This window comes from Vibrio palustris (assembly GCF_024346995.1).
GTDB lineage: Bacteria > Pseudomonadota > Gammaproteobacteria > Enterobacterales > Vibrionaceae > Vibrio > Vibrio palustris.
In genome coordinates this window covers 2074620-2189962 of the sequence record NZ_AP024887.1, presented here as the reverse complement: position 1 = coordinate 2189962, position 115343 = coordinate 2074620, and the positions used below count along the sequence as shown (strand labels likewise).

Sequence of the window (115343 nt, the reverse complement as noted above, 5' to 3'; positions counted from 1 at the left end):
GGCGTGTTGAATCAAGAACATCAACAATCGTACGAGTACCCACTTCAAAGCCTGCTTCTGTGGCTTTTAGTGCTGATTTAGCAGAAACGAGTGCTTGTTGATAAGCATTCACTGCACCAACAGAGGCATTAATATTGTTATTAAATGCATGAACTTGTTTTACGACACTACGATACTGCGCTTCTAAATCTTGGCTAGCTTGAACGTATTGTAATTCTGCTTGCTTGCTTAGAGAGGTAATATTACCACCAGTATACAAAGGTACTGATACATTAATACCGACGTTTAAGTCTTTGGTATCATGATTATCAAAGGTATTGTATTTCGCGTAATCGCTGTCGTATTCACGGTTATAATTGTAGCCACCATCTAAGGTCAATGACGGTAGGTTTTTGGCATCAGCTAAAGAAATTTTATCTTTCGCGATGTCTTTGGTGATGCGTCCAGCAAGCAAGGTGAGGTTCTTAGTTTCAGCCTGATTGAGCATTTTCGTCATACTGTCTTGCGTACGAGTAATTGAGAAACGCTTCTTATCTAAGATACTAAGGTGAGTTGGCTCTTGACCGGTAATTTCTCGCAGTGACTCGTAGCTGTTATCCAGTGTGTTCTTAGCGATGATTTCATCGGCTAATACGGCGTCGTACTGTGCTTTTGCATCGTGAACATCAGTAATTGCAGATAAACCGACATCAAAACGCTGTTTAGTTTGGTCTAGCTGACGTGATACCGCATTTTTCTCAGATTGCACAAATGCCAAATTATCTTTGGCACGTAAGACATCAAAGTACGCTTCTGCTACTCGCATCATTAAAGATTGCTGAGCAGCGGCGTAATTGGCATCCGCAACGCGAGCTTGTTTCTCGGCTGAATCTAATGATAACCAGCTCGAGCGTTTATATAATTCTTGACTAAATGTCACACCTGCAGATAGAGCACGACTGTTACGTACAGATTCGTCACTGCTGTTGATAGTGTAACCGCCCGTCAAATTGATTTGTGGTAATAAAGCACTCTTTGTTGAGTTAATCGCCTCGAAGGCACGATCTCGAGATGCTTCTTGTCCCAGAAGTTGCGGATCATTCTTTTTTGCTAAATCATAGACTTGGGCTAGGTTGTCTGCCCAGGTGAAAGCCGAAAAGCTTCCTAATGCTGCACTAATAATAATAGGTAGCAGTTTGTTCATTGGTATTTTTCCTGCCGTTTTTAAGCCAAAGTTGGCACAGTTTATCGTAAAATAGGAGGGATTGATGCCAAAGGTTATACATTTTTTGCTTATACTGTACAAGTGATGATTATTGACTACTCTGTCAATAAATAAAAATTTAAAATTTATAGTAAAAGTTGAACCATGTCCTTGGTACTTTACCCCTGTCATGAGTAGACTATGGGATTCTATCGGGAGGTGGTATGGCTATTGATCCAAAACAACGAGAGACATTTTCTTCACAGGATCTCGAGATTCTCTCAAAAGAAACACTCTTTCGTGGCTTTTTTAGTATGGTGAAATATCGGTTTAAGCACCGCTTGTTTGCCGGAGGATGGAGTCAGCCGATTGAACGTGAAATGTTCGAACGTGGCCGAGCTGCCGCTGTTTTACCCTACGATCCGGTGCGTGATGAAGTCGTACTGATTGAACAAATTCGTGTCGGCGCCTTAGAGCATGAACATCCATGGCAGTTAGAAATTGTTGCCGGTGTGTTTGATGATAACGAGAGCGCACAAGAAGTCGTCACGCGAGAAGCGCAAGAAGAAGCGGGCGTTGACTTAATTGAACTCGAAAAAGTGACTTCGTTTTATCCTTCTTCTGGTGGCTGCTCTGAGCGTTTAGATGTCTTTGTGGGTCAAGTTAATAGTTCATTAGCCGCTGGAGTGCATGGGTTGGATGAAGAAGGTGAAGATATCAAAGTTCACGTGGTAAGCCGTGAATATGCTTATCAGTTAGTGAAAAATGGGCAATTTGAGAATGGAGCCTCAATTATTGCGTTGCAATGGTTGGAACTAAATTACAAAGTGTTACGAGAACAATGGCAGAGTTAGCAATCCGAAAAAAATACCACGTTGATTTCCCAGAGTTAATGAGGCTTTACGAAACCAATTATGTAAAGCTCAATGCATTGTTGCCAGCCAGAGGCGAAGTGGGTCACACACGCTGCTATGAAGCGATCAGTATGATCTATCAACTACATATATTGGAAATAACCAAATACACGACGTTGATCGAAATTTGTCAAAGTGATCAAGTTGCTGTATTTCCTTTACCGACAATGTCTGTCAGGCTATACCATGATGCTCGGGTTGCTGAAGTGTGTTCAGCTGATCAATTGGGTCGTATCCAAGCGCGTTATGACTATCCGAATGTGAAAATGGTACAGAGAGACGAAAAAGCGCAACTTAACCGGTTTTTAGGTGACTGGCTTACCTTTTGTCTGAGACATGGGATCAGTCGGGCTCCTCTTAATATCCGTCAACCATAATAACTTAGGTTTATTGATTTTGAACGTGTCGCCTAGCAAAGACAATTCCAGTAGCATCCATCTGTTGCAAATCACGGATACGCATTTGTTTGCGCCAAACGATGGGTGTTTACTCGGCGTGAATACAGCAGAAAGCTTTCATGCGGTTGTCGAAGATATTGTAAATACTCAGGTCGAGTTTGATGCGATTCTCGCCACGGGAGATATCTCCCAAGATCACAGTCATGACTCTTATGCTCGCTTTGTCGAAGGCATTAAACCGCTCGAAAAAAGCTGTTATTGGTTGCCTGGAAATCATGATTATAAACCCGAAATGTTTAGCGTGTTACCGACGCCACAAGTGGTATGTCAGCAGCAAGTCGTGCTTAATGAGCATTGGCAGATCGTGATGTTAGACTCTCAAGTATCAGGTGTGCCACATGGGCGCTTGAATCAAGAGCAATTGGCGGTACTCGATAAAGCATTGCAGCAACATCCCGATAAGTGGTCTTTAATTGTATTGCATCATCATCCTGTCTTGGCGGGGAGTCAGTGGTTAGATCAGCATACACTAAAAGACAGCCAAGATTTTTGGGATATTGTGCAGCGTTATGACAAAGTGCAAGGCGTGATGTGTGGGCATATTCATCAAGAGCTGGATGTCGATCACCATGGTGTACGTGTGTTAGCGACGCCATCGACGTGTGTGCAATTTAAACCGCAATCGAGTCAATTTTGTTTAGATAACCGCTCTCCGGGATGGCGTGAAATTGAATTGTGTGTTGATGGCCAAATAAAAACCCAAGTCAAACGTCTAACGCATGGACGTTTTTTACCCGACTATAGAGCGAGTGGATATTAGTCATGAAACCAAGCTTATTGATTTATGTTCATGGATTTAATAGCTCGCCTGGCTCATTAAAAGCCTCATTGATGGCAAAATATTGTGCAGAGCATCGCCCTGATATACGAGTCGAGATCCCACAGCTGCCTAATTTTCCTGAGCAAGCTGCATATCAGCTTAAGCAGTTAGTGGAAGAGCATCAAAATGATTATCGAATTGGTTTAGCCGGCAGTTCACTTGGCGGGTATTTTTGCACGTGGCTCAATGCGCACTATGCATTGCCAGCGGTATTGATTAATCCGGCCGTAAAACCGTATGAATTGTTAGTGGATTTTCTTGGCGTGCAAATCAACCCTTATACCCATGAGTCTTATGTGTTAAATGATACTCATATTGATGATTTAAAAGTGATTGATGTAGAGACTCTGACAAATCCTGATAACATTTGGGTATTATTACAAACGGGAGATGAGACGCTTGATTATCGTCAAGCTGAGAAAAAATACCAGTCTGCACATCTTACGATTGAATCTGGTGGTGATCATGGCTTTGTTGACTTTGAACGTTACCCTGAACGCATCATTCAGTTCTTAAATCTTTGAGTTATCCCTGCAGAAATCGTGAGAATATTCATTGATTACTGAGTAATGTCACTTGACATCAACTAGTCTTATCCAGACTATGTGCCCCTTAAACTTTCATCGTTCGACCCCTATGACAGTGCTGCTGGTTTGTAGACTGCAGTTTGAGGAACGAGAGCTGCGTGACACATTCATGCAGTACAGTTAACTTATTTTTATCGATATAAGCATTCCGTATTATGACAGAACAATATAATGCTGGAGCCATTGAGGTTCTTAATGGCTTAGAGCCAGTACGTCGCCGACCTGGGATGTATACGGATACCACGCGCCCTAACCATTTGGGGCAAGAAGTCATCGACAACAGTGTTGATGAAGCGTTGGCTGGGTATGCAACTAAGGTACAAGTTATTCTTCACGCCGATCAATCTTTAGAAGTGATTGATGATGGCCGAGGAATGCCTGTAGATATTCACCCTGAAGAAAATATTTCCGGGGTAGAGTTAATTCTTTGTAAGTTACATGCTGGCGGTAAATTTTCTAATAAGAGTTACCAATTCTCAGGTGGTTTACACGGAGTCGGTATTTCCGTTGTTAACGCTTTATCCGATCGTGTTGAAGTGAAGGTTCGCCGTGATGGACAAATCTATTCCATTGCATTTGAACACGGTAATAAAGTTGAAGATCTCGCCGTGACGGGAACCTGTGGACGCCGAGCAAAAGGCACGTCTGTCCATTTTTGGCCTGAAGCCAGTTACTTTGATTCCGCAAATTTCTCCGTAAGCAAGTTAGTGAATAATTTGCGCGCTAAGGCCGTACTTTGCCCAGGTTTAGAAATAACGTTTTCTGATAAAGTTAACGGTAAAGAATACCAATGGTATTACGAAGATGGTTTAAAAGACTATCTCGCGGAAGGCGTTAAGGGCTTTCCAGTATTACCTGAAGAGCCTTTGACTGGCGAGTTAAAAACAGAAACAGAAGCCGCTGATTGGGCATTAATTTGGCTACCAGAAGGTGGCGAGCTTATTACTGAAAGCTACGTGAACTTAATTCCAACACCGCAAGGTGGTACCCATGTGAATGGGTTACGCCAAGGCTTGTTAGACGCTATGCGTGAATTCTGTGAATATCGTAATTTACTCCCACGTGGCGTGAAATTGACGGGCGATGATATCTTTGAACGCTGCGCCTTTGTTTTGTCTGTAAAAATGCAAGATCCACAATTTGCTGGGCAAACAAAAGAGCGCTTGTCCTCACGTCAAGCGTCAGGGCTGGTGGCAAGTGGTGTCAAAGACTCGTTTAGTCTTTGGCTCAATGAACGCCCTCAGTTAGCGGAATTATTAGCCGAAGTATGTATTGCCAACGCGCATCGCCGTATGCGTGCGAGTAAAAAGGTTGTCCGAAAGAAAGTGTCCTCGGGGCCTGCATTACCGGGGAAACTTACCGATTGCTCACAACAAGATTTAAGTCGAACTGAGCTGTTTTTGGTGGAGGGTGACTCGGCGGGGGGCAGTGCTAAACAGGCGCGAGATCGAGAGTTTCAAGCGATCATGCCACTGCGAGGTAAGATCTTAAACACGTGGGAAGTCGCTTCAGATCAAGTGCTAGCCTCTCAAGAAGTACATGATATTTCTGTGGCGTTGGGGATTGATCCCGATTCAGATTCGTTAGAAGGATTACGCTACGGTAAAGTGTGTATTCTTGCCGACGCCGACTCAGATGGCTTACACATTGCAACGCTTTTGTGTGCGTTATTTACGCGTCATTTCCGTGGCTTAGTCAGTGGTGGCCATGTGTATGTAGCGATGCCGCCGCTATTTCGTATCGACTGTGGTAAAGAAGTTCACTATGCCTTGGATGAACAAGAAAAGGCGAGCATTTTAGAGCGCTTGAGTAGTAAAAAAGCCAAAGTGAACGTACAGCGCTTTAAAGGTTTGGGGGAAATGAACCCACTGCAATTACGAGAAACCACCATGGATCCCAATACACGTCGTCTTGTGCAATTAACCATGGATGATCGTGAAGAAACAGAAGAAATGATGGATATGTTATTAGGTAAAAAACGCGCTGATGATCGTCGCCAATGGTTGCAAAACAATGGTGACTTGGCCGAAGTTGAGGTGTAGTGAATGTCAACGGAAATCAATTATGATGGCGTAGAGCAGTTACCATTACGACGGTTTACTGAAGACGCATATCTCAATTATTCAATGTACGTCATCATGGATCGGGCACTGCCTTACATTGGTGACGGTTTAAAACCAGTACAGCGCCGTATTATTTATGCCATGTCGGAGCTTGGTTTATCGGCAGCAGCAAAATATAAAAAATCTGCACGTACCGTGGGTGATGTGCTGGGTAAGTATCATCCACACGGCGACTCTGCGTGTTATGAAGCCATGGTGCTTATGGCTCAGCCTTTCTCTTACCGTTACCCACTGATCGACGGACAGGGAAACTGGGGTGCACCTGATGATCCTAAGTCTTTCGCGGCAATGCGTTATACCGAAGCGAAGTTATCGAAATTTGCGGAAGTATTATTAAGTGAGCTAGGTCAAGGTACGGTAGATTGGCAGCCCAATTTTGATGGCACGATGAAAGAGCCGAAAATTTTGCCCGCTCGCTTGCCACATATTTTACTCAATGGCGTTACAGGGATTGCCGTGGGTATGGCAACTGATATTCCACCACATAATGTGCGTGAAGTTGCCAATGCTGCGATCCATCTATTGGAAAACCCAAAATCTGAATTGTCGGATTTAATGGAGTTTGTAAAAGGCCCAGATTACCCAACAGAGGCTGAGGTGATTTCACCCCCGGCGGATCTGAAAAAGATTTATAACACGGGTCGTGGTAGCGTCAAAATGCGTGCATTGTGGCACAAAGAAGACCATGAAATCGTGATTACGGCTTTGCCGCATCAAGTTTCAGGATCTAAATTACTCGAACAAATCGCCAATCAAATGCGGGCTAAAAAGCTACCAATGATTGAAGATTTGCGTGACGAATCAGATCATGAAAACCCAACGCGCTTTGTCTTAGTCCCTAAATCGAATCGTGTGGATTGTGATGTGGTAATGAACCACCTGTTTGCATCGACAGATTTAGAGCGTAGCTATCGGGTTAACTTGAATATGATTGGCCTAGATGGTCGTCCGCAAGTGAAAGGCTTAGTGAATATTTTGGCTGAGTGGCTAGAATTTCGCCGCCATACGGTGCGCGCGCGGTTGCAGCATCGTCTCGATAAAGTCATGGCACGCTTGCACATTTTAGAAGGCTTGCTGATTGCTTATCTTAATATTGATGAAATCATTGAAATCATTCGTAGTGAAGACGAGCCTAAGCCTATCTTGATGCAGCGTTTCGGTATTTCTGAGATTCAAGCGGATGCTATTCTTGATACCAAATTACGCCATTTGGCGAAACTGGAAGAAGTTAAGATCCGCGGTGAGCAAGAAGAGTTAGCGAAAGAACGTGATAAGTTAGAGCAGCTACTTGGCTCTGAGCGTCGCTTGAATACTTTGATCAAAAAAGAGCTCAAAGCCGATGCAGAGAAATACGGCGATGATCGTCGTTCGCCATTAGTTGAACGTGCGGAAGCCAAAGCTTTAACAGAACGCGAGTTATTGCCAAGTGAAGCGATCACTGTGATCTTGTCGGAGAAAGGTTGGATTCGTCAAGGCAAAGGCCACGAAGTTGATTGTCAAAAGCTCAGCTATAAAGCAGGGGATCAATATTTGGCTCATGCATGCGGTAAGAGCAATCAGCCGGCGGTGTTCCTTGCCAGTGACGGCCGAAGTTATTCACTCGAATCCCATACCTTACCGTCGGCACGTAGCCAAGGTGAGCCGATTACGGGACGACTTAACATTACCGATGGTACGTCCATCCGTCAGGTCATTATGGGTGAAGAGGATCAGTTGTGGCTGGTTGGCTCTGATGCTGGATATGGATTTGTATGTAAAGGAACGGATCTTTTATCGAAGAACCGCAGTGGTAAAGCGTTAGTGAATTTACCCGCCAATGCTGAAATATTAACACCGAAGCCAATCGAGCAAGTCGAACACGATGAAATTTTAGCGATTACCGATCAAGGTAGGATGCTGATTTTCCCGATTCGAGATCTTCCTCAGCTAAGTAAAGGTAAAGGGAATAAGATCATTAACATTCCTGGAGCGAAAGCGAAAGCACGTGAAGAAGTCGTTTCACATTTACTTGTTCTGCCGGTAGGCGCTTCATTAACGCTCTATGCAGGTAAGCGTAAATTGGGACTCAAAGCATCGGATATGGATACATACCGTGGTGAACGTGGTCGTCGTGGTGGCTTACTGCCACGAGGTTTACAACGAGTCTCTGATATCGAAGTTCATATCGAGGATGTGGATTAATCCAGCGATTAAGTGAATTAATGAAAAACGGATCTCATTGAGATCCGTTTTTTTTGTAGGTAATGCTTGTATAGGAGATAGCGTTATGACAAATCGCTATCTGACCAGACTTCTGTATCGGAAATATCTGGGGTTCCTGGGATGTGCTTTTCTTCACTTGCCCATTCACCAAAGTCGATCATTTGGCATTGCTTACTACAGAAGGGGCGAAAAGGGCTGTGTTCTCCCCATTCAACTGACGTGCTGCATTGTGGGCACTTCACGATAGTCGGTGTTTTGGACATAGGCAGTTCCTAAATTGTGTCTAGTTACATACGGCGATTTTAAACGCAATATCTTGAGTGCTGGCTTGGTTAGACTCGAAGTCGAGAAACTTAATCGCAAAGCGATTTTTGTGGCCAGAAATCATTGGGTAAACCCCATCTTTCATTGAAAATGCGAGTCGAATAATGTGGGCGTCGGTGGCTTCCCCTTGATAAAAACCATTTTTAGCCGTTTGCGGCTGATAGTCACCTGTTTCTCGGGTTAAGCGTAACCACAAATGTAAGGCGTCAGAGAGTGCTTTAAAGTTCGCTATCCACTGATTCGCATCTTTTAATTTAACTTCAGTAGGCAAGTGTAACCAATAATGCAACGCAGGCAAATCAAAGCAACATGCACCGCCAGGTAAATTAAACCTCTGTCGAATCGTACTCAAGAAGCGATCATTTTTTAGTGACAGACCAAAACGTTCTGCATTCATTAAGCTGCGATGGATACCGTCAATATCTTGCAACAAAGTACGTAAAGTGACTTGATCAACGCCCTCGACATTTAGCCAACTGCGATACATTTGTCTTTGTTTTTCTATGTCTTTTGCAAGTTCACTTTTCAGTTGAATTTGTTCAAAAATATCTAAAAGATCAAACAGTGCTCGGAAAAAAAGCTGATACTGAATGCCATCAGGATGCTGTGATGCATTGAGTAATTGCGCGAGCAAAGCTTCAACTCGCAGATAGATCCGCGTTTTTTCGTTGAGTGGATGTTCGAACTTATGTGTTGTCATTCAATGACCCTTTCATATTTTACTCTGACTGTTCAGGTTGCTTGCTCAAGGCCAAGTAGGTTTGATGCAATTGTGTTACTTGTGGTAATAATGGATTGTCTAATAAATGATTACAGATAACATCATCAGCATGAGATAAGCGCTCCTCACGGGTGGCCTGAGAGGCTAAAATAGCACTCACTTGCTCTGCAGAAACCTTGTCTCTTTGCATGGTTCTCTCTATTTGTATCGTTTCCGGTACATCAATAACTAAAATGCGGTCGACCAATGATTGTAATTGATTTTCAATTAGTAATGGCACAACTAATAAGGCATACGGTGATGTTACTTGTGCTAGCTGTGCTTGCATTTGCTGGCGTATCATTGGATGTAATAAGTGATTAAGCCATTGTTTTTCATGTTCATTGGCAAAGATACAATGACGTAATCGGCTGCGGTTTAGCGAATGATCATGGTTGAGTATTTGCTCGCCAAAATGCTCAACGATTTGTGCTAAACCTTCTGTTCCCGGAGCAACGACATCTCGTGCTACAAGGTCTGCGTCAACGATGTCGATTGCAAAATGTTCATGAAACAAGTTGGCTACGGTGGATTTTCCACTGGAAATACCACCGGTGACTCCAATAACTAATGCCATATTACCAGCCTAAAAACGTGTGTAGATACCAAGTGATAATATTATGCCCCCAAAGCAGACAAACCCACCCCGCTATAGCTAAATACGGCCCAAACGGAAATGCGGCTGCAATTCCTTTGTTTTGTAAGCGTAATTGTACCAGCCCGAAAACAATACCGACGACAGAAGAAAGTAAAATAATCGCCGGAAGTTGTTGCCAACCTAACCATGCGCCAAGGGCGGCGAGTAATTTAAAGTCACCATAACCCATTCCGTCTTTGCCAGTTAGCAGTTTAAAGCCCCAATACAGACTCCACAATATTAAATAGCCTGCCATAGCTCCGACCACGGCATCGGCTAAGCTAATCGGTGAATATCCCAGCAAAGCTAAGGTAATGCCTGCCCATAATAACGGAAGAGTCAGTTGATCTGGTAAAAGTAAGGTATCAAAATCGATAAACGTTGCGGCAATAAGCACAAAAGTAAAAAACAGTGCGGCGATGCCATAGGGAGTGGGCCCAAAGTGGCTAGCGACGATATAGCTCATTATGGCCGTGAGTGCCTCAACCAATGGGTAGCGACATGAAATCGGGGTTTGGCAGTGATGGCAACGTCCTCTCAAGCAAATCCAACTAATGAGAGGGATGTTATCAATAATGCGTAAAGGCGTATGACAATGACGGCATTGTGAACGAGGTATACTTAAGGTGATACGCTCAGTTGGTAGAGTAATGCCATATTCAGGAAAGCTGTCCGCGCAGTCTTGACGCCACTCTTGCTCCATAATTTTAGGCGTGCGATAAATCACCACATTAAGAAAGCTACCGATAATGACCCCAAAAATTGTTACAAAAGTAGGGTAGAGCCATGGATAGTAAAGAAAAATAGTCACAATGAAGACGGCCTAATCAAATATATTATGAGGAGTTAATCTCAGTTTAACTCAATATGCCAGCAAGATTAAATATTGGTAGGTACATCGCAATAATTAATCCACCAATGAGAGAACCAATGATTAAAATTAACAGTGGTTCGAGCATTTTCTCAATATTTTCGATGTTATGTTGTACGTCATTTTGATAATTTTGTGAGATTTTTTGCAGCATACTATCTAATTGACCACTTTCTTCACCAATGGTAATTAGCTGGATAAAAGTATGGGAAAAGATCTGACGATTACTTAGAGAAGTATAAAATGGATGCCCACTGGCTGTACGTTCAATGATAGAAATAAATTGCTGAATCAAGTAAGCATTCCCTGTGCTGTTTGCCCCTAATTGCAGCGCGTTTAAAATGGGCAGTCCCGCGGCTAAGCTAGTCGCACTCGTTTGACAAAACCGAGCTAAAGCGGCTTTTTTAATGATTTTCCCAACCTTTGGGAGGCGTAATATCACATAGCTTACGGTGTATTGTAGACGCGTTGAATGAGTGAATAGGTAATAACCACCAGCGCTTAAGCTAGTGATGAAAATAATCAATTCTTTCCCCCAGCGTTGCAGCCAGAGCGAGCCGTTGATAACGGCGTGTGTCATGGTTGGGAGCTTGGCATCAAAACTGGCAAACAGTTGTGCAAATTCAGGGATCACCATGACGAGCATAATATACGTGACAATAACGGCGACCAGTAATACTAGGCTTGGATAAAGGGCGGCTTTAAAAATCTGTCGTTTGAGCGCATCACTACGTTCGCGGTGCGTATTTAATGTGGTGAAGATCTCAGCCATTTTCCCGTGATGCTCAGCTGACTCAATCAGGTTAATGTAGAGATCATCAAAATACCGATTATACACTTTTAGAGATTGAGACAACGTTAGTCCAGAAGCGATGGAATCGGCTAACGCGTACAGCAGTGAGCGCATTGCCATATTTTTTTGATGTAACTTGAGTAGCTCAATGGCTTGGGCGAGAGATAAGCCACTACTTAATAGGGTTGCCATTTGCTTGGTCCAAATAGAAATATCATGGTGCTTAATGACGTATCGATAAAGATAGCGATTAACGGGTTGCTTGTGTAGCGTTAACAAACGAATATGACGGTTAAGGAGGTGTGCATGAACTTCTTGTGGGCTTAATCCGACATAGCACCCATGCAGATGCAGGCCCTGTTGATCGATACCCGTCCAATGAAAGTGATAAAGAGAGAGTGTCATAGCATGCTGCCTTGCGCCATCACTAAGACCCGTTGACACTCTTGAAGGGACGTTTCCCCTAATATCACTTGATGAACCGCCGATTGTAATAGTGAAACCATGCCAGTTTGCGAGGCAATATTCGCTAAATCGCGTGCACTTTTTTGTTGATAAATAGCCTCATTGAGCTCGTCATCAACGGGCAATAACTCAAAAATAGCAATGCGTCCCTTGTATCCATAATGACACGCATGGCACCCGACCTCGTTAGCGCAGTAAATGGGTTGCTGGTCGTTGATCCCCAGAATATCTCGTTCGTGTTGGGTAGGCGTATAACGCCGACGGCACTCGGTACATAATCGCCGCACGAGTCGCTGTGCGACAATCAGCTGCAGAGATGAGCCGATGAGATAACTGGCGAGCCCCATTTGTTGCAAGCGTTGGATGGCTTCAGTGGTCGAATTGGTATGTAAAGTGGCTAAAACTAAGTGACCTGTCTGCGCGGCATTGATGGCTATATCAGCGGTCTCCTTATCGCGGATTTCACCAATGAGAATGACATCTGGATCTTGTCGTAATAGCGATCGTAACACCATCGCGAAATCAAGATTAATTTTATGGTTAATCGCTATCTGATTAATATTAGGTAAGCTAATTTCAATAGGATCTTCGACACTGGAAATATTGAGAGTCGGGTGATTAATGTCCATTAACGCTGAATACAGTGTTTGAGTTTTACCGCTCCCCGTTGGCCCTGTCACTAGAATAAACCCTTGAGGTTGATGCAAGGCATGCTGAAATTGCGTGTACTGAAGAGAGGTTAACCCTAAGCGTTCAAAGGCGATGGGACGCTGCGCCGGAAGAAGTCGTAGTACGATTTTTTCGCCCCACTGGGTCGGTATTAGTGATACACGGATATCAACGGCTTCGCTTGGATGGTGGGTATAATGAATGCGTCCATCTTGAGGTAAACGTTTTTGGGCAATATCGAGCTGTGCCATGATCTTAAGCCGAGCGGCAAAACGACGATGCAATGTTACAGGCAAGTGTTGATGTTCTAACAGCAAACCATCACAACGAAAGCGAATACGATAAGTATTTTGATAGGGTTCAAAGTGGATGTCGGAGGCTTGATGATCAATAGCGGCACATAATATTTGATCCACCACATGACTCACCGGAGATTGGTTGTTAGTCAGCTCTTCTTGCTCTAGTTGCTCATTTTCCGCAACTAAAGAAGATAACACTTGCTCGGTTTGTGCCTGTTGCTGCGGTTTAACCGAATCCCCATAAAGCGCTTGTATCGCCGCTTGAATATGGTCATGGCGTGAGAGAACCAACTGTACATTGAGCCCAGTTGAAAATTGGAAGTCATTTTGTAGTTGTTGGTCAGTTGGATCTGTGACTGCCAAGATGAGCTCTTGATCAACTTTAGCAACAGGTAAGGCTTGGTAATGCACGATCGGCTCTTTAAGCTGAAGTTCTTGGCATAGTGATGGATAATCATAATCCTCAATATTAGCAATAGGTAAGTGCAACAGTTGGCTGATATGAGCAATAAGTTTGTCATAAGAGTAAATGTGTAATGTCTTTAAGGCCTGATAGGGGGAGAGGTGTTTTTTATCACACAGTGTCGCCGCCTTTTCCGCTTGTTGATGGGTGATAAGATTTGCATGGCGCAGTAACATGAGTAGAGGATGCATTATTGACACCCAGCAGGAATATGTTCATTGAGTTCAGAGTCGGGAAGCGTCATTTCGCATTGCCAACCAAGCTGTAAATCGCGTGATAATGTTGCGATGGCACCTTGTGGCTGATGAAAGTGAAAGGTTAGAGCGCCCTGTTCAATCATAAGCGTACCTAGTGGGGATTTATCTCTCGTAACTCCAAGCTGAGCTAGATCCGTGTTTTCAGTCAGAGAACCATTGGTTTGAATATACAATTCGGCAGGTGTGACCAGGCCATTTAAAAAAGCCACACCAGCGGTAAGTTGACTTTTTATTACATAGTTATGATAAGCCGGAATAGCGATGGCAGATAAAGTGGCGATAATTGAGACGACAATCATCAGTTCAATCAAACTAAACCCTTGTGGATGCTTACGTACGTGAAACATAGTCTGTCCTTGAATGGTATAAAAGTATAAGAACAGTAAAAACGAAATTAAGCTCAGGCGAGTAGGCGACGAGAAGGTTGCGAGTCGAGTAGGAACAATATGGGCATTGGCTGTAAACCAATCGTTATTTTTCTAATATAAGTCGTAAATTCGTAGCAAAGCAGCCTGAGTGAGAGTCAGGCTGCGCCATAGGTCAGGGGAGTTAGATGATACGCGGCGTTATACGAAACGCATGGATAAATCCATGGCACGAATATGCTTGGTTAGTGCGCCCACAGAGATATAATCAATGCCTGTTGCTGCGTATTGATGCAAAGTATCGAGCGTAATATTACCGGAGTTTTCTAGTGCTGCTCGGCCGGCATTTATCTCAACGGCTTTACGCATCATCTCAAGTGTGAAGTTATCCAACATGACAATATCTGCGCCCGCATCAACCGCTTGTTGCAGTTCGTCCAAGCTCTCTGTTTCGACTTCAACTGGTTTACCGGGATTGAGCTGCTTTGCTGTTTGAATCGCGGCCTCAATACCTCCACAAGCCATAATATGGTTTTCTTTGATAAGGTAAGCATCGAAAACGCCAATACGATGATTGAAACCTCCGCCACAGGTTACCGCGTATTTAAGCGCATTACGTAGGCCTGGAATGGTTTTACGGGTGTCGAGTAGGCGACAATTTGTGCCTTTGAGTTGTTCTACATAACGTGCTGTTTCAGTCGCACATCCCGATAACGTTTGGATAAAGTTCATGGCATTGCGCTCGCCGGTTAACAGAATACGAGCTGGGCCGTGCAGTGTGCATAGTGTTTGATTAGAGATGACCGTATCCCCATCATTTACATGCCAATCAATAGTGACGTCTGCCCCCAATTGCTTAAAGACTTCATTTGCCCATGGTTGCCCACAAAATACGCCATCTTCACGCGTAATGAGCGTTGCTGTAGCGATGGTATCGCGAGGGATCAAGCTGGCGGTAATATCCATATCTGGATTGACGGTTTTGCCTAAATCTTCTTTGAGTGCTTCTGTCACGGCACGCGTCAGATCTTGCGCAAGTTCACTGTTAAGGTAGTCTAAGCGTTGTTGTATTGTATGGGTTTCTTTCATCGTATGAGGTCTAAATCGCCAAAAGTTCGGCCAATAATACGATCCTCGTAAGAGGATTTCAGCCACTATTCTCGCTTTTATGACTGAGCAAGATAAAATGCACATCACAAGAGCGATAAGGAACCCCCGAATGATTGATAAAGATGGTTGGTTAATCAGTGCTAAGCAAGTGCCATCCCCGTTTTACGATGAACGTCCGAGTGATACTACTCTCTCTTTGTTGGTGGTTCATAATATCAGTTTACCTCCAGGGGAGTTTGGTGGGCCGTATATTGAACAGTTCTTTACTGGGAAATTAGACGCCAATGAGCATGAGTTTTTTGCTGTCATTCAAGCGATGAAGGTCTCTGCGCATTGTTTGATTCGTCGTGATGGTGAAATAGTGCAATTTGTCCCCTTTACTGCGCGAGCATGGCATGCAGGAAAATCCTCGTTTGCGGGGCAAGAGCGCTGTAATGATTATTCGATTGGCATTGAGTTAGAAGGAACCGATTTTTTAGCGTACACCGATGCGCAATATAGGGCATTGATTGACGTGAGTCGTCAAGTGATGGAGCGATATCCACAGATCACTGTGCCAAGAGTCACAGGCCATCAATACATTGCTCCGCAGCGTAAAACTGACCCCGGCTTAAGTTTTGATTGGCGACGGTTACGCCGAGGTCTTAAGTGATGAGAATGACTATAGAGTATCGTGATACTCGACGAGAATGTGCTCGACCCAACTTGCAATACGCTCGTCACTGAGTTCATATTGTGAGTCTTCATCCAAGGCTAAACCGACAAACTGTGTGCCGTCTTCGGTCAGTGCTTTGGATGCATCAAATTCGTAGCCATCGATGGGCCAGTAGCCGATAATCTGGGCGCCGAGTTTTTTTACTTCGTCGTGTAAGAGACCCATAGCATCGAGGAACCATTCACCATAGCCTTCTTGATCCCCTAAACCGAACAGTGCGACAGTTTTGCCTTGAAGCGCTAGTGTATCAATGTGTTCCCAGATTTCGAGCCAGTCCTCTTGAATCTCACCAAAATCCCAAGTAGAAATGCCTAGAATGAGAAAATCATAATCATTCATCAGTGTGAGGGGCGTTTCTTTAACATTGTGTATGTCGACGATCTCTTCACCGATCATGGCGCAAATTTTTTCTGCTGCCATTTCGGTGTAGCAGGTCGTCGAGCCATAAAATAGGCCGATTTTCATAATGACATGTACCGATTGTGATTGAGAGAGAGAATTTTAACCATAAATAGTCGTTAGTTGCATTGGTTATCGTAAAAATGACATGAAAGTAAATAACAATAGTTAGCAAAAGCTCAAAAACGTGGCACACTTTCATAAGTTGAAGCGTTTCTGGCCATGTGGCTTGGGAACACTAAAATTTTGTGATATTACAGTGTAATACAGACCTTAAGTGTGAGGAGTGGATGTGACTGAGGCTATTTCGCCAGATCAAGGATTGGTTGAGCAATTTTTAGATGCCATGTGGATGGAAAGAGGGCTGTCTGAAAATACATTGTCTTCTTACCGCACAGATCTTGCCAAACTTCTTCATTGGATGAAAAACCATAACTATCGCCTCGACTTCATTAGTGTCAATGGTCTGCAGGAGTTTCAAACTTGGTTAGCAGATTGTGATTATAAACAAACCTCTAGAGCGAGATTGATTTCGGCTATTCGTCGATTATTCCAATATTTACATCGCGAGAAAATTCGCGCTGATGATCCTAGTGCTTTGTTAGTCAGTCCCAAACTCCCTAAGCGCTTACCTAAGGACTTATCCGAGCAGCAAATTGATGACCTATTAGAGGCTCCCGATCCTAATGATCCGCTAGAATTACGTGATAAAGCGATGCTTGAATTGTTGTATGCGACCGGCTTACGGGTGACTGAGTTAGTATCACTGACGATGGAAAACGTCAGTTTACGCCAAGGCGTCGTGAGAGTGATCGGTAAAGGTGGTAAAGAGCGTTTGGTGCCGATGGGAGAAAGTGCCGTTGATTGGATTGAGACTTTCTTACAACAGGGGCGCATACATTTATTAGGTGAAAAGTCATCAGATGTGGTATTTCCAAGTCGACGCGCGAAGCAAATGACGCGCCAGACTTTTTGGCACCGAATTAAGTATTATGCGATTAAAGCCGACATTGATGTGGAATTACTGTCTCCTCATGTTTTACGTCATGCTTTTGCCACGCACTTGCTCAACTATGGAGCAGATCTTCGGGTCGTACAAATGTTGTTAGGACATAGTGATCTATCCACAACACAAATCTATACGCATGTCGCGACAGAGCGACTAAAACAACTCCATCATGAGCACCATCCAAGGGCTTGATATTTTATTTGAGGTGATTTGAATGACTTTACTCCGTCGACTGTTTATTGTAGCGCTCCCTATATGCGCCCTTGTGTTGACTACACCTGCGAGTGTGGCTGCGCCCCAATCCAATGGTGTGATGAAACACGCCAACGTAGACAAACAAGCATTTCAATCCCGTTTAGGTAAGCTCGGTATTCAAGTCCTTGATGTACAACCTGCAGATATTGATGGTTTGGTTGAAGTTCATACCAATGGCGGTGTGTTATACGCAACCCCTAATGCAGAAAAATTCATTGCCGGTACATTATATGGTATGGATGGTAGCGGTAACTATGTCGATTTATTGGCGAAACGCCAAGCGCCATTGAATGCGAAGAAAATCGCGGCTGAACGTGATGACATGATCGAGTACAAAGCGGATAATCAAAAATATGTGATTACCGTGTTTACCGATATTACTTGTGGTTATTGTGCTAAGCTGCACAGCCAAATGAAAGAATATAATGACGAAGGGATCACCGTGCGCTACCTTGCGTTTCCTCGTCAAGGCCCGCATAGCGAAGTGGCTTCGCAAATGGCCTCGATTTGGTGTGATAAAGATCCAGCCGCAGCGATGGATCAGGCGAAGCAATCACATAGTTTACCCAAACCAAGCGCTAATATTGCCCAATGTAAGCAAGAAGTTGCTCACCAATTTCAGTTAGGGCAATCACTCGGAGTGAACGGTACGCCTGCTATTTTCTTGCCTAATGGTGAAATGGTTGGAGGATATTTACCTCCTAAGCAGTTGTTAGCTCGTTTACAACAATCGTAAGACAAATAATGGATTTGGGCTTCATGAGTGAAGCCCAGTGAACCTATGATAGAAATACGCAGAAGACCAGAACCTAACCTTTCTCAATTACCTGACTCCATTCCTGAACTGTTACGCCGCTTGTATGTGAATAGAGGCGTGACAGACTTGGCCCAGTTAGAAAAAAGCACAAAAAGTTTACATTCCTACCAACAGCTATTTGGTATTGAGCAAGCGGTAACTTTACTGTTTGAAGCGATTAGTACACATAAACGTATTATCGTTGTCGGTGATTTTGATGCCGACGGGGCAACCAGTTCTGCTCTTTCGGTTTTAGCGTTACGTATGTTAGGTAGCCACAATGTGGATTACTTAGTGCCGAATCGTTTTGAAGACGGCTACGGATTAAGCCCAGAGGTGGTCGAGCAAGCGAAAGAAATGGGCGCCGAAGTGATCATGACGGTCGATAATGGCGTCTCTTCTATTAGTGGCGTAGACAAGGCTAAACAGTATGGTATGACCGTGTTAGTCACTGACCATCACTTACCGGGTGAAACGCTGCCGAATGCGGATGCGATTGTAAACCCGAACTTGCAAACGTGCCACTTTCCATCAAAAGCGCTCGCCGGTGTTGGCGTTGCATTTTATCTCATGATGGCATTATGTGTGCGTATGCGAAAACAGCAGTGGTTTGCCAATCAAGGCATGACAGAGCCAAAATTAATGGAGTTGATTGATCTTGTGGCTCTGGGAACTGTAGCAGATGTCGTACCATTAGATGAAAATAACCGTATTCTTGTTCATCAAGGGTTGCAGCGAATTCGTGCTGGTAAAGCTCGTCCAGGGATTCAAGCCTTAATTGAGGTCGCTAAACGGGATGCTCGTCGTTTAGTCGCAGCTGATTTTGGATTTGCGTTAGGGCCGCGTATTAATGCAGCGGGTCGCCTAGATGATATGTCATTTGGGGTCGAGCTTTTAATGAGTAATAATATTCACGCGGCGCGGCGCATGGCCTCGGAATTGGATGGGCTTAATCATACTCGTCGTGATATCGAAGCGGGCATGAAGCAAGAAGCGATGGCGTTTTGTGAACGTTTGCAGTTGAGTGGGGAAAAGACCTTACCTTATGGGTTAGTGTTATTCCAACGTGATTGGCATCAAGGTGTGATTGGAATCTTAGCATCACGTGTGAAAGATCAATTCCATCGACCAGTTATCGCCTTTGCCGATGGTGGTGAAGGAACCTTAAAAGGCTCTTGTCGTTCAGTGCCTGGGCTGCATATGCGTGATGCCTTAGATCGGTTAGACAAACAGGCGCCGGGAATCATTCTTAAGTTCGGAGGGCATGCAATGGCCGCCGGGTTAACTATTGTTGAAACAGAATATGAACGTTTTTCCCAATTGTTTGATGATATCGTGCACAGTGAACTGGATGAAAGTCAGTTAAAAGGGGTTATTCTAAGTGATGGCGAATTACTGCCTGAACAATTATCGATGTCTGTGGCTGAAATGCTGCGTTCAGGAGGCCCCTGGGGGCAAACGTTCCCTGAACCAGTGTTTGATGGGGAATTTAAAATCTTGCACCAAAAGCTGGTGGGAGAGAAGCATTTAAAATTGATGCTGGAACCCTTATACCAAGGCCATCCGACACAATTAATGATTGATGGCATCGCCTTTAATGTCGATTTACGTCGCTGGCCTGATGCATCAGTGAAGACCGTGCATATTGCTTATCGCCTCGATATTAATGAATTTCGAGGCAACCAAACGCTCCAACTGATGATTGAGCACTTAGAGCCGCGTTAATGTAAACCATTATTCACTGTGATGAGAGCAGCTTATTAAGCTGCTCTTTTTATTGGTTTTCATTCCCTTATTGTTGTCACTTTTTATTTACAATAAGTCAATAATTCTGACATTAAGTCTGGTTATTTTGGTTAAATGAAATTGGTATTACCAATTTGTTAAGGTGAGTCAAGTCTTTGGGTTAACAAGGTGTTGTAACCTGCTCTCTTCTATGATGCTGGTCAACTTTTGGCTGGACAGAAGCGCTTAATTTATGTTAATTTCCCCGCATTAATTTAATTGGTATTACCAATTACCTGCACAAATAAAAGAGCGTAAAACGATAGATTATGGCTTATCAAAGGATTCGTCAGCCAAAACTTTCTGATGTGATTGAACAAGAATTAGAAAGGCTGATTGTCGAAGGTACGCTTGCTCCCGGACACCAGTTGCCTCCTGAGCGTGAGCTGGCCCGACAATTTGATGTATCTCGGCCATCCGTGAGAGAAGCTATCCAACGTTTAGAGGCGAAACGCCTATTAACTCGCCGTCAGGGTGGGGGAACGTTTGTGAGCGAAAGTTTGTGGCATAATTTTTCTGATCCTCTGATCAATTTATTATCTAATCACCCAGAAACTCAGCTTGATTTATTGGAAGCTCGGCATGCCTTAGAAGGTATTTCGGCCTATTTTGCAGCGTTACGTGGTACCGAAGAAGATTTTGTTGTAGTCAAAGCGTGTCTTGCTAAAATTGGTGAGATTAAAAACGATAGTGATGTAGACCGTGAAACCCCAGTTGTTATGGAGTTTTTAGTCTCGATTGCTGAAGCTGCGCATAATGTGGTTTTACTGCATATTATTCGTAGCTTATCTCCGTTGCTTGAACAAAATATTTCACAGAACTTTAAGCTATTACGCCGACGCCCTGAGGCGCTGGATAATGTAAGTAAACACCGAGCTAATATTGTTGATGCTATCGTCTCTGGGCGCCCAGAAAAAGCCCATGAAATGTCACATTCGCACTTAGCTTATATTGAAGAAACATTGTTGGATTTGGGTCGTGAAGAGTCTCGTCGAGAGCGTTCTCTACGTCGAATTCAGCAGGGTAATGAGTCGCAGTAGCGACCATTGCGATTCTATTAATCCAATCAACAGAAGGATAGATCGCCATGTCTGATATGAAGCATGACGTAGATGCACTGGAAACTCAGGAGTGGTTAGAGTCTCTTGAATCAGTTGTACGTGAAGAAGGCGTAGAACGTGCTCAGTTCTTATTAGAAGAAGTTCTAGGACAAGCACGCCTTGACGGCGTTGATATGCCAACTGGCACAACAACGAACTACATTAACACCATCCCAGTCGATCAAGAACCGGCATACCCTGGTGACACGAAGATTGAAAGTCGTATCCGTTCAATCATCCGCTGGAATGCAATCATGATTGTCCTGCGCGCTTCTAAGAAAGACTTAGAGTTAGGCGGCCACATGGCGTCTTACCAGTCTTCAGCAGCGTTCTACGAAACGTGTTTCAACCACTTTTTCCGTGCTCCAAACGAAAAAGACGGTGGCGATCTAGTTTATTACCAAGGTCACATTTCTCCTGGTATTTACGCTCGTGCATTTGTTGAAGGTCGTTTGACTGAAGAACAACTTGACCATTTCCGTCAAGAAGTGGACGGCAAAGGTATTCCTTCGTACCCACACCCTAAATTGATGCCTGAATTCTGGCAGTTCCCAACGGTATCTATGGGTCTGGCACCAATGGGCTCAATCTACCAAGCACGTTTCTTGAAATACCTAGATGGTCGTGGTCTTCAAGATACGTCTGAACAGCGTGTATACGCGTTCCTAGGTGACGGTGAGATGGATGAACCAGAATCACGTGGTGCAATTTCTCTAGCAGCTCGTGAAAAACTGGACAACCTATGTTTCGTTATCAACTGTAACCTACAGCGTCTTGATGGACCTGTAATGGGTAACGGTAAGATTGTTCAAGAACTTGAAGGTCTATTCCGCGGTGCAGGTTGGAACGTAGTGAAAGTACTATGGGGCAACAACTGGGATTCACTGCTGGCTAAAGACACATCAGGTAAACTGCTTCAATTGATGAATGAAACCATTGATGGCGACTACCAAACGTTTAAATCGAAAGACGGTGCTTACGTACGTGAACACTTCTTTGGTAAGTACCCAGAAACAGCGGCGCTAGTTGCTGACTGGACTGACGAAGAAATCTTTGCTCTAAAACGTGGTGGTCACGAAACGTCTAAAATGTACGCGGCATTCAAAAATGCACAAGACACCAAAGGCAAGCCAACGGTTATTCTTGCTCAAACTGTAAAAGGTTACGGTATGGGTGAAGCAGCTGAAGGTAAAAACATCGCGCACCAAGTTAAGAAAATGGACATGACTCATGTACATCAAATGCGTGATCGCCTAGGTCTACAAGATCTGGTTTCTGATGAAGAAGTGAAATCACTGCCTTACTTGAAACTCGAAGAAGGTTCTGCAGAGTACGAATACCTGCACGCACGTCGTCAAGCTCTGCACGGTTACACGCCTCAGCGTCGTACTCACTTTGAAGAAAAACTTCAAGTGCCAGAGCTGGAAGAATTCAAGCCTCTGCTTGATGCTCAAAAACGTGATATTTCATCAACAATGGCATTCGTTCGTACTTTGAACACGCTATTGAAAAACAAGAGCATTGGTGAGCGCGTTGTGCCTATCATTGCCGATGAAGCTCGTACGTTTGGTATGGAAGGTCTATTCCGTCAAATTGGTATTTATAACCCGAATGGCCAAGAATATACGCCAGAAGACCGTGGTGTTGTCTCTTACTACAAAGAAGCAACCTCAGGTCAGGTTCTACAAGAAGGTATCAATGAGCTAGGTGCAATGTCTTCATGGGTTGCTGCGTCAACCTCATACAGCACCAACAACTTGCCAATGATTCCATTCTACATCTACTACTCTATGTTCGGTTTCCAACGTGTTGGTGACATGGCATGGATGGCAGGTGACCAACAAGCACGTGGTTTCTTACTAGGTGGTACTGCTGGTCGTACAACGTTGAACGGTGAAGGTCTACAGCACGAAGATGGCCACAGCCATATTCAAGCGAACACGATCCCTAACTGTGTTTCTTATGACCCAACATTCGCTTACGAAGTTGCGGTTATCGTACAAGACGGTATTCGTCGTATGTACGGTGAGAACCAAGAAAACGTGTTCTACTACCTAACGCTAATGAATGAAAACTACCCAATGCCAGCAATGCCGGAAGGCGCTGAAGAAGGCATTCGTAAAGGTATCTATAAGCTAGAAACTTACACAGGTTCTAAAGGTAAGATTCAGCTAATGAGCTCTGGTACGATCATGAACGAAGTACGTAAAGCAGCACAGATCCTAAGCGATGATTACGGCGTAGCGTCTGATGTTTACTCAGTAACGTCTTTCAACGAGATCACTCGTGAAGGCCAAGCTGTAGAACGTCACAACATGCTGCACCCAGAAGCAGAAGAGCAAGTGGCTTACATTGCACAAGTTATGGGTACAGAACCAGCAATCGCTGCGACTGACTACATGAAAAACTACGCAGAACAAGTTCGTGCTTTCCTTCCGGCTGAGTCTTATAAAGTACTTGGTACAGACGGTTTCGGTCGTTCAGACAGCCGTGAGAACCTACGTCGTCACTTCGAAGTTAATGCCGAATACGTTGTAGTTGCAGCACTAAGTGAGCTTGCTAAACGTGGAGACGTTGAAAAATCTGTGGTTGCAGAAGCCATTAAGAAATTCAACATCGACGTAGAAAAAACTAACCCACTACACGCTTAATTAAAGGTAAAGAAGCAATGGCAATCGAAATTTACGTACCAGATATCGGTGCGGATGAAGTAGACGTTACTGAAATCCTAGTTAACGTTGGTGACAAAATTGAAGAAGAACAGTCACTAATTTCAGTTGAAGGCGACAAAGCCTCAATGGAAGTTCCAGCACCACAAGCGGGTGTAGTTAAAGAAATCAAAGTATCAGAAGGCGATAAAGTGTCTACTGGTAGCTTTATTATGACGTTTGAAGAAGAAGCTAGTGCCGCTCCTGAAGCGCCTGCGGCTCAAGACGCAGCACCAGCTGCAGCGCCTGCAGCTTCTTCAGCGCCGCAAGAAGTTAATGTACCTGATATCGGTGATGACGAAGTTGAAGTTACTGAAATCATGGTAAAAGTTGGCGATACAGTAGAAGAAGAGCAATCGCTTATCTCTGTAGAAGGCGACAAAGCGTCAATGGAAGTTCCAGCACCTTTCGCCGGTACGGTGAAAGAAATCAAAGTGGCTGAAGGCGATAAAGTGAAAACTGGCTCGTTTATCATGATCTTTGACGTAGCGGGTAGCGCGGAAGCTGCAGCACCTGCACCAGCAGCAGAAGCTCCGGCAGCGCCAGCGGCTTCATCTGCATCTCAAGACGTAAACGTACCAGATATTGGTGATGACGAAGTTGAAGTTACTGAAATCATGGTAAAAGTTGGCGACACAGTAGAAGAAGAGCAATCGCTTATTTCTGTGGAAGGCGACAAAGCGTCAATGGAAGTGCCAGCACCTTTCGCCGGTACAGTGAAAGAAATCAAAGTCTCTGAAGGCGATAAAGTAAAAACTGGTTCGTTCATCATGGTCTTTGAAGTGGCTGGTGCCGCGCCTGCTCCTGCTCCTGAAGCAGCACCTGCACCTGCACCTGCGCCTGCAGCAAAAGCGGAAGCGCCTAAAGCTGCGCCTGCCGCTCCTGCAGCGACTGGTGAGTTTGAAGAAAACAACGAGTATGCTCATGCAACGCCAGTTGTACGACGTCTTGCTCGTGAGTTCGGTGTGAACTTATCGAAAGTCAAAGGTACAGGTCGTAAGAGCCGCATTCAGAAAGAAGACGTACAAAACTACGTTAAGAATGCACTTAAACGTCTAGAGTCAGGTGCTGCTTCAGCTGCATCTGGTAAAGGCGACGGCGCTGCACTTGGTTTGCTTCCTTGGCCAAAAGTAGACTTTAGCAAATTCGGTGAAACCGAAGTGAAGTCTCTTTCTCGCATTAAGAAAATCTCTGGTGCTAACCTGCATCGTAACTGGGTGATGATCCCGCATGTTACACAGTGGGATAACGCAGATATCACTGAACTAGAGAAGTTCCGTAAAGAACAGAATGCGATTGAAGCGAAGAAAGAATCCGGCATGAAGATCACGCCACTTGTGTTCATCATGAAAGCAGTAGCGAAAGCACTGGATGCCTTCCCTTCTTTCAACTCGTCACTTTCTGAAGACGGTGAAAGCCTGATTCTTAAGAAATACGTGAACGTAGGTATTGCAGTTGATACACCAAATGGCCTAGTTGTGCCTGTCTTTAAAGACGTGAACAACAAAGGCATTCATGAGTTGTCTGATGAACTGAAAGCGATGTCTAAGAAAGCTCGTGACGGTAAATTGACAGCTTCTGATATGCAAGGTGGGTGTTTCACTATTTCTAGCCTTGGTGGTATTGGCGGTACGGCATTTACGCCAATCGTTAACGCGCCAGAAGTAGGTATCCTAGGTGTATCTAAGTCTGAAATGAAGCCAGTATGGAATGGTAAAGATTTCGTTCCTCGTCTACAGCTTCCGCTGTCACTATCTTACGATCACCGTGTGATTGATGGTGCAGAAGGCGCACGCTTCATCACTTACTTGAACGGTTGTTTGAGCGATATTCGTCGCCTAGTTCTTTAATAGTAAGTTTAAGATAAACAAGGCGGCGAATACGCCGCCTTGGTTTAATTTATCTTGTCAATTCAGTTCGGGGATTAAACCCTAAAATGATTTGTCGTCTAGCTCACAGGCTGCATGGAATTTCCTTTCAACGTGTTATCGTAGCGTTAAACTGTTAACACTTGCATAGGCTTCGCTTTACATACTATGGATAGCGCCCCCCTGCACAGCCTGTTAGGGATATTGACTACAAGAGGTCGAAATGAGCAAAGAAATAAAAGCCCAAGTTGTTGTACTTGGTGCCGGTCCTGCTGGTTACTCCGCCGCCTTCCGTTGCGCAGACTTAGGTCTAGATACGGTTCTCATCGAACGTTATAACACCCTAGGTGGTGTATGTCTTAACGTTGGTTGTATTCCTTCAAAAGCATTGCTTCACGTTGCTAAAGTGATTGAAGAAGCAAAAGCGCTTTCTGAGCACGGCATCGTGTTCGGTGAACCATCGACAGATATCGATAAGATTCGTCTATGGAAAGAGAAGGTAATTAACCAACTTACTGGCGGTCTTGGCGGTATGGCTAAGATGCGTAAAGTTAACGTAGTTAACGGTCTTGGTCAGTTTACTGGCCCTAACACTATCGAAGTGGATGGTGAAGAAGGTAAGACGGTTGTTAACTTTGATAATGCGATTATCGCCGCTGGTTCTCGTCCAATTAAATTGCCGTTCATTCCACATGAAGACCCACGTATTTGGGATTCTACCGATGCTCTAGAACTGAAAGAAGTTCCAGAAAAACTGCTTATTATGGGCGGTGGTATCATCGGTCTAGAAATGGGTACCGTGTACGATGCACTTGGTTCACAGGTCGATGTGGTTGAAATGTTTGACCAAGTCATTCCTGCTGCCGATAAAGATGTAGTAAAAGTCTTTACTAAGCGTATTTCTAAGAAATTCAACCTAATGCTAGAGACGAAAGTGACAGCGGTTGAAGCAAAAGAAGACGGTATCTACGTTTCAATGGAAGGCAAAAAAGCACCAGCAGAAGCTGAGCGCTATGATGCTGTTCTTGTTGCTATCGGTCGTTCACCGAACGGTCAATTGCTTGCCGCTGATCAAGCAGGCATTGAAGTTGATGAGCGTGGCTTTATTAACGTTGATAAGCAAATGCGTACTAACGTACCACACATCTATGCGATTGGTGATATTGTTGGTCAACCTATGTTGGCTCACAAAGGTGTGCACGAAGGTCACGTTGCGGCAGAAGTGATTTCTGGTAAGAAACACTACTTCGATCCTAAGGTTATCCCATCAATCGCTTATACCGATCCAGAAGTTGCTTGGGTTGGTAAAACAGAGAAAGAAGCGAAAGCGGAAGGTATCAACTACGAAACCGCTATTTTCCCATGGGCTGCTTCAGGCCGTGCGATTGCTTCTGACTGTGCAGATGGTATGACTAAGCTTATCTTTGATAAAGATACACACCGTGTTATTGGTGGCGCAATCGTTGGTGCTAACGGTGGTGAGCTACTAGGTGAAATTGGTCTTGCGATTGAAATGGGTTGTGATGCAGAAGATCTTGCATTGACTATCCATGCACACCCAACGTTACATGAATCTGTTGGTCTTGCTGCCGAAGTATTTGAAGGGTCAATTACTGATCTACCGAATGCAAAAGCGAAAAAGAAATAAATTTTCTTAGCAAGCAGATACAAAAAACCGCTGTTAATAACAGCGGTTTTTTTTGTGTTAACTAACGTGAGACCAAGTGTTAGAAAGCACGTTAAGGTCTATTTATTAGCTTTCTTTTGCGTAGATACATAACATATCTAAGTAGTTGTCCACTAGCTGGTGAACACTATGTTCGTTGGGGACGCGGTTCGTTTGTACAAACAGAGAATAGCAAAGGCCATGGAATAGCGTCGCCATGTCCTCTGCCGCGTAGCGATTATCTAGCTCACCACGCTCAATGGCTTTAGTGAACATATTTTTCAGCAGCAGTTGATTTGTATGGTTCGAGGATACAAAGAGAGGCCATACTTCTTCACGGGTAGAGGCACTCCATTCAAACCAGACTTTCAGCCAGTGACAATCGTCAATTGCAAGGTCCACAATACCGTCAGCAATGTTTTTTAGATTTTGACGTGCATGCAAATCAAGATCGATATTATCAGTTAAAAAGTTAGAGAATTGACGGACCACAAATGTCAGTACATCGTCGACTAAGTCTTCTCTGGTTGGGAAATAGTTAAAGACAGTCGCGACTGATACTTGTGCAATTTCGGCGATATCAGCATGACCGCCACGTCCAATTCCCCGTTTTGCAAAAACTTCGAGCGCAATTTCCATTAACTGATGTTTACGCTTTTGAGGGGATAAGCGGGTACGCGGCCGCCTTTCGATAGAAGCATCCATATTATTAATCCTTTGCCTTGATTACTTACGTTGTTATTTGAATGGAACTTGATACTAGTAATTATTTTATTTTTTAGTGTCTATAAGAGTGTACTGATGCATATTTATAAGGTCAATCAAATACGTATTCTTGGGATGTTTTTCATCGAATTTTGTACCAATTATCAGTATTTACCATCAAGTTCCCGTGGTTTGCAGAGGAAATAATTTCCTCATAAGAGTGAGAATGATACTATACGGCGTTCAATATTTGGAGTTATTTTGGGCAACATAATGGCCTTTTCGTGGTCAAAAATAGCTTCTAGACTAATCATACGAGAGCAGAATGAAACATAAAGTTGAAGTGATGATCTCTGAGCAAGATGTTCAGAAGCGCGTTCAAGAGTTGGGTAAAGAAATTTCTCAGCACTATAAAAATAGCGAAAACTTGGTATTGGTCGGGTTATTGCGCGGTTCTTTTGTATTTATGGCTGATTTAGCCAGAGCTATCGACATTAACCATCAAGTCGATTTTATGACCGCTTCTAGCTATGGTAATGGCATGGAAAGCTCGCGCGATGTGCGTATCTTGAAAGATCTTGATGATGATATCCAAGGTAAAGATGTGCTACTGGTCGAAGATATTATTGATACAGGAAATACACTGACTCGAGTGAAAGAGTTTTTGATGCTAAGAGAGCCCAACTCGATAGATATTTGTACCTTGCTAGACAAACCCTCTCGCCGCGAAGTCACCGTTGACGTGAAGTGGATCGGTTTCTCGATCCCTGATGAATTTGTTGTTGGGGTCGGGATTGATTACGCGCAAAACTATCGCCACTTACCCTATATCGGTAAGGTTGTCCCACTAGAATGATTGATAACCTGCAGCTGTGAGAAAGCATGGCTGCAGGTGTTGTTTTAGAAAGGGGGCGTGACGTAGTGTTAAAGACATAGTGCTAACGACATAATAAGGTGTGATCGTGATTAAGAATACGCTTCATTGCCTGCTTATAGCTATCTTCTACGGTTTGCGGTGAGTTTGAACGTACCCCTAAATATTCCAAATGTCCGTCGTCAATACCATATACCACGCCATGCAGTTCGACATCTTGTCCTTGTTCCCAAGCGCTTTGTAGTATTGTTGAATTACCTAAGTTATAGACTTGCTCAGCGACGTTGATTTCAGCCAATTTATCGGATTGTTCCATGCCCGACATCGCATCCAAATAAATCCGATGCTTAAAATACAGATCGCGAATATGCAATAACCAGTTATTAATCAGTCCGAGCTTAGGGTTTTCAATGGCGGCGGTAATACCTCCGCAGCCGTAATGCCCACAAATAATGATATGCTTCACTTTAAGAACATCAACGGCGTACTGAACCACAGACAGGCAATTTAAGTCAGTATGGATAACTTGGTTGGCGACATTACGGTGGACAAATAATTCACCGGCAAAAAGCCCTGTTAAACGTTCCGCGGGAACACGGCTATCAGAGCACCCAATCCATAAAAAATCTGGATTTTGTCCTTGTGCTAAGGTCGTAAAATACCCAGGAGTTTTCGCCTTAATTGAGGCCGACCATTTAGAGTTGTTGTCGAATAATTGCTTTAATTCTGGCATGTTACTTCCCTCGTCAATACATCAACTATACACAATCTCTGCATCGCAAGCTGTAATTTTTAATAATGATTAAATGATTTAGTTAATTTTTATGCAGATACTTTTCTCAGGGATTAATCTTTGTGCTTTTTTATGTTGCTACGGTAGAATCTAACCATAGTCCAGTGAAACCGATTATAATAGAGACTTTGTAAGCTCGGAGCAGCAGGTTCCATTCATCAACCATGAGAGTGATATGTACGCTTTAGAATTAGAACAATTGCGTAAAACGTATTCTGGGGGATTTGAAGCCTTAAAAGGCATCAGTCTACAAGTAGAAAAAGGCGATTTTTACGCATTATTAGGGCCAAATGGCGCAGGTAAATCGACCACCATCGGTATCATTTCTTCTTTAGTCAATAAAACATCTGGCCAAGTAAAAGTCTTTGGCTACGACATTGATAAAAATTTAGAACTTGCCAAACAAAAGATTGGTTTAGTCCCACAAGAGTTTAACTTTAATCCTTTTGAAACCGTTGAACAGATTGTGATGCAACAAGCGGGTTACTATGGCGTCAAAAAGGAGCTTGCGAAGGAAAGGGCGAAAACGTATTTGTCTCAGTTAGATTTATGGGGTAAACGCAATGAACGAGCTCGTAATCTTTCTGGTGGTATGAAACGCCGCTTAATGATCGCACGTGCATTAATGCATGAACCAGAGCTGCTGATTTTAGATGAGCCAACCGCTGGGGTAGATATTGAGCTACGCCGCTCAATGTGGGAGTTCATTGAGCGTATTAACCGTGAGAATGGCATTACGATTATTTTAACGACGCACTATTTAGAAGAAGCCGAAAGTTTATGTCGTCACATTGGTATTATTCATCACGGTGAGTTGATTGAAAATACGACGATGAAAGGTTTACTCAGCAAGCTTGCAGTAGAAACATTCATTCTGGATGTGGATAGTACGGAGTCGCTTGGCGAGTTACAAGGCGTGCGTAAGCAAACCATCACCGATGGTTCGATTGAAATCGAATTAGAAAAATCTCAAGGGCTAAACCATGTCTTTGCCCAATTAACTGAGAAAAATATCACCGTATTATCAATGCGTAATAAAGCGAACCGTTTAGAAGAATTGTTTGTCGGTATTATTAACGGAGAAAGGTAGTCAGCGTTATGTATCAAATATATTGGACTGCTTTTTGCAGTTTATTACGAAAAGAAGTAAAGCGTTTTATGCGTATTTGGGTACAAACCATTGTGCCTCCTGCAATTACAATGACGCTGTACTTTATTATTTTTGGTAATTTAATTGGTTCGCGTATAGGCCAAATGCATGGTTTTAGCTATATGGAGTATATTGTTCCTGGCTTAATCATGATGTCGGTAATTACGAACTCGTATTCTAATGTCGCCTCTTCCTTTTTTAGTGCTAAGTTTCAGAAAAATATCGAAGAGTTGTTGATAGCGCCCGTACCGACGTATGTCATTATTTTGGGATACGTGATGGGCGGCGTTTGTCGAGGTTTACTGATTGGTGCTTTGGTTACTGGAGTTTCACTGTTTTTTGTGGATTTGCACATTCAACATTGGTGGATCATCATTGCGACGGTGTTTATGACGTCCGTTGTGTTTGCCTTAGGCGGTTTAATTAACGCTATTTTTGCCCGTTCATTTGATGATATCTCTATTGTGCCAACGTTTGTGTTAACCCCTTTAACTTATCTAGGCGGGGTGTTTTACTCGATCAGCTTATTGCCAGAACTTTGGCAAGGTGTGTCTAAAATCAACCCGATTGTTTATATGGTTAACGCATTCCGTTACGGGTTTTTAGGTGTGTCTGATGTGGGAATTGGAACATCATTTAGTGTGCTAGTACTGTTTGTTTTAGGCTTGTACAGTACTTGTCATTATCTATTAGCCACGGGGCGTGGTATTCGTAGCTAAAGACAAGGCGCTAATGTTATCAAGGCCACCTCATGGTGGCCTTTTTCATCTGAGTTATTCGAGATCCGTAGCGGCCGCTTCTTTTTTAGGTTCCGAGTTTAGATCAATGACTTGATTATCGATTAAGCGGACATCCCCCAAATAAGCTGACATTAATATGACCGCTTGAGTGCTTGTTTCAGCGACTGGCTCTAATGTTTTAGCATCGCGTATATGAATTTCATCTGGCTCTATATCTGCCGCGCGAAGTTGATCTTGTGCATCTTCTACCAATGATGCAAAGTCGCGTCGTCCACCACGTAAGGCACTGCATACCCAACGCATTGTTCTTGAAATTGCTGGTGCTCGCTGACGATCATCGATCGATAAACGGCTGTTACGAGAACTCATCGCGAGTCCATCAATTTCCCGCGCTGTAGGCACATTAATGATGGTGATGTCCATACACAGATCAGTCACCATCTGACGAATTATCGCCAGTTGCTGATAGTCTTTTTCACCAAAACACGCTACATCTGGCTGAATGATATTAAACAGCTTACCAACAATCGTTGTCACACCACGAAAATGGCCTGGGCGTGCCGCGCCTTCTAAAATAGAAGATAAACCGGGTACATCAATAAAGGTTTGTTTATCCATACCTTGCGGGTACATGGTGTCTGGCGTCGGGGTAAAGACTAATGTTGCGCCAGTTTGCTCCAGCTTATTGATATCGGCTTCTAGAGTGCGTGGATAGCGGTTAAGATCATCGCTATTATCAAACTGTAGTGGATTGACAAAGATGCTGACAATAACGATATCAGCTTGCTCATGGGCCTTTTTTACTAAGTTTAAATGGCCTTCATGCAGATTGCCCATCGTTGGAACCAAAGCAATACTGTGTCCATCTTTCTTATACTGTTTGATCTGTTCACGCAGGGCTGAAATTTCAGCATAAGTTTGCATGCATGACTCCTTAAGCTAGGGTATGTGTAGCATCAGGAAACTGTCCTTTGGCTACTTCATCAATGTATTGTGCCACGGCCTTTCTTATATCGCCGCTGGCGGCAAGATAATTTTTCGAGAATTTAGGCATATAGTTGGCTGATATTCCGAACATATCATGCATAACAAGGATTTGTCCGTCAGTATGACAGCCGGCACCGATACCGATGACCGGAATGGTAAGAGATTGAGTGATCAGTGCGGCTAGCGTCGCAGGGACGCATTCAAGTACGAGCATTTGTGCGCCTGCTGCTTCAAGCGCGAGTGCTTCATCGAGTAAACGATCTGCTTGTTCTTGCTCTCGGCCCTGCACTTTATATCCACCATAAATATTGACAGATTGCGGTAATAAACCAAGATGAGCACAAACAGGTACAGAGCGTTGTGTCAGCATGGTAATGGTATCGGCTAACCAAGCGCCACCTTCTAGTTTGACCATATTTGCCCCTGCCTGCATAAGTGGCATAGCATTTTGGCAAGCTTGCAGTGGTGTAGCAAAACTCATAAACGGCATATCGGCGATGAGAAGACTGTTTGGACTGCCTGCTCTCACTGAGCGAGTGTGGTAGGCCACCTCGTCGACAGTGACGGCCAGTGTGTCTTTATTGCCTTGTAAAACCATACCAAGAGAATCGCCGACTAAGAGTACCGGCATGTTTTGGCTTTCAAACAGTTGTGCGAAGCTGGCATCGTAGGCGGTGACGCTCGCAAACTTGTATCCCTGAGCCTTCCATGCGCGCAGGTCATTCATCGTGATAGGTTTCATGGTATGTTTTCCTTACATGTTGACGCTTTATGCGCGCCAAATACTCAAGCCATTACGCGGTACTGTAGAGAGTACCGATTGGAGAGAGACGCCATCAGGAAGTTGTAATTCAGGGGCAATTTCAGCCAGTGGATAGAGAACAAACTCCCTTTGTCTCATGCCGTAATGAGGAACCGTGAGACGCTCATTGTCGATAGTTTGTTGGCCATAGAGAATGATATCCAAATCCAACGTGCGCGGCCCCCAGCGTTCATCTTTACGTACGCGTCCATGTTCTTGCTCAATTGCTTGCGTGCTATTGAGTAATTCCATAGCCGATAAGTCCGTCTTGATCTCAACCACGGCATTAATGTAATCCGGTTGATCTTGCGGCCCCATCGGCGTACTACTGTACAAGGAAGACACGTTCAAAAACTGCGACTGAGGCAGAGTTTTCAAAGCCTCAATCGCGTTTTTTGTTTGTTGAACCGGGTCGCTAAGATTACTGCCGATAGCAATATATGCGGTGATCATGAATCGGTTTTACTCTTTTTCTTTTTATGTGGTGTTTTACGTCGGCGAGGGCGTGTTTTATTGGACTTACCTTTGCCGAGATCATTCACCATTGTTTCACGTACAGTGCGGCCTGAAGATTGGAAACTGTCCCACCATTTGGCCAGCTCTTGTGTTTCGCCGCCTTCAATTTCTCCACGCATTTGTAAGAAATCAAAGCCAGCTCGGAATTTATTTAATTCCATCAAGCGGAAGGCACGTTTACCATTACGACGAGGCAGACGTAACTGTAGCTGCCAGATCTCGCGGATGGTTGAGGTATGACGGCGCGGAATCGCAATACTTTTTACCATGCGATCGAGTATGCGGTTACTCGCTTCCATTACCGCATCATAATGATTCAGTTCATTCTCAGCCATAAGTAACTGAGCTTGATCCATCATTGGGTACCATAACATCGCGGCAAACATAAATGCTGGGTTGATACGCTTGTTATCTTCTATACGCATATCCGTTGAATCAAGCGATAAATCGAGCATTTGTTCCGTTAAGCTTTCATGCTCTTGGGTAAAGTGCTCGGCAACCACAGGGAACAACTGTTGAAAAAGCTCGTACTCACGCATCAAATGATAGGTTTCTAAACCATGCCCCGATTGCAGTAGCTTTAATGACTCTTCATACAGGCGTGCAGACGGAATTTCACGTAGCAGTGATGCTAAACGTTCAATTGGCTCAGCGGTATCTTCTTCAATATCGAAATCTAATTTGGCTGCAAAACGGATCGCCCTTAGCATACGGACGGGGTCTTCGCGATAGCGAGTCTCAGGATCGCCAATTAAACGAACTAAGCGATCTTCAAGATCTTCAATCCCCCCTGCATAATCATGAATGCTAAAGTCGGCAATATTGTAGTACATCGCGTTGATAGTGAAATCACGACGCTCTGCATCTTCATCCTTGGTACCGTAGACATTGTCTCGAAGTAGCATACCTTTATCAGATTGAGCAGATAGCTGAGAGGTGTCGGTATCTGGCTCCGCGTGATGCCCGCGAAATGTTGCCACTTCAATAATATCGCGGCCAAACATAATATGAGCCAAACGAAAGCGGCGACCTATCAAGCGACAGTTACGAAATAGCTGACGAATTTGCTCAGGTGTGGCATTCGTGGTGACATCAAAATCTTTTGGTGTACCTTTAAGGAGTAGGTCGCGTACGCCACCTCCCACTAAGTATGCTTCATATCCAGCACCATGCAGTCTGTACAGGACCTTTAAGGCATTTTCACTAATCGACTTGCGTGACACGCTGTGCTCTTCACGCGTGATTATATTCAACGCTAAGTTGGGATATACGCGATGCTCGCGAGGTTGTAAATCTTTGTTATTCATCTGTATTCGGCAATGATTGATAGGGCGGATTTCACGTCTCTGACTCAAATGCATTGTGACGGAAACGGCGCGAATTTGTGGCTAATAATAGCCTAGTCAATCCCATTTGAGAATCATACGATAATATGGTTCTTTGTTGGCAATTGTTGTATACACCAGTTTTTGATGCCCCACTGGAGCATATCTTCAATACTGCTGCTGAGAAAATCTTTTGGCAAATCAAAACCTAAAAACTCCATAGCCCGCATTAATGTCGGTTTTGCTTGAGTTGTTTTAATCGGCTTAGCATGATTTTGCTTGGAAAATTTTTTTCCATTTTCATCCATGGCCAAAGGCAAATGCAGGTAGCTAACCGGTGTTTGACCTAAGGTTTGATATAGGCTGATTTGTCGTCCGGTTGGTTCGATTAAATCGGCACCTCGCACGACTTCTGTCACTCCTTGCTCAATATCGTCGATAACCACGGCAAGGTTATAGGCGAAGTAGCCATCACGACGCTTAATAATAAAGTCCTCGTGGGCGAGCGCGCTAGGAATGGTGATATTGCCCTGATGTAAATCTGTAAACGACTCTACAGGATTCTGCATAAATAAGCGAATAGAGAGACCGGGAGTAGGTAAGAGTTTGCTATGTCGGCAGTGCCCTAAATAGAAACCACCATCGGCTTTAATTTGTTTGCGAGTACATTGACAGCAATAGGCTTGATGGCGATTAAGCCAAGTATCGATTTGTGCTTGATAATGTTCATGACGCTGACTTTGATACATCACAGCACCGTCCCATTCAAGACCGAACTGTTCTAATGTTTTTAAGATAGCGGTAGACGCGCCAGGCATTTCTCTAGGTGGATCGAGATCCTCAATACGCATTAACCATTGTCCATCATGAGCCTTGGCTTGGAAATAACTACCGAGAGCGGCAATAAGAGAGCCAAAGTGGAGTAGACCGGATGGTGATGGAGCAAAGCGACCAACGTAATTCATAACTTTTTCAGGGGGATAAATACGATTTAAGTCCTATTATAACGCAATGAGGGCCAAGGTGCAGCACTAAGCTAGGTCACTGATACTTAATACAGCTCGGACTCAATACAGCAAGAGAAATGGGAGCATTTCGCTCCCATTTTCTCTCAGGTATTAACCTAACATTTGTTTTTCTTTTATCTCAGCAAGTGTTTTACAGTCAATACATAAATCTGCGGTTGGTCGTGCTTCAAGACGACGTACGCCAATTTCTACACCACATGATTCACAGAAGCCAAAATCGTCTTCAGTGATTTTATCGAGTGTTTTTTCAATTTTTTTAATCAAACGACGTTCGCGATCGCGGTTACGCAGTTCTAGGCTAAACTCTTCTTCCTGTGAAGCACGGTCAACAGGATCAGGGAAGTTTGAGGCTTCATCCTGCATGTGATGCACAGTGCGGTTTACTTCAGCTCTTAATTGATCACGCCAAGCTTCAAGAATTTTTGTAAAATGAGCCAATTGTTCAGGTGACATGTACTCTTCACCTGCTTTTTCTTGGTATGGCTCAACACCAGCAATGGCTAGGATGCCTAGCGTTTTCTTTTTGGACTCAAGCATACAGCATCTCCTACTAACACCTAGTCAACTGCATAAGCAGTATTATTTAAGGCGGGTATCTATAGCAAAAAGAAGGTAGAGTAGCAATTACTCATTGTCAAAATTGTTGCAGGTGTGAACCAATCAACAAGTTTTTGGTATATGAGGTATGAATTCTATCGGAGAAACCAATGTGATTTCATCTTTACAGAATGCTGCTTTGTAACAAAGCACCTCAACACCAGCTTCTAGTGCCATGAATAATAATTGTGAATAATCCGCGTCTATATGGAGCGCAGGAGAGACTTTTTCAATCCCTGAATGCAAAACAACATACAAAAGTACTGCTCTGCTCCCACTTTTCGACATTTCCATGAGTTCACGTAGATGTTTTTGTCCCCGCGTTGTCACGCTATCGGGGAAAAAACCTTGGCCTATAGTGGCGTTTTTCGTGGAGTTTGCCAAATTATTTTCGTCAAGCAAGGTAACACTTTTGACTTCAACATAGCAGTTTGCTTGGTTTGTATCGGTTAATAATATGTCGATACGACTGTTTTCCTGTCCGTAACGTACTTCTGTCTTCAACGTTTCGTAGGTTTGAAGTTCCTTAATGGTTCCGTTATTGATGGCCTCGACAGCAAGGTGATTGGCAAGGCTAGTATTTACCGCAATATGATGGCCTGCAGGTGTTTCTGTTATCTGCCAACTATGTGGGTATTTACGCTTGGGGTTATCGGAAGTGGAATACCACACCGTTGAACCAGGTTCGGCACACCCCGTCATGGCTCCTGTATTGGCGCAATGCATGGTAATGGATTGGTTATCTTCGGTGGTCACATCCGCAAGAAAACGCTTATAACGTTGAATCAATGTGGCACGTTGTAATGGTGGCGAGAATTGCATAATTCGGTCCAGTGGCTGTATTTATACTGTTTTTCTGTACAATAGTCTGAGTATTTAATCATAAGGAGTTGGACTTGTCACAGTTGCCGATTATGGAGGTGTTACCTCAGTTGCTGACCGCCTTATCTCAGTCATCTCAAATTATTTTAAAAGCGCCTCCCGGTGCGGGTAAGTCGACGCAGTTTCCCCTAGCTTTACTCCAATCTGGCACATTTAGCGGTAAGATCATTATGTTGGAACCGCGCAGGTTAGCGGTGCGTAACCTCGCTCACTATTTGGCCATGCAGCTTAATGAAAAAGTGGGCGAGAGTATTGGTTATAGAATGCGCGGAGAGCAAAAAGTTGGAGCGAATACGCAATTAGAAATTGTCACTGAAGGCGTGATGAGCCGAATGTTGCAAAATGATCCCGAATTAATGGGGATCGAGTGTCTGATATTTGATGAATTTCACGAACGCAGTTTACCTGCGGATACGGCGTTGGCCTTTAGTCTCGAGTCTCAAGCTGTGTTTCGTGACGATCTTAAAATTGTCGTAATGTCAGCGACACTTGAGCAAGACGCATTGCAGGGAGTATTACCTGATGCTGCTTATATTGAATCACAAGGGCGGCAATTTCCGGTTGAAGTCTCTTATCGTCCGTTAAAGCCTAATGAGCGTTTATTGGTCGTGATGGCAAATAAAATTGATCATTTGATGCAACATCAAGAAGGCTCTTTACTCGCGTTTTTACCCGGAGTAGGTGCGATTCGGTCTCTGCAGACGTTACTCGAAGAGCGATTAACTAGTAATATTGATGTGTGCCCTTTATATGGACAACTGGCGTTATCCGATCAACAAAAAGCCATTGCGCCCGCTGCGGGTGAGCGTCGTAAAATTGTTTTGGCAACGAATATCGCGGAAACCTCACTGACCATTGAAGGCATTACGATGGTGGTCGATAGTGGGTTAGAAAAAATAGCGCGCTTTGATTTGAAAACCGGTATTACCCGTTTAGATGAGGTGAGTATTGCGCAATCGTCAGCCGAGCAACGGGCTGGGCGAGCGGGACGTCTCACTGCTGGTCTCTGCGTACGCTTATATAGTGAAAGCCACTATCAGCAACAACCTGCAATGCCAATTCCGGCGATATTACAAAGTGATCTCAGTACATTAGCGTTAGATGTTGCCCAGTGGGGCGCAACGGATCCTAATCAATTATCTTGGGTCGATAGTCCCCCGCCAGCGGCATATGAGCAAGGCAGAGACTTATTGTATCGCTTAGGGTTGATGACAAGCTCCTACCAGTTAACGGCAATGGGATATAAAACCCAGACATTAGGTATCGAACCACGCATAGCGGCGATGCTACTCAAAACGCAGGCGACAGCATTAAATAGTGCCGCGATTGCGTTGGCGACTTTATTGGAAGAGCCAGAAAAAAATACGCTCGATATCTGTGATAGCTTACAGCGTTGGCAGGAAGGAAAGCACAATAAACAATCTCGATTAAATACGCGCTCTCAGCAGTTGTCGCAATTGCTGGGTAGCAGTTTTAGCTTGAAATCTATTCAGCCTGATGTGTTATCGGTAGCCGCGTGCTTGGCCTTTCCAGATCGTATTGCCCAATCTCGAGGTCAGAAAAACGGGCGCTTTTTATTAAGTAATGGGCATGGCGCCCAACTTGCTGATACCGAGTCTTTAGCCAGTGAAGCCTATTTAGTGGCCTTGGATGTCGTGCGTTTACCTCATTATAGTCGTATTGTGAGTGCGCTACGCTTATCTATCGCGGATTTACACGCTCATTACTTAGACATGTTCACGACAGTAGAAAATGTTGATTGGGATGAACAGCGCGGTAAACTGTTCGCTGAGCAGCAAACTCGTTTAGGAAAACTGATTGTTGCTCGTCAACCTTTGCCAGCACCTGGGGCAGAAAAAATGACGCAAGCTTTGCTTAATTATGTCGCACGCCAGGGGCTGAGTGTATTAAAGTGGGATAAGCGTTCTATAGCGTGGTTAAATCGGGTCCGCTGTGCAATTGAATGGCTACCACATGAAGCTTGGCCGGGCATGAATGACGCGGCACTGTTGGCGGAACTTGACCAATGGTTAGCGCCTTATTTAGTGGGAATACATAGTGCGAATCAATTAAAAAACGTGTGTGTCTTCGATGCGTTACATGCTCGTCTAGGTTGGCCTTTGAATCAGTCTTTGAATACTTGGTTACCGCCTGAGCATACGATGCCAACAGGTCATCGACATCCTATTCGCTACCAAGAAGGTAAGCCACCTATACTGTCGGTGCGTATCCAAGAAGTGTTTGGAGAGCAAGCCTCGCCTGTCATTGCTCAAGGCACACAAATTGTGGTGTTGGAGTTACTCTCTCCAGCATTAAGGCCTATACAGATAACTCAGGATCTCGCTGGATTTTGGCAAGGTTCCTATCGCGAAGTACAAAAAGAAATGAAGGGACGCTATCCCAAGCATGTATGGCCAGATGATCCCGCTCATCATGTGGCAACCACGAAAACTAAACGACAATTGAATTCATGACTAAGAAACCGACACCGAAAAAAAATACAAAAAAAACTGCACCGGCTTCGTCTCCAGCGACTTCTTCAGCTAAGCCTTCGCGACGTAAAAGGCTGTGGGGCTTTGCATGGAAATTTTCGCTTGCAATGGCTGCCATATTATTTGTTGCGGGGGTGTACTTAAATAGTGTGGTGAAGCAAAAATTCAGCGGCCAACTTTTTCAAATTCCGACCGTGGTCTACGCACGTATTCTGACTCTAGAGCCGGGAATGAATATTAGTTTAAAAGAAGTCCGAAATGAGTTGGACGTATTAAAGTATCGTAAAGTTCGTCATCCTCGTTACCCTGGGGAGTATTCAGCTTCTTCTACTCGTATTGAATTAATTCGTCGTCCATTTGAATTTTCCGATGGCCCGGAGCCTAGCCGTCATGTCATGCTGACCTTTAATGATAGTGGTTTGACCCATATTCAATCACGAGAAAAGCGCGGTGAGTTGGGTTATTTGCGTCTAGATCCTAAGATGTTGGGAATGCTAGAAAAAAATACGACAGAAACTCGCTTATTTTTGCGCCGCGATCAATTTCCAGAATTAATGGTTGATGCACTGTTAACCACCGAAGACCGTAATTTCTATAAGCATGATGGTATTGCCCCGCTCGCTATTTTACGGGCATTAGTGGCGAATGTGCGCGCCGGTCATACCGTACAAGGCGGGAGTACCTTAACGCAGCAATTGGCCAAAAACATATTCTTATCTAGTCACCGTACTTTATGGCGTAAATTGCGTGAAGCTTATATGGCACTCATTATTGATTATCGCTATAGCAAAGATCGAATTTTACAAGCGTATATGAACGAAGTGTACATGGGGCAAAATGGCCGAGAAGCGGTGCATGGCTTTGGTTTAGCATCACGTTTGTATTTTGGTCAGCCGCTACAAGAATTGCGTATCGATCAGTTGGCATTATTAGTTGGGATGGTAAAAGGTCCTTCTTATTATAATCCTATTCGATATCCCGAGCGTGCCCGTGAGAGGCGAGATCTTGTATTGAAACTGATGATGGAGCGTAATATTTTATCTGCTCATCAGTATGAAGAAGCCGTATCTCGCTCTTTAGATGTTCAAAAACATCCACATATTGCGAGCCGACAGCCTGCCTATTTTGAACAGTTATCACGAGAATTACGTAACAAAGTTGGGAATGCGTATAAAAAAGAAACCGGTATTCGTGTCTTTACGTCACTCGATCCGGTATCTCAAGTGGATTTAGAGCGTGCGATATCAGAAAAGGTGCCCAAATTATCGAAGCGCAGCGGCGATAAACTGGAAGCGGCCGCGGTAGCCGTCGATCGTAAAACGGGTGAAATTCGTGCTATGGTTGGTGGCAAACGTGTTGGTTATGATGGATTTAACCGTGCGTTAAATGCAAGCCGACAAATTGGTTCGCTTGCTAAAGGTGGCGTATATTTAACGGCTCTTGCCGAACCAGAGAAATACAATTTGGCGACGACGTTAGAAGATAAACCAATCACCTTAAAAGGTGATGAGGGGAGCGTGTGGAGTCCTCGTAATTTTGAACGTACGTATCGTGGTAATGTTCCGTTATATCTCTCTTTAGCGAAATCGTTGAACGTACCCACCGTTGCGTTAGGAATGCAGTTAGGGATTGATAATGTTGTGGACACGCTAGTGAAGTTAGGCGTTCCGCATAAAGAAATACGCCCAGTACCATCGATGTTTTTAGGCTCATTTACATTAACGCCATTTCAAGTAGCACAAATGTATCAGACCATCACTAACTCCGGACGTAAGGCTAAACTATCAGCGTTACGCTCGGTGTTGGATGTTAAGGGTAATGTGTTGTATGAATCGATCCCTAAAGTGTCACAAGCGGTGCCTCAGCAAGCGGCATGGTTAACTACTTATGCTATGAAACGCGGCGTCTTAGAAGGAACCGGGCGTTACCTACAACATCAATTTTCTTGGGCTGCTTTGGCGGGGAAAACCGGGACAAGTAGCAATACTCGCGACAGTTGGTTTGTTGGTGTGGATGGACGTGAAGTGACCACCGTATGGGTGGGACGTGATGATAACCATTCTACCTATTTAACAGGAGCGAGTGGTGCATTGCGTGTTTATGCAAATTATCTTTCTCGCCGTATTCCACAAAAACTGATTTTACCTTGGCCGGAAGGGATTCGTACTGTTGGTTTTGAGAAATCTCGCGATGGTAAATTGATTGTCGATTGTGATAGTAAATTCAAGTTACCTGTTTGGGATGAAAATGATCAATGGAAATCAAAATGTGATCATGATTCAACAGGCTGGCTTAAAAAGCTTTTTCAATGGTAGAGCTTTGATTCATAAATAATAATGATAATAAAAATAGTGAGGACTGAGTGAAGCGATGGTATAGCCTATGGACAATAATACTTGTTATTGTGCCGACGTTGACTGCACATGCCAAAGAAGCAGTAACACCGCAATCCAATGATAATCGACCTAAAATTGCTGTGGTCCTCGCAGGCGGTGGCGCCAAAGGCGCCGCCCATGTCGGTGTATTAAAAGCGTTAGAAGATTTGCACGTCCCCGTGGATATGATTACCGGAACAAGCATGGGAGCCTATGTCGCCGGCTTGTATGCGACAGGAATGAGTGGGGGTGAAATTGAGGGGCTGGTTAACCATATTGACTGGTATAAAGGCTACCGAGATCGTGTCAGTCGTGAGCAGCGGCGTGTGCGAGATAAAGAATATGAAGACCGTTATCAACTGACTACGGATTTAGGGGTCAGTTGGAATGATATCCGCGCGCCTAAAGGCGTGGTACAAGGTCAAAATATGTTACGTATATTACGATATAGCACTCATAACCTTTTACCACTTGCTTCGTTTGATGATTTGGTGATTCCTTATCGTGCCGTGGCGACAGATATTATCAAACTCAAACCCTTTGTTTTAGACCATGGGTATTTAGCCGATGCCATGATGGCGAGTATGTCTGTACCTGGGGCTTTGCCGCCTTATAAACTTGACGATCATTGGTTGGTTGATGGTGGGGTTACGAATAACATGCCCGTTGATGTGGCTCGCTCTATGGGAGCGGATCGTATCATTGCCGTCGACATTAGTACCGATTATATGAATCAAGACTCCTTCACGGGCTTTTTATCTATTGCCGACCAATTGTCTAATTATTTGGTGCGTCGCAGTACTCAGTTGCAACAACAAAAGCTCACCGATAAAGATATTTTACTCCAGCCAGCCGTTGGCGATATGGAGACGACGGCGTTTGATAAAATTCCAGAAGCCTTTAAAAAAGGCTATCAAGCCGTCATGGAGCAAAAAGAGAGCTTTGCACCTTATGAGTTAAGCGCAGCTAAATACCGCGAGTACCTGCAAAAGAAAGCGCATAAGCGTAGCCAATTAAAATATGGTGATGCTCATCAAGTCGACAGAATCACATTGGATAATCAGTCACATTATAGTGATAAATTATTACTTAACCGCTTAGACTTGGAGGCAGGGCAGGTAATCCCAACGCCAAAAATCGAAGAGAGCGTTGAAAACCTTTATGTCTTAGATCGCTTTGAGCGCGTAAGTTATCACTTTGATGATTCCAAAGGGGATAATAACTTAATTATTAAAGTCGAAGAAAAGTCTTGGGGGCCTAACTACACGAACTTCCGAGTGTTCATGGAAGACGACTTTGATTCTGATAGCCAATATTCGCTCGGAATGTCGGTGAACTTTACTGATATGAACGATCGCGGTGCAGAATTAACTCTGAACGTGAATATGGGCACAGATAAGTTACTCGAAGCACAATATTATTCACCGATATTTGAAGGTCAGAAACTTTTTTATACGGCATCAGCTAAATACAGTGTTGATAAGCGCAACGCGCCATTAACCGGTTTCGATGATACGTCGTTGGAAGCGACGAAAAATTATATGTCGATGAAATACTCTGAATGGCAAGAAGAATTGGCCATTGGTTATCAACATCGATTGTGGCGAGAGTTTAAACTCGGCTTGCGCTTTAATCAGGGGAAAACCGAGTATGCGACATTACCCCAATATGGTAACGCCCGTTTTCGCCGTTCAGGCGCCTTTTTTAACTATCGTATTGATACGCTAGATAGTTACGCGCTGCCAAGTCAAGGCGCCTATCTAAATCTTGAATATTTGATCTCGCACGATGATATTTATAATGCGGATCGCGGCTTTGTTGAAAATAGTTCTGATACTGTCAGTGAGTTGTCGGCGAAGCTGATTTACGCTCACAGTTTTGACAGGCACACCCTAGTTGCCAATGTCGATTATGGTGAGGTGAGAAGTAAAAATACATCCACCCCAATTGATCCAAAAACCATTGGTGGTTTTTTAAATTTATCGGGCGTACCACGCAATAGTCTCATCGGGCAAAACAAAGCGTTTACCAGTGTCACTTATCGTTACCGTTGGTTTGATAATGATTTTGGTTTGTTTACATCGCCAGTTTACTTGGGGGCATCGCTTGAATATGGCGGCGTGTGGTCAAACCCTGATGAAGATCTGAGTTCGGCTCCGTTATATGCAGCGGGTTCTGTATTTGCTGGTGTTGATTCTCCCATCGGACCGATAATGTTCGGTTATGGACGGACAGAGCAGAATTTCGATTCTATATATCTCATCATAGGTTCTAGTACTAAGTAGGCGATTTCGGCCATGAGTGACGTTGTGGCAGGATATTTCGTGAGAACTTGATATGTTGATCAAATTGGTGAGATTTTAATGTAGCGTTAAATTTGCTAATGTGTACCCACAGTTTGGCCTCTCTAAGGCACTGTTTCTCAGTCGATTGAATTGAAAACATGGGCATATAGAGAGCCAAGTTTCCAAGGATGTCTTCGCTGTACTCGTAGATGAGAAGCGTTGACCGTAATTAGAGGAAAATGTCGTGCTTGAAGCCTATCGTAAACACGTCGAAGAGCGTGCTGCTGAAGGAATTGTCCCTAAACCTTTAGATGCAGAACAAGTCGCCGCACTTGTTGAGTTACTAAAGACCCCACCTGAAGGTGAAGAAGATTTCATCTTAGATTTGTTTGAAAACCGTATTCCACCAGGTGTAGATGAAGCCGCTTATGTCAAAGCCGGGTTTCTTGCTGCGCTAACCAAAGGTGAAGTGTCATCCCCCTTAATTAGTCCTGAAAAAGCAGCAAAATTGTTGGGCACCATGCAAGGCGGTTACAATATTCAACCTTTGATTGCTTTGCTCGATGATGAAAAGTTAGCGCCGATTGCAGTTGACGCATTATCACATACTCTGCTTATGTTCGATGCGTTCTACGATGTGGAAGAAAAATCGAAAGCGGGTAACGAGTTTGCGAAAACGATTATTCAGTCATGGGCGGATGCTGAATGGTTCTTGAAAAAGAAAAAAATCGACGAAAAAGTAACGTTAACGGTATTTAAGGTATCGGGTGAAACGAATACCGATGACTTGTCACCAGCCCCAGATGCTTGGTCTCGCCCAGATATTCCATTACACGCTTTAGCGATGCTTAAAAATGCCCGTGAAGGGATTACCCCAGATGATGAAGGCAATGTTGGCCCTATTTCAACGATTAATAAGTTGAAAGAGAAAGGTCATCCTTTAGCTTATGTCGGTGATGTGGTTGGAACGGGATCTTCACGTAAGTCGGCTACCAACTCGGTGTTATGGCTAATGGGTCATGATATCCCGAATGTACCGAATAAACGTGCTGGCGGTTTTGTATTGGGCGGTAAAATTGCGCCAATTTATTTCAATACCATGGAAGATGCAGGAGCGTTACCGGTTGAGCTTGATGTATCTAAAATGAACATGGGCGATGTGATTGATATTTATCCTTATGAAGGAAAAGTATGTGATCATGAAAGCGGTGAAGTGCTGTCTACCTTTACGTTAAAAACGTCGGTCATCCTTGATGAAGTACGTGCTGGTGGTCGGATTCCATTAATCATTGGTCGTGGTCTAACAGAAAAAGCTCGTGAATCATTAGGGCTAGGGACTTCTGATGTGTTTGCACTGCCATTACCGGTTACCGATAGCGATAAAGGGTTTACGTTAGCTCAAAAAATGGTTGGTAAAGCTTGTGGTGTTGAGGGTGTACGCCCTGGCACTTACTGTGAACCAAAAATGACGACAGTGGGCTCGCAGGATACGACAGGTCCAATGACGCGTGATGAACTTAAAGATCTCGCGTGTCTTGGCTTCTCCGCCGATTTGGTGATGCAGTCTTTCTGCCATACATCAGCCTATCCGAAACCTGTTGACGTACAAACTCACCACACATTACCTGATTTCATCATGAACCGTGGTGGTGTTTCGTTACGTCCAGGTGATGGTATTATTCACTCATGGCTAAATCGTATGTTGTTACCGGATACTGTTGGTACGGGGGGTGACTCACATACTCGTTTTCCATTAGGTATTTCGTTCCCAGCAGGCTCGGGTCTCGTTGCCTTTGCGGCGGCAACCGGTGTGATGCCATTGGATATGCCAGAGTCGGTTTTAGTGCGCTTTAAAGGCAAAATGAAACCGGGGATTACACTGCGTGATTTAGTGCATGCGATTCCTTATTACGGTATTAAGGAAGGCCTTCTGACTGTTGATAAAGCGGGGAAAGTTAACGAATTCTCCGGCCGTGTTTTAGAGATTGAAGGTTTAGAGCACTTAACGGTTGAACAAGCATTTGAATTGTCCGATGCATCAGCAGAACGTTCCGCTGCCGGTTGTACGGTGAAGCTATCGCAAGACTCGATTTCAGAATATCTACAATCTAACATTGTAATGCTGAAATGGATGATCTCGGAAGGGTATGGGAATCGCCGTACTATTGAGCGTCGTATTAAGTCGATGCAAGAATGGATTGATAATCCAAGCATGATGCAAGCGGATGAAAACGCCGAATACAAACATGTTTTAGAAATCGATATGGATGAAATCCACGAGCCTATCTTGTGTGCCCCTAATGATCCAGATGATGCGCGTACACTATCTGATGTTGCGAATACTGATATTGATGAAGTCTTTATCGGCTCATGTATGACCAACATCGGTCATTTCCGCGCAACCGGTAAGTTACTTGAGCACTTTAAAGGCCAGTTGAATACTCGTCTATGGGTCGCTCCGCCAACCAAAATGGATAAAGACCAATTAGTTGAAGAAGGCTATTATGGTATCTTTGGACGTTCTGGGGTGCGTATAGAAACGCCTGGGTGTTCTTTGTGTATGGGCAACCAAGCACGCGTAGCAGATAAAGCGACAGTGATGTCTACTTCGACACGTAACTTCCCTAACCGTTTAGGCAGTGGAGCGAATGTCTACTTAGCATCAGCAGAGCTTTCTGCAGTAGGGGCGATTTTAGGTCATATCCCTACGGCACAAGAATACGCTGAGTATGCGAAGAAAATCGATGCGACGGCCACAGATACTTATCGTTACTTGAATTTCCATATGATGGGACAGTATACGCAAAAAGCCGATACAGTGATCTTCCAAGAACCCGCGTAACACCCTATAGTTTCGTGCTAGATAAAACCGATTGTGGCCACACAATCGGTTTTTTTATGGCTCAAGAAGTAAGAAAACGGTATGCTCCTGTTGTTAATTAGCTATCAATCGTTAATCAAAGAGATTGCACCGTATGGAGTTTGAGTTCACCAAAAATACATTATTGGGCGAATATTTTGTTCGTTCTTCAATGGAGCATCAAATTATTGCTCGCTGGCTACAAGACGATCTGGCACAAGATTGCACAAAAATAGATCATATTTTAGACCTCGTTGCTCAAGCGCACCAATATCCAGCAAAAGAATGGCTATGGACGGGAAAAGAGCGCATGGTTTCTATCGTTAATCATGAAGTGACCGTGCAAGATAATGCGAATTTTTCTGAGGCTGATATGGAGTTAGATGCAAATCTGAGTCTTTATGAAAGTGAAAGTATCGCACAATGTGGTTTAGAAGATTTTGAGCTTGCTGTGATGCAATGGCGGGAATTCATCGGGCGTTATTAATAGAGTGCGTCATAAGTGTGCACACTCTACATCGTGTGTGGTATTGCCGCGTTAATATAGGGAAAGGTTTGCACTGTTTAAGTGCGAGCCTTTCTTTTTTTTGTCTCCAATATTAATAAATTTATTTAAAATCAACAGCTTGAAAAGTTGGCACGTACCTTGGATTAGTTCAGATGTCGATGGATCACTGTGTTGGAGATAAGAGATGAAAATCATTAATGCGATCATCAAACCGTTTAAGCTTGATGACGTGCGTGAAGCACTGGCTGATGTTGGTATTGAAGGAATGACAGTCGCTGAGGTGAAAGGGTTTGGGCGCCAGAAGGGCCACACTGAGCTTTATCGTGGCGCAGAGTACCAAGTGGACTTTTTACCTAAAGTGAAGATTGAAATTGCTACCCAAGCCGAGAATGTGGATCAAGTTGTTGATGCAATTATAAAAGCAGCCCATACGGGTAAAATTGGTGATGGCAAAATTTTTGTTTATGACTTAAGTCATGCTGTGCGTATTCGAACCGGTGAAACGGATTCAGAAGCACTTTAATTAGTATTTTCTAGGACGGAGAAGCTTAATATGGAACTCTCAGTAACAGTAACGGAACTACGTTATGCACTGGATACTTTCTTTCTATTGATTTCTGGTGCGTTAGTCATGTGGATGGCTGCCGGCTTTTCAATGCTTGAAGCTGGTCTAGTACGCTCAAAAAACACGACTGAAATTTTAGCAAAAAACTTTGTTTTGTACGCGATCGCTAGCACCATGTATCTCATTGTTGGTTACAACATTATGTATGTTGATAATGGCAGCGGCGGTTGGATTCCTTCTTTAGGTACGTTAATTGGCACTCAAGCTGATGGTGCAGGGCACTCACTTGAAGCTGATTTCTTTTTCCAAGTTGTCTTTGTTGCGACTGCGATGTCAGTGGTTTCTGGAGCCGTTGCTGAGCGTATGAAGCTTTGGGCATTCTTGGTGTTCTCGGTTATTTTAACTGGATTTATTTATCCGTTAGAGGGTTACTGGACTTGGGGCGGTGGGTTCCTGTCCGAAGCGGGTTTCAGTGATTTTGCAGGGTCTGGTATTGTGCACTTGGCTGGCGCCGCTGCCGCTTTAGCGGGAGTCTTGTTACTTGGTTCTCGTAAAGGTAAATATGGTAAAAATGGCGAAATTTTCCCAATTCCAGGTTCGAATATGCCTCTAGCAACACTGGGTACTTTCATTCTCTGGTTAGGTTGGTTTGGCTTTAATGGTGGCTCTCAGCTAGCATTATCAAACTTTGAAGATGCCACTGCAGTCGGCCAAGTATTCTTAAACACTAATGCAGCCGCCGCCGCCGGCGCCATTGCGGCAATGATTGTTTGTAAAGCAACATGGGGCAAAGCGGATTTAACCATGATTCTTAACGGTGCATTAGCCGGCTTGGTTGCTATAACCGCCGATCCGCTATCACCATCACCGATGTTATCGGTATTTATTGGTGCCGTCGCGGGTATCTTAGTTATCTTTAGCATCTTGATGTTCGACAAAATCAAAATCGATGATCCAGTAGGGGCTTTGTCTGTGCACGGTGTATGTGGTGTGTTTGGCTTGATGGTTGTACCGCTAAGCAATGCCGATGCCACCTTTGGTGCGCAAGCATTGGGTGCTGTGGTTATCTTTGCATGGGTGTTTGCAGCAAGTCTTGTTGTTTGGGCTATCTTGAAAGCGACTATGGGTATTCGTGTGACAGCGGATGAAGAAATGGAAGGTATGGACGTTCACGATTGTGGTGTTGATGCTTACCCAGAGTTTGTTAATCGATAAGTGATTCAATCGTTATATCTAGCTGTAAAACTAAAAAAGCCTGCTCAACGAGCAGGCTTTTTAGTGCGTAAACTATTGGCAAATTTGTTGGATTAACGACGCTTTAATCCGTGATGAATAACGAATTTTTTGGTTTTTGACAAGGTTTGGCAAGCCCCGAAACTTTTTTCAATAATAGGTGAATACTTTAAAAAGCTGTTGGCAACCACATACAATTCACCACGTTTGACGAGTGCCGCTGGAGCTTTGGCGAGTAGGGTTTCGGTCGTGTCATAGCTTGTTTCTAGTCCTGAATGAAAGGGGGGATTAGTCACAATATACTGATATTCACTTGTTATATCAGAGTAAATATCAGAGGCAAATACCGTAGCAGTGAGATTATTCGCGGCTAATGTCTCTTGTGATGAACGTATCGCTAATGCACTAATATCACATAGTTCCAATTCAATATCTGGGTTTAGTGTTAGTATGACCGTACCTATCACACCCGCGCCACAACCAAAATCTAGGACTCTCCCTTTTAATTTTGGCAACGCATCAATCAATAGGCGACTGCCGATATCCAATTCACCATGACTAAATACGCCAGGTAAGCTACAGACCGTGATCGTTTTGTCTTGATATTCAACTGAGTAAGACTTAAACCAGTCATCGATATTAAATTGCGTTGGGACACTTTCACATTGTCCCCAATAAAATGAACAGCGCCGCGCCGAATCGTACTTTTGAACGCTCCCGTATTCTTGGAACATTTTTTCAATGCTTTTGATGCCTGAACGATTCTCACCAACCACAACGATTTCTGTACCAACGCCTAATTTACTCATGAGCATGGCTAATAAATAGGCCGCTTCTTTTTTCGACTTTGGCCAATACAGTAATACTAGATCTGCTTGGACACCCTCTGGCAGTTCTTCACTAAAATAGCATTGTATATCGTCAGACGCTTTCCACTGACGAGCATAACGGTAGTCGGTAGTAAAAATACCAACAGACGCGCTGTGCTGGATAAGTTGTTGAGGAAACTGGTCTTCAGCTTCGCCTGCGACTAAAACGTGCTTGTCTGCAAAGTAGTCGAGTTGACGTTCAGCTATTTGACTCGGAGCGGTGTAATTCGCCATGGTATGTCTCATTCAGTTGATAAGCGGCAGATTCTCGCACAAACCAGCGTTCGCTTGAAGCTAGGAATGCTGGTTTATGGCTAAATGGCTGGGTTAAGATCAGTTTTCATCTTGCCAGCTAAGAAAGTCACGAAATTCTTCGTCATAAAGGTTAAATAAAACCACAGTAATGGCAAAAATTAACGGACCATAGATTAACCCAATCAATCCGAAAAATTGAATGCCACCTAATAACGCAAAAAAGATCATTAAGGTGTTCATGCCACCGCTACCTTGCATGAGAAATGGTCGTAGCAAGTTATCAATTGAGCCCACGATGACCATACACCATACGCCAAGAAAAATAGCCCACGTGGTATCGCCGGTAACAAATAGATACAAGGTCGCTGGTACCCAGATTAATGCAGTACCGACGACAGGAATAAAGGAGGTAAAACCGATCATGGTCCCCCAAAATAGTCCGGGGAAACCTGCTAACCACATGCCTAATCCACCTGCAATACCCTGTGCAATTGCCGTGAGAAAAGAGCCCATTACTGCTGATTTTGATACGTTTTCAACCTCTGTTAGCAGTCTATCTTCTTGGCTACGTGATAGCGGTATAATATGTCTTAAGCTGCCCATGATTTTGTTGTGATCTCTTAGCAAGAAAAATAAGACAAAAATCATCAGGAAAAAGTTGAGGATAAACCCAGTGGCATCGCCTAATACTTTTGCACTCGCTCCAACAAGCTCGGAACCAAAGCTGGTGGAGAATTTAGCGACACGTTCACCGAGCTTCTCTGGGGTTAAACTATCAAACGGTAGATAATGATTCGAAAAGTTCAGCGCTTGCTCAACGAGAGGGTGATTCAAAAAGGCTTCGAACCCGCCATGGGTGACCCATTGATAGACATTTTGCGAAAACTTCGAGCCTTGCTGGGCAATTGCAGCGAGAAATGCCAATAAAGGAATAACGACGATGATCGTGAGTACAAAGCAAGAAATAAGCGAGCTAATGTTTGGGTAGCTTGGCATTTTACTATTAATTCGATTATGAACGGGAAACATCAGTAAAGAAATAATAAAGGCGATGATGATCGAGTTCATATATGGGGCGATAAGTAAGTAGCAGGCGACAGCGGCTGCAAGTAAAGCAAAGATTAGCACCCAGTGGCTAGAATTGATTCGTACTTTCTGATGTTCAGTCATTGTCGGTCTCAATATAAAAGTGGTATCACGGTATAATGACGAATAATCAGAAATGACGCAATCGATACGATGAGGTGATAGGAAATGTAATCGGACTAGTGAATGTTCAGCGAGCAGGGCCCCTCTTATCGTACGAATGTTTTTGGGGCGCTGCGCGCTGGAAATAAAAAAAGCTGCCGTAGCAGCTTTATGCATAATTTATGCTTCGTTCATTGCCGCAAAACTGCGATCTGCGGCCTCAATAGTCGCATCAATATCAGTAGAGCTATGCGCCAGAGAAATAAAGCCTGCTTCAAACGATGATGGAGCGAGATAAACCCCAAAGTCGAGCATAAGATTAAAGAACTGCTTAAAGCGCTCAGTATCGCATTTAGCGACATCTTCATAACATGTGACACGTTCTTGATCGGTAAAGAAGAAACCAAACATACCGCCCACTTGATGAACAAGTAATGGCACGCCGTGCTTATCAGCAACGGCTTTAATGCCTTTCGCTAATGCTGAGGCTTTTTGGTTTAAACGACGTTCACTGTCTTCTTCTTTTAGCAATGATAAACAAGCATGACCTGCCGCCATAGCAATCGGGTTACCAGATAGTGTCCCTGCTTGGTATATTGGGCCTGTTGGTGCGATATGTTGCATCACTTCTTTCTTGCCACCAAACGCCCCAACTGGCATACCACCACCAATGACTTTACCGAGTGTGGTTAAGTCTGGTTTTACATTGTAGTAAGCCTGAGCACCGCCAAGGGCGACACGGAATCCGGTCATGACTTCATCAAAAATCAGTAACGCGCCTTCTTGATCACACAACTCACGTAATCCTGTTAAAAATCCATCAACAGGCGGTACGCAGTTCATGTTACCTGCGACAGGTTCGACGATAATACACGCGATACTACCTTTATTTGCGTTGAATACTTCTTTGACCGATTCTAAATCATTATAACGGGCGGTGAGAGTATGCTTGGCAAAATCTGCTGGAACCCCAGGAGAACTTGGTTGGCCAAGCGTTAATGCGCCAGATCCTGCTTTGACTAACAAGCCATCTGAGTGGCCATGATAACAGCCTTCAAATTTAATGATTTTATCGCGTCCGGTATACCCACGAGCCAGACGAATCGCACTCATGGTGGCTTCTGTTCCCGAGTTAACCATGCGAATTTGCTCCATGGATGGAACTAACTCTGATACTAGGCTTGCCATATCGGTTTCTTTGGCTGTTGGGGCACCAAAGCTAAGGCCTTTTTGCGCCGCACTGATAACCGCTTCACGAATAGCTGCATGGTTATGGCCTAAAATCATCGGTCCCCATGAGCCGACATAATCGATATATGCTTTGCCATCGGCGTCAAATAGAAAGGCGCCATCGGCGCGATCGATAAAAATAGGTGTACCACCTACACCATTGAATGCGCGGACAGGAGAGTTAACGCCGCCTGGGATTTTTTCTTGGGCCAGTTGATAGAGATCGGCGGATTTGGTCATGAAATTTCCTCTTCTTTTTTTCGGGACCGATATACTGCGCATTGTACGCTTCTATTGATGTATGCGAAATATTTTCCCTGCTTTTCTCTCGGGCAGCCGTTTGGTGAAAGGAATTATTTAAAAAGATTGCGTTAACTTGGGCAACTAAGGCAGTGTGTACCACACTATGGTGGGCGTGAGTTTTGGCACGAAACGTTAACATCAGCTAATACTTGATTGAAACAATGAGGTATTAGATAATCGTGAGTTATATAAGAATGCTCATCACTGGTCACTCATTACACTTAAAGTGAATAGACTCATGTGGTGACACGAATGGGAGAGAGCGTTGTGAGTGAAAATAATATCCCTTTATCATTTTCAGAAGCCGCGGCAAAGCGTGTAAAAATTCTGATTGAGGAAGAAGAAAATCCTGCACTAAAACTACGGGTCTATATTACTGGCGGCGGTTGCAGTGGGTTCCAGTATGGTTTTACCTTTGATGAGAGTGTCAATGATGGTGATACCACTATTGAGAAAGAAGGCGTAACCCTGGTTATCGATCCAATGAGCTTACAGTACTTGGTCGGCGGTAAAGTCGATTATACCGAAGGTCTTGAAGGTGCACGATTTTTTGTTAATAATCCTAATGCTACAACGACTTGTGGCTGTGGTGCATCATTTAGCGTATAGATACGTAGTAATAATGATAAAAAGTAAAAAGCAGAATGATGATCCATTCTGCTTTTTTGTGTCTAATGTTATTTGCTAGGCACAAACAAAAAGTGGCTATAGCGTTCTAATTGATGCAAACGTTCCTTGGCCGATGCGAGAAATTGTTGTTTAGCTCGGCCTTGTAGCGCGCGCGATAGTGGCAGATCAACGGTTCTCGGGTTTTTATGTACGCCATGTACGAGAAATTCATAATGCAAATGCGCCCCAGTCACCCTGCCTGTACTACCGAGTGTGCCAATGGTTTGTCCTTGCTTAATACGTTGGCCTGTTTTTACAAAGCGGCGCTTAAGATGTAAGTACTTGGTTGTGTATGTATTACTGTGGCGTATAAATACATAGTTACCATTATATTGATTATAACTGGCTTTCTGTACCACCCCATCGCCAGCGGCCCAAATAGGGGTGCCAACAGGTGCTACATAGTCGGTTCCTCGGTGAGGACGCACACGACCAGTGACAGGATGTAAACGTTTAGGGTTAAAGTTTGATGAAACTCGGCGAAAATCCAAAGGAGATCTTAGGAACGCTTTTTTCATGGCACGCCCCGTTTCGTCATAATAATTACCGGTTGCATCATCACGAATCGCCGTGAATGTTTTGCCTCGGTTCGTGAACGTTGCAGCAATAATATCTCCACGCTCAGCCACCTGACCTTCGACGACTTTTTCTTGATATAGCAGCTCAAAATGGTCACCAGCACGAATATCTAACGCAAAGTCGACATCCCAACCAAAAATACCTGCTATTTGCATGATTTGGTTGGGGGTGATGCCAGCTTTGCTCGCGGCTTTCCAAAAATTTGATTTGATGGTGGCATTGGCATAGTTGTATTGAAAGTACACCTCTTTAGCATCGATGGCCGACGTATAATGGTTACCACTTTTTTTGACGACAAATGTTTCATAAGCATTCAGTTTACGGCGTAATTGAATTAATTCATGTTGATCATTCAAGCCAAAATACAGTTCATCACCGGGACGTAAATGTGTTAAGTGCTGGCTAATATCTGCGTTACTTGATGTCAGTGTATAGAGCACTCGAGAAGATAAGCCAACGCGTTTAAATAATAAGGCGCTACTTTCTCCTGGTTTTACAATATGTTTTTCCCAGCGTAAGGATGCTTCTTGTGGGATATATTGTTCTTGTTGCGTCAGCAAGTCATGATCTAATTGCAACTCGTAAGGATGACCAACCTCAAGCCCAGCTTGCTTATTGATAAGTGAGTCTGGATCGGGAAGAAAAAACACAGCGGCAAAAATCAAAGCAGAAAATAGCACAATAGAGAACTTGTGCAGCCATGATAAGCGGGAAAGAATGGTCGTCATAATGGGCATGGTTTGAAAAAGATTAAATTAATTCATGACTAGTTAGTTTAACTGGTTTCAAAAGTAGTCGCTATTCAAGTAATATGTGGAATTATTACATTTTGCCAAATCTGTGGGAGTGAACAAAGAATGGCGAGTATTGAAGCCGCTTTAGCTGAACTTAAGCGTGGTGTAGCAGAGCTGATTCCAGAAGAAGAGCTTATTGCTAAATTGAAAGAGAACCGACCGTTACGAATCAAGCTTGGCGCGGATCCAACAGCACCGGATATTCACTTAGGTCATACCGTAATTTTGAATAAGTTGCGTGCTTTTCAAGAACTTGGTCATGAGGTGACATTCCTGATTGGTGACTTTACTGGGATGGTCGGCGACCCAACAGGGAAAAACACCACACGTCCGCCATTAACACGTGAAGACGTGATGCATAATGCGGAAACCTATAAAACGCAAGTATTTAAGATTCTCGACCCAGCTAAAACTACCATTCAATTTAACTCAGAATGGTTATCAGAATTAGGTGCAGAGGGCATGTTGCGTCTTGGCTCTCAACAAACGGTTGCGCGTATGTTAGAGCGTGAAGACTTTAAAAAGCGTTACTCAAGTGGCCAAGCCATTGCGATTCATGAATTTATGTACCCATTATTGCAAGGTTACGACTCTGTCGCGATGGAAACAGACGTTGAATTGGGTGGTACGGACCAACGCTTTAACTTACTGATGGGGCGTGAATTACAAAAAGCCAATGGACAAAAACCACAAGTAGTCATGATGCTGCCGTTATTAGTCGGCCTAGACGGCGAGAAAAAAATGTCTAAGTCTGCGCATAACTACATTGGTATTAATGACGCACCTAGTGATATGTTCGGTAAAATCATGTCTATCTCTGATGAGTTGATGTGGGATTATTACGAACTGCTGTCTTTCCGTCCATTGGAAGAAATTGCTCAATTTAAAGCTGATATTGCTGGTGGTAAAAATCCACGTGATATTAAGATTTTGTTAGCGAAAGAAATCATCGCACGTTTCCATACAGATGCCGATGCTGATGCTGCCGAGCAAGAGTTCATTAATCGCTTCCAAAAAGGCGCAATGCCGGATGAAATGCCCGAATTTGAATTCGAAGCTGGTATGGGTATTGCAAATATTTTGAAAGAAGCTGGGTTAGTGAATTCTACTTCAGATGCGATGCGTATGGTGCGTCAAGGGGCTGCGAAGTGTGAAGGTGAGAAAATTACCGACACCAAATGGGCGCCAGAAGCTGGTACCGCGGTATACCAAGTCGGTAAGCGTAAATTTGCACGCATTACGATTAAATAATGACTGACTGTTGATAAAAAGCGCCTTATGGCGCTTTTTTTCTCTGTATATTTAATATCTTATGCGGTGTACAGGAAACGAGTTTATTGAGTTAAACGCGCTTGCTCAATCAACTGGCGATAAAAACGTTGCTCGACCACCGTCAGTGGTGCAGGGCGAGCATCACGTTGCGCTTGGCTTGGGAAATTATCAGTAATGTATTGCACAAAGGTGCTTGTAGGGACACCGGCCGCATTATAAACAAAACCAATCAGGTTATGAGTCCCGTATAGCGTGCCACTCTTGGCCGCTAACGCGCCTTTTATAGGGGAGCGCATTAAACTGCGCCGATATTTCAATGTCCCAGAAACCCCCGAACGAGGTAATAAACCAATCAATTGAAGCTGCGCATCATGTTTATAGATATATTGCAAAATAGACAGCATGGTTGAAGCGGCAATGCGGTTATCACGAGAAAGTCCTGAGCCATCGACAAGCTTTGCTTGCTTGAGAGAGACTCCAGTGGTGGACTCAATAATCTGTTTAATGGCGGCAGTACCATTACGGTAACTACCGGCTTGGTGAAAAGAGACGCGACCTAAAGTTTTGGTTAAGCTATCTGCATAGAGGTTATCGGATTTTTTCAACATCTTTGAAAGTAGCTGTGGCAGCGGCTTTGAGTAGTGGATAGCAATTGTATGAGTTTGACCTCGTTGGCTGGGTTTTCCAATACGAACCCGACCATCAATCGTCATTTTTAATTGATTCAGAATTCGGTATATCATACGTTGCGTATATTTCTTCGTATCCTGAATCGCAAACTTGAGGGGTAATGGTTGTTTACGCTGAAGTAAACAGCCACTGATAACATAGCGGTTCTCGTGCCTTGCTTGTAAATCAAGCTCGCAATGCTGCGTTTCTTGTTGCTGCTTGGTGACTGTGATGGATTTATTTTCAACGTGAATAGGGTACTGCTCTGGGACGTAAATACGAGTGTTCCCTTTTTTACGGCTATAGATAGATGCAGGCACACAATTATGATCGAGATTAATGGCACTGGAAGGCGCACTGTAACACACACCTATAGCATTCCAAGGCCAACCTGTGGCTTTTTCAAATCCGTCAAACGCAGAGTCATCCAGCCATAAGTCTCCACGAATATGCGTCACGCCTCGTTGTTTCAATTTCAATAGCAATGTTTTGAGATCTCGAGTTTTTAAAGAAGGATCGCCCGAAAATTGAATGCTGTAATTAGTGTTTGATTGGCGTAAACGTGTCGCAAAGCGAAAATCGTCACCTAATTTTATTGTGGCTGCCAGTGCTGTAATGACTTTGAGAGTGCTTGCGGGGGGGAAATAATCGCCATTAGCGTGCTTGAAGGTTGTCTCATTGCTATCGAGTGCTTGAGCTTCAAAATGGTAACGCACATAAGGTGAAAGAGTGGAAACTTGTGTTTTAAAATCTTGTTGAGCTTGCGCCTGTAGTGATAAAAACAGGGAAGAAAAGGCCAAGGAAAGCAGAATTAAACGCATAACGTCTCTTTTAAGTTGAAAGCATTAATCACCCAGTATAACGGCATAAAAAAACACCCGCTATACGCGGGTGTTGTCTCTTGATAAAACTTACGTCAACTTATTAGAAACGGTATTGTAAACCAACCATCGCTTGGTCTTGCTTTTCTACGTTTGCAAGGCCTTTATCGCTATCATCAAGTAAGTTCCATTTGTAACCTACATATCCGAAGAAGGCAGGCGTAAAGAAGTAGTTTACTTCTGCTGATAGCACATCGACTGTATCATACTCGCGTTTACCTTTGTTATAAGTCGCGACAAGCTTGGTTTTATCGATGGTGTATGCCGCGGCAAATTCATAACCTTTGTAGTTGTGTAAGGTATTATCATCGTAGTCTACATGGGTGTATAACGCAGCTAGGTATAAAGCATCGTAAGTGAATGCAGTGGTCACCATCGCTTGCTCGTTATCATTTTGCTCAGAGTAACCACCACCAACGATTACGCCAGTATCTGCGATACCGTAAGTTAATGATAGAGCATAACCGTCTTGGCTATTATCGACACGGCTGTTTCTATCTCCGCTATCTTGACCATCTGCAAAACGGTAACCAGCACTGACACCAAGTGCATCAAATTGGGCATTATAAGCAAGGTAGTTATCAGTACGTCCTGCTAACGAGTTATATTCGTCAGGATTACCTTGAGTCGTATCGTCTGCAGCAATGTTACCATCATAATCAACAGATGCCGCTTTACCCCATGTTGACATAATATCGGTAAAATTGGTCAAGTGAACTAAGGCGCCATCTTGTTGGCCGTACGTGATTTCACCGGCGTCCATACCCAAACCTGCGAACAAGTAACGGGTATCAATGTCAGTAGCGCTGGAGTCAACTTCACCATTATTATTTGCTTTAGACCACTCGGTCTCGAACTTTGCTAGGCCGTAAAGGTTATCGTTAACTTGGTGTTTGCCTTCAAAGTTCAAGCGAGCGCGAGTTAAATCATTTGCGTCGCCATCTTGTTGTAGTAGACGTGCTTCGACACGACCACCAATAGAGAGTGAGGTTCCGTCTGCGTTGTAAACTTCAGCTGCGTTTGCACCTGTAGTAAGAGCCGCTGCTGCCACAGCTGCTGCGATGATAGTCTTTTTCATCTCGTTAAGTCCTAAAGTAGTGTCCACAAAAAACGTTGATAGCGACGTTTTATCCGTCCTGATAAAATGTCGTCTTAGCGTTAGCATAGGTACCTTACATACCCTCAGGTAACTAGCGTTACAACGTAAGCATTTCAGTATTCAATTCTGGTCATATAGTTCCCAAAGAGTTAGTAAAATGATATAAAACAGGGAAAAGAACAGTGTTTTATTATAACATAAAAAATATCAATCCATTGTTTTTAAATGATTTTAAATTGGAAACAAGCACTTAATAACCACTAGTGAAATATTATTTTTTTATATTTTTTGATGCTTTTTTCATCTTTTATAAGAATTTTCTTGTGCACCAGATCACAATGCATATTTGTTCGCAACCCTTTGAACTAGATTTAAAAAGTTAAATATGGATTTTGGATGATTTCATTTTAAACTTTGTTTAAACTGTTACGTATTATTTTCATCGGCGCTACCTAACCTTATATGGGTTGGGTGGTATTGTTTTGTCCAAAGATCGCTTTGGCATAGAGGTATAAAATGGAAAAAGTTCCTATGACTGTACGTGGCGAAGAACTGCTACGTAACGAACTTGATAAACTTCTCAAGCTACGTCCACAAATCTCTGCCGCTATCGCAGAAGCTCGCGAGCTAGGTGATTTGAAAGAGAACGCCGAATACCACGCTGCACGAGAAGAGCAAGGCATTTGTGAAGCTCAAATTCGCGATATCGAGTATAAGCTCTCGATTGCGCAGGTGATTGATGTCACAAAAATTGACAACAACGGCAAAGTCATTTTTGGTTCAACAGTGACCGTGATTGATGTGGATAGTGAAGAAGAAAAAACCTATCAAATTGTGGGTGATGATGAGGCTGATATCAAAAGCGGCCGTATCTCGATCAGCTCGCCAATTGCGCGTGGTTTAATTGGTAAAGAAGAGGGTGATGAAGCGGTAATTTCAACACCGGGCGGTGATAAAGTGTTTGAGATTGATAGTGTTAAATATATCTAATCTCTAATAGAAAAGGTCGCCCAAGGCGACCTTTTCTTATTGAGAACTTAATATTGTCTACTTACGTGGTAGTTCAATCTTACGCTGTTCTGTCGGGCGGTATAATACTAGTACTTTACCGATAACTTGAACTTTTTCAGCTCCAGTTTCGCGTACGATAGCATCAACGATAAGTTGTTTTGTCTCGCGATCTTCAGAAGCTACCTTCACTTTAATTAGTTCATGGAAGTCTAGCGCGATTTCAATTTCTGCTAAAACAGCTTCAGTTAATCCGTTGGCACCCATTAGCACAACAGGCTTCAGGTTGTGTGCGAGTGCTTTTAGGTGCTGTTTTTGTTTATTGCTTAGGTTCATTACGCGACCAAATTTATTTAATATTAGGGTTGAAAAGCCACATTTTAGCGCCATCTATCACTGAAGACTATATTTTCTAGCATACTTTCTTTGATAGATGCATTTTAGTTAGGAAACGAATGAGTAAACAAAAGCATTCAGCGAGCTCGGGCCGCTGGTTGAAAGAACACTTTGATGATAAATACGTAAGCGAAGCAAAGAAGAAAGGTTATCGTTCTCGTGCTATCTTTAAGATTGAAGAAATACAGAAAAAAGATACGCTTATTAAATCTGGCATGACGGTTGTTGATTTGGGGGCTGCTCCGGGTGGGTGGTCACAATATGCAGCTGGCATCGTTGGTGATAGTGGTCAAGTTATTGCTTGTGACATACTGTCTATGGATTCGATTGCAGGGGTCTCGTTCTTACAAGGCGATTTCCGTGAAGAAGCGGTATTGAATGCATTGTTGGAACGCATTCAGCCTACAATGGTTGATGTAGTAATGTCTGATATGGCGCCTAATATGGCGGGTAACCAGTCGGTTGACCAACCAAGAGCGATGTACCTAGTCGAACTTGCATTGGATATGTGCCGAGAAGTTTTGGCAATAAATGGCAGTTTTGTGGTCAAAGTCTTTCAAGGAGAAGGATTCGATGAGTATATTAAGAATATCAGAACGATGTTTAAGACGGTGAAAATCCGTAAACCTGATTCTTCTCGGGCTCGTTCTCGTGAAGTCTATGTTGTTGCTACTGGTTACAAAGGGTAACCTTTTACTAGTAATCATGACATTGAACCCTATAGCTACGGCCTGAAAACTGTAGTACCCTACCTTTAATTACAACTAGTTATCGCGAGGCTGACACCTTGAGTGACATGGCAAAAAATTTAATTCTTTGGTTGGTAATTGCGGTTGTTCTTATGTCTGTTTTTCAGAGCTTTGGCCCTGGGGACAGTAATGGGAAGACAGTAGATTATACAACATTTGTACAGGAAGTTGGCCAAGGCCAAATACAGGAAGCTAAGTTCAACAATAGTGAAATTACCTTCACTCGTAATGGCGGGAATTCGCACTACGTCACTTATATGCCTGTGTACGATCAAAAGCTTCTTGATGATTTAATTAACCAGAACGTTAAAGTTCAGGGTACACCACCAGAAAAGCAAAGTTTGTTAGGAACGATCTTTATTTCTTGGTTCCCAATGATTCTGTTGATCGGAGTTTGGATTTTCTTCATGCGTCAAATGCAAGGCGGTGGTGGCAAAGGTGCCATGTCGTTTGGTAAGAGCAAAGCACGTATGATGAGCGAAGAGCAGATCAAAACAACATTTACCGATGTTGCTGGCTGTGACGAAGCAAAAGAAGACGTGAAGGAGTTAGTGGATTACTTACGTGATCCAAGTCGATTCCAGAAGTTGGGGGGTAAAATCCCAACCGGCGTACTGATGGTTGGTCCTCCTGGTACCGGTAAAACCTTACTCGCAAAAGCTATCGCTGGTGAAGCTAAGGTGCCATTCTTTACAATTTCTGGTTCAGACTTTGTAGAAATGTTCGTTGGTGTTGGTGCGTCTCGTGTTCGTGATATGTTTGAACAAGCGAAGAAATCCTCACCTTGTATCATTTTTATCGATGAAATTGATGCAGTTGGTCGTCAACGTGGTGCTGGTGTTGGTGGTGGTCACGATGAGCGTGAGCAAACCCTAAACCAGATGCTAGTAGAAATGGATGGTTTCGAAGGTAACGAAGGTATTATTGTTATCGCCGCGACTAACCGTCCAGATGTATTGGATCCAGCGTTGTTGCGTCCTGGTCGTTTCGATCGCCAAGTTGTGGTTGGTTTGCCGGATGTGCGCGGCCGTGAACAAATTCTGAAAGTTCACATGCGTAAGGTGCCTTTAGGTAATGATGTTGAACCATCACTCATTGCTCGAGGTACTCCTGGTTTCTCTGGTGCGGATCTGGCTAACTTGGTCAATGAAGCCGCATTGTTTGCCGCTCGTGGTAATAAGCGTAATGTGTCAATGGTTGAGTTTGAGCTGGCTAAAGACAAAATCATGATGGGTGCTGAGCGCCGCTCTATGGTGATGTCGGAAGAGACCAAAGCTTCTACTGCTTACCATGAAGCGGGTCACGCGATTGTAGGTCGCATGGTTCCAGAGCATGATCCTGTCTACAAAGTGTCGATTATTCCGCGTGGCCGGGCATTAGGTGTGACGATGTATTTACCAGAGCAAGATCGTGTGAGTATGTCGAAACAACATCTTGAATCTATGGTGTCTAGCTTATACGGCGGTCGTTTAGCTGAAGAGCTCATTTATGGTGTTGAGAAAGTATCAACGGGTGCATCGAATGATATTGAGCGTGCGACTGATATTGCACGTAAGATGGTCACTCAGTGGGGCTTTTCTGAGAAGCTAGGCCCGATGTTGTATTCTGAAGAAGAGGGCGAAGTGTTCCTTGGGCGCAGTGCAAATCAGAGCAAACATATGTCTGATGATACAGCGAAACTTATTGATGACGAAACACGTAAAATCATTGACAAAAACTACGAGCGGGCACGTCAGATCCTCGTTGATAATATGGATATATTGCACTCGATGAAAGAGGCATTAATGAAGTATGAGACGATTGATGCTGGTCAAATTGATGACTTGATGGCACGTAAAGAAGATATTCGTGAACCTGCAGGTTGGTCTGATCGTTTAGAAAAAGCGAGCGAGGCAGATGAAGCAAATGCTGAGTCTGATACCACTGAGAAATCAGACGCTTCTGAATCAACAGACAATCAATCTGACGAAGCCAGCGAGCAAGACTCTGACTCTAGTTCTGACAGCAAAGCTGATAGTGAAGAAACTAAAAGCGATAAGAAAAAAGACACTGAGTAACGTTAACTGAGTGTATAAAAACCCCGACTTGTCGGGGTTTTTTTTTTTTGATAAAAGGAATCTTACCAATCATGATGAAACTACAAACGCCTACAAAACAATTGTTACTCGATAGCCCTCTGGTAATGGGGATTCTCAATACCACGCCAGATTCGTTTTCAGATGGAGGACGTTACACTCAGATTGAACGGGCGTTGCAACGGGCCTTACAAATGCGCGATGCGGGTGTGGCCATGATCGATATTGGTGGTGAGTCTACACGTCCTGGCGCTCCAGAAGTGTCATTAGAAGAAGAATTATCACGTGTTATTCCTGTAGTAAAAGCGATTCGTGAACATGATAAAGATATTTGGATCTCAATTGATACCAGTAAAGCAGAAGTGATGCAGCAAGCTATTGATGCAGGGGCAGATATAATCAACGATGTCAGGTCATTGACGCAAGAAGGGGTATTAGACGTAGTGGCTAAAGCACAGGTACCAGTATGCATTATGCATATGCAGGGGCAGCCAAAAACGATGCAAGATGCACCGGATTATGATGATGTAGTCGCCGATGTGGATGGCTTTTTGCAGCAGCGAATCTACGAATGTGAGCAAGCCGGTATTCTACGAAGCAATATTATCATAGATCCTGGATTTGGATTTGGTAAAACCTTGGCACACAATTATCAGTTACTAGACAAACTTGAACAGTTTCATCAATATAATCTCCCTATTCTCGCAGGCATGTCACGAAAATCGATGATCTTTAAGCCATTGAACAAAAAGCCCGCAGAGTGCATGGTTGGTAGTGTAGCTTGTGCTACACTGGCGGCATCAAAAGGGGCGCACATTATTCGTGTTCACGATTTTGAAGAAACAATAGAAGCGATAGAAATCGTTAAATTAATGAAAAAATAACTAAGAATAAATAAGTTAAGGGCTAGATATGTCTCAAGAAAGACGTTACTTCGGTACCGATGGCGTACGCGGCAAAGTAGGGCAGTATCCTATTACACCTGATTTTGTTTTGAAGTTAGGTTGGGCAGCTGGGCGTGTACTTGCTCAGCAAGGTACAAAAAAAGTCATTATTGGTAAAGATACCCGTATTTCAGGGTATATGTTGGAATCAGCGCTCGAAGCCGGTCTTGCTGCCGCTGGGCTTAATGCAGTATTAACTGGGCCAATGCCCACTCCAGCAGTTGCTTACTTGACGCAAACATTCCGTGCAGAAGCCGGCATTGTTATTTCGGCGTCACATAATCCGTATTATGATAATGGTATTAAGTTTTTTTCCGCTCATGGAACCAAATTACCTGATGATGTCGAATTAGCGATTGAAGCGCAATTAGATCAAGATATTGATTGCGTTGAATCCGGTTTACTTGGTAAAGCGTCACGCTTGATTGATGCTGCAGGCCGTTATATCGAATTTTGTAAAAGTACTTTCCCGCACAGTTTGAGTTTAGAAGGACTAAAGCTAGTTATCGATTGTGCTCATGGTGCCACCTACCATATTGCCCCTAGTGTGTTCCGTGAATTGGGAGCAGACGTAATTGCGATTGGTGTTGAACCTAACGGTACGAATATCAATGATGAAGTTGGAGCGACAGACGTTCGCGCGCTACAAGCACGAGTAGTGGCAGAACAAGCTGATCTTGGTCTGGCTTTCGATGGCGATGGTGATCGCTTGATTATGGTCGATGCGAAAGGTAATAAAGTTGATGGTGACCAAATCGCGTATGTTATTGCACGTAATGAGCAACGGCGTGGTACGTTACAAGGCGGTGTTGTTGGAACATTGATGACCAACCTTGGTATGGAAAATGGGCTTAAAGAACTCGGCATCCCATTTCAACGTGCGGCCGTTGGTGATCGCTATGTGATGGAAGCGCTCGTTGAAAATAATTGGTCAATAGGGGCTGAAAATTCAGGTCATATCATTCTTCTAGATAGTGTTACAACCGGTGATGCCATTGTGGCGGCCTTGCGTATGCTGACAGCTATAGCGGAAAGTGAACAGCCATTGCATGAACTGACATCCGGAATGACGCTTTACCCACAGGTGCTAGAGAATGTTCGCTTCAGTGGGGAAACCGATCCTTTGCAACACGAAAAAGTCCTAGCGGCTGTTGCAGCTGTTGAAGTTAAGTTAGCGGATAAAGGGCGTGTACTGTTACGTAAATCTGGTACAGAACCCTTGATTCGTGTGATGGTTGAAGGCGAAGACGCCGAGCTTGTTCAACAATCTGCTCTCGACATCGCTCACGTTGTTAAAAATAACTGCTAAACGTGCAATATTGGTGGGTAAGCTAGGCTAATTACTTGAAATCCATTAGAGAATTTGAGTTTTTGGCCTTTTTTTGAGCGTTTGAGTTAATAAGTGGTTTTTTTTATAAAATACACTTGTCAGTTGCGTCAGCATTGGTTAGTATTGGCCTCGCCTTCTGAGATGAAGGTCGCTAGCCTTGTTCAATTCAAATGATGAGAATAGCGCTGGCTCAACAAATTGGAACATAGGTGGACGACATGTATACAGCTCTACTTGTGATTTACCTGTTGGCTGCGGTTGGTATCATTGGCTTAGTGCTGATACAGCAAGGTAAAGGCGCAGATATGGGAGCCTCATTCGGTGCTGGTGCCTCAAACACAGTTTTTGGTTCTGGTGGCTCAGGAAATTTCCTAACTCGAATGACTGCAATTTTTGCACTAATTTTTTTAGTTACTAGCTTAGTTTTGGGTAATTATTCTACTCATAAAGCAGATTCTAAATGGGTTGACCCAGCGCAAGGGCAGACTCAATTAGATAGCAAAGCGAGTGACAATGCAGCAGCTGCTGCGAGTGACGATACAACAGATAATCAATCTGGTAGTGACGTTCCTCAATAACTTATCTTAGGATAAGTCAGGTTTATGCCGAGATGGTGAAATTGGTAGACACACTAGCATGAGGTGCTAGCGCTTCGGTGTGAGGGTTCGAGTCCCTCTCTCGGCACCATATTTACAAACTTGTAAATCTTTGCTTTATGCGTATAATGCATAGCAAGTCGGACGCGGGGTGGAGCAGTTTGGTAGCTCGTCGGGCTCATAACCCGAAGGTCGTTGGTTCAAATCCGGCCCCCGCAACCAACCTTTTAGGTTTGGATGCAAGTTTGGCAGTGCTAACCTCACTGCAATTGAGAAGTAATTCTCAATTTATCAGGGTCCAGCATCAAAAAACCCCGGCTTATCGGGGTTTTTTGTTATCTGAATTTCATAAAACGATGATTCAGATTGTGCTTGGAATTTAAATTGGGCTATAGGCCCTTTTTTTGTTTCTGGAGTGGTTGAAATGACTGGTTTAGAGAGACAACTAACAGAACTACTTGAAGCACCAGTTGTTGCTTCAGGTTATGAGCTGGTTGGATTAGAATTTATACGCGCAGGGCAGCACTCAACATTACGCGTTTTTGTTGACCATGAGAATGGTATTAATGTTGAAGATTGCGCTGAAGTAAGTCGACAAATTAGTGCGGTTTTAGATGTAGAAGATCCTATATCAGTGGCTTATAACCTAGAAGTTTCTTCTCCTGGTTTAGAGCGACCACTGTTTAAAATCGCGCATTATGAGCAATTTATTGGTCACGAGGTCAGCCTCGTTCTAAAAATGGCTGTTAGTAACCGTCGTAAATGGAATGGCATCATTGACTCCGTAGACGGAGAAACCGTTGCGATCAGTGTTGATGGCCAACAAGAACATTTTGCGTTAAGTAATATCGCAAAAGCTAACCTGATCCCTAAATTTTAAGTCTTAGAGGCTAGAAAGATGAGTAAAGAAATTTTAGCGGTTGTTGAGGCGGTTTCTAACGAGAAAGCGGTACCTCGTGAGCGTATTTTCGAAGCGCTTGAAATCGCGTTAGCGACTTCAACGAAGAAAAAGCATGAATTCGAAATTGAAGTGCGTGTTGAGATTGACCGTAAAACGGGAGAGTTTGAAACTTTCCGTCGTTGGTTGGTCGTTGAAGAAGTTGAAAACCCAACGAAAGAAATTTCGATTGAAGCGGCTCAATATGAAGATGAGACGCTTGTTCTGGGCGACTTCGTTGAAGATGATATCGAGTCAGTCACGTTTGATCGTATAACAACGCAAACGGCTAAACAGGTTATTGTACAAAAAGTTCGTGAAGCTGAACGCGCTCAAGTTGTTGAACAATTTATCGACAATGAAGGTGAGTTGGTGACTGGCGTTGTTAAGAAAGTGAACCGTGAAACGGTCATTCTTGATCTAGGTAATAATGCTGAAGCTGTTATCTTACGTGAAGACCAACTACCACGTGAAAACTTCCGACCAGGTGACCGTGTCCGCGGTTTGCTGTATGCTGTTCGTCCAGATGCACGTGGTTTCCAATTATTTATTACTCGTTCTAAGCCTGAAATGCTTGCTGAGCTATTCCGTGTCGAAGTACCGGAAATTGGCGAAGAAATGATTGAATTGAAAGGCGCAGCACGTGATCCAGGCTCTCGTGCAAAAATTGCCGTTAAAACTAACGACAAGCGTATCGACCCTGTTGGTGCATGTGTTGGCATGCGTGGTGCACGTGTTCAAGCGGTTTCCACAGAACTTGGTGGTGAGCGCATTGATATTGTTCTTTGGGATGATAACCCAGCACAATTTGTAATTAACGCAATGGCTCCAGCAGATGTTGCATCGATCATCGTGGATGAAGATGCTAACTCTATGGATATTGCGGTTGAAGCTGATAATTTAGCTCAAGCAATTGGTCGTAGCGGTCAAAACGTTCGTCTAGCTTCTCAACTGACTGGTTGGGAATTGAATGTGATGACGGTAGAAGACTTACAGAAGAAACACCAAGAAGAATCTACGGCAGCGATCGAGAACTTTATGAAGTATCTCGATGTTGAACAGGATTTTGCTGAATTATTGGTGGAAGAAGGATTTTCTACGCTAGAAGAAGTGGCTTATGTGCCAGTTAATGAACTTCTGGAAGTAGAAGGTTTAGATGAAGATCTTGTAGAAGAGCTACGCGGTCGTGCTAAACAAGCACTAACGACTATCGCTCTAGCGCAAGAAGAGTCATACAATGGCGCAGAACCAGCTGAAGATTTATTGAGCCTATCAGGCCTTGAACGTGACTTAGCTTTCAAATTGGCTGCTAAAGGTGTAGTAACACTGGAAGATCTTGCAGACCAAGGTGTAGATGAGTTGGAAGACGTTGAAGGTTTGTCTGAGGAGCGTGCCGGTGAGCTTATCATGGCGGCCCGAAATATCTGCTGGTTTGGTGAAGAAGCGTAACATCGGCAAGGGGAGGAAGCGGCATGACACAACTTACAGTTAAAGCACTGAGTGAAGAAATTGGTACTCCAGTTGACCGCTTATTAGAACAACTTGCTGAGGCTGGTATGCCTAAGTCTAGTTCAGATAACGTAACTGATGGTGAGAAGCAACGTCTTCTTTCCTTTTTACGTAAAGATCCTAGTGATAACGTAGGCACAGAACCAACTCGTTTGACATTGCAACGAAAGAAACGCAGTACACTTAGCGTGAATGCAGGCGGTGGCAAGAGTAAAGATATTCAAGTTGAAGTTCGTAAGAAACGTACTTACGTTAAGCGCGCAACAGTAGAAGACGAAGAAGCGAAACGTGAAGCTGAAGAAGCAGCTAAACGTGAAGCAGAAGAGCAAGCAAAACGTGACGCAGAAGAAGCAGCACAACGTGAAGCCGAAGAAAAGGCAAAACGTGAAGCTGAAGCAAAAGCGAAACGTGAAGCAGAACAAACGGCAAAGCGTGAAGCTGAAGAAAAAGCAGAGCGTGAGCCTCAAGACCAAGCGAAACGTACGCAGACTGATGAGCAAAAAGCTCAGCAAGAAGCTGTCCGTCTAGAGACCGAAGAGCTGAAACGTCGTCAGGAAGAAGAAGCACAACGCAAGGCAGAAGAAGAAGCCCAGCGTCAGCTTGAAGAAGCACGCAAACTAGCTGCACAAAACGCCGAGCGTTGGTCTGCCGATGAAGAGAAAAAAGGTGCTATGGAAGAGAAAACAGATTACCACGTAACAACTTCAACCCACGCTCGTGAAGCGGAAGATGAGGCTGATCGCCGTGAAGAAGGCGCAGTAACTCGTCGTGCGGCTAAGAAAAAAATGTCCTCACGTGACGATCGTCAAGAACGTAACTCTCGTTCTCGTGGCAAAGGCAAAGGCCGTAAAGGTCGCATGAGCAAGCCTTCGTCAATGATGCAGCATGGCTTTGATAAGTCAGCGACAGTCGCAAAATCTGAAGTTGTTATCGGTGAAACTATCGTCGTGTCTGAGCTTGCTCAGAAAATGTCGGTAAAAGGCACAGAAGTCATCAAAGTTATGATGAAAATGGGCGCAATGGCGACCATTAACCAAGTGATTGACCAAGAAACAGCACAACTTGTTGCTGAAGAAATGGGTCACAAAGTGATTCTACGTAAAGAAAATGAGCTTGAAGAAGCCATTCTTTCTGACCGTGATCAATCAGATGTTCAGTCTAAGGTTCCTCGCGCACCTGTTGTAACAATCATGGGACACGTTGACCATGGTAAAACATCAACATTGGACTACATCCGTCGCACTCACGTCGCTACCGGTGAAGCTGGCGGTATCACCCAGCATATCGGTGCTTACCATGTGAAAACTGAGACAGGTATGATTACCTTCTTGGATACTCCTGGACACGCCGCATTTACTTCAATGCGTGCTCGTGGTGCTCAAGCAACAGATATCGTGGTATTGGTCGTTGCAGCTGATGATGGCGTAATGCCACAAACAATCGAAGCCGTTCAACACGCGAAAGCAGCGGGTGTTCCTTTGATTGTCGCGGTAAACAAAATCGATAAAGATGGCGCTAACCCAGATAATGTTAAGAATGAATTAGCGGCTTACGATGTTATCCCTGAAGAGTGGGGCGGTGAGAACATGTTTGTTCACATCTCTGCTAAACAAGGAACTAACGTTGAGCAACTACTTGAATCTATCTTGCTACAGGCTGAAGTTCTAGAACTGAAATCTGTTTCTGAAGGTATGGCGTCAGGTGTGGTTATCGAATCTCGCCTTGATAAAGGCCGTGGTCCAGTAGCAACCGTTCTTGTGCAATCTGGTACGCTAAATAAAGGCGATATCGTACTCTGTGGTCAAGAATACGGTCGTGTTCGTGCGATGCGTGATGAGCTTGGTCAAGAAATTACAGAAGCGGGTCCGTCTATTCCTGTTGAAATCCTTGGTCTGTCAGGTGTTCCTGCTGCTGGTGATGAAGCGACAGTCGTCCGTGATGAACGTAAAGCTCGCGAAGTAGCGAACTACCGTCAAGGTAAATTCCGTGACGTGAAACTGGCACGCCAGCAAAAAGCAAAACTAGAAAACATGTTCTCAAACATGACTTCTGGTGACGTTGCTGAACTGAACATCGTATTAAAAGCGGACGTTCAAGGTTCTGTTGAAGCGATTGCTGATTCACTACGTAAGCTATCAACTGATGAAGTAAAAGTGAACATCGTTGGTTCTGGTGTCGGTGGTATCACTGAAACAGATGCGGTTCTGGCTGCAGCATCAAACGCTATCGTGGTTGGCTTTAACGTCCGTGCGGATGCATCTGCACGCCGTACAGTTGATACTGAAAACCTAGATCTACGTTACTACTCAATCATCTATCAATTGATTGATGAAGTGAAACAAGCCATGAGTGGTATGCTTGCTCCTGAGTTCAAGCAGCAAATCATTGGTCTTGCGCAAGTTCGTGATGTCTTCAAATCTCCAAAAATTGGCTCAATTGCCGGTTGTATGGTGACTGAAGGTGTCATTAAACGTAATAGCCCAATTCGTGTTCTACGCGAAAACATCGTTATTTACGAAGGTGAACTTGAATCACTACGTCGCTATAAAGATGACGTTCAAGAAGTTAAAAATGGCTACGAATGTGGTATCGGCGTTAAGAACTATAATGATGTTCGCGTTGGTGACCAAATCGAAGTATTTGAAACTATCGAGATTAAACGTACGATTGATTAAGCGACGATGCTTGCTTAATCAGGCAACAATCGGTTGTTAAATACACCATGGGGGGCTGGCTTGACCATCCCCCCATTCTTTCTGTAAGGGAGAAAAGATATGCCAAAAGAATTTAGCCGTACTCAACGAGTCAGTCAGCAGCTACAAAAAGAACTGGCGATGATTTTACAGCGTGAAGTTCGCGACTCACGCATTGGAATGGTCACCATTTCAGATGTGGAAGTATCGCGCGATCTTTCCTATGCAAAAGTATTCGTGACCTTTTTATGTGTTGGTGAACAAACACCAGAATCTTGTTTGGAAGCCTTGCGTGAGCATGAAGTCCATGTTCGTATGATGCTAGGTCGCCGTATTCGTCTGCGTCTTACACCTGAAATTCGCTTCCAATACGACAACACACTTGTCGAAGGTATGCGCATGTCTAACCTTGTCTCTGAAGTGGTCAGTAATGACCAACGTAAACAACAAGAGTCAGGTAAAGAGGACGAAGAGTAATGGCGAGACGACGCAAAGGCCGTGCCGTCAATGGAGTGGTACTGCTAGATAAACCGACAAGTATCTCTTCTAACGATGCATTGCAGAAAGTAAAACGTCTTTTTTTTGCAGAAAAAGCAGGACACACTGGGGCTTTAGATCCGTTGGCGACAGGTATGTTACCTGTGTGCTTAGGCGAAGCCACAAAGTTCTCGCAATTTTTGCTCGACTCCGATAAACGCTATCGTGTGATTGCCAAATTAGGCGAGCGTACGAATACGTCTGACTCGGATGGTGAGGTCGTTGAAACCCGTCCTGTTGATGTAGAAAAAGACACGTTATTGCGTCAAATCGAAACCTTCAGAGGTGAAAGTCAGCAAGTTCCTTCGATGTTTTCGGCGTTAAAATATCAAGGTCGACCGCTGTACGAGTACGCTCGTGAAGGTGTCGAGGTACCACGAGAATCAAGACTCATTAAAGTCTACGACATTGAGCTAATTCGCTTTGAAGGCGATGAAGTGGAGATGGAAGTGCACTGTTCTAAAGGGACGTATATTCGTACTATCGTTGATGATTTAGGCGAACTATTAGGCTGTGGTGCCCATGTGGTTTATCTGCGTCGTACTGGGGTGGCTAATTATCCTTACGAGCGAATGGTGACATTAGAACAACTTAATGAGTTAGTTGAGCAGGCTCAAGCGCAAGACATCGCGCCGAAAGATCTGCTTGATCCTTTGTTATTACCGATGGATACCGCGGTTGAGAGTTTACCTGCTGTTTATATGACGGTTGAGCAAATAGATAAAGTTCAGCATGGTCAGTCTGTTACAGTGTCTGAATCTCCGGATAGCGGTATGGTACGTATGCTTGGCGGAGAGTCGGCGTTATTTCTTGGTGTTGGTGATGTTACTGAACCTGGAAATATTGCACCGAAACGTTTAGTGGTTTACCCACAAAGCGAAGAATAAAGTCACGGATTAGCAAGGGATATTGCTTGTATGATGGGCACATATTCCCTATAATCCGCGGTTCATCGTATCGGCTGAATCAGAGATTGGCTGGTACATTTGTTTATATTAACTCTTAGGAGAGTATTATGTCTCTGAATGCAGAAACTAAAGCAGCTATCGTTGCAGAATATGCACGTGAAGAAGGTGACACTGGTTCACCAGAAGTTCAAGTAGCACTACTTACCGCTTCAATCAACCACCTTCAAGGTCACTTTAAAGAGCACAAAGGCGATCACCACAGCCGTCGTGGTCTTCTACGCATGGTTTCTCGTCGTCGTAAACTTCTAGATTACCTTAAAGGTAAGAGCCTAGACCGTTACCACGACCTAATCAAACGTCTTGGCCTACGTCGCTAAGATCCGTTTGAGTAAAAAAGGGGCTTTGAGCCCCTTTTTTGTTATCTAAATTTGGCATATCCTCCCCTAAGTAGTTTATACTACTCGCTGTTGGTTAATCATTGGTTAGCCACTTCAAAATTGCTCATTGCATTGCTGTCACCTTAGTCGGCCAGTAGGTCGCGGCTATTCAAAATAGATTTGTCGGTTGACAGTCTGTTTTCACTAGTCGCGATTGGCGATGCCTTGAGTGTTAAATGATACATCTAATGAGTACATTACTAGAGACTTATTAGAAACAAGGAACACTTAATGTTTGAAAATCCAGTAGTTAAAACGTTTGAATACGGTAACCATACCGTTACTCTTGAAACCGGTGTGATTGCACGCCAAGCGACAGCCGCTGTTATGGCCACGATGGACGATACGTCAGTATTCGTTTCTGTTGTTGGTAAAAAAGAAGCCGTTGAAGGTCAAAGTTTCTTTCCTTTGACTGTTAACTACCAAGAGCGTACTTACGCGGCAGGTAAAATCCCAGGTGGTTTCTTTAAACGTGAAGGTCGCCCTTCTGAAAGCGAAACGCTAACGGCTCGTCTGATTGACCGTCCTATTCGTCCGCTATTCCCTGAAGGCTTCAAAAATGAAGTGCAAGTTATCGCGACAGTTATGTCGGTTAACCCGAACGTACAACCTGATATCGTAACAATGCTGGCGACGTCGGCTGCGCTTTCTATCTCAGGAATGCCTTTCCACGGCCCAATCGGTGCGGCACGCGTTGGTCATATCGATGGTCAATTGGTATTAAACCCAAGCCCAAGTGAACTAGAATCTTCTCGTCTTGACCTTGTTGTGTCTGGTACAGAAGGTGCGGTTCTGATGGTTGAATCAGAAGCTGACGTTCTGTCTGAAGCGGAAATGCTATCAGCCGTTGTTTACGGTCATGAACAGCAACAAACTGCTATTAAAGCGATTAATGAATTCGCGGCTGAAGTGGGTACTCCTGCATGGGATTGGGCTGCGCCAGCAGTTAACGCATCATTGAAAGCGCAAATTGCCGAACTTGCTGAAGCTCGTTTAACGCAGGCTTACCAAATTACTGAAAAAATGGCTCGTTATGAGCAAGTCAATGCAATTAAAGCAGACGTGATTGCTGCTATCGTTGCACAGGACGAATCTCAAGATAGCGACGAAGTTAAGAAGCTTCTAGGTTCACTTGAGAAGAACGTTGTACGTGGACGCATTATTGCGGGCGAAAAACGTATCGATGGCCGTGAAAAAGACATGGTGCGTGCGCTTGACGTTCGTACTGGCGTATTGCCACGTACTCACGGTAGTGCTCTATTCACACGTGGTGAAACTCAAGCCGTTGTAACTGCGACTCTAGGCACACAACGTGATGCACAAATCATCGATAGTCTGCTAGGTGAACGTAAAGATCACTTCTTACTACACTACAACTTCCCTCCATACTGTGTTGGTGAAACAGGGTTTGTTGGTTCGCCTAAACGTCGTGAAATTGGTCACGGTCGTCTAGCTAAACGTGGTATTGCTGCAGTAATGCCTTCAGCCGATGAATTCCCGTACACAGTGCGTGTTGTTTCTGAGATCACTGAATCTAACGGTTCATCTTCAATGGCATCAGTTTGTGGTACGTCTCTAGCGCTAATGGATGCCGGTGTACCAATCAAGTCTTCAGTTGCGGGTATCGCAATGGGTCTTGTTAAAGAAGGCGATGATTTCGTTGTTCTTTCTGACATTCTTGGCGATGAAGATCACCTCGGTGATATGGACTTTAAAGTCGCAGGTACCTCTGAAGGTGTGACTGCACTGCAAATGGATATCAAAATCGAAGGTATCACTCAAGAGATCATGCAAATTGCATTGAACCAAGCGCAAGGTGCTCGTATGCATATCTTGACGGTTATGGATAAAGCGATTTCTGGTGCTCGTGATGAGATTTCTGAATTTGCGCCACGTATTCACACCATGAAGATCAGCTCTGAGAAAATCAAAGACGTGATCGGTAAAGGTGGTGCGGTTATCCGTCAATTGACGGAAGAAACAGGCACAACGATCGAAATTGACGATGACGGTACGATTAAGATTGCAGCAACTGACGGCGACCAAGCGAAAGATGCCATTGAGCGTATTAAAGCTCTAACTGCTGAAGTTGAAGTGGGTAAAATCTACACGGGTAAAGTTGCACGCCTTGCAGATTTCGGCGCATTTGTGACGATTCTTCCTGGTAAAGATGGCCTAGTCCACATCTCTCAAATCGCTGATAAGCGTGTTGAGAAAGTATCTGACTACTTAACCGAAGGTCAAGAAGTTCAAGTTAAAGTTCTTGAAATTGACCGTCAAAATCGTGTTCGTTTAAGTATGAAAGAAGCGGTAGAGAAGCCAGCAGAAGAAGCACCTGCAGTGGATAACTCTCAAGCAGAGTAATCAACTCTATTTTTCAATAATAATGGTTTAGCATTATTATTTGAAAGCATGATATAAAGGGAGCGTTTAATTACGCTCCCTTTTTTATTGGTAGGAGTGTTCGTTTATTTCAGTAATGTCATTGTAATTGTGGCATTACGTGTCTATTTAGGATAACAGGAGTAAGTATCTGTGAAGTGGTTTCGTACCCTAGCGGTGAGTGCGGCAATGGCACTGGTAGCAGGATGTGCACAGCAATCTGCGTCTAAGACGCAATGGATTTATGCACCGATGGCTATTCCGCTACAGAATTCTGTCAAGGATGAAGTGCAAATTGCACGCCTAAGTGAGCTATTACAACGTCAAGATATCAGCGATAATGTACGCTCTCGTATGCTAAACCAACGGGGAAATGCGTATGATAATGTTGGACTACAGGATTTGGCCCGCCTAGATTTTGTTAAGTCGATAGCGATTAACCCCAAACAACCGGCCGTATTTAATATGCTAGGTGTATTCTATACTGGGGTGAATAAACATGATGCTGCATATGATGCGTTTGACTCCGCTTTAGATCTAGACCCGAAAAATGCTTTTGCACTGCGTAATCGAGCGGTGGCTTTATATTATGGTGAGCGTCCCGAGTTAGGTCTTGAGGATATGGGGAAATTGGCTAAACAACAGCCTCATGACCCATTTAATGCGCTTTGGGTTTATTTTATGCAATACCAGCAAGATGCTCAGCAAGCCAAAAAAAACCTACTCAATGAGTATAGTGTTCATAATGAACAGTGGGGATGGAATTTAGTCGCACTGACTTTACATGAAATGACGGAAGAGCAAGTTATCAAAGCGATTCTCGATTCCACCCATGATAATGAGTTGCTTGCACAGCGACTGACAGAAACGTATTTTTATCTAGGTAAACGTTATCAGTTAGAGGGGCAGTATGCCCATGCGTTATCATTGTTCAAATTAGCGATTTCTCTTAATGTTCATGAGTATGTTGAATACCGGTATTCATTTTTAGAGTTGGAAAATATTTACAAGCATTTACGTCGTGTCCACGCGGCTCAACATGCCGCTAAACAGAAATAATAGAGCCTGATTGGATCTGATTGACTATTACTAAGCGACTCGTTAGAGTCGCTTTCTTTTTAGCGTGAAACCTTATGTTGGTACTCTATGAGGTATTTCTCAGCCCTGATAGAGAGTGAGTTAGATTATGAATTTAGAACAATTAGAACGTTTTTCTGCAAAAATATGTCGTACTCATGGTGATATTGACCCGATTTCTCAGATGAATAAGATAGATTATCGTTACTTAGATGCTGTACTTATCGCAGATTGTGCATGTTCAGTGGATTATCTAGCGACGCAGGTAGAGGGCGATATACAATCGACTCAAGCTGATATTGACACTCTATGTGAAAAACATTATTTGATTATGTCTGAATTAGGTCGTGTCAGTATTACGGAGTTAGGAAAGCAAAAACTCGCGAATGATCGCCGTGTACATGCTTTGATGGCGTTAGAGATGACGGCAAGCATGAGTGATGAAGAAGCCCATTTATTGGATAGCGTGTTGCACCGCTCTTAATGGTCAAGGATTAATGATAACGGCTGCTGAGTCTTACTCAATAAAGTATTAATATTAATACTTTATTGAGTGTGAGAGTTCTTTTTCTGATAGTGACGAATAAACAGTTCTTCTACTTCTTCTTTGGGTTGAGGGCGGTGGTAAAAGAATCCTTGAATGGTATTACAGTTCAACTGTGCTAACAGTGTTGCTTGCTCTTGAGTCTCAATCCCTTCCGCAACCAGTTCTAAATCTAAAGATTTCCCTAAATTAATGATATTTTCTATAACCGTAATTTGTTTTGGATATTGTTGAATATCATTAATAAAACCCCGATCTATTTTTAATTCATCGATAGGAAAGCGAGCTAGGTACGCTAACGAAGAGTAACCGGTACCAAAATCGTCAATCGATAAAGCGAAGCCCATATTTTTTATGGCTCGCAACATCTCTTGTGTATGCTGATTGTTACTCATGACCGCGCTTTCAGTTAACTCAAAAGTAATGCAACTTGGTGATATTCCTGTTGAGTTGAGTTGGCGCTCTAGAAACTCTAATAATTCACGATTACCGAATTGTTCAGGAGAGAGATTGATAGCCACTCTTCCAGGTAAAATATTCTTCTTTTTCCAGCGTTTTACAGTATTAAAAACTTCGCGAATGATAACTCGTCCGAGATGATCAATTAACCCAGACTTTTCTGCAACAGGAATAAATGAACCAGGACTAATGTAGCCTTCAACAGGGTGTTTCCAACGAACAAGCGCTTCTGCGCCATTGATCTCTTGTGTTTTTGCATCCACTTTGGGTTGATACCATACATCGAGTCCATTTTTCTGTAGGGCTTTTTGTAATTCAATCTCTAACCATAAGCGGGCTCTTGCTGCTTTATTCATATTTGAATGATACGTAACAAGGCGATTGCGTCCGCGTTCTTTGGCTTCAAACATTGCTGTGTCAGCATTTTGTAGTAGGGTGCGAGAGTTTGCCCCATTCTCTGGATATACCACGCTGCCAATCGAACAAGACATGCGTTTGCTAAAGTGTTGTAAATCAAACGGCTGGTTAATCAATGTTATCACTCTATCTGATAACATTTCTGCTGCGCGAGTATATTCTGGGTTTGGCCAAATAATCGCAAACTCATCTGCACCTAGATGACCAAGTACCCCGTGTTTCGGTAAAATACGTTTTAAACGAGCGGCAATTTCCCGAATGACTTTATCGCCAATATGATGCCCCAATGAATCGTTGACACTTTTGAAGTTATCGAGGTCGATATACAGCATGAGTACAGGAATTTCATGATGAATGAATTGCTCTAGTCGCTGCGTAAAGCCGAAGCGATTAATTAGTCCGCTTAATGGGTCGATATGGGTACCTAAGGTATTAATAGGCACCGTTTTGTTATCGTTATCTGCTTTGCTCGTGGTTTCTTTTAAGAGAATGATATGTGACTGATCGCCCCATAATTGAGTTGGAGTAGCAGAGACTGATAAAGTCCTTTTAACCGCTTTATGGGCGTTGGTTTGGCACAATAAGGGGGAAGCAGCATGCTCAATAAAAGTGTCTGGTAATGGGGTATCTGAATTGGGCAAAGTCAGTAAATGAGAGAGTTCTTCTCCCAGGATATAGTGGGTATCGTCAAAGCCGAGCTGTCGAACAGCCGTCGCGTTAGCTGATAAAATGATATTACTTTCAACGACCAACAATCCATCGCTAAGCAATGCAGATAATGCTAAAAATTTGCTTTCTGATTCATGTAGCGAGTTTAATAGTTGTTTTTGTTCAGTGATATCGAAAGCTTGGAATAGAATGTGCTCGACAGTGCCATCGTGTGATAATGGCGTCAGCGAAAACTGTAACGTCAACGAGTACCCATTGCGGTATAACTCAACTTCGCCCTCACTCGTTTGACCTTGAAAAGCCAATCGGTAATGTGGCAGTAATGAGTTATAATATGATTCACCGAACGTATTGTAATCATTAGAGTTTTTTAATTTCTCCACTGACAAGCCAGATAGCTCAGCATAACGCTCATTCACCATGTTATAATGATGAGCAGCATCTAGAATAGCAAAAAAGAACGTATTGCTTGCGGCTAACGTTGTAAACCCGTATTGCAAATTGTCCGATAATGTTTGCTCAGGCATGAAATCCTTACCAACTTTTCTTTATGCTATTTATAAGGGAGTCAATAAATAGCTTGGCATATTTATGTACTTTTATTGCTCTCTAGCATAGAAGCTGAAGAGACCGGTATCATTCACTCATTCAAACGATGTCGTTTGAATTTTTTGGGCTGCTATTTCTACATTAAGGAATATTTATGATAGAAACAATAATCATTCCTATGCTATGTAAAAGATTATGCCAGCTTTGCGATCTTCAATATATACTTGTGCGATATTTTTACATAGAAACTTTATTATTTACAGGTAGTCATTGCTCTTCAAGTGACTATTAATGAGAATCAACTGATTTTTTAGTGAGAACATCACGAAAATGATATTATAAGCTTATTATTTTGTGTGTTTGGAGCGAGAAGAGGGGTATTACATTAATCTCTAAATTAGGAAAGTAAGTCGAGTGCTTTATATGAATGATGGGTTTATTGAACGCTATCTTTTTACTTATCTCACTGTTTTTTTAAGTTTTTTAAGCGACATCATGAAATGTATAAAGTGAATTTTTGTGTTGATGCAGAGTTTACTTTCCCTATGGGGATATTTAAGGCATAAAACGATGTTTATACTCAATCCTATTTCAGAGGTTATGAATGCTAATACGTACTGAAGCTCCCGCCGATATTCTATTTATCAAACAGTTACTCTCATCAATATTTTCTTCTAGCGAAGAAGTGTCGTTGGTCACAACGCTTCGCGAAAATGGTCGCCGTACATTGTCCCTAGTGGCGTGTACTGATGAAGGTGAAAAAATAGGCTATATAATGTTTAGCCCACTGATTGTTAATGGGGAAGATAGCCACTGGCAAGTCATTTCGCTTGTGTGCATAGATGAACAATACCGAGGTCAAGGTTTAGCGACTCAGTTAGTAAAAGAAGGATTAAATTCATTAATTGAATTCGGTTATCCTGGCTGTGTGGTAGCCGATAACTCCTCTTTTTGGCAAAAATTAGGTTTTCGCCATGTTACGTTAGATTTTTCGAAAAAATTGCAGATTTTTAGTTTTAATGAACAACCCTTTCCTCAGGGCGACTTATCGTTTGGCGACGAATTTGATGGTTTAGCATTGGCGCAAATGCGTTAATGTTTTGCTTTACTTGAGCGAGTGTCAGCATATTTGCTAGCATACGTGTCCACTCTAAATAGAACATATATTATGTCACAGTCGTTTGGTTCGTATTTACATGAAATGGGCATTCAACCATGGGAGCTTATACATCCCGAACGAATGCTCGGTGTGCAATCCGCTAAGTTAGAATTGCCTCAAAAGTGTTGTCTACTTTTGGTGACGGATAAAGCGCTTAGAGACGCTGATTTGTCTTTTTTTGAACGGATTCTTGCGACTTTTGATGTAACGTTAGATCAGGTTTGCAGAGTAACACCGGATAACTTCGTTTTAGTTGAGCTGTCGACGATTGAGTGGGTATGGTTTGCAGGCTGTTCTGCTCAGCAGCATAACCTAAGTAAACAGCTTATTTCTCCTTATGTTGAAGAGATAAATGGTAACACCCAGCATCGCCGAGAGTTGTGGCAGCAAATTTGTGCTTACAGAGGTCAGCAATGAACATTCAGATATTACCTTTTCAAGATGAATATATTGATGATATCTGGGAAATTGAGCAAAAATCACATGCTCATTGTTGGCAAATGATGTCGATATTTGCTTGGCAGAGCCCGATGCAGTGTAACCAAGTGCTTTTGGTTGACGGTCACGTTGTAGGATATTATTACGCGCAAAATGTGGTCGGGGAAATATCGCTGCTGAATATTGCCATAGAGCCAAGTTATCAAGGTAAAGGTCTTGGTCGGCGCTTACTAAACGGGTTGATTGATGCTGCTCAGCAGCAGGCAAGCACTATTTTCCTAGAGGTCAGGGAAAGTAATGTGGCCGCTATTCATTTATACCGTAAAGTTGGCTTCATAGAACAAGGTCGCCGCAAGAATTATTATCCTACCGAAACTGGTAGGGAAGCGGCTGTAATTATGTCCTATGATTTATCGACTACTGAGACGTCGGTGCATAGCTAACTTGACTAAATCGTTCTCGTAACATTTCTTCAGGGAGAGGCTTATCAAAAAAGTACCCTTGGAAGTGCTCACACTGCATACTTAATAAGGTGTTTAACTCATGTTGGTTTTCTACACCTTCAGCTATTACGTCAATGTTAAGCCTTTGTGCGATAATAATCATAGTATCGACAATAGCTTGTGAACTATTGCTTTCATGTAGGTTAGTAATGAAAGAGCGATCGATTTTTAGTCCATTGATATCAAGATATTTCAAATAGCGTAGTGAGGAATAGCCCGTACCAAAATCATCGATTGAAAAATAGAGTCCATGCTCTTTGAGCTGACTCATCTTGTCACGAGCACCGTCGACATTTTCGAGCAGAAGATTTTCCGTGATTTCTAGTTCAATATTCTCTCCCGAAATATTGGCATCGCTTAACGCTGTTTTGACCAACTCAACAAAGGACTCTTGTGCAAACTGGAGTGGACTAATGTTGATGGCTAACCGCTTAAAATGCTCGGGTAATACGCCATCATCGCGCCACTGGGCATATTGATGGCATGCCGTTGTCAGTATCCAGTTACCAATATCAATGATTTGTCCGGTTTCTTCTGCTACAGGCATGAAGATACCAGGTGGCAGCATGCCACGTGTCGGATGGTTCCAACGTACCAGGGCTTCGACGCCGATAATATGGTTGTGCTTGTTAACCTGAGGTTGATAGTAAAGCTCCAATTGGTGGTTTTTTACTGCATGATGCAACCCTTTCTCAATATCCATAAATGCGGCAATTTGCGATTGCATTTCAGGTAAGTAAAACCGATAAGGTTGCCGACTGCTTTTGGCTCTAAATAATGCGGTATCTGCCTGACGCAATACATCGATATTGCAATGCACGGTCTCATCGGGAAATAACGAGATACCAATACTGGCGGTGCAATATAATTGATGAGCATCGATCATATAAGGTTGCGATAGCTCACCTAATAAATCATTGACGATATGATCCACATTCGTTTGATCATAAGCGGGCAGTAGTACCGCAAATTCATCTCCACCAATACGTGCCACGGTATAGTTATAATGTGCCCATTCGTCTATACGTTGACCAACCGCAATAAGAAGCTTGTCACCGACAGTATGACCGAGAGAGTCGTTAATGGTTTTGAAACGATTTAAATTGAGGTAAAGCAGTGCACATTTCGTCCCTGTTTTCAAGCTCGTATCAATGGATTGGTTCAGCACCTTCATTAGCATGCTGCGGTTATTTAATTGAGTTAACGAGTCATAGTAGGCCAAATGATTTAACTGCTCGACAGCCTCTTCACGCTCAACCCACATGGAATAGAAGGTATTCGCCAGTGCTTTAAGTTCATTACTTCCTTTAAGTAGTGACGCTGGAAGTGGTGTTTTAGTGTTGTGTAGCTCTTGTACCCACTGGGTTAGTTGTACGATTGGTCTAGATAGTTTGACGTAGAAAAATGCCAGCAAGATTACCGTCAATAAACATGTTCTAAATAAATCGAATAAAAGCAACTTACAGTGATCGGCAATGAAGCTATCAGCTATTTTATTGGCGTGAATTTTAAAACTAAGTTGCCCAACGATCGTTTTAGAACCAGGTTGATGTAAAGGCGTAGAAAAGATGGATGATTCAGGTGTGATGTATTTAGCTAACCATTGGCTGAAATAAGAGTTATCAACTGATTCACGTTCTTTAGTGAATAAAATATCGTCAAAGTCATCTTTCAAACTCACTCTTTGAATTGCTGGGTCAGTCATCAAATTTGCCGCTATCTGCTCAGCTAATACTGGATTGAGTCGGTAAGCTGCTTGACTAGCCGTATTATAGTTTTGCATGAGCGTAAAACGATAATGTTCGGCAATACGTGTTTTCTCGTTATTCAGATCGAGAATTGTGTACTTAAGGCTGAAAACCACACCGAGTAGCATGGAAACGATAAATACAGTAAGTGCTTGTTTTGCAGCAAGTGACTGTCTAGTTTTGATGTTTGACATAAGCCTTTTTAGTTTAATTCAGACACTAGAAAATTATAGATGATAAACAAGAGTTCGCTGTAAAGTTTGGACTTTATTTACTAGATAAAGGCCTTTCAGTTGCTCAAAAGCCGAATATAGGGGAAAATACGCGGTAAATTCGAACCGAATACTTAGGGTGCTTTGGCAGCTTAGGTCATAAACAAGATTGGTTTTACATGTCGAACAGTGTATTAGTTAGCGAAGTCGCCAAGCGCCGTACTTTCGCGATCATCTCCCACCCGGATGCGGGTAAAACAACGATTACTGAAAAAGTCCTGTTATTCGGACACGCCATTCAAACTGCTGGATCAGTAAAAGGTCGTGGTTCGAGTAACCATGCTAAATCCGATTGGATGGATATGGAAAAAGAGCGTGGTATCTCGGTAACGACATCAGTGATGCAATTTCCTTATCATGATTGCCTTGTAAATCTATTAGATACTCCAGGACACGAAGACTTTTCTGAAGATACGTATCGTACACTAACGGCTGTCGACTCTTGTTTAATGGTGATCGATGCTGCAAAAGGTGTCGAAGATCGTACCCGTAAATTAATGGAAGTAACGCGCTTACGCGATACACCAATCATCACGTTCATGAACAAACTTGATCGTGATATTCGTGATCCAATGGAGCTTCTAGACGAAGTTGAAACAGAGCTGGGTATGATGTGCGCACCAGTATCATGGCCGATAGGCTGTGGTAAAGAGTTCAAAGGGGTATATCACATTCATCGTGATGAAGCGATTTTATACTCAACAGGACATGGTCATACCATTCAAGACGAACGCATTGTGAAAGGTCTTGATAATCCAGAACTAGATAATGCAGTAGGCGAAGAGCTTGCGATGCAACTGCGTGAAGAACTTGAACTGGTGATGGGGGCATCGAATGAATTTGATGAAGAGTTATTTTTATCTGGTGAATTGACTCCTGTCTTCTTTGGTACGGCATTAGGCAACTTTGGTGTCGATCATATGCTTGATGGCTTGACAGAGTGGGCGCCAGCGCCTCAACCTCGTGAAACAAACGAGCGTCAAGTTGAAGCGACAGAAGATAAGTTCAGTGGTTTTGTATTCAAGATTCAAGCAAACATGGATCCAAGACACCGCGACCGTATTGCCTTTATGCGTATTGTTTCTGGTACGTATAAACAAGGTATGAAAATGACCCATGTTCGTACCGGTAAGCAAGTCAGTATTTCCGATGCTGTAACGTTCATGGCAGGGGATCGTGCTCGAGCGGATGAAGCGATTGCAGGGGATATCATCGGGCTGCATAACCACGGAACCATCCAGATTGGTGATACTTTCACTCAAGGTGAGAACCATAAATTTGCTGGCATTCCTAACTTTGCACCGGAACTGTTCCGTCGTATTCGCCTGCGTGACCCATTAAAGCAAAAACAATTGCTCAAAGGGTTAGTACAGTTGTCAGAAGAAGGCGCCGTACAGGTATTTCGTCCATTACAAAACAATGACTTAATTGTTGGCGCGGTGGGTGTGCTGCAGTTTGACGTGGTGGTTGCTCGCTTAAAGTCTGAATACAATGTCGATGCGATGTATGAAGGGATTAACGTTGCTACCGCGCGCTGGGTTGAATGTGACGACGAGAAAAAGCTGGATGAATTCCAACGTAAAAACCAAAGTCATTTAGCATTAGATGGGAGTAATAATCTTAGCTATATTGCCCCGACTATGGTGAATTTAAACTTAGCGAAAGAGCGTTTTCCTGACGTTGATTTCCGGGCAACTCGCGAACATTAATCTCGACGATAGAAGCAAAAAACCGCTGAAAATTCAGCGGTTTTTTTATTACTAATGAAGTGATGGTGATTGATAAATTACTTCTTTTTAGCGGTTTTCTTTTTTGGCTTTGCTTTGGTTTTTGCTTTCGCTGGATCTTTTTTCTTTTTCTTCTTAAAGACTGATTTTTTATGCGTTGGGCGCATGTCTTTAATAAAACGTTCTTTGATATCTTCTTGAATATAGCGAGCGACCCTTTCAACCATTGGTTGATCGTGCGCTTCAACTAATGAAATAGCATTGCCTTTTTTACCTGCGCGAGCGGTACGCCCAATACGGTGTAAGTAGATGTCAGCAGTACGTGGCATATCAAAGTTAATCACGTGACTGATATCTGGCACATCAAGGCCGCGGGCCGCGACGTCGGTTGCTAATAATACATTAACTTCACCACTGCTAAAGCGTGAGATCGCATTATTACGACGATCTTGCGGCATTTCACCTTGGATCCATGCACACGCGATTTCCGCTTTATCCATTTCCGCACGTAATTCAGCAAGGCGCTCGCGTGTTTTGAGGAAAATGATGGTGCGTTCCGCTTGATTGATGAGGATATGCTTTAGTAACGCTAATTTGTGTGGCATGTTGTCAGCGCGATGATACCACTGAGAAATCTTTTTACGTTCACGACGAGATGGATCGGCATCAATCGTCGCAGGATCGCTGAGCAGATCTTCTGTGAATCCTTCAACGCCTTTCCCTTCTAACGTGGCAGAAAATAAGAGCGTTTGCTTACGCCAGCGACATTCATTAGATAAGCGATCGACAGCCGGGGCAAAGCCCATATCTAGCATGCGATCGGCTTCATCTAGTACGAGCCATTCGATCGCGCGGCAGTCAAAACGCTCAGCCTTGATGTACTCAAGAAGACGCCCAGGAGTCGCAACCACGATATCTTGCGTGTGTGCTAAAAGATCGGCGTGTTCTTGGTATTGAACACCACCTGTAATGGTGAAAATTTTAAAGTCCGTATTTTTCGCTAGGGCTTTAGCTTGTTCGGTAATTTGCATCGCCAATTCGCGGGTTGGCGTTAAGATCAACACTCGTGCTGGTCCTGGCTTACGGCGTGGGAAGTCCTGTAGATATTGCAGTGCAGGAATAACGAAGGCCGCCGTTTTTCCTGTTCCTGTTGGCGCCGATGCTAAGACATCTTTACCATCCAAGGCTTGGGGGATTGCTTCAGCTTGAATTTGAGTTGGGCGAGAAAAGCCCATTTCTTCGATTGCTTCAACAATGTTTGAGTCCAGTTCTAGGTCAGCAAAGGTTTTGATCACAGTGTCGTCTCCGCAGGGTATGGAATGCCCAGTAAAAATAAGTCGCACATTATAGGGGGATTCTGCCTCAGATCACATCTTAATTTCTACATCTTAAGATAAAAATCCCTTGTTAATGCTGTAAAGCATTGAGAATAAGAGCCTTTTTTTCTTATAACTAATTGTTCTAGTTGTGTTTCTACCGGTTCTCGAGTCAGTTCTAACATGATGCGAGAATGATTTTTTGTCTCGGTAGACGCCACTCGGCAACAGCGTTTTATAAACCAGCCAGTTTGCACCGCTTCTTGCATAAACTGTTCACCTTCAACGATTGGCAGGATGAAAGCCGCGTAACCGCGTAAATCTAAAACTTGCTCGCACTTGGCAAGCAAAGCCGAGTGGGAAAGGCTGGCGGTATGTCGTGCTTGCGCCCGTGAGATCTTCTCAGAGGAGGGGCCGGTATTAAAATAAGGTGGATTACATATAATCCCTGAAAATGTATTTTGATTTTCAAAGGTTAATATATTGTCTAAGTGTATGTGTAATCGTTTTGACCAAGGCGATTGATTAAAGTTATGTGATGCACAGTGAAATGCCTTGAGATCCAATTCAACGGCTTCAATGGACGCATCAGGGTGTCTTTGAGCACACATTAATGCGAGCAAGCCGCTGCCAGTACCAATATCTAATATGCACGATTGTGGTTCTTTTAATGCCCACGCCCCAAGTAACACGCCATCCGTGCTAATGGGCATGCCAATATCTGGTGGTGTTAATAAACTAAACTGCTTAAATTTAAAGATTTTTTCATTCATGATATGCAACTGTTTATATTATCCTAAAGATAATTTTAAGATAAATTATCTGACTTTATTGACTTGGTTGGGTGATTATTCTGATTGTTTTGAATGTGATATAGAATTGTTTTAGTTTTTTATGCTGATAATTTAGGTTTAATATAGTGTTTTTAACTGCCTTTTTGTTTGTTGTCTGGGTTAATATAGTGTTTATTGCCTAGGTGTTGCTAATTGTGCATGAATTCTTCATTATTCGCGCCAGATTGGGAGAATGTATCGACCCAACCCACCAAACACAATATCAAATCAATAAATAATTAAGGATTATCTGTGAATCAGCGTTTAAAATTAACAGATATTATTGCTATAGGCTTTATGCTTTTTGCGTTCTTTTTGGGCGCAGGTAATATTATTTTTCCACCACAAGCTGGACAGTTAGCGGGGCATAATTTGTTGCCTGCCATGAGTGGATTCTTGGCGACAGCCGTCGGTTTACCGTTAGCGGGGATTATTGCCGTTGCGATTGCTGGTGGTAGTTGGGGACACTTAACCAAAGATCTTCCGGTGAAAGTATCAACCGTTATTGCTAGCCTTATGTTTATTATCATTGGCCCTGCTTTTGCGGCACCAAGAACAGGGTTAGTCGCTTATGAGATGGGCGTAAAACCTTTGCTAAATAATCCAGGTGTATCGTCGCTTGCGATTTACTCTGTGGTATTTTTTGCGGTCGCGATGTTTTTTGCATGGTCGCAGGGCAAACTCATCGATATGATTGGTAAGCTACTGACACCAGTATTGTTTATTTGTTTAGCCATATTAGCGGTTGCGGTATTTATTGATCCTCAAGGTGGGTTAATGGCCGCACAGAAGCAATATGCGGTAGCGCCTTTTACTACGGGTTTTTTTGAAGGCTATAACACGATGGATACGTTCGCATCGTTAATGTTTGGCATTTTGGTTGTTGAAGGACTACGCAGTAAAGGTATTACTGATAAGAAAGCCACTACTAAGTACTTGATCAGTGCAGCATTTATTGCGGCTGCGGGCCTAGCGTTTGTTTATATTTCATTATTTTATCTAGGCGCAACAAGCTCAAGTATTGCAAGTGGAGCTGCTAACGGCGGTGATATATTAAGCCTATACACACAAGCGTTGTTTGGTGGATATGGTCAGGTTGTGCTATCGATCATTGTGACTTTGGCGTGCTTGACGACCGCGATTGGATTACTTTCTGCTGTTTCTGAATATTTCAGTGGTATCAGTCGCTTGTCTTATCATCAGTGGGTAGTGATCACTGGCGTGACGTGTGCCTTGGTGGCAAACGTTGGCTTGAATCAATTGATCTCGATTTCGATTCCAGTGTTGTTTGCTTTATACCCTGTCGCGATAGCATTGGTTGCGCTAGCATTTATTCGTCGTTATTTACCAAACCCGGTTTTAGCCTATCGTGCAGTTTTATCCGTCGCGTTTATTTTTGCGTTGTTTGATGCAGCCAAAGTATCAGGACTGGATGTTTCATGGTTAAGCTTTTTACCATTATTTGATAAAGGGTTAGGATGGTTAAGTCCTTCTTGTGTTGTTTTAATCGGCATGTTCTTTGTGGGGAAATCTGATACACAGAACACAAATACGACGCTGTAGCACCGAATCCTAATTAAGATGATGTCATAACGAAAGGCAGTGAGTTTTCACTGCCTTTTTTTGCGTTGACTCGTTTATTATGCTTGCAATAAAAACACCGTTTAGCGTGTCAATGAAACACGTTTTGCTGCTTATCAAAAAGTGGCGTTTACGCTGAGAGCAACGAATTACTGTGATTTTTTCCTGTATTCTGACGCGGTTTTTCAGTAGAATTCTCCGGTTAAATTCTATTCATAAGTACTAAATTAATATGTTTGAAATCAATCCAATTAAAACTCGTCTTCAGGATGTGTCAGAGCGCACAAATATCCTGAGGGGGTACCTTTGACTATGATGCGAAGAAAGAGCGTCTAGAAGAAGTCAATGCAGAATTAGAGCAACCCGATGTATGGAACGAACCTAAGCGAGCACAAGCGTTAGGCAAAGAGCGTTCAGCATTGGAAGCGATCGTGAATACGATAGTTCAACTTGATCAAGGGGTTGATGATGTTGAAGGGCTGCTAGAACTGGCAGTTGAAGCTGAAGATCAAGAAACTTTCGATGAGATTGAACCAGAATTAGCGGTTTTAGAAGCACAATTAGAAAAACTTGAATTTCGTCGTATGTTCTCTGGTGAGCAAGATGAAGCCGATTGCTATATTGATCTTCAATCGGGCTCTGGCGGAACCGAAGCCCAAGACTGGACCTCAATGTTGCTGCGTATGTATTTACGCTGGGCTGAAGCGAAAGGTTTCAAAGCTGAAGTGATTGAGGTTTCAGCAGGTGAAGTGGCTGGCTTGAAATCGGCAACAGTGCGTATTTCTGGTGAATATACTTACGGTTGGTTACGTACAGAAACGGGAGTTCACCGTTTAGTCCGTAAATCTCCGTTCGATTCAGGCGGTCGTCGTCATACCTCGTTTGCTTCTGCATTTGTTTATCCTGAGATTGATGACAATATTGAAATCGATATTAATCCAGCAGACTTACGTATTGATGTATACCGCGCTTCTGGTGCAGGTGGTCAGCACGTTAACACGACTGAATCGGCTGTTCGTATAACCCACTTACCAACCAACCTTGTGGTACAGTGTCAAAATGATCGTTCACAACATAAAAACAAAGACCAAGCGATGAAACAGTTGCGTGCGAAATTGTTTGAATACGAAATGCAGAAACAAAATGCTGAAAAACAAGCAAATGAAGATGCAAAATCAGATATCGGCTGGGGCAGTCAAATCCGTTCATACGTACTTGATGACTCGCGTATTAAAGATCTTCGTACAGGTGTTGAAAACCGTAATACACAAGCGGTTCTCGATGGTGATTTAGATAAATTTATTGAAGCTAGCCTTAAATCTGGCCTTTAAACTTTTTACCGACAAATAACAGGGTACATGCAAAATGACTGATGCTGTTCATAACGAAAAGAGCGAAGCTCAACTCGCGCAAGAAGAAAACAAACTGATTGCAGAACGTCGCAGTAAGCTAGAGCACATCCGTAAGGATTCTAAGGCGAACGGCCACCCAAATGACTTTCGTCGCGACAGCCTTGCCGGTGATCTTCAAAAAGAATTCGGTGAAAAAACCAAAGAAGAGCTAGCAGAGTTAAACCATGTCGTTGCGATTGCAGGGCGAGTCATGGCAAAACGTGGTCCATTCATCGTATTACAAGAAACCACAGGTCGTATTCAAGCTTACGCATCAAAAGATGTGCAAAAAGAATTGAAAGAAAAATATCAAGGCTTGGATATTGGCGACATCATCGGTGTGAAAGGTACGCTAGATAAATCTGGTCGTGGTGATCTTTATGTTCATATGACTGAATATGAACTGTTAACCAAAGCATTACGCCCATTACCTGAAAAGTTTCATGGTCTAACTGACCAAGAAATGCGTTACCGCCAGCGTTACGTTGATCTTATAGTGAATGATGATTCTCGCCAAGCGTTTATTATCCGTTCTAAGTTGGTCAGCGCTATCCGTCAATTTATGTCATCACATGGCTACTTAGAAGTTGAAACGCCAATGATGCACGCCATTCCTGGCGGTGCAACGGCGCGTCCATTTATTACTCATCATAACGCATTAGATATTGAAATGTATCTGCGTGTTGCGCCTGAGTTGTACTTGAAGCGTTTGGTTGTTGGCGGCTTTGACCGGGTGTTTGAAATCAACCGTAACTTCCGTAATGAGGGTTTATCGGTTCGTCATAATCCAGAATTTACTATGATGGAGTTCTATCAGGCTTACGCGGATTATAAAGATCTGATGAACTTAACTGAAGAGATGCTCAGCCATGCAGCGCAAAGTGTATTGGGTTCTACATCAGTACAATATGGTGACGAAGTTGTTGAGTTTGGTGGCACATATGCACGTTTGAGCATGTTAGATGCTATTAAGCAATACAACCCAGAACATGTGGATATTCAAGCGCTCGATAACGACAAAGTACAAGACCGTGACACTATGGTCAGTATTGCGAAATCCGTTGGTGTTGAAGTTGAATCATTCTGGACGTGTGGTCAATTGCTAGAAGAGATTTTCGGTGAAACCGCTGAGCCTCAATTAATCCAGCCGACTTTCATCACAGGTTACCCAGCTGATATTTCCCCATTGGCACGCCGTAGCGACGATAATCCATTCTTCACTGATCGTTTTGAATTTTTCATTGGTGGGCGTGAAGTCGCTAATGGTTTCTCAGAATTGAATGATGCAGAAGATCAAGACGCACGTTTTAAAGCGCAAGTGGCCGCTAAAGACGCGGGAGATGATGAGGCGATGTTCTATGACGCTGACTATATTACCGCTTTAGAGCATGGCTTACCGCCAACGGCAGGACAAGGTATTGGTATTGATCGTCTGGCGATGTTATTTACCAATTCTCATACAATTCGTGATGTTATTTTGTTCCCAGCAATGCGTCCTCAGCATTAAGTCGAATTAGCCTCATAAAAAAAAACCGCCAAATTGGCGGTTTTTTTATTTACCATACGGTATTCTAGTGTTTGTACAATTGAGTATTGTTAAATATTTTAAAATGGATAAACACAAATTGCCGACTAATCTTAAAAATGAGACAGACTCAAATCAAAAGTCTCGTTATTGTAGCGAGGCCTGTGTAATGCCGAAAGTCACGCAGCAATTTGAGGTTAGATAAGGAAGCGGGTACATGGGAACACAATTTCGTATGGATTCAAAGTCAGGATCATTGATTCTCGTTGGGGGAACGTATGAGCCATGGCTATCAGTATTAGAGCAAGCCGGTTGGAATGGACAGCTGTGCTCTGATCTTCGTAAAGCTGATGTCTTATTTAGTGAGACAGGGCCATGTATTGGCATTATTGATTTAAGTAACGATGAATTCAGTCTTAATGGTATCGCTAATTTAGTCAGTAATCATAAGCACGTACGTTGGTTAGCCTTTATTCGTGAGGCGCAATTATCGTCAGATACGATTTGCCAATTTATAGTCAATTTTTGTATTGATTTTTTCACCGCTCCCATTCCTGATGCTCAGTTATTAAGTACAATTGGCCATCAGCTGGGTATGTTAAAGCTTGAAAAAAGAGTATGGCCTAATTTTGGTCAAACGAATGATTTAGGCCTGATTGGTGATTCAGATACATTGAAAAAGCTGCGTGAGCAGGTCAAACGTATCGGCCCAACAGATGTCACCATGCTATTATGCGGTGAATCTGGTGTAGGAAAAGAGCGTGTAGCGCGAGCGATTCATCAAACATCTTCTCGTGCTCAAAAGCCATTTATTTCTGTTAATTGCCGCGCAATGTCAGAAAAACGCCTTGAAAGTGCATTATTTGGAATTGAGAGTGAGACTGACGAAGAGATTATGTCTCTACAAGCTGATGGTGGGACTTTGTTATTAAATGACATTGTCACGCTACCAAAACGTCAACAGTTAAATTTACTTAAATTTCTCCAAGAAGGATGCATTGAAACAAGGCAAGGCACGCGTGAGGTCGATGTGCGTATACTTGCCTCTAATTCATCAGATATTGAAAAGGCGCTGTTATCGGGCGATTTTTCTGAAGAACTTTATCATTATATTAATGTGTTGCGCATTAACGTGCCAAGCTTAAGAGAGCGTTCTAGTGATATTAGTGCTTTGGCTCAACACTTTTTGCAAGTGTATTCTAAAGAGTATAATGCTCGCGCAAGAAGTTTTTCTGAAGATGCGTTAAAGGCGCTGTCTGAGTATACTTGGCCTGGTAATATTCGTGAATTAATGAACTTAATTAAGCGTAGTGTATTACTGTCAGAAACAGTCATGCTTTATGAAGCTGATCTCGGCTTGCCCAAGCGTGTGGCTAAAAAGCAAAGTTTAAAAACTATTCGAGAAAACTCTGAACGTGAAGCGATATTAATGGTCTTGGAGTCGAATGGGGGGCAGGTATCGCATGCGGCAAAAGAATTGGGGATATCGCGTGCGACTATGTATCGTTTATTAAATAAGCATCAATTAATCTCTGATACGCATTATACGTTATAGATATCTATTTCTAATGCACGTTAACGGTATATATAACTGAAAATAGAGAAAACACTCGGAATAAATTCGTTTTTACCGAGTGTTTTTTATTTTTACCAGAGTATTTATGCCTTTTAAATTATTATACATAATGTCACTTGATTCATATGATTAATCGGGTACTATTTATACATCAGATTTAATATCTGATTAACATTTACTTGGACTAATTTTTTGCTAGGAGGCACACAATGCTAATGAATATTGCAAGCGCATCTGCTGTGTCTATGTCGGTATGCACCGATACCTGTGGCGGACTAATGGTATGTTTCCATTAAAAACCACAATAAGCAAACCCTCTAATTAGTCCGTAACCTCAAGCAGGCTGCGGAAGGGCAGCATGTATTGAGGATAAACCCCTCTATTCATATCTATACGGCTTTACGTATTTATCGTATGCTTAAGTGAGCATTACTTTAAGTAAGTATCGTTATATGGCTGCCTATTTTTCAGCTTTACTGAATCATAGGAAATTATTATGTCTCAATCTTTATATTTAAAAGTAGCTGTATTGCTCGTTCGTGCGGATATTCGTTTAGAGCAGCGTCGTTGGCAAAGTCAAATACGTAAACAAGCTCAACATCTGCCATTTATGACGGACTTTTTGCTGCGTGATATTGGCTTTGATCGATCTGGCTATGTATTAACAATGCACACCCGACCAGAATCAGCAAAAATTGAGCGTCGTTTGTATCACATTCGCCGTATTATATCGTCGCGAATACTGACGTAATTTGCTCGGGCCAGTGACGAGTGTCACTGGCCCGATAAAACAGTTACGGACAAGGATTAGAATATAAAGTCGCGATACCTTCTATTTTTTGTAGAAGCTCATCACTTAATACGATATCTAAGCTATCAATATTCGCTTTCAATTGCTCTAACGAAGTTGCGCCAATGACATTACTCCCGACAAATGGACGTTGGTTTACAAAAGCTAGCGCCATTTGTGCTGGGTCTAAACCATATTCGAGTGCAAGATCAACATACGCTTGTGTCGCTTTCATGCCTTGCGGAGTGAAATAGCGTTTAAAACGTTCGTATAATGAACACCTTGCGCCGTTTGGACGAGCACCATTAAGGTATTTACCACTTAAAATACCAAACGCCATCGGGGAATAAGCAAGCAGTTTAATGCCTTCTTGATGCGTAATTTCAGACAGACCGATTTCGAAAGAACGATTGAGCAGATTGTATGGATTTTGAATTGACGCCATTTTAGGGAGATCGTGTTTATCCGCTAAATGTAAATAATTCATCAAGCCCCAAGGCGTTTCATTAGACACACCGATTGAGCGGACTTTTCCTGCTTTAACTAAGTCGTTCATTGCTTCCAATGTCTCGAGTAAGCAGACAGTACTTTTTTCATTGGGGTAAGGATAGCTTAGCGTTCCAAAGGTATTCGTTACTCGCTGTGGCCAATGTAATTGATACAGATCGATATAATCGGTTTTTAAACGGCGTAGGCTATCATCAATAGCTTGATGAATATTACGGTGATCCAATGCCATATTATCTCGAATATGGGGGACGTTACGTGGGCCAGCGACTTTCGTGGCTAAAATGATTTTTTCACGTTTACCTGATTTCTCAATCCAGTTACCGATAAATGCTTCCGTTGAACCTTGAGTTTCAGGTTTAGGGGGAACAGGATACATTTCAGCAGTGTCAATCAAATTGATCCCACGTTCTAGTGCATAATCTAATTGTTGGTAAGCCTCTGCTTGCGTGTTTTGTTCGCCAAAGGTCATGGTGCCTAAAGCAATTTTACTCACTTCTAAATTTGAATTTGCTAGTTTGGTATACTGCATAACACTCCCTTGTCAGTGCGAATCGTGTATGAATGAAATTATCGTCGCACATCAAACCTATCTTATTGAAGTCATTCTGTGTTTATGAAGACTTCTTCGATCCTATTTGTTGCTCACTATAAGCGAATCGTTATGATAAAAGGAATACAAACATAACTTGAATTGGATCTTTGGCACATTTACTTGAAAAATAAACGACCAGTTAACAGGCGTAATAGCGTTGCAGTATTTGGGCGGTAAATTGGGTTCGCAGGTAAAAACCTCTTGGGAGAGTTTTTATTGGTTTACCTTGTTGGCCATAGGCTTCCGTCAAGGCTTTCCCATTGGCAGCTTTTGGCCTTAGTTGCATGACTTCACCATGCCGTGCGCTAATTTGCGAAAACTTTCCTAATACAATCAATTCCATCAGCTCTTCCCAATCCGCTTTTAACTGCGCATCTTCTTCTTGCGAAGGGCTCCAAATTAGAGGTGAACCGACGCGGCGCTCAGCCAACGGAATTTCTCTTTCTCCTTGGACGGGAACCCATAATACGCGTGATAGTTTATTTCTCACATGACTGGTTTCCCAAGTGATACCATGGATTCCAGTTAATGGTGCAACACAAACAAACGTCGTTTCTAACGGTAATCCGCTATGGCTAATCGGAATACTTTTGAGTTCAATGCCTAATGACTCGAAATCTTGCTGGGGTTTGCTGCCAGCGGTTGCACCTAAGTGCCACTCGAGTAGTTGCCCAACCCAGCCTTTATCTTTACGTAGATCTGGCGGAACACTAAAGCCGGCTTCTTTTGCTAGTTCAGCAAAAGTTAGGCCTGCAATGGCGCGAGCACGGAGTAAAAGTTCTTGTTCGGTATTTGGTTCTGGTTTCATGGCTAGCAGTATACTTTATCAATCGAAGTCTTGATGCAGGGATCCTACACCAAAGCGATGATCGGTGCAGAAGATCTTCATGCACATTTTATCCACAGATAAAGGCGGTTGATAATTTGTTGCACAAACTACTGTGTAGATAAACAGGGTGATATGCGTAATAAAAACCACGACTTGCGTGTGATTTAAACGGAGTGTGGTGTCTATGTGTGGATAACCCTATATCTGGTGGATCTTTAATCAATTTAAAAAGTGGGTTGATCTTTTTTTATACACAAACAAAAATTATGCGTATATTTTTATTTAACTTTTTGTTTTACATTGATTTTATATTAAGATTAAAACAATTAACGCAGGATCTTTTTTGTTCGCTTTGATGTTTTTTTAAACGAGATAGACGCTTCTTCACACACTTATTCACAGAAAACGTGAATAAATGTGCGCTAGTTCGCAAATAATTGTTGATAAGTTAAATATGACGACTTTTTAAAGAAATATGGCCTGTTGGGCATAAATATCGTCTGAATCACACTAGTACATTTGCTCCTATTGGGGATATGTGGAAAAATCAGGTTAATTAAGAATATTTTAGAGGTTTGCCAGTGATAGATGGCGATGGTTATCGACTCAATGTCGGTATCGTAATATGCAACAACCATGGTCAAGTATTCTGGGCGAAACGATACGGACAGCACTCATGGCAATTTCCTCAAGGAGGCATTGATGATGGTGAAACGCCAGAACAAGCCATGTATAGAGAGCTTTATGAGGAAGTCGGTTTAACAAAAAAGGATGTGAAAGTCATCTCGACCAGTCGTCATTGGTTAAGATACAAATTACCCAAACGATTGGTTAGATGGGATTCTCAACCTGTGTGTATCGGGCAAAAACAGAAATGGTTTTTACTGCGTCTGGAATGTGATGAGTCTAAGATAAATATGCAGCGTGGAATATCACCAGAATTCGACGGATGGCGCTGGGTCAGCTATTGGTATCCAGTAAGGCAAGTTGTGTCGTTTAAACGTGATGTGTACCGCCGGGCCATGAAAGAATTTGCTGCAATCGCGATGCCGTTTAAGGAGCGTCGCTCGAAAGGGCGACGTAAACAAAGAAGAGGTTAACAATTCATATGCTTGCTCAGCTAAGAGAGATAGTGGAACAAGTTTCAAAAGTCGATGATGTTTATGAAGCATTAAATACTTTTGTTCGGCAGACGTGCGCGGCTATAGGCACCGATTGCTGTACTGTCTATTTAGCGAATGAAGAGCATCAAAGACTAGAGTTGATGGCCACTCAAGGTTTGCAGTTTAAAGGCGATAAAATTCATATTGGCTTTGATGAGGGGTTAGTGGGGTTTGTGAAACGCACGGCAGAGCCGTTAAACGTTGCTGAAGCTTATAAGCACCCTCATTTTAAGTACTTTAAGAAATTAGGCGAGGAAGTGTATAACGCATTTCTTGCCACTCCGATTATCCATCGTAAACAAGTATTGGGCATTCTTGTTGTACAACAGAAAACCCCACGTTTGTTTAGTGAAATGGAAGTCTCTTTTTTAATCACATTGGCTGCGCAATTAGCCGTCATTGTGACCCATGCGCAAACGCAGGGGCAGTGGTTGCTTTCTAAGCAGCGTACAGTGAATGGGATTCCTGCCTCGTCAGGTGTGGCGATTGGTGAGTTTTGGTTTGATAATACTCAGCCGAGATTGTCTGATGTGGCTCCCGCATCCTCGGTGAATGTCGAACGTGAACAAGAATGGCTCTCTTTAGCCATAGAAAGAGCACTTGCTGATTTTCGAAAAATGCGTAAAAAATTAGATAGTGAGATCCACAAAGATGCTCTGGCTATTTTTGATTTATTTACGCACTTACTAAACGACCCGATTCTTAGAAAAGAATTGAAAGAACATATTCAGCAAGGGGATCGTGCCGATTGGGCTTTACGCCAAGTAATTGAATCTTATTCCAATCGTTTTGCTTGTATGTCTGATGGGTATCTTAAAGAGCGTGCTCATGATGTGCGTGAGTTAGGGCAGCGCTTATTGTATTTTCTCTATAATACAGAAAAAGAGCAGCAGCATTTAGATAAACCGATCATCTTAGTGGTGCGTGAGCTTAGTGCGTCACTATTAGCGACCTTACCGAAAGATAAGCTGCTGGCGGTCGTCTCCTTAGAAGGTGCTGCGAATTCTCACGCGGCGATTTTATCTCGCGCTTTAGGCATTCCGGCTATTGTTGGCGTCAAGATCAACCTTAATGATATTAACGGGCGTCGTGGTATCGTCGATGGTTATAGTGGCGCATTGTTTATTTCTCCGAACCGCCAATTATTACGTGAATATAAAATCCTCGCGAATGAAGAGCGAGCGTTAGCAAAAGTCGTTAATGACCGTATTTTTGAACCCGCCGTTACTCTTGATGGGCAGCGTATAGAGTTAATGTTAAATGCTGGCTTGAGTGGTGAAAGTCATTTAGTCCCCAATCAAGCCGTGGATGGTATTGGTTTATACCGCACCGAAATCTCTTTTTTAATGCAGCAACGTTTTCCGTCAGAAGAAGAGCAAGTCGCCCTCTATCATTCGGTGTTAACGGCTTATAGTGATAAATCAGTCGTGATGAGAACTTTGGATGTGGGGGGAGATAAGCCCTTGCCGTATCTTCCCATCGAAGAGGATAACCCTTTCCTTGGTTGGCGTGGCATTCGTTTTACGTTAGATCACCCAGATATCTTTTTGATCCAGATGCGCTCTATGCTAAAAGCCAGCGCAGAGACAAAAAATTTATCGATCATGCTACCAATGATTTCCTGCGTAAAAGAATTAGATGATGCGTTACGTCTGTTGAATCAAGCATTCAATGATGTCAGTGCCAACGATCCCAATATTACTTGGCCGTCGGTTGGGATTATGTTGGAAGTTCCTTCAATGTTGTACCTCTTGCCAGATATTGCAGATAAAATCGATTTTGTTTCTGTGGGTACTAATGATTTAACTCAGTATTTGCTCGCGGTTGATCGTAATAATACGCGAGTCGCGGATGTGTATGATTCTATGCATCCGGCAGTGATTAGAGCGCTTGACCAGATCCAAACTTTTTGCCGGCAATATGACATGCCAGTTTGTGTCTGTGGTGAGCTTGCCGGGGATCCGATGGGAGCATTACTACTGACAGGCTTAGGTTTTACTTCTCTGAGTATGAATCCTTCCAACATAGCCCGCGTAAAGTATTTACTCCGTCACTCCTCTTTCGATGATTTAAAAAAATTAGCACAATCGAGTTTACTTCAATCATACGGTAACGATATTTATATTATGATGCGCACATACTTTGAAGATAACGGCTTTGCAGGATTCATTCGAGCTGGTAATAAATAGGGTAAAATGTGAGTATTGAATTATTGATTGTGCTGCTGATAGTAGGCGCATTTGTTGGGCTTCTCGCTGGCTTACTAGGCATCGGAGGAGGGCTTGTTGTTGTTCCAGCCTTAATGTTTATACTGCCATATGCTGGAATTTCTGAAAAAATTGTCATACAGCTTGCATTAGCGACGTCGCTTGCGACTATTATTGTGACGTCGGCCTCTTCAGCATTAAGCCACTTTAAGTTAGGCAATGTCGATTTTTACGCGGTAAAGTGGTTGATGCCTGGCGTGATTGGCGGCGGTTTTTTGGGAGCGACGATTGCCGATTGGATACCCAACCAATATTTACCTAAAATATTTGGCGTAATTGTGCTTTTACTCGCCATCAAGATGTACCTCTCGATTAATACACAATCGAAAGGTGCGCTGCCAAGCGCAATCATTACGACATTGTGGGGAGGTGGCATTGGTATTATATCCAGTTTGGCTGGAATCGGTGGGGGGTCGTTATCTGTGCCATTTTTGAATCGTCATGGCGTAGAAATGCGTAAAGCGGTCGGTTCCTCATCCATTTGTGGTTTTGTCATTGCTTTATCGGGTATGGTGGGGTTTATTGTGCACGGTTTTGCAGTGAAAGGTTTACCTCAATACAGCATAGGATATGTATACTTACCTGCATTATTCGCGATTGCTTCAACATCAATATTTACCACACGTATTGGCGCTAAATTGGCCGTGCGTTTATCAACATCCACACTTAAAAAAGTGTTTTCTATTTTTCTCATGTTTGTTTCGGCAAGCATGTTATTGCATTAGTAAACAATAAAAACGTTAAGAGAAGCTCATTATGTCGCAAGGCTACTTTCATTTCCCTGATTTTGATCCAATTCTAGTGTCCATTGGACCTGTTGCAATTCGTTGGTACGGTTTGATGTACCTTCTCGGTTTTCTCTTCGCGATGTGGTTAGCCAATCGCCGAGCAGATAAACCAGGCAGTGGATGGAACCGAGACCAAGTCTCTGATTTATTATTCGCCGGTTTTCTTGGTGTTGTGATTGGTGGGCGTATTGGCTATGTCTTATTTTATAACCTCGATCTCTTTTTAGCTAACCCTCTGTATTTATTCGAAGTGTGGACGGGGGGCATGTCTTTTCATGGTGGTTTGCTTGGCGTTATTACCGCGATGTTCTTGTATGGGCGTAAACATAATCGCTCATTCTTTAGTATTGCGGATTTTGTCGCCCCATTGGTTCCTTTTGGGTTAGGAGCGGGCCGTCTAGGTAATTTCATTAATGGTGAACTATGGGGACGCGTTACGGACGTGCCATGGGCGATGATTTTTCCTGGTGGTGGTCCTGTTCCTCGTCATCCATCCCAACTGTATGAATTTTTGTTAGAAGGGGTTGTGCTATTAATTGTACTGAATATCTTTGTACGTAAATCGCGACCTTTAGGCTCGGTATCTGGTCTCTTTCTTATGCTCTATGGTATATTCCGCTCCTTTGTTGAATTCTTCCGTCAACCAGATCCACAACTTGGCTTGTTTGATGGGGTGATCTCAATGGGACAAATCTTATCAATACCAATGATCCTTATTGGCTTGTTATTGATTGTTTGGTCCTATAAACGCGGTGTCTACAAAGACAGTGTTATTCAGAAGTAAGGTAGGAAAGTGAAACAGTATTTAGAGCTTTGCCAGAGAATTGTTGACCAAGGTCAGTGGATCGAAAATGAACGAACTGGCAAACGTTGCCTTACGGTTATCAATGCTGATTTAACCTACGATGTTGGCATGAACCAGTTTCCTCTGGTCACCACGCGTAAAAGCTTTTGGAAGTCGGCTGTAGCTGAATTACTTGGCTACATTCGTGGCTATGATAATGCAGCTGACTTTCGTAAGCTGGGAACAAAAACGTGGGATGCTAACTCAAACCTTAATGATGCATGGTTAAATAATCCTTATCGTAAAGGCGAAGACGATATGGGCCGTGTGTATGGCGTACAAGGCCGAGCATGGGCGAAACCTGATGGCGGCCATATTGATCAATTGAAAAAAATTGTTGATGATTTAACTCGTGGTGTGGATGATCGAGGAGAAATCCTTAATTTCTACAATCCTGGTGAGTTTCATATGGGATGTCTACGACCTTGTATGTACAGTCATCATTTTTCGTTGCTGGGTGATACATTGCACTTAAATAGTACTCAACGTTCTTGCGATGTCCCGCTAGGTTTGAACTTTAATATGGTCCAAGTCTATGTATTTTTGGCATTAATGGCGCAAATTACGGGTAAAAAGCCAGGTAAGGCATACCATAAAATTGTCAATGCGCATATTTACGAAGATCAATTGCCACAAATGCGTGATGTTCAGTTAACGCGTGAACCATTAGGGATGGCCGAGTTTCATATTAATCCTGAGATTCAATCTCTGGAAGATTTAGAAACATGGGTAACACTTGATGACTTTAGTGTCACAGGTTATAACCATCATGATCCCATACGATATCCATTCTCTGTATAAAAAAGCGCCTTTATGGCGCTTTTTTATTATTTAAAATAAGAAGACAATATTTTATTTATTATGACACTTTTGTTTCAATGAAATATTGTTTGTGTACGAATAATATAAGCCGGAAGATTTATAAATGTCGCATCTTAATTATAACCATCTTTATTATTTCTGGATGGTTTGCAAACAAGGCTCTATTACGAAAGCAGCTGATGCGCTGTGCTTAACGCCTCAAACAGTGACAGGACAAATTAAATCGTTTGAAGAACGTATGAAAGGTAAGTTAACTAAACGTAATGGCCGTAGTGTTGAGCCGACAGAGTTAGGCCAGCTGATCTATCAATACGCCGATCGCATGTTTGGGTTGAGCTATGAGATGATGGACATTGTGAATTACAGCCAACAATCCAACTTGTTGTTTGATGTAGGGGTCGCTGATTCGCTTTCTAAGCGCTTAGTCAGTAAAATATTAGGCACTACCCTACCTGAAGACCAAAGTATTCACCTACGCTGTTTTGAGTCGACTCACGATATGTTATTGGAGCAACTCTCGCAGCATAAGCTGGATATGATTCTTTCTGACTGTCCGGTGGATTCAGGACAGAGCCCAGGATTGTTCAGTAAAAAACTGGGGGAAAGTACGATGAGCCTATTTTCCATTACGCCGATGCGTGCTCAGTCACTGACCCAAATTTTGCACGATTATAAAATCCTTATCCCCGGAAGCCGCACTGCCATGGGCCGCAAGGTTCATCAGTGGTTTGAAAGTAAAGGTGTGCAGCCCAATATTCTTGGAGAGTTTGATGACGCCGCATTAATGAATGCATTTGCACGTTATCATCCTAATACCATTTTTCTCGCGCCAAATTTTTATTCACATGAATGGGATAGCCATATTCCTTTGCATAAAATAGATCAAATTGAGGAACTTAAAGAAGAATATTATGTCATATTTGCTGAAAGGATGATTCAGCATCCAGCGGTAAAAAATGTGTGTCAGGCTCATTTTAATAATTTATTCGATTAATTTATTTATTCATTTTAACAAATCGATTAATATCGCGATCAATCACCATTAATAATAGAGTAAATGACCTAATGGTGGTTTTTAATATGTTCTAGAATGTGTATCGTTTTTTCTCTCCTCTATTAAATATAAACACTATTTGAGGTGATGAAGAGGCTTATGAAGTGTGTCTTCAGGTATAGCAGCCTAATGAACTGAGGAATATAAATAATTGTCCTAAGAGGCTTTTTTACTAATGAACCTACAAGAAATAGAAGAAAAATCAGCGGAAGCCGTTATCTTACTGAAGGCAATGGCGAATGAACGCCGCTTACAGATTTTGTGTTCGTTACACAAACAGGAGTTATCTGTCGGTCAGTTGTGCGAAAAATTGCAACTGAGTCAATCTGCGCTATCGCAACATTTAGCCTGGTTACGACGAGATGGGTTGGTAGCAACTCGTAAAGAAGCACAAACAGTTTATTACACTTTGACAGGTAATAAGGTGCATTCAATCATGACGGTTTTACATAATTTGTACTGTGATGAGTAAGAGAGGAGTGGTGCATTTTAGATAATGCGCCATTTTTTGAAATGATAGGTAAAAAAAAACCGGCTAATGCCGGTTTTTATCGCTGTAGAATCAAATATCTATTAAAGAGCTTTGATTGCTGCAGAGAAACGAGACTTATGACGGGCAGCTTTATTCTTATGAATAAGGCCTTTAGTCGCCATGCGGTCAAGGATAGGTGTTACTGCAGCGAATGCAGTAGTTGCAGCTTCTTTATCGCCTGCAGCGATAGCAGCAACAGTTTTTTTCATGTAAGTGCGCATCATTGAACGACGGCTAGCATTATGCTGACGACGTTTTTCAGATTGGATAGCGCGCTTCTTAGCAGATTTGTTATTTGCCAAGGGTCTAACTCCCAAAACTTTAGTTCGGTGACAATTTAAGGGACGGAAATATCCCTCATTTGCACTCAAATGTCAAATGATATGTGCAAAAACCCATCTAGACCAAACAAATTTGGATTCAGAAGAGCTTCGCGGTTAAGATGGCGTGGATTCTAACAGTATTTTTTTTCCAATGCTAATACTTATCTGTGCATGAACTGACATTCTGACTTTTCTTGAGTAGATAATACGATTTTAACGGATAATTTCGAGGTTGCTGTGAGTAGACGCTTGCTCAAGTCTGGCATGATTGTAAGTGCTATGACGTTGATTTCACGGGTTTTAGGGTTAGTTAGGGACGTGGTTGTTGCTAACTTGATGGGGGCAGGTGCGAGTGCGGATGTTTTTTTCTTTGCCAATAAAATCCCTAACTTTTTACGCCGCTTATTTGCCGAAGGGGCATTTTCACAAGCTTTTGTCCCTGTTTTAACTGAGTATCATGCCAGTGGCGATATGACAAAAACACGTGACTTGATCGCTAAGGCATCGGGCACGTTGGGTGTCATTGTCTCAGTCGTAACGTTATTAGGTGTGCTCGGCTCGAGCGTGGTCACGGCGATTTTTGGCGCAGGGTGGTTTATCGATTGGTTACACGGAGGCCCGGCAGCGTATAAATTTGAGCTAGCGAGTCTCGTCTTGAAAATTACCTTCCCTTATTTATGGTTTATCACTTTTGTGGCTTTATCCGGAGCCATACTCAATACCATGGGACGGTTTGCGGTATCCTCGTTTACGCCAGTGTTTCTGAACGTCATGATCATTAGTTGTGCCTTATTTGTGGCTCCACATATGGCGCAACCTGAGATTGGCTTAGCCATAGGGGTGCTTGCTGGTGGTCTGGTGCAATTTGTGTTTCAACTGCCATTTCTATTGAAGGCTGGCATGTTGGCGCGCCCTCAATGGGGGTGGAACGATCCAGGTGTAAAAAAAATCCGCACTTTAATGATACCGGCTTTGTTTGGGGTTTCGGTGAGTCAAATTAATTTGTTGTTCGATACGTTTATCGCGAGCTTTTTACAAACAGGCTCAATTAGTTGGCTTTATTACTCTGATCGTTTATTAGAGTTCCCACTCGGATTGTTTGGTATTGCCATTGCAACGGTTATTTTACCTGCATTATCTCGTAAACATGTGGACGCGGAGCCGCTTGGGTTTTCACAGACCATGGATTGGGGGGTACGTATGGTGACGTTATTAGGTGTCCCAGCAATGCTTGGTTTAATGGTATTAGCAAAACCTATGATTATGGTGTTATTCATGCGTGGCTCGTTTGCACCAGAAGATGTCCACCAAGCGTCTTTATCTTTACTGGCCTACGCGGGCGGTTTGCTTAACTTTATGTTAATAAAAATATTGGCGCCAGGTTACTACTCAAGGCAAGATACTAAAACGCCAGTTCGTTATGGGATCATCGCGATGATCAGTAATATGGTACTCAATGCTATTTTTGCGTACTTTTATGGTTACATTGGCTTAGCGATTGCAACTGCAAGCTCTGCCTTTATTAATATGGCGCTTTTGTATCAAGGTTTGCATAAACAGGGTGTGTATAAAGTGACGCGCAAAACGATTATCTTTATGGTTCGTTTATTCTTGGCTGGTGGGATGATGGTTGCCGCCGTATTATGGGCACTTGATGACACCGCAGTATGGTTGACATGGTCTTTTGTTCAGAGGGTTGTTATGCTGCTTAGTCTCATTGCTGGTGGTGCATGTGTTTATATTGTGGCGAGTTTGCTATTAGGCGTACGCTTAAAAGATCTAAAAACAACGACAGATTAATGCACTTTAGGGTATAATCCGCCAGTTTTATGCATAAGCAATCAGAAAGTAGGTGTTAAACATATTCCAATGGAATTCGTTCGTGGTATACACAATATTCAACCACATCATCATGGGTGTGTTGTCACTATAGGTAACTTTGATGGTGTTCATTTAGGGCACCAGCAAGTGCTACGCCAGGTTTCGCAACAAGCGAAACAGTTGAATTTGGACTCAGTGGCCATGACGTTTGAGCCACAGCCTTTAGAGCTTTTTGCCAAAGAACGGGCGCCAGCTCGTTTAACACGCCTAAGAGATAAATATACTCAGCTTGACAAGTTGGGTATCGATCGTCTTTTGTGTGTGAACTTTAATCATCGCTTTGCTTCATTATCGGCGGATAGCTTTATCCGCGACTTGTTGGTTAAACGTCTCGGTGTTAAGTTTCTAGTCGTTGGTGATGATTTTTGTTTTGGCCGTAATCGCAGCGGTAATTTTGCAATGTTGCAAGCGGCCGGGAAGCAATTTGGTTTTGAAGTGGTCAGCACACAAAGCTTTTGCTTGAATGACTCGCGTGTCAGCAGTACGGCGATACGCGAGGCATTAGCCAATGATGATTTAACCTCTGCTCAGCAGATGCTAGGCAGACCATTTAGCATTAGTGGTAAAGTTTCCCATGGTCGGAAATTGGGGAGAACGATAGGTTTTCCGACCGCTAATGTGCCACTTAAACGTATGGTATCACCGGTAAATGGTGTGTATGTCGTTGAAGTGCAAGGGCTCGGTACTTCTCTAATCGGTGGTGTTGCCAATGTTGGGCAGCGGCCAACGGTTAGCGGTGTGCGTAAACAGCTCGAAGTGCATTTATTCGATTATCATGGCAATCTATATGGCAAACAACTTGACGTTATTTTACGTCATAAGCTACGCGATGAAGTGAAATTTGAATCTTTCGATGCACTAAAACAACAAATTGAATTGGATGCTGATGCCGCGAGGGTGTGGCTGCGTCAGCTAAAGGGTTGATTGGTTAATTAATCCTTTCAACATAATGTCTAACTTCGCCCAACACAACGGAATTAAGAATCGATGAGTGAGTATAAAGATACCCTGAATTTACCTGAAACAGGGTTTCCGATGCGCGGTAACCTGGCTAAACGTGAACCAGAGATGCTTGAGCGTTGGTATCAAGAAGACCTTTACGGTGCGATCCGTAAAGCGAAAAAAGGCAAAAAATCTTTTGTATTACACGATGGCCCTCCTTATGCCAACGGTGATATTCACATGGGGCACGCCCTGAACAAGATTCTTAAAGACATTATTATTAAATCCAAAACCTTGTCAGGATTTGATGCCCCTTATGTTCCTGGTTGGGATTGCCACGGTCTTCCTATTGAACTGATGGTAGAGAAGAAATTTGGTAAACCAGGCAAAAAACTGACGGCTGCAGAGTTTCGCGAAAAATGTCGTGAATACGCAGCGGGTCAAGTTGAAGGTCAAAAAGCGAGCTTTAAACGTTTGGGGATCTTAGGCGATTGGGAAAAACCATATCGTACGATGGATTTTACAACGGAAGCGAACATTATTCGTGCTCTGGGTAAAATTGCTGACAATGGTCACCTACACAAAGGCTTTAAGCCTGTGCACTGGTGTACCGATTGTGGTTCAGCGTTAGCAGAAGCAGAAGTTGAATATCAAAATAAAGTCTCTCCATCGATTGATGTTCGCTTTAAAGCTGCTGATGAATCAGCGCTATTAGAGAAGTTTACGTTTGACGGCGCACAAGGTGACGGCGATATCTCTGTTGTGATTTGGACAACAACGCCTTGGACTATGCCTGCCAACCGTGCGGTATGTATGCGTGATGATCTTGAATACGTGTTACTGCAAGTTGCAGGTGATAAGCCAGAGCGTATCATTGTCGCGACAGAACTTGCTGATGATGTCATGAAACGTGCTGGTATCACAGAGTTTCATGCACTGGGGTATGCGAAAGGCGCGGATCTGGAGCTACAACAATTCCGTCACCCATACTTAGATATGAGTGTACCGGTGGTACTGGGTGAACATGTGACCACCGAATCAGGTACGGGTGTGGTGCATACCGCCCCTGGTCATGGTCAAGAAGACTTTTCTGTGGGCACACAGTATGGCCTTGAAGTGGCAAATCCTGTGGGTTCAAATGGTGTATATTTACCTGATACAGAACACTTTGCAGGTCAGCATGTATTTAAAGCTAACCCTAATGTTGTTGCATTGCTTGAAGAAAAGGGCGCGCTACTTCATCACGAAGAGTTTGAGCATAGCTACCCACATTGTTGGCGCCATAAAACGCCGATCATTTTCCGTGCGACACCACAGTGGTTTGTGTCGATGGATAAAAATGGATTGCGTAACCAAGCTTTAGAAGCAATTAAAGGCGTTCATTGGATGCCTGAATGGGGTCAAAGCCGTATTGAAGGTATGATTGAAGGTCGCCCTGAGTGGTGTATTTCTCGCCAGCGTACCTGGGGGGTGCCAATTGCCTTATTTGTCCATAAAGAAACCGCTGAGCTACACCCTAAATCACTAGAAGTGATTGAAAAGGTTGCCACTCTTGTTGAAGAGAAAGGCATTCAAGCATGGTGGGATGTGGAAGCGAAAGACTTAATCGGTGATGACGCTGATAAGTACGACAAAGTTTTAGACACACTTGATGTATGGTTTGACTCTGGTGTTACGCATTATGCTGTCGTAGATAATCGTGAAGAATTTGCCGGCAATGAAGCTGATCTTTATCTTGAAGGGTCAGATCAACATCGTGGTTGGTTCCAGTCTTCATTGATTACCTCTGTCGCGACAAAAGCAAAAGCGCCGTATAAAGAAGTATTAACGCACGGTTTTGTCGTTGATGGTAGTGGCCGTAAGATGTCGAAATCTGTTGGTAACGTCGTTGCGCCAAAAGATGTGACCAATAAATTAGGCGCGGATATTCTACGTCTATGGGTCTCTTCAACCGATTATACTGGTGAAGTGGCAGTGTCAGATGAAATTCTCAAGCGTAGTGCTGATTCATACCGCCGTATTCGTAATACATCACGTTTCTTTCTCGCCAACTTGAATGGCTTTAATCCGGCGACAGATATTGTTCCTGCTGATGAGATGGTTGCTTTGGATCGCTGGGCGGTAAGTCGTGCTCTTGCTGCACAAGAAGAGATCGTGAAAGCGTACAGTGAGTACAACATGCATAATGTTGTACAGCGTTTGATGCATTTCTGTTCCATTGAAATGGGTTCATTCTACCTAGATGTAACGAAAGACCGTCAATACACCGCTAAGCCTGGTAGCCACGCACAACGCAGCTGCCAAACCGCATTGTATTATATTGTCGAAGCATTAGTGCGTTGGATGGCACCAATCATGTCGTTTACTGCCGATGAAATCTGGAATGAGATGCCAGTTAAGCAAGCCAATGGCGAAGATCGTGGTCGATTTGTGTTTGCTGAAGAGTGGTTCGACGGCTTGTTTGGTCTAGAAGAAGGCGCCGAGTTGGATGATGAGTTTTGGGGACAAATTCAGCACATTCGTGGTGCGGTCAATAAGCTACTTGAAAATGCCCGTAATGAGAAAGTTATCGGCGGCTCTCTACAAGCGCAAGTTGTGTTATTTGCTGATGACGCAACAATAACGGCACTTAATAAGCTCGATAATGAGCTGCGTTTTGTATTAATAACGTCATCTGCGGTCGTTAAACCATTAGCAGATAAAACTGATACCGCACAAGCCACCGACTTAGAGGGTCTGTTTGTTGACGTGATTAAGATGGATGCAGAGAAGTGTGATCGTTGTTGGCACCATTCATCGGATGTTGGCACTATTAAAGGTCATGAGACTATTTGTGGTCGTTGTGTATCGAACATTGAAGGTGATGGCGAAATTCGTCATTACGCATAAAGAAAGATAGTGATATGACAAAACAAGCAATAACGCTAAAACAATCAGGAATACGCTGGCTAGGGCTGGCGTTACTGGTTTTCATCGCTGATATTGGTATTAAATATTTTGTGATGAATACGATGAATTATGGATGGGAACATCGACTTGAAGTATTACCATTTTTCAATTTTGTTTACGTGCATAATTTCGGTGCAGCGTTCAGCTTTTTGAGTGATCAAGCTGGTTGGCAACGGTGGTTATTTAGTGCCATTGCTTTCGCTGTTGTGGCTTTTCTGATTTTCTCAATGCGCCGTTCAAATGCGAGTGAAAAGTGGGGCAATATTGCCTATGCATTGATTGTCGGCGGAGCTGTCGGCAATGTATTTGATCGCATTGTGCATGGTTTCGTGATTGATTATCTCGATGTACATTGGGGGAATTACCATTGGCCAGCATTTAATTTAGCCGATAGCGCGATTTGTGTTGGAGCAGTTATGATTGTTTTAGAAGGTTTTTTTGTTAAAAAACAGCAATAGAGTTTCTGCTCTTTCAGTCATATCCCAAAGCGCTATCCGTTGATTCGGGTGGCGCTTTTTGTTAGAAACGTATAAGTTTTCACCCTGTCATTCCATCTATTTGATAAGTAAGGACACCATCTCGTGAGCGAAATTTCACAATGTTCCACCGTTACCCTGCATTTCTCCATTAAATTAAGCGATGGATCTGTAGCGGACAGTACGCATAATCTAGGTAAACCTGCACAGTTTGTTATTGGTGACGGCAATATTAGCGAGAACTTTGAACAACATCTTATTGGTCTTAAAGCGGGGGATAGCCAAGCGATTCCATTAGCCGCGAAAGACGCGTTTGGTGAGCCTAATCCTGATAATATCCAGCATATGGACCGCACCAAGTTTATGGGTGATGCCAATGTGGAAGTCGGTACAATTATGGCATTCTCGGGGCCTGACGGTCAGGAGTATCCGGGGATTATAAAAAATATCTCTGGTGAATCTGTGACGGTCGATTTCAATCACCCACTAGCGGGACAAGATGTGACTTTTGAAGTGGACATTTTATCTGTCGACTAACTTCGCGTAGAATATTGAGCGATTAACTTATCCATGAGCGAAAAAATGAAAATATTATTAGCTAACCCACGTGGCTTTTGTGCCGGTGTTGATAGAGCCATTAGCATTGTTGAGCGTGCCTTAGAACTGTATCAACCGCCTATTTATGTCCGTCATGAAGTCGTACATAACCGCTTTGTGGTAGAAGGTTTAAAGCAGCGCGGAGCGGTATTTGTCGAAGAGCTAGATGAAGTTCCAGATAATAATATCGTTATTTTTTCCGCTCACGGTGTGTCGCAAGCTGTACGTAAAAAAGCTCAAGCGCGCGAGCTCACGGTCTTTGATGCAACCTGTCCATTAGTAACCAAAGTTCATATGGAAGTGGCTCGTGCGAGCCGTAAGCATATGGAGGTGGTATTAATTGGGCATGCCGGGCATCCTGAGGTGGAAGGTACGATGGGGCAGTACATGAGCTCAGAAGGCGGCATGTACTTGGTTGAAACCACTCAAGATGTCGAGAAGCTTGTGGCTACCGTGAAAAATCCTCAGAATTTACACTATGTCAGTCAAACGACATTATCAGTGGATGAAACGGCCGATGTAATTGATCGCTTGCGTGAGGTTTTTCCTGATATTCAAGGCCCACGTAAAGATGACATTTGTTATGCCACTCAAAACCGCCAAGATGCGGTCAGAATCATGGCCAGCCAAGTCGATATGATGATTGTGGTCGGGTCAAAAAATTCATCAAACTCCACGCGTTTAAAAGAGTTGGCTGAAAAGTTAGGGACACCCGGCTATTTAACGGATAGTAGCGAAGACATTAAAGAAGAGTGGTTTGAAGGGGTTGAGCGTGTTGGTATCACGGCAGGAGCCTCTGCTCCTGAAGATTTGGTTAACCAAATTTTACAGCGTATTAAAGATTGTGGTGCCGATCAGGTAGAAGAAGTGCTTGGACGTGAAGAAAATATGGTTTTTGAGGTCCCTAAAGAATTACAAATCAGACAAGTAGACTAGTCTTATAGGATTAGGCGATACAAAGGCTCCTGAACAGGAGCCTTTTTCGTTATGTCACGCTCTGTTATCGTCATTCATTATGCGAAAATGTTTCAATAATGTTAATAATGTTGTTATTTAATGTGAGCGATTAACAATTGAAGTGCTTTTTAACGATATCGTTGGTTTTTTTTGCAGTCTAGCTTTTGATAAAACGATACACTAACCAAAATACGTCCCTTTTTGGTTGGCGTTTCATAATAGATAAGCCCATGTTTATCGAGGCAAGGTTGTTAATGAAAATAAGTATCGGTGTATTAGCCCTGTTATTGGCGGGCTGTTCAAGCAGTGCTATGGATCAGCCTGCGCATAGTGATTGGTATCAGTTAGGATTTAAAGATGCGATCCGAGGCAATGATGAACGCTCACATTCGACATTGTCGAGTTTAGGTGCAGGAAAAGAATCTGAGTATGACTCAGGATATGCGGCAGGATTAGAGCAATACTGTAATCCAGACAGAGCCTATCAAATGGGATTAAACGGACAGCAGTATCAAGGTGTGTGCGATCATAAAAAATCAGGTCAAAAATTTCGTATGGAATGGCAGCGCGGCTGGCGCGACTATAATCAATAACTATTAAAAATTTCAAGGAGTGATGATGCACGGAGAATTGATTGCATTGTCGGTAGCCGGTATTGGTATCGTGGGTTTGCTATGCCAATGGTTAGCATGGCGATTACGCTTGCCTGCTATTTTATTTCTATTAATCGCTGGTATTGTTGTTGGTCCTATAGCTGGTGTGTTACATCCTCAAGAACTGATGGGAGATTTACTATTTCCGCTGATTTCTTTGGCTGTCGCAGTGATCTTATTTGAAGGGAGTTTAACGCTCAACTTTAAAGAGATCCGTGGGGTGAGCCATACAGTCTGGAGTATTGTCACTTTTGGTGCGCTTATCTCTTGGGGATTAACGAGTACCGCAACTCATTACTTTATGGGACTAGATTGGGCGATGGCATTACTGTTTGGTAGCTTGACAGTTGTCACCGGTCCAACTGTGATTGTGCCCTTATTACGTACAGTACGGCCGAATACCAGACTTTCTAACTTCCTACGCTGGGAAGGCATTCTTATTGATCCATTAGGCGCGTTATTCGTGGTAATGATCTATGAGTTTTTGGTGTCGAGTAGTGAAGCACATAGCTTACACGTCTTGGCTATGATTCTGATGATTGGTTTAATTATCGGTGCGGTCTCTGGTGCTTTTGTTGCATTCGCCTTACGTCGTCGTATGCTCCCCGTTTATTTACAGCCGTTTGCCGTACTAAGTATTGTTCTAGGTGTGTTTTCATTATCGAACGCATTAGAGTCTGAGTCTGGTTTGTTAACTGTGACCGTGATGGGAATGTGGTTGGCGAATGCAAAAGGCGTCAATATTCGACATATTTTACACTTTAAAGAACACCTCACCGTTTTACTTATCTCGGGATTATTTATCTTACTCGCAGCGCGTATTGATCCTGAAGATTTCACGATCTTTAGTTGGGGGGCATTGGGCTTATTTGTCTTTATGCAATTAGTCTCTAGGCCTGTGTCCATTTTTGTGACGACGATTGGTAGTAAGTTGACCTTCAAAGATAAATTGTTTTTATCTTGGGTCGCTCCGCGCGGTATTGTCGCCGCGTCGATTTCGGCGTTATTTGCGATTAAATTAACTAATTTAGAGGTAAGTGGGGCGAGTCTACTAGTGCCTTTGACCTTTATGGTTATTATTGGGACTGTGGTGTTGCAGAGCGCAACGGCGCGCCCAATAGCCGTATGGCTAAAAGTTGCAGAACCCGCACCGAAAGGTTTTCTTATTATTGGTGCCAATGATATCGCAAGACAGCTTGGTCAGGCGATTCGTAAATATGACTGTCGTGTGGTAGTGACCGATTCTAACTGGGATTACATTCGCCAAGCCCGCATGATGGGATTGGAGTACTACTATGGTAACCCCAACTCTAGTCATGCGGATAACTATCTTAACTTAATTGGTATTGGTCATGTGGTGGCGCTAACGGCGGATAAGCATTTTAATGCTATGTCTTGTATGCAGTTCTTATCAGACTTTGGTGAAACGCGTGTATTCTGCCTTCATGATAAAGTCAAAGCGGATCCAACCGACAAGCATAACGTGGCTCAGGAATATCATGGTTTACCGTTCTTAGGTGGCGAAGTTAGCTATAAAAAACTCGCCAGCCTGATGAATCAAGGTGGCGAGATCAAACACACTAAATTGAGCGAAGCCTTTACGTATCAAGATTATTTACTGCAGCACAAAGATCGTTACTTTTTGCCGCTGTTCTTAGTGAATGCGAAAGGCCGTATTAAAATGTGCCATGACATTTCGTCTTTTGATCCGCAAACAGGAGATATTGTTGTTTCACTGATGACCGGCGGTAAATCCTCCACCACCGGCAACGGTCAGGCAGCACTAGAAAAAGATAACGCATAACGCGTTATCATTCTTCTGAAATTGCGCGGCGTAAGTATCCTTCTGCGTCGCGCAATTTTTCATCCGCTTCTTGAAAGCTAATCCCTGTAAGGTGCATTAAAATAGCCGCTTTTGCATTATTGTGACTGTGTTCTAAAAGATTTTTTGCCTCTTTTTCAC

At 43.2% G+C, this 115343-nt stretch carries 99 protein-coding genes and 2 tRNA genes (2 of these 101 cut by a window edge); 67 read left to right on the top strand and 34 right to left on the bottom strand.

The genetic code is table 11. From position 1 onward, the window contains the following. On the bottom strand, positions 1–1183 hold the 5' portion of the coding sequence (gene tolC, locus OCU30_RS10195) for an outer membrane channel protein TolC (protein ID WP_077315764.1). The gene continues 152 nt to the left of window position 1, outside the view; only the first 1183 of its 1335 coding nucleotides appear in the window; it begins with the start codon at positions 1181–1183; the stop codon falls past the left edge of the window. Between the two features lie 224 nt (positions 1184–1407). Here tolC and nudF point away from each other — a divergent pair, with 224 nt between their 5' ends. From nudF to parC, 6 genes are all read left to right on the top strand, one after another. Continuing rightward, positions 1408–2037, top strand: a complete 630-nt coding sequence (gene nudF, locus OCU30_RS10190) for an ADP-ribose diphosphatase (RefSeq protein ID WP_077315763.1) — start codon at positions 1408–1410, stop codon at positions 2035–2037. Then, the gene (locus OCU30_RS10185) at positions 2025–2474 is read left to right on the top strand and encodes a DUF1249 family protein (protein WP_077315762.1); all 450 of its coding nucleotides are present in this window, start codon (positions 2025–2027) and stop codon (positions 2472–2474) included. The genes nudF and OCU30_RS10185 overlap by 13 nt, the downstream gene beginning before the upstream one ends. Positions 2475–2493: 19 nt before the next feature. Further along, positions 2494–3315 carry a 3',5'-cyclic-AMP phosphodiesterase gene (gene cpdA, locus OCU30_RS10180; protein ID WP_077315761.1) on the top strand — a complete coding sequence of 274 codons (822 nt, stop codon included), beginning with the start codon at positions 2494–2496 and terminating at the stop codon, positions 3313–3315. Positions 3316–3317: 2 nt separating this feature from the next. After that, positions 3318–3899 carry an esterase YqiA gene (yqiA, locus tag OCU30_RS10175; protein ID WP_077315760.1) on the top strand — a complete coding sequence of 194 codons (582 nt, stop codon included), beginning with the start codon at positions 3318–3320 and terminating at the stop codon, positions 3897–3899. Positions 3900–4117: 218 nt separating this feature from the next. Further along, positions 4118–6004 carry a DNA topoisomerase IV subunit B gene (parE, locus tag OCU30_RS10170; RefSeq protein ID WP_077315759.1) on the top strand — a complete coding sequence of 629 codons (1887 nt, stop codon included), beginning with the start codon at positions 4118–4120 and terminating at the stop codon, positions 6002–6004. A gap of 3 nt (positions 6005–6007) precedes the next feature. Next, positions 6008–8266, top strand: a complete 2259-nt coding sequence (gene parC, locus OCU30_RS10165; RefSeq protein ID WP_077315758.1) for a DNA topoisomerase IV subunit A — start codon at positions 6008–6010, stop codon at positions 8264–8266. 83 nt (positions 8267–8349) lie between these two features. Here the strand turns inward: parC and yacG are convergent, their stop codons facing one another. The 8 genes from yacG to nadC form a co-directional block, all read right to left on the bottom strand. After that, a complete protein-coding gene (gene yacG, locus OCU30_RS10160) occupies positions 8350–8550 on the bottom strand; it encodes a DNA gyrase inhibitor YacG (RefSeq protein WP_077315757.1) in 201 nt (66 codons plus the stop codon). A gap of 20 nt (positions 8551–8570) precedes the next feature. After that, positions 8571–9311: a cell division protein ZapD gene (gene zapD / locus OCU30_RS10155; protein WP_077315756.1), complete on the bottom strand. Its 741-nt coding sequence runs from the start codon at positions 9309–9311 to the stop codon at positions 8571–8573. A 19-nt stretch (positions 9312–9330) separates the two neighbouring features. After that, the gene (coaE, locus tag OCU30_RS10150) at positions 9331–9948 is read right to left on the bottom strand and encodes a dephospho-CoA kinase (RefSeq protein ID WP_077315755.1); all 618 of its coding nucleotides are present in this window, start codon (positions 9946–9948) and stop codon (positions 9331–9333) included. A gap of 1 nt (position 9949) precedes the next feature. After that, entirely contained in the window at positions 9950–10819 is an 870-nt protein-coding gene (locus OCU30_RS10145) for a prepilin peptidase (RefSeq protein ID WP_077315754.1), read from the bottom strand. 46 nt (positions 10820–10865) lie between these two features. After that, on the bottom strand, positions 10866–12077 hold the full coding sequence (locus OCU30_RS10140; protein ID WP_077315753.1) for a type II secretion system F family protein: 1212 nt from the start codon (positions 12075–12077) through the stop codon (positions 10866–10868). After that, complete coding sequence (locus OCU30_RS10135; RefSeq protein WP_077315752.1) at positions 12074–13759, bottom strand: GspE/PulE family protein; 1686 nt, start codon at positions 13757–13759, stop codon at positions 12074–12076. Before OCU30_RS10135 ends, OCU30_RS10140 begins: the two co-directional genes overlap by 4 nt. Further along, positions 13759–14172 carry a pilin gene (locus OCU30_RS10130; protein WP_077315751.1) on the bottom strand — a complete coding sequence of 138 codons (414 nt, stop codon included), beginning with the start codon at positions 14170–14172 and terminating at the stop codon, positions 13759–13761. The genes OCU30_RS10135 and OCU30_RS10130 overlap by 1 nt, the downstream gene beginning before the upstream one ends. A gap of 219 nt (positions 14173–14391) precedes the next feature. Then, on the bottom strand, positions 14392–15279 hold the full coding sequence (gene nadC, locus OCU30_RS10125; protein ID WP_077315750.1) for a carboxylating nicotinate-nucleotide diphosphorylase: 888 nt from the start codon (positions 15277–15279) through the stop codon (positions 14392–14394). Positions 15280–15409: 130 nt separating this feature from the next. Between nadC and ampD the strand changes: the two genes are divergently transcribed. Further along, positions 15410–15952 (top strand): 1,6-anhydro-N-acetylmuramyl-L-alanine amidase AmpD, encoded by a 543-nt coding sequence (ampD, locus tag OCU30_RS10120; RefSeq protein ID WP_077315749.1) that lies wholly within the window; start codon positions 15410–15412, stop codon positions 15950–15952. A 9-nt stretch (positions 15953–15961) separates the two neighbouring features. On the opposite strand, the gene fldB is transcribed toward ampD, so the two are convergent. Then, the gene (fldB, locus tag OCU30_RS10115) at positions 15962–16480 is read right to left on the bottom strand and encodes a flavodoxin FldB (protein ID WP_077315748.1); all 519 of its coding nucleotides are present in this window, start codon (positions 16478–16480) and stop codon (positions 15962–15964) included. 226 nt (positions 16481–16706) lie between these two features. On the opposite strand from fldB, the gene xerD reads away from it, so the two are divergent. The 7 genes from xerD (at position 16707) to lpdA (ending at position 27583) form a co-directional block, all read left to right on the top strand. After that, positions 16707–17615: a site-specific tyrosine recombinase XerD gene (xerD, locus tag OCU30_RS10110; RefSeq protein WP_077315747.1), complete on the top strand. Its 909-nt coding sequence runs from the start codon at positions 16707–16709 to the stop codon at positions 17613–17615. A gap of 22 nt (positions 17616–17637) precedes the next feature. Further along, positions 17638–18414, top strand: coding sequence for a bifunctional protein-disulfide isomerase/oxidoreductase DsbC (gene dsbC, locus OCU30_RS10105; protein WP_077315746.1), 777 nt, complete (start codon positions 17638–17640; stop codon positions 18412–18414). Between the two features lie 45 nt (positions 18415–18459). Then, positions 18460–20199 carry a single-stranded-DNA-specific exonuclease RecJ gene (recJ, locus tag OCU30_RS10100; protein ID WP_077315745.1) on the top strand — a complete coding sequence of 580 codons (1740 nt, stop codon included), beginning with the start codon at positions 18460–18462 and terminating at the stop codon, positions 20197–20199. A 329-nt stretch (positions 20200–20528) separates the two neighbouring features. Further along, positions 20529–21299 carry a pyruvate dehydrogenase complex transcriptional repressor PdhR gene (gene pdhR, locus OCU30_RS10095; protein WP_077315744.1) on the top strand — a complete coding sequence of 257 codons (771 nt, stop codon included), beginning with the start codon at positions 20529–20531 and terminating at the stop codon, positions 21297–21299. Positions 21300–21346: 47 nt separating this feature from the next. Continuing rightward, positions 21347–24010 (top strand): pyruvate dehydrogenase (acetyl-transferring), homodimeric type, encoded by a 2664-nt coding sequence (gene aceE, locus OCU30_RS10090; RefSeq protein ID WP_077315743.1) that lies wholly within the window; start codon positions 21347–21349, stop codon positions 24008–24010. A gap of 17 nt (positions 24011–24027) precedes the next feature. Continuing rightward, complete coding sequence (aceF, locus tag OCU30_RS10085; protein ID WP_077315742.1) at positions 24028–25917, top strand: pyruvate dehydrogenase complex dihydrolipoyllysine-residue acetyltransferase; 1890 nt, start codon at positions 24028–24030, stop codon at positions 25915–25917. A gap of 241 nt (positions 25918–26158) precedes the next feature. Next, positions 26159–27583: a dihydrolipoyl dehydrogenase gene (gene lpdA, locus OCU30_RS10080; RefSeq protein WP_077315741.1), complete on the top strand. Its 1425-nt coding sequence runs from the start codon at positions 26159–26161 to the stop codon at positions 27581–27583. 105 nt (positions 27584–27688) lie between these two features. Here lpdA and OCU30_RS10075 read toward each other — a convergent pair whose 3' ends face one another. Next, positions 27689–28306 (bottom strand): LuxR/HapR/OpaR family quorum-sensing transcriptional regulator, encoded by a 618-nt coding sequence (locus tag OCU30_RS10075; protein ID WP_077315740.1) that lies wholly within the window; start codon positions 28304–28306, stop codon positions 27689–27691. Positions 28307–28631: 325 nt separating this feature from the next. Here OCU30_RS10075 and hpt point away from each other — a divergent pair, with 325 nt between their 5' ends. Beyond that, on the top strand, positions 28632–29162 hold the full coding sequence (gene hpt / locus OCU30_RS10070) for a hypoxanthine phosphoribosyltransferase (protein WP_077315739.1): 531 nt from the start codon (positions 28632–28634) through the stop codon (positions 29160–29162). 82 nt (positions 29163–29244) lie between these two features. On the opposite strand, the gene can is transcribed toward hpt, so the two are convergent. After that, positions 29245–29913, bottom strand: a complete 669-nt coding sequence (gene can, locus OCU30_RS10065; protein WP_077315738.1) for a carbonate dehydratase — start codon at positions 29911–29913, stop codon at positions 29245–29247. 235 nt (positions 29914–30148) lie between these two features. Between can and OCU30_RS10060 the strand changes: the two genes are divergently transcribed. Further along, positions 30149–31063, top strand: coding sequence for an ABC transporter ATP-binding protein (locus tag OCU30_RS10060; RefSeq protein ID WP_077315737.1), 915 nt, complete (start codon positions 30149–30151; stop codon positions 31061–31063). An 8-nt stretch (positions 31064–31071) separates the two neighbouring features. Beyond that, positions 31072–31842 (top strand): ABC transporter permease, encoded by a 771-nt coding sequence (locus OCU30_RS10055; RefSeq protein WP_077315736.1) that lies wholly within the window; start codon positions 31072–31074, stop codon positions 31840–31842. A gap of 54 nt (positions 31843–31896) precedes the next feature. On the opposite strand, the gene panC is transcribed toward OCU30_RS10055, so the two are convergent. The 7 genes from panC to sfsA all read right to left on the bottom strand — a co-directional run bounded on the left by panC (position 31897) and on the right by sfsA (position 37940). Beyond that, on the bottom strand, positions 31897–32787 hold the full coding sequence (panC, locus tag OCU30_RS10050; protein WP_077315735.1) for a pantoate--beta-alanine ligase: 891 nt from the start codon (positions 32785–32787) through the stop codon (positions 31897–31899). A 10-nt stretch (positions 32788–32797) separates the two neighbouring features. Then, the gene (panB, locus tag OCU30_RS10045) at positions 32798–33592 is read right to left on the bottom strand and encodes a 3-methyl-2-oxobutanoate hydroxymethyltransferase (protein WP_077315734.1); all 795 of its coding nucleotides are present in this window, start codon (positions 33590–33592) and stop codon (positions 32798–32800) included. Positions 33593–33619: 27 nt separating this feature from the next. After that, positions 33620–34105, bottom strand: a complete 486-nt coding sequence (gene folK, locus OCU30_RS10040) for a 2-amino-4-hydroxy-6-hydroxymethyldihydropteridine diphosphokinase (RefSeq protein ID WP_077315733.1) — start codon at positions 34103–34105, stop codon at positions 33620–33622. Further along, positions 34102–35475 carry a polynucleotide adenylyltransferase PcnB gene (gene pcnB / locus OCU30_RS10035; RefSeq protein WP_077315732.1) on the bottom strand — a complete coding sequence of 458 codons (1374 nt, stop codon included), beginning with the start codon at positions 35473–35475 and terminating at the stop codon, positions 34102–34104. Before pcnB ends, folK begins: the two co-directional genes overlap by 4 nt. A 113-nt stretch (positions 35476–35588) precedes the next feature. Continuing rightward, entirely contained in the window at positions 35589–36458 is an 870-nt protein-coding gene (gene gluQRS / locus OCU30_RS10030) for a tRNA glutamyl-Q(34) synthetase GluQRS (RefSeq protein WP_077315731.1), read from the bottom strand. 153 nt (positions 36459–36611) lie between these two features. Further along, positions 36612–37058, bottom strand: coding sequence for an RNA polymerase-binding protein DksA (gene dksA, locus OCU30_RS10025; protein WP_077315730.1), 447 nt, complete (start codon positions 37056–37058; stop codon positions 36612–36614). Between the two features lie 123 nt (positions 37059–37181). After that, complete coding sequence (gene sfsA / locus OCU30_RS10020; protein WP_077315729.1) at positions 37182–37940, bottom strand: DNA/RNA nuclease SfsA; 759 nt, start codon at positions 37938–37940, stop codon at positions 37182–37184. A gap of 74 nt (positions 37941–38014) precedes the next feature. Here sfsA and hrpB point away from each other — a divergent pair, with 74 nt between their 5' ends. The 7 genes from hrpB (at position 38015) to OCU30_RS09985 (ending at position 50300) form a co-directional block, all read left to right on the top strand. Further along, a complete protein-coding gene (gene hrpB, locus OCU30_RS10015; protein ID WP_077315728.1) occupies positions 38015–40474 on the top strand; it encodes an ATP-dependent helicase HrpB in 2460 nt (819 codons plus the stop codon). After that, complete coding sequence (mrcB, locus tag OCU30_RS10010) at positions 40471–42807, top strand: penicillin-binding protein 1B (protein ID WP_077315727.1); 2337 nt, start codon at positions 40471–40473, stop codon at positions 42805–42807. Before hrpB ends, mrcB begins: the two co-directional genes overlap by 4 nt. A 47-nt stretch (positions 42808–42854) precedes the next feature. Next, positions 42855–45152: a patatin-like phospholipase family protein gene (locus OCU30_RS10005; protein ID WP_077315726.1), complete on the top strand. Its 2298-nt coding sequence runs from the start codon at positions 42855–42857 to the stop codon at positions 45150–45152. Positions 45153–45396: 244 nt separating this feature from the next. Next, positions 45397–47994 carry a bifunctional aconitate hydratase 2/2-methylisocitrate dehydratase gene (acnB, locus tag OCU30_RS10000; RefSeq protein ID WP_077315725.1) on the top strand — a complete coding sequence of 866 codons (2598 nt, stop codon included), beginning with the start codon at positions 45397–45399 and terminating at the stop codon, positions 47992–47994. A 133-nt stretch (positions 47995–48127) separates the two neighbouring features. Next, a complete protein-coding gene (locus OCU30_RS09995; RefSeq protein WP_077315724.1) occupies positions 48128–48499 on the top strand; it encodes a YacL family protein in 372 nt (123 codons plus the stop codon). A gap of 205 nt (positions 48500–48704) precedes the next feature. Then, entirely contained in the window at positions 48705–49043 is a 339-nt protein-coding gene (glnK, locus tag OCU30_RS09990) for a P-II family nitrogen regulator (RefSeq protein WP_077315723.1), read from the top strand. A 30-nt stretch (positions 49044–49073) separates the two neighbouring features. After that, on the top strand, positions 49074–50300 hold the full coding sequence (locus tag OCU30_RS09985) for an ammonium transporter (protein ID WP_077315722.1): 1227 nt from the start codon (positions 49074–49076) through the stop codon (positions 50298–50300). 92 nt (positions 50301–50392) lie between these two features. Here OCU30_RS09985 and rsmC read toward each other — a convergent pair whose 3' ends face one another. The 3 genes from rsmC to hemL form a co-directional block, all read right to left on the bottom strand. Then, a complete protein-coding gene (rsmC, locus tag OCU30_RS09980; RefSeq protein ID WP_077315721.1) occupies positions 50393–51421 on the bottom strand; it encodes a 16S rRNA (guanine(1207)-N(2))-methyltransferase RsmC in 1029 nt (342 codons plus the stop codon). Positions 51422–51520: 99 nt separating this feature from the next. Beyond that, positions 51521–52612 (bottom strand): AI-2E family transporter, encoded by a 1092-nt coding sequence (locus OCU30_RS09975; protein ID WP_077315783.1) that lies wholly within the window; start codon positions 52610–52612, stop codon positions 51521–51523. Between the two features lie 198 nt (positions 52613–52810). Then, positions 52811–54100 carry a glutamate-1-semialdehyde 2,1-aminomutase gene (gene hemL, locus OCU30_RS09970; RefSeq protein ID WP_077315720.1) on the bottom strand — a complete coding sequence of 430 codons (1290 nt, stop codon included), beginning with the start codon at positions 54098–54100 and terminating at the stop codon, positions 52811–52813. A 330-nt stretch (positions 54101–54430) separates the two neighbouring features. Here hemL and erpA point away from each other — a divergent pair, with 330 nt between their 5' ends. Next, positions 54431–54772: an iron-sulfur cluster insertion protein ErpA gene (erpA, locus tag OCU30_RS09965; RefSeq protein ID WP_077315782.1), complete on the top strand. Its 342-nt coding sequence runs from the start codon at positions 54431–54433 to the stop codon at positions 54770–54772. Between the two features lie 68 nt (positions 54773–54840). Here the strand turns inward: erpA and OCU30_RS09960 are convergent, their stop codons facing one another. Beyond that, positions 54841–56139, bottom strand: coding sequence for a peptidoglycan DD-metalloendopeptidase family protein (locus OCU30_RS09960; protein ID WP_077315781.1), 1299 nt, complete (start codon positions 56137–56139; stop codon positions 54841–54843). A gap of 129 nt (positions 56140–56268) precedes the next feature. On the opposite strand from OCU30_RS09960, the gene tyrS reads away from it, so the two are divergent. Continuing rightward, on the top strand, positions 56269–57456 hold the full coding sequence (tyrS, locus tag OCU30_RS09955; protein ID WP_077315719.1) for a tyrosine--tRNA ligase: 1188 nt from the start codon (positions 56269–56271) through the stop codon (positions 57454–57456). 83 nt (positions 57457–57539) lie between these two features. Here the strand turns inward: tyrS and dacB are convergent, their stop codons facing one another. After that, the gene (gene dacB, locus OCU30_RS09950) at positions 57540–58967 is read right to left on the bottom strand and encodes a serine-type D-Ala-D-Ala carboxypeptidase (RefSeq protein ID WP_077315718.1); all 1428 of its coding nucleotides are present in this window, start codon (positions 58965–58967) and stop codon (positions 57540–57542) included. 103 nt (positions 58968–59070) lie between these two features. Continuing rightward, positions 59071–60105, bottom strand: a complete 1035-nt coding sequence (locus OCU30_RS09945; RefSeq protein WP_159439155.1) for a porin — start codon at positions 60103–60105, stop codon at positions 59071–59073. 537 nt (positions 60106–60642) lie between these two features. On the opposite strand from OCU30_RS09945, the gene greA reads away from it, so the two are divergent. Further along, on the top strand, positions 60643–61116 hold the full coding sequence (gene greA / locus OCU30_RS09940; RefSeq protein WP_077315716.1) for a transcription elongation factor GreA: 474 nt from the start codon (positions 60643–60645) through the stop codon (positions 61114–61116). Positions 61117–61173: 57 nt separating this feature from the next. Here greA and yhbY read toward each other — a convergent pair whose 3' ends face one another. Continuing rightward, positions 61174–61470 carry a ribosome assembly RNA-binding protein YhbY gene (gene yhbY, locus OCU30_RS09935; protein WP_077315780.1) on the bottom strand — a complete coding sequence of 99 codons (297 nt, stop codon included), beginning with the start codon at positions 61468–61470 and terminating at the stop codon, positions 61174–61176. Positions 61471–61589: 119 nt separating this feature from the next. On the opposite strand from yhbY, the gene rlmE reads away from it, so the two are divergent. The 16 genes from rlmE to OCU30_RS09855 all read left to right on the top strand — a co-directional run bounded on the left by rlmE (position 61590) and on the right by OCU30_RS09855 (position 78188). After that, complete coding sequence (gene rlmE / locus OCU30_RS09930) at positions 61590–62219, top strand: 23S rRNA (uridine(2552)-2'-O)-methyltransferase RlmE (RefSeq protein WP_077315715.1); 630 nt, start codon at positions 61590–61592, stop codon at positions 62217–62219. A 98-nt stretch (positions 62220–62317) separates the two neighbouring features. Continuing rightward, entirely contained in the window at positions 62318–64336 is a 2019-nt protein-coding gene (gene ftsH / locus OCU30_RS09925) for an ATP-dependent zinc metalloprotease FtsH (protein ID WP_077315714.1), read from the top strand. Positions 64337–64407: 71 nt separating this feature from the next. Then, the gene (gene folP, locus OCU30_RS09920; RefSeq protein WP_205408840.1) at positions 64408–65238 is read left to right on the top strand and encodes a dihydropteroate synthase; all 831 of its coding nucleotides are present in this window, start codon (positions 64408–64410) and stop codon (positions 65236–65238) included. A 28-nt stretch (positions 65239–65266) separates the two neighbouring features. Beyond that, positions 65267–66607, top strand: a complete 1341-nt coding sequence (gene glmM, locus OCU30_RS09915) for a phosphoglucosamine mutase (protein ID WP_077315713.1) — start codon at positions 65267–65269, stop codon at positions 66605–66607. Between the two features lie 239 nt (positions 66608–66846). Further along, complete coding sequence (secG, locus tag OCU30_RS09910) at positions 66847–67206, top strand: preprotein translocase subunit SecG (protein WP_077315712.1); 360 nt, start codon at positions 66847–66849, stop codon at positions 67204–67206. A gap of 26 nt (positions 67207–67232) precedes the next feature. Further along, positions 67233–67315, top strand: a tRNA-Leu gene (locus tag OCU30_RS09905). Between the two features lie 54 nt (positions 67316–67369). Continuing rightward, positions 67370–67446 (top strand) — tRNA-Met (locus OCU30_RS09900). Between the two features lie 202 nt (positions 67447–67648). Continuing rightward, positions 67649–68104, top strand: a complete 456-nt coding sequence (gene rimP / locus OCU30_RS09895) for a ribosome maturation factor RimP (protein WP_077315711.1) — start codon at positions 67649–67651, stop codon at positions 68102–68104. Between the two features lie 18 nt (positions 68105–68122). Next, the gene (gene nusA, locus OCU30_RS09890) at positions 68123–69610 is read left to right on the top strand and encodes a transcription termination factor NusA (protein ID WP_077315710.1); all 1488 of its coding nucleotides are present in this window, start codon (positions 68123–68125) and stop codon (positions 69608–69610) included. Positions 69611–69633: 23 nt separating this feature from the next. Further along, positions 69634–72345 (top strand): translation initiation factor IF-2, encoded by a 2712-nt coding sequence (gene infB, locus OCU30_RS09885; RefSeq protein ID WP_077315709.1) that lies wholly within the window; start codon positions 69634–69636, stop codon positions 72343–72345. Between the two features lie 99 nt (positions 72346–72444). Next, positions 72445–72840, top strand: coding sequence for a 30S ribosome-binding factor RbfA (rbfA, locus tag OCU30_RS09880; RefSeq protein WP_077315708.1), 396 nt, complete (start codon positions 72445–72447; stop codon positions 72838–72840). Beyond that, on the top strand, positions 72840–73787 hold the full coding sequence (truB, locus tag OCU30_RS09875) for a tRNA pseudouridine(55) synthase TruB (RefSeq protein ID WP_077315707.1): 948 nt from the start codon (positions 72840–72842) through the stop codon (positions 73785–73787). Before rbfA ends, truB begins: the two co-directional genes overlap by 1 nt. Before the next feature lie 128 nt (positions 73788–73915). Further along, on the top strand, positions 73916–74185 hold the full coding sequence (gene rpsO, locus OCU30_RS09870; protein ID WP_077315706.1) for a 30S ribosomal protein S15: 270 nt from the start codon (positions 73916–73918) through the stop codon (positions 74183–74185). 291 nt (positions 74186–74476) lie between these two features. Beyond that, complete coding sequence (gene pnp / locus OCU30_RS09865) at positions 74477–76609, top strand: polyribonucleotide nucleotidyltransferase (protein ID WP_077315705.1); 2133 nt, start codon at positions 74477–74479, stop codon at positions 76607–76609. A gap of 171 nt (positions 76610–76780) precedes the next feature. Further along, positions 76781–77686, top strand: a complete 906-nt coding sequence (nlpI, locus tag OCU30_RS09860) for a lipoprotein NlpI (protein WP_077315704.1) — start codon at positions 76781–76783, stop codon at positions 77684–77686. A 127-nt stretch (positions 77687–77813) separates the two neighbouring features. Then, positions 77814–78188, top strand: coding sequence for a hypothetical protein (locus tag OCU30_RS09855; RefSeq protein WP_077315703.1), 375 nt, complete (start codon positions 77814–77816; stop codon positions 78186–78188). A gap of 62 nt (positions 78189–78250) precedes the next feature. On the opposite strand, the gene OCU30_RS09850 is transcribed toward OCU30_RS09855, so the two are convergent. Beyond that, on the bottom strand, positions 78251–80320 hold the full coding sequence (locus OCU30_RS09850) for a sensor domain-containing protein (protein WP_077315702.1): 2070 nt from the start codon (positions 80318–80320) through the stop codon (positions 78251–78253). A gap of 626 nt (positions 80321–80946) precedes the next feature. Here OCU30_RS09850 and OCU30_RS09845 point away from each other — a divergent pair. The 3 genes from OCU30_RS09845 (at position 80947) to rimI (ending at position 82382) form a co-directional block, all read left to right on the top strand. Next, a complete protein-coding gene (locus OCU30_RS09845) occupies positions 80947–81438 on the top strand; it encodes a GNAT family N-acetyltransferase (protein WP_077315701.1) in 492 nt (163 codons plus the stop codon). Between the two features lie 72 nt (positions 81439–81510). Continuing rightward, on the top strand, positions 81511–81918 hold the full coding sequence (locus OCU30_RS09840) for a DNA polymerase III subunit psi (RefSeq protein ID WP_077315700.1): 408 nt from the start codon (positions 81511–81513) through the stop codon (positions 81916–81918). Then, on the top strand, positions 81915–82382 hold the full coding sequence (rimI, locus tag OCU30_RS09835; RefSeq protein ID WP_077315699.1) for a ribosomal protein S18-alanine N-acetyltransferase: 468 nt from the start codon (positions 81915–81917) through the stop codon (positions 82380–82382). Before OCU30_RS09840 ends, rimI begins: the two co-directional genes overlap by 4 nt. Here rimI and OCU30_RS09830 read toward each other — a convergent pair. Next, positions 82357–84384 (bottom strand): EAL domain-containing protein, encoded by a 2028-nt coding sequence (locus OCU30_RS09830; protein WP_077315698.1) that lies wholly within the window; start codon positions 84382–84384, stop codon positions 82357–82359. The genes rimI and OCU30_RS09830 overlap by 26 nt on opposite strands. A 197-nt stretch (positions 84385–84581) precedes the next feature. Between OCU30_RS09830 and prfC the strand changes: the two genes are divergently transcribed. Continuing rightward, a complete protein-coding gene (gene prfC / locus OCU30_RS09825) occupies positions 84582–86171 on the top strand; it encodes a peptide chain release factor 3 (RefSeq protein ID WP_077315697.1) in 1590 nt (529 codons plus the stop codon). Between the two features lie 77 nt (positions 86172–86248). Here prfC and srmB read toward each other — a convergent pair whose 3' ends face one another. Then, positions 86249–87484 carry an ATP-dependent RNA helicase SrmB gene (gene srmB, locus OCU30_RS09820; protein ID WP_077315696.1) on the bottom strand — a complete coding sequence of 412 codons (1236 nt, stop codon included), beginning with the start codon at positions 87482–87484 and terminating at the stop codon, positions 86249–86251. Positions 87485–87570: 86 nt separating this feature from the next. Next, entirely contained in the window at positions 87571–88281 is a 711-nt protein-coding gene (locus OCU30_RS09815; RefSeq protein ID WP_162494408.1) for a tRNA1(Val) (adenine(37)-N6)-methyltransferase, read from the bottom strand. 309 nt (positions 88282–88590) lie between these two features. Between OCU30_RS09815 and brnQ the strand changes: the two genes are divergently transcribed. The 5 genes from brnQ (at position 88591) to OCU30_RS09790 (ending at position 95162) form a co-directional block, all read left to right on the top strand. Next, on the top strand, positions 88591–89901 hold the full coding sequence (gene brnQ / locus OCU30_RS09810) for a branched-chain amino acid transport system II carrier protein (protein ID WP_077315695.1): 1311 nt from the start codon (positions 88591–88593) through the stop codon (positions 89899–89901). Between the two features lie 250 nt (positions 89902–90151). Further along, a protein-coding gene (prfB, locus tag OCU30_RS09805; RefSeq protein ID WP_139343503.1) for a peptide chain release factor 2 occupies positions 90152–91250 on the top strand; the annotation gives its coding sequence in 2 pieces (ribosomal slippage) (positions 90152–90226 and positions 90228–91250; 1098 coding nt in all). 34 nt (positions 91251–91284) lie between these two features. After that, positions 91285–92817: a lysine--tRNA ligase gene (gene lysS, locus OCU30_RS09800; protein ID WP_077315694.1), complete on the top strand. Its 1533-nt coding sequence runs from the start codon at positions 91285–91287 to the stop codon at positions 92815–92817. A 235-nt stretch (positions 92818–93052) separates the two neighbouring features. Continuing rightward, complete coding sequence (gene vpsR / locus OCU30_RS09795; RefSeq protein ID WP_077315693.1) at positions 93053–94390, top strand: cyclic-di-GMP-binding transcriptional regulator VpsR; 1338 nt, start codon at positions 93053–93055, stop codon at positions 94388–94390. Between the two features lie 517 nt (positions 94391–94907). After that, on the top strand, positions 94908–95162 hold the full coding sequence (locus OCU30_RS09790; RefSeq protein ID WP_077315692.1) for a hypothetical protein: 255 nt from the start codon (positions 94908–94910) through the stop codon (positions 95160–95162). A gap of 43 nt (positions 95163–95205) precedes the next feature. Here the strand turns inward: OCU30_RS09790 and OCU30_RS09785 are convergent, their stop codons facing one another. Continuing rightward, complete coding sequence (locus OCU30_RS09785) at positions 95206–96240, bottom strand: NADP(H)-dependent aldo-keto reductase (protein ID WP_077315691.1); 1035 nt, start codon at positions 96238–96240, stop codon at positions 95206–95208. A gap of 202 nt (positions 96241–96442) precedes the next feature. Continuing rightward, the gene (mutH, locus tag OCU30_RS09780; RefSeq protein WP_077315690.1) at positions 96443–97111 is read right to left on the bottom strand and encodes a DNA mismatch repair endonuclease MutH; all 669 of its coding nucleotides are present in this window, start codon (positions 97109–97111) and stop codon (positions 96443–96445) included. A gap of 602 nt (positions 97112–97713) precedes the next feature. On the opposite strand from mutH, the gene rppH reads away from it, so the two are divergent. The 7 genes from rppH (at position 97714) to OCU30_RS09745 (ending at position 104542) form a co-directional block, all read left to right on the top strand. Further along, positions 97714–98232 (top strand): RNA pyrophosphohydrolase, encoded by a 519-nt coding sequence (rppH, locus tag OCU30_RS09775; protein WP_077315689.1) that lies wholly within the window; start codon positions 97714–97716, stop codon positions 98230–98232. An 8-nt stretch (positions 98233–98240) separates the two neighbouring features. Continuing rightward, positions 98241–100484 (top strand): phosphoenolpyruvate--protein phosphotransferase, encoded by a 2244-nt coding sequence (gene ptsP / locus OCU30_RS09770; RefSeq protein WP_077315688.1) that lies wholly within the window; start codon positions 98241–98243, stop codon positions 100482–100484. An 8-nt stretch (positions 100485–100492) separates the two neighbouring features. Further along, positions 100493–101287, top strand: a complete 795-nt coding sequence (locus OCU30_RS09765; RefSeq protein WP_077315687.1) for a sulfite exporter TauE/SafE family protein — start codon at positions 100493–100495, stop codon at positions 101285–101287. A gap of 31 nt (positions 101288–101318) precedes the next feature. Next, on the top strand, positions 101319–102134 hold the full coding sequence (lgt, locus tag OCU30_RS09760; RefSeq protein ID WP_077315686.1) for a prolipoprotein diacylglyceryl transferase: 816 nt from the start codon (positions 101319–101321) through the stop codon (positions 102132–102134). A 9-nt stretch (positions 102135–102143) separates the two neighbouring features. Next, entirely contained in the window at positions 102144–102995 is an 852-nt protein-coding gene (locus tag OCU30_RS09755; protein WP_077315685.1) for a thymidylate synthase, read from the top strand. Positions 102996–103119: 124 nt separating this feature from the next. After that, a complete protein-coding gene (gene nhaR, locus OCU30_RS09750; RefSeq protein WP_077315684.1) occupies positions 103120–104010 on the top strand; it encodes a transcriptional activator NhaR in 891 nt (296 codons plus the stop codon). Between the two features lie 235 nt (positions 104011–104245). Beyond that, on the top strand, positions 104246–104542 hold the full coding sequence (locus OCU30_RS09745) for an ArsR/SmtB family transcription factor (RefSeq protein ID WP_077315683.1): 297 nt from the start codon (positions 104246–104248) through the stop codon (positions 104540–104542). A 101-nt stretch (positions 104543–104643) separates the two neighbouring features. On the opposite strand, the gene rpsT is transcribed toward OCU30_RS09745, so the two are convergent. Beyond that, positions 104644–104904: a 30S ribosomal protein S20 gene (rpsT, locus tag OCU30_RS09740; RefSeq protein WP_077315682.1), complete on the bottom strand. Its 261-nt coding sequence runs from the start codon at positions 104902–104904 to the stop codon at positions 104644–104646. Positions 104905–105162: 258 nt separating this feature from the next. Between rpsT and murJ the strand changes: the two genes are divergently transcribed. From murJ to OCU30_RS09700, 8 genes are all read left to right on the top strand, one after another. Next, positions 105163–106725 (top strand): murein biosynthesis integral membrane protein MurJ, encoded by a 1563-nt coding sequence (murJ, locus tag OCU30_RS09735; protein ID WP_077315681.1) that lies wholly within the window; start codon positions 105163–105165, stop codon positions 106723–106725. Between the two features lie 69 nt (positions 106726–106794). After that, positions 106795–107730 (top strand): bifunctional riboflavin kinase/FAD synthetase, encoded by a 936-nt coding sequence (gene ribF, locus OCU30_RS09730; RefSeq protein WP_077315680.1) that lies wholly within the window; start codon positions 106795–106797, stop codon positions 107728–107730. 63 nt (positions 107731–107793) lie between these two features. Next, positions 107794–110637, top strand: coding sequence for an isoleucine--tRNA ligase (gene ileS / locus OCU30_RS09725; RefSeq protein ID WP_077315679.1), 2844 nt, complete (start codon positions 107794–107796; stop codon positions 110635–110637). 14 nt (positions 110638–110651) lie between these two features. Continuing rightward, positions 110652–111155 carry a signal peptidase II gene (gene lspA, locus OCU30_RS09720; protein ID WP_077315678.1) on the top strand — a complete coding sequence of 168 codons (504 nt, stop codon included), beginning with the start codon at positions 110652–110654 and terminating at the stop codon, positions 111153–111155. Positions 111156–111278: 123 nt separating this feature from the next. Beyond that, a complete protein-coding gene (gene fkpB / locus OCU30_RS09715) occupies positions 111279–111710 on the top strand; it encodes an FKBP-type peptidyl-prolyl cis-trans isomerase (protein WP_077315677.1) in 432 nt (143 codons plus the stop codon). A gap of 33 nt (positions 111711–111743) precedes the next feature. Continuing rightward, the gene (ispH, locus tag OCU30_RS09710; RefSeq protein ID WP_077315676.1) at positions 111744–112706 is read left to right on the top strand and encodes a 4-hydroxy-3-methylbut-2-enyl diphosphate reductase; all 963 of its coding nucleotides are present in this window, start codon (positions 111744–111746) and stop codon (positions 112704–112706) included. 275 nt (positions 112707–112981) lie between these two features. Then, positions 112982–113320: a DUF2799 domain-containing protein gene (locus OCU30_RS09705; RefSeq protein ID WP_083730723.1), complete on the top strand. Its 339-nt coding sequence runs from the start codon at positions 112982–112984 to the stop codon at positions 113318–113320. Between the two features lie 25 nt (positions 113321–113345). Next, positions 113346–115184 carry a cation:proton antiporter gene (locus OCU30_RS09700; RefSeq protein ID WP_077315675.1) on the top strand — a complete coding sequence of 613 codons (1839 nt, stop codon included), beginning with the start codon at positions 113346–113348 and terminating at the stop codon, positions 115182–115184. Between the two features lie 7 nt (positions 115185–115191). Here the strand turns inward: OCU30_RS09700 and murQ are convergent, their stop codons facing one another. Further along, positions 115192–115343: the 3' end of an N-acetylmuramic acid 6-phosphate etherase gene (gene murQ, locus OCU30_RS09695; protein ID WP_077315674.1), read on the bottom strand. The gene runs 766 nt beyond the window's last position; the window shows 152 of its 918 coding nt (coding positions 767–918); its start codon lies beyond the right edge, outside the window; its stop codon occupies positions 115192–115194.

Bases quoted from the DNA above. Each gene is read 5' to 3' on its own strand.
- glmM (WP_077315713.1), top strand. From the start codon at position 65,267: ATGTCTCAAGAAAGACGTTACTTCGGTACCGATGGCGTACGCGGCAAA.
- vpsR (WP_077315693.1), top strand. From the start codon at position 93,053: ATGGGAACACAATTTCGTATGGATTCAAAGTCAGGATCATTGATTCTC.
- lysS (WP_077315694.1), top strand. From the start codon at position 91,285: ATGACTGATGCTGTTCATAACGAAAAGAGCGAAGCTCAACTCGCGCAA.
- parE (WP_077315759.1), top strand. From the start codon at position 4,118: ATGACAGAACAATATAATGCTGGAGCCATTGAGGTTCTTAATGGCTTA.
- nusA (WP_077315710.1), top strand. From the start codon at position 68,123: ATGAGTAAAGAAATTTTAGCGGTTGTTGAGGCGGTTTCTAACGAGAAA.
- greA (WP_077315716.1), top strand. From the start codon at position 60,643: ATGGAAAAAGTTCCTATGACTGTACGTGGCGAAGAACTGCTACGTAAC.
- gluQRS (WP_077315731.1), bottom strand. From the start codon at position 36,458: ATGAATTACGTTGGTCGCTTTGCTCCATCACCATCCGGTCTACTCCAC.
- OCU30_RS09785 (WP_077315691.1), bottom strand. From the start codon at position 96,240: ATGCAGTATACCAAACTAGCAAATTCAAATTTAGAAGTGAGTAAAATT.
- folP (WP_205408840.1), top strand. From the start codon at position 64,408: ATGATGAAACTACAAACGCCTACAAAACAATTGTTACTCGATAGCCCT.
- rlmE (WP_077315715.1), top strand. From the start codon at position 61,590: ATGAGTAAACAAAAGCATTCAGCGAGCTCGGGCCGCTGGTTGAAAGAA.
- yhbY (WP_077315780.1), bottom strand. From the start codon at position 61,470: ATGAACCTAAGCAATAAACAAAAACAGCACCTAAAAGCACTCGCACAC.
- OCU30_RS09845 (WP_077315701.1), top strand. From the start codon at position 80,947: ATGCTAATACGTACTGAAGCTCCCGCCGATATTCTATTTATCAAACAG.
- ileS (WP_077315679.1), top strand. From the start codon at position 107,794: ATGAGTGAGTATAAAGATACCCTGAATTTACCTGAAACAGGGTTTCCG.
- panC (WP_077315735.1), bottom strand. From the start codon at position 32,787: ATGCAAACTTATGCTGAAATTTCAGCCCTGCGTGAACAGATCAAACAG.
- OCU30_RS10135 (WP_077315752.1), bottom strand. From the start codon at position 13,759: ATGCATCCTCTACTCATGTTACTGCGCCATGCAAATCTTATCACCCAT.
- OCU30_RS09975 (WP_077315783.1), bottom strand. From the start codon at position 52,612: ATGACTGAACATCAGAAAGTACGAATCAATTCTAGCCACTGGGTGCTA.
- ampD (WP_077315749.1), top strand. From the start codon at position 15,410: ATGATTGATAAAGATGGTTGGTTAATCAGTGCTAAGCAAGTGCCATCC.
- aceE (WP_077315743.1), top strand. From the start codon at position 21,347: ATGTCTGATATGAAGCATGACGTAGATGCACTGGAAACTCAGGAGTGG.
- OCU30_RS09995 (WP_077315724.1), top strand. From the start codon at position 48,128: ATGGAGTTTGAGTTCACCAAAAATACATTATTGGGCGAATATTTTGTT.
- OCU30_RS10060 (WP_077315737.1), top strand. From the start codon at position 30,149: ATGTACGCTTTAGAATTAGAACAATTGCGTAAAACGTATTCTGGGGGA.
- coaE (WP_077315755.1), bottom strand. From the start codon at position 9,948: ATGGCATTAGTTATTGGAGTCACCGGTGGTATTTCCAGTGGAAAATCC.
- rbfA (WP_077315708.1), top strand. From the start codon at position 72,445: ATGCCAAAAGAATTTAGCCGTACTCAACGAGTCAGTCAGCAGCTACAA.
- rimI (WP_077315699.1), top strand. From the start codon at position 81,915: ATGAACATTCAGATATTACCTTTTCAAGATGAATATATTGATGATATC.
- ptsP (WP_077315688.1), top strand. From the start codon at position 98,241: ATGCTTGCTCAGCTAAGAGAGATAGTGGAACAAGTTTCAAAAGTCGAT.
- folK (WP_077315733.1), bottom strand. From the start codon at position 34,105: ATGATCACCGCATATATTGCTATCGGCAGTAATCTTAGCGACCCGGTT.
- OCU30_RS10075 (WP_077315740.1), bottom strand. From the start codon at position 28,306: ATGGATGCTTCTATCGAAAGGCGGCCGCGTACCCGCTTATCCCCTCAA.
- nudF (WP_077315763.1), top strand. From the start codon at position 1,408: ATGGCTATTGATCCAAAACAACGAGAGACATTTTCTTCACAGGATCTC.
- truB (WP_077315707.1), top strand. From the start codon at position 72,840: ATGGCGAGACGACGCAAAGGCCGTGCCGTCAATGGAGTGGTACTGCTA.
- OCU30_RS09705 (WP_083730723.1), top strand. From the start codon at position 112,982: ATGAAAATAAGTATCGGTGTATTAGCCCTGTTATTGGCGGGCTGTTCA.
- OCU30_RS09945 (WP_159439155.1), bottom strand. From the start codon at position 60,105: ATGAAAAAGACTATCATCGCAGCAGCTGTGGCAGCAGCGGCTCTTACT.
- OCU30_RS10130 (WP_077315751.1), bottom strand. From the start codon at position 14,172: ATGTTTCACGTACGTAAGCATCCACAAGGGTTTAGTTTGATTGAACTG.
- lspA (WP_077315678.1), top strand. From the start codon at position 110,652: ATGACAAAACAAGCAATAACGCTAAAACAATCAGGAATACGCTGGCTA.
- pcnB (WP_077315732.1), bottom strand. From the start codon at position 35,475: ATGAATAACAAAGATTTACAACCTCGCGAGCATCGCGTATATCCCAAC.
- can (WP_077315738.1), bottom strand. From the start codon at position 29,913: ATGCCAGAATTAAAGCAATTATTCGACAACAACTCTAAATGGTCGGCC.
- secG (WP_077315712.1), top strand. From the start codon at position 66,847: ATGTATACAGCTCTACTTGTGATTTACCTGTTGGCTGCGGTTGGTATC.
- OCU30_RS09700 (WP_077315675.1), top strand. From the start codon at position 113,346: ATGCACGGAGAATTGATTGCATTGTCGGTAGCCGGTATTGGTATCGTG.
- OCU30_RS09745 (WP_077315683.1), top strand. From the start codon at position 104,246: ATGAACCTACAAGAAATAGAAGAAAAATCAGCGGAAGCCGTTATCTTA.
- zapD (WP_077315756.1), bottom strand. From the start codon at position 9,311: ATGACAACACATAAGTTCGAACATCCACTCAACGAAAAAACGCGGATC.
- pdhR (WP_077315744.1), top strand. From the start codon at position 20,529: ATGGCTTATCAAAGGATTCGTCAGCCAAAACTTTCTGATGTGATTGAA.
- lgt (WP_077315686.1), top strand. From the start codon at position 101,319: ATGTCGCAAGGCTACTTTCATTTCCCTGATTTTGATCCAATTCTAGTG.
- mutH (WP_077315690.1), bottom strand. From the start codon at position 97,111: ATGAAACCAGAACCAAATACCGAACAAGAACTTTTACTCCGTGCTCGC.
- lpdA (WP_077315741.1), top strand. From the start codon at position 26,159: ATGAGCAAAGAAATAAAAGCCCAAGTTGTTGTACTTGGTGCCGGTCCT.
- OCU30_RS09840 (WP_077315700.1), top strand. From the start codon at position 81,511: ATGTCACAGTCGTTTGGTTCGTATTTACATGAAATGGGCATTCAACCA.
- rsmC (WP_077315721.1), bottom strand. From the start codon at position 51,421: ATGGCGAATTACACCGCTCCGAGTCAAATAGCTGAACGTCAACTCGAC.
- sfsA (WP_077315729.1), bottom strand. From the start codon at position 37,940: ATGCAATTCTCGCCACCATTACAACGTGCCACATTGATTCAACGTTAT.
- OCU30_RS09960 (WP_077315781.1), bottom strand. From the start codon at position 56,139: ATGACGACCATTCTTTCCCGCTTATCATGGCTGCACAAGTTCTCTATT.
- glnK (WP_077315723.1), top strand. From the start codon at position 48,705: ATGAAAATCATTAATGCGATCATCAAACCGTTTAAGCTTGATGACGTG.
- hpt (WP_077315739.1), top strand. From the start codon at position 28,632: ATGAAACATAAAGTTGAAGTGATGATCTCTGAGCAAGATGTTCAGAAG.
- rimP (WP_077315711.1), top strand. From the start codon at position 67,649: ATGACTGGTTTAGAGAGACAACTAACAGAACTACTTGAAGCACCAGTT.
- dksA (WP_077315730.1), bottom strand. From the start codon at position 37,058: ATGCTTGAGTCCAAAAAGAAAACGCTAGGCATCCTAGCCATTGCTGGT.
- OCU30_RS10185 (WP_077315762.1), top strand. From the start codon at position 2,025: ATGGCAGAGTTAGCAATCCGAAAAAAATACCACGTTGATTTCCCAGAG.
- OCU30_RS10140 (WP_077315753.1), bottom strand. From the start codon at position 12,077: ATGACACTCTCTCTTTATCACTTTCATTGGACGGGTATCGATCAACAG.
- OCU30_RS09790 (WP_077315692.1), top strand. From the start codon at position 94,908: ATGTCTCAATCTTTATATTTAAAAGTAGCTGTATTGCTCGTTCGTGCG.
- parC (WP_077315758.1), top strand. From the start codon at position 6,008: ATGTCAACGGAAATCAATTATGATGGCGTAGAGCAGTTACCATTACGA.
- prfC (WP_077315697.1), top strand. From the start codon at position 84,582: ATGTCGAACAGTGTATTAGTTAGCGAAGTCGCCAAGCGCCGTACTTTC.
- OCU30_RS09855 (WP_077315703.1), top strand. From the start codon at position 77,814: ATGAATTTAGAACAATTAGAACGTTTTTCTGCAAAAATATGTCGTACT.
- pnp (WP_077315705.1), top strand. From the start codon at position 74,477: ATGTTTGAAAATCCAGTAGTTAAAACGTTTGAATACGGTAACCATACC.
- nadC (WP_077315750.1), bottom strand. From the start codon at position 15,279: ATGAAAGAAACCCATACAATACAACAACGCTTAGACTACCTTAACAGT.
- ribF (WP_077315680.1), top strand. From the start codon at position 106,795: ATGGAATTCGTTCGTGGTATACACAATATTCAACCACATCATCATGGG.
- fldB (WP_077315748.1), bottom strand. From the start codon at position 16,480: ATGAAAATCGGCCTATTTTATGGCTCGACGACCTGCTACACCGAAATG.
- dsbC (WP_077315746.1), top strand. From the start codon at position 17,638: ATGACTTTACTCCGTCGACTGTTTATTGTAGCGCTCCCTATATGCGCC.
- infB (WP_077315709.1), top strand. From the start codon at position 69,634: ATGACACAACTTACAGTTAAAGCACTGAGTGAAGAAATTGGTACTCCA.
- aceF (WP_077315742.1), top strand. From the start codon at position 24,028: ATGGCAATCGAAATTTACGTACCAGATATCGGTGCGGATGAAGTAGAC.
- OCU30_RS09850 (WP_077315702.1), bottom strand. From the start codon at position 80,320: ATGCCTGAGCAAACATTATCGGACAATTTGCAATACGGGTTTACAACG.
- nhaR (WP_077315684.1), top strand. From the start codon at position 103,120: ATGTCGCATCTTAATTATAACCATCTTTATTATTTCTGGATGGTTTGC.
- OCU30_RS09830 (WP_077315698.1), bottom strand. From the start codon at position 84,384: ATGTCAAACATCAAAACTAGACAGTCACTTGCTGCAAAACAAGCACTT.
- rpsO (WP_077315706.1), top strand. From the start codon at position 73,916: ATGTCTCTGAATGCAGAAACTAAAGCAGCTATCGTTGCAGAATATGCA.
- dacB (WP_077315718.1), bottom strand. From the start codon at position 58,967: ATGCGTTTAATTCTGCTTTCCTTGGCCTTTTCTTCCCTGTTTTTATCA.
- tyrS (WP_077315719.1), top strand. From the start codon at position 56,269: ATGGCGAGTATTGAAGCCGCTTTAGCTGAACTTAAGCGTGGTGTAGCA.
- hemL (WP_077315720.1), bottom strand. From the start codon at position 54,100: ATGACCAAATCCGCCGATCTCTATCAACTGGCCCAAGAAAAAATCCCA.
- panB (WP_077315734.1), bottom strand. From the start codon at position 33,592: ATGAAACCTATCACGATGAATGACCTGCGCGCATGGAAGGCTCAGGGA.
- mrcB (WP_077315727.1), top strand. From the start codon at position 40,471: ATGACTAAGAAACCGACACCGAAAAAAAATACAAAAAAAACTGCACCG.
- yacG (WP_077315757.1), bottom strand. From the start codon at position 8,550: ATGTCCAAAACACCGACTATCGTGAAGTGCCCACAATGCAGCACGTCA.
- recJ (WP_077315745.1), top strand. From the start codon at position 18,460: ATGATAGAAATACGCAGAAGACCAGAACCTAACCTTTCTCAATTACCT.
- yqiA (WP_077315760.1), top strand. From the start codon at position 3,318: ATGAAACCAAGCTTATTGATTTATGTTCATGGATTTAATAGCTCGCCT.
- ispH (WP_077315676.1), top strand. From the start codon at position 111,744: ATGAGCGAAAAAATGAAAATATTATTAGCTAACCCACGTGGCTTTTGT.
- OCU30_RS10055 (WP_077315736.1), top strand. From the start codon at position 31,072: ATGTATCAAATATATTGGACTGCTTTTTGCAGTTTATTACGAAAAGAA.
- OCU30_RS09985 (WP_077315722.1), top strand. From the start codon at position 49,074: ATGGAACTCTCAGTAACAGTAACGGAACTACGTTATGCACTGGATACT.